At 60.9% G+C, this 115,343-nt stretch carries 96 protein-coding genes, 3 tRNA genes and 5 pseudogenes (2 of these 104 running past the window's edge); 40 read left to right on the forward strand and 64 right to left on the reverse strand.

Annotated elements, in window-relative coordinates; translation table 11 throughout:
- From MPZ60_RS19340 to MPZ60_RS19365, 6 genes are all read right to left on the reverse strand, one after another.
- Positions 1–1,017: the 5' portion of a hypothetical protein gene (locus tag MPZ60_RS19340; protein ID WP_043790696.1), read on the reverse strand. The gene continues 27 nt to the left of window position 1, outside the view; the window shows 1,017 of its 1,044 coding nt (coding positions 1–1,017); it begins with the start codon at positions 1,015–1,017; the stop codon falls past the left edge of the window.
- A gap of 113 nt (positions 1,018–1,130) precedes the next feature.
- A complete protein-coding gene (locus MPZ60_RS19345; RefSeq protein ID WP_043790695.1) occupies positions 1,131–1,898 on the reverse strand; it encodes a hypothetical protein in 768 nt (255 codons plus the stop codon).
- A gap of 452 nt (positions 1,899–2,350) precedes the next feature.
- Positions 2,351–5,653 carry a DEAD/DEAH box helicase gene (locus MPZ60_RS19350; RefSeq protein ID WP_043790693.1) on the reverse strand — a complete coding sequence of 1,101 codons (3,303 nt, stop codon included), beginning with the start codon at positions 5,651–5,653 and terminating at the stop codon, positions 2,351–2,353.
- A gap of 891 nt (positions 5,654–6,544) precedes the next feature.
- A complete protein-coding gene (locus MPZ60_RS19355) occupies positions 6,545–7,837 on the reverse strand; it encodes a hypothetical protein (protein WP_242607106.1) in 1,293 nt (430 codons plus the stop codon).
- Between the two features lie 119 nt (positions 7,838–7,956).
- Positions 7,957–8,523 (reverse strand): hypothetical protein, encoded by a 567-nt coding sequence (locus MPZ60_RS19360; protein WP_242607107.1) that lies wholly within the window; start codon positions 8,521–8,523, stop codon positions 7,957–7,959.
- Between the two features lie 56 nt (positions 8,524–8,579).
- The gene (locus tag MPZ60_RS19365) at positions 8,580–8,924 is read right to left on the reverse strand and encodes a hypothetical protein (RefSeq protein ID WP_034359678.1); all 345 of its coding nucleotides are present in this window, start codon (positions 8,922–8,924) and stop codon (positions 8,580–8,582) included.
- A gap of 522 nt (positions 8,925–9,446) precedes the next feature.
- On the opposite strand from MPZ60_RS19365, the gene MPZ60_RS19370 reads away from it, so the two are divergent.
- The 5 genes and pseudogenes from MPZ60_RS19370 to MPZ60_RS19390 form a co-directional block, all read left to right on the forward strand.
- Positions 9,447–9,986, forward strand: a complete 540-nt coding sequence (locus MPZ60_RS19370; protein ID WP_087743482.1) for a transposase — start codon at positions 9,447–9,449, stop codon at positions 9,984–9,986.
- Positions 9,983–10,315 carry an IS66 family insertion sequence element accessory protein TnpB gene (tnpB, locus tag MPZ60_RS19375; RefSeq protein WP_157667094.1) on the forward strand — a complete coding sequence of 111 codons (333 nt, stop codon included), beginning with the start codon at positions 9,983–9,985 and terminating at the stop codon, positions 10,313–10,315. Before MPZ60_RS19370 ends, tnpB begins: the two co-directional genes overlap by 4 nt.
- Before the next feature lie 65 nt (positions 10,316–10,380).
- A pseudogene (locus tag MPZ60_RS19380) lies at positions 10,381–11,067 on the forward strand (IS66 family transposase zinc-finger binding domain-containing protein); the annotation flags it as partial.
- 65 nt (positions 11,068–11,132) lie between these two features.
- Positions 11,133–12,685 (forward strand): annotated as a pseudogene (locus MPZ60_RS19385) (IS3 family transposase).
- Between the two features lie 32 nt (positions 12,686–12,717).
- Positions 12,718–13,602 (forward strand): annotated as a pseudogene (locus MPZ60_RS19390) (IS66 family transposase); the annotation flags it as partial.
- 80 nt (positions 13,603–13,682) lie between these two features.
- Here MPZ60_RS19390 and MPZ60_RS19395 read toward each other — a convergent pair.
- Genes MPZ60_RS19395 through MPZ60_RS19405 form a run of 3 tightly spaced genes read right to left on the reverse strand, consistent with a single transcriptional unit; the run spans position 13,683 to position 15,246 of the window.
- Positions 13,683–14,693 (reverse strand): reverse transcriptase family protein, encoded by a 1,011-nt coding sequence (locus MPZ60_RS19395; RefSeq protein ID WP_242882025.1) that lies wholly within the window; start codon positions 14,691–14,693, stop codon positions 13,683–13,685.
- Complete coding sequence (locus tag MPZ60_RS19400) at positions 14,662–14,964, reverse strand: helix-turn-helix domain-containing protein (protein WP_034360088.1); 303 nt, start codon at positions 14,962–14,964, stop codon at positions 14,662–14,664. The genes MPZ60_RS19395 and MPZ60_RS19400 overlap by 32 nt, the downstream gene beginning before the upstream one ends.
- A 48-nt stretch (positions 14,965–15,012) precedes the next feature.
- Entirely contained in the window at positions 15,013–15,246 is a 234-nt protein-coding gene (locus MPZ60_RS19405; protein ID WP_034360089.1) for a hypothetical protein, read from the reverse strand.
- Positions 15,247–15,801: 555 nt separating this feature from the next.
- On the opposite strand from MPZ60_RS19405, the gene istA reads away from it, so the two are divergent.
- The 3 genes from istA to MPZ60_RS19420 all read left to right on the forward strand — a co-directional run bounded on the left by istA (position 15,802) and on the right by MPZ60_RS19420 (position 20,514).
- The gene (gene istA, locus MPZ60_RS19410; RefSeq protein ID WP_034410946.1) at positions 15,802–17,328 is read left to right on the forward strand and encodes an IS21 family transposase; all 1,527 of its coding nucleotides are present in this window, start codon (positions 15,802–15,804) and stop codon (positions 17,326–17,328) included.
- Entirely contained in the window at positions 17,318–18,103 is a 786-nt protein-coding gene (istB, locus tag MPZ60_RS19415) for an IS21-like element helper ATPase IstB (RefSeq protein ID WP_034359664.1), read from the forward strand. Before istA ends, istB begins: the two co-directional genes overlap by 11 nt.
- A gap of 92 nt (positions 18,104–18,195) precedes the next feature.
- Positions 18,196–20,514 (forward strand): type I restriction endonuclease subunit R, encoded by a 2,319-nt coding sequence (locus MPZ60_RS19420; RefSeq protein WP_255777540.1) that lies wholly within the window; start codon positions 18,196–18,198, stop codon positions 20,512–20,514.
- A 124-nt stretch (positions 20,515–20,638) separates the two neighbouring features.
- Here the strand turns inward: MPZ60_RS19420 and MPZ60_RS19425 are convergent, their stop codons facing one another.
- A complete protein-coding gene (locus MPZ60_RS19425; RefSeq protein WP_007182542.1) occupies positions 20,639–20,941 on the reverse strand; it encodes a putative quinol monooxygenase in 303 nt (100 codons plus the stop codon).
- 66 nt (positions 20,942–21,007) lie between these two features.
- Between MPZ60_RS19425 and MPZ60_RS19430 the strand changes: the two genes are divergently transcribed.
- Both MPZ60_RS19430 and MPZ60_RS19435 read left to right on the forward strand, forming a co-directional pair.
- Positions 21,008–22,021 carry a GlxA family transcriptional regulator gene (locus MPZ60_RS19430; RefSeq protein ID WP_034359721.1) on the forward strand — a complete coding sequence of 338 codons (1,014 nt, stop codon included), beginning with the start codon at positions 21,008–21,010 and terminating at the stop codon, positions 22,019–22,021.
- Positions 22,022–22,231: 210 nt separating this feature from the next.
- Positions 22,232–23,296: an alkene reductase gene (locus MPZ60_RS19435; protein ID WP_034359722.1), complete on the forward strand. Its 1,065-nt coding sequence runs from the start codon at positions 22,232–22,234 to the stop codon at positions 23,294–23,296.
- A gap of 617 nt (positions 23,297–23,913) precedes the next feature.
- Here MPZ60_RS19435 and MPZ60_RS19440 read toward each other — a convergent pair.
- From MPZ60_RS19440 to MPZ60_RS19450, 3 genes and pseudogenes are all read right to left on the reverse strand, one after another.
- Positions 23,914–25,068: a S1C family serine protease gene (locus MPZ60_RS19440; RefSeq protein WP_034359724.1), complete on the reverse strand. Its 1,155-nt coding sequence runs from the start codon at positions 25,066–25,068 to the stop codon at positions 23,914–23,916.
- Positions 25,069–25,090: 22 nt separating this feature from the next.
- Positions 25,091–25,396: pseudogene (locus MPZ60_RS19445) on the reverse strand (hypothetical protein); the annotation flags it as partial.
- 34 nt (positions 25,397–25,430) lie between these two features.
- The gene (locus MPZ60_RS19450) at positions 25,431–26,198 is read right to left on the reverse strand and encodes an IclR family transcriptional regulator C-terminal domain-containing protein (RefSeq protein ID WP_034410966.1); all 768 of its coding nucleotides are present in this window, start codon (positions 26,196–26,198) and stop codon (positions 25,431–25,433) included.
- A gap of 142 nt (positions 26,199–26,340) precedes the next feature.
- Between MPZ60_RS19450 and MPZ60_RS19455 the strand changes: the two genes are divergently transcribed.
- The 5 genes from MPZ60_RS19455 to MPZ60_RS19475 are packed head-to-tail and all read left to right on the forward strand — an operon-like array spanning position 26,341 to position 30,958.
- On the forward strand, positions 26,341–27,276 hold the full coding sequence (locus tag MPZ60_RS19455) for a tripartite tricarboxylate transporter substrate binding protein (RefSeq protein ID WP_242899878.1): 936 nt from the start codon (positions 26,341–26,343) through the stop codon (positions 27,274–27,276).
- A gap of 15 nt (positions 27,277–27,291) precedes the next feature.
- The gene (locus MPZ60_RS19460) at positions 27,292–28,533 is read left to right on the forward strand and encodes an aromatic ring-hydroxylating dioxygenase subunit alpha (protein ID WP_242882024.1); all 1,242 of its coding nucleotides are present in this window, start codon (positions 27,292–27,294) and stop codon (positions 28,531–28,533) included.
- Entirely contained in the window at positions 28,530–28,994 is a 465-nt protein-coding gene (locus MPZ60_RS19465) for a nuclear transport factor 2 family protein (RefSeq protein ID WP_034402069.1), read from the forward strand. Before MPZ60_RS19460 ends, MPZ60_RS19465 begins: the two co-directional genes overlap by 4 nt.
- Positions 28,991–29,938 (forward strand): PdxA family protein, encoded by a 948-nt coding sequence (locus tag MPZ60_RS19470; RefSeq protein WP_034410981.1) that lies wholly within the window; start codon positions 28,991–28,993, stop codon positions 29,936–29,938. Before MPZ60_RS19465 ends, MPZ60_RS19470 begins: the two co-directional genes overlap by 4 nt.
- A 9-nt stretch (positions 29,939–29,947) precedes the next feature.
- Positions 29,948–30,958, forward strand: coding sequence for an FAD-binding oxidoreductase (locus MPZ60_RS19475; RefSeq protein ID WP_034410983.1), 1,011 nt, complete (start codon positions 29,948–29,950; stop codon positions 30,956–30,958).
- A gap of 598 nt (positions 30,959–31,556) precedes the next feature.
- On the opposite strand, the gene MPZ60_RS19480 is transcribed toward MPZ60_RS19475, so the two are convergent.
- From MPZ60_RS19480 to MPZ60_RS19550, 16 genes and pseudogenes are all read right to left on the reverse strand, one after another.
- Positions 31,557–32,647 (reverse strand): IS3 family transposase gene (locus MPZ60_RS19480; RefSeq protein WP_370458247.1). Its coding sequence is split into 2 segments (ribosomal slippage): positions 31,557–32,389 and positions 32,389–32,647, totalling 1,092 coding nucleotides; the frame shifts between segments, so codons are not numbered across the junction.
- A 171-nt stretch (positions 32,648–32,818) separates the two neighbouring features.
- Positions 32,819–33,235: a DUF86 domain-containing protein gene (locus MPZ60_RS19485; RefSeq protein WP_034359850.1), complete on the reverse strand. Its 417-nt coding sequence runs from the start codon at positions 33,233–33,235 to the stop codon at positions 32,819–32,821.
- The gene (locus MPZ60_RS19490) at positions 33,225–33,701 is read right to left on the reverse strand and encodes a nucleotidyltransferase domain-containing protein (protein ID WP_316249331.1); all 477 of its coding nucleotides are present in this window, start codon (positions 33,699–33,701) and stop codon (positions 33,225–33,227) included. The genes MPZ60_RS19485 and MPZ60_RS19490 overlap by 11 nt, the downstream gene beginning before the upstream one ends.
- Positions 33,685–34,965: a site-specific integrase gene (locus MPZ60_RS19495; RefSeq protein ID WP_080746212.1), complete on the reverse strand. Its 1,281-nt coding sequence runs from the start codon at positions 34,963–34,965 to the stop codon at positions 33,685–33,687. Before MPZ60_RS19495 ends, MPZ60_RS19490 begins: the two co-directional genes overlap by 17 nt.
- A 391-nt stretch (positions 34,966–35,356) precedes the next feature.
- Positions 35,357–36,877, reverse strand: coding sequence for an IS3 family transposase (locus tag MPZ60_RS19500; protein ID WP_034402022.1), 1,521 nt, complete (start codon positions 36,875–36,877; stop codon positions 35,357–35,359).
- A 75-nt stretch (positions 36,878–36,952) separates the two neighbouring features.
- A pseudogene (locus MPZ60_RS19505) lies at positions 36,953–37,534 on the reverse strand (LysR family transcriptional regulator); the annotation flags it as partial.
- 193 nt (positions 37,535–37,727) lie between these two features.
- Positions 37,728–37,973 carry a transcriptional repressor gene (locus MPZ60_RS25275; protein WP_034359593.1) on the reverse strand — a complete coding sequence of 82 codons (246 nt, stop codon included), beginning with the start codon at positions 37,971–37,973 and terminating at the stop codon, positions 37,728–37,730.
- Between the two features lie 14 nt (positions 37,974–37,987).
- A complete protein-coding gene (locus tag MPZ60_RS19510; protein ID WP_034359595.1) occupies positions 37,988–39,376 on the reverse strand; it encodes an efflux transporter outer membrane subunit in 1,389 nt (462 codons plus the stop codon).
- Positions 39,377–39,378: 2 nt separating this feature from the next.
- Positions 39,379–41,337: an ABC transporter permease gene (locus MPZ60_RS19515; RefSeq protein WP_278043726.1), complete on the reverse strand. Its 1,959-nt coding sequence runs from the start codon at positions 41,335–41,337 to the stop codon at positions 39,379–39,381.
- A gap of 5 nt (positions 41,338–41,342) precedes the next feature.
- Positions 41,343–42,521 (reverse strand): efflux RND transporter periplasmic adaptor subunit, encoded by a 1,179-nt coding sequence (locus MPZ60_RS19520; protein ID WP_034359597.1) that lies wholly within the window; start codon positions 42,519–42,521, stop codon positions 41,343–41,345.
- 109 nt (positions 42,522–42,630) lie between these two features.
- Entirely contained in the window at positions 42,631–42,972 is a 342-nt protein-coding gene (locus MPZ60_RS19525) for a DUF3325 domain-containing protein (protein WP_034359600.1), read from the reverse strand.
- On the reverse strand, positions 42,969–44,690 hold the full coding sequence (locus tag MPZ60_RS19530) for a PepSY domain-containing protein (RefSeq protein ID WP_034359602.1): 1,722 nt from the start codon (positions 44,688–44,690) through the stop codon (positions 42,969–42,971). Before MPZ60_RS19530 ends, MPZ60_RS19525 begins: the two co-directional genes overlap by 4 nt.
- Positions 44,690–44,983, reverse strand: a complete 294-nt coding sequence (locus tag MPZ60_RS19535; protein WP_034359605.1) for a hypothetical protein — start codon at positions 44,981–44,983, stop codon at positions 44,690–44,692. The genes MPZ60_RS19530 and MPZ60_RS19535 overlap by 1 nt, the downstream gene beginning before the upstream one ends.
- A 12-nt stretch (positions 44,984–44,995) precedes the next feature.
- Positions 44,996–47,182, reverse strand: a complete 2,187-nt coding sequence (locus MPZ60_RS19540) for a TonB-dependent siderophore receptor (protein WP_242607103.1) — start codon at positions 47,180–47,182, stop codon at positions 44,996–44,998.
- Between the two features lie 573 nt (positions 47,183–47,755).
- A tRNA-Gln gene (locus MPZ60_RS19545) sits at positions 47,756–47,832 on the reverse strand.
- Positions 47,833–48,469: 637 nt separating this feature from the next.
- Positions 48,470–49,846, reverse strand: a complete 1,377-nt coding sequence (locus tag MPZ60_RS19550) for an amidohydrolase (RefSeq protein WP_034359610.1) — start codon at positions 49,844–49,846, stop codon at positions 48,470–48,472.
- Positions 49,847–49,942: 96 nt separating this feature from the next.
- On the opposite strand from MPZ60_RS19550, the gene MPZ60_RS19555 reads away from it, so the two are divergent.
- Positions 49,943–50,977, forward strand: coding sequence for a GlxA family transcriptional regulator (locus tag MPZ60_RS19555; protein ID WP_034359612.1), 1,035 nt, complete (start codon positions 49,943–49,945; stop codon positions 50,975–50,977).
- A gap of 194 nt (positions 50,978–51,171) precedes the next feature.
- On the opposite strand, the gene MPZ60_RS19560 is transcribed toward MPZ60_RS19555, so the two are convergent.
- From MPZ60_RS19560 to MPZ60_RS19635, 16 genes are all read right to left on the reverse strand, one after another.
- Entirely contained in the window at positions 51,172–52,158 is a 987-nt protein-coding gene (locus MPZ60_RS19560) for a tripartite tricarboxylate transporter substrate binding protein (protein ID WP_034359614.1), read from the reverse strand.
- A 68-nt stretch (positions 52,159–52,226) separates the two neighbouring features.
- Entirely contained in the window at positions 52,227–53,156 is a 930-nt protein-coding gene (locus MPZ60_RS19565) for a glyoxylate/hydroxypyruvate reductase A (protein WP_034359616.1), read from the reverse strand.
- An 8-nt stretch (positions 53,157–53,164) separates the two neighbouring features.
- Positions 53,165–53,935 carry a class II aldolase/adducin family protein gene (locus MPZ60_RS19570; protein WP_034359617.1) on the reverse strand — a complete coding sequence of 257 codons (771 nt, stop codon included), beginning with the start codon at positions 53,933–53,935 and terminating at the stop codon, positions 53,165–53,167.
- Positions 53,936–53,977: 42 nt separating this feature from the next.
- The gene (locus MPZ60_RS19575) at positions 53,978–55,522 is read right to left on the reverse strand and encodes a class I adenylate-forming enzyme family protein (RefSeq protein WP_034359620.1); all 1,545 of its coding nucleotides are present in this window, start codon (positions 55,520–55,522) and stop codon (positions 53,978–53,980) included.
- Between the two features lie 86 nt (positions 55,523–55,608).
- Positions 55,609–56,595 (reverse strand): tripartite tricarboxylate transporter substrate binding protein, encoded by a 987-nt coding sequence (locus MPZ60_RS19580; protein ID WP_034359621.1) that lies wholly within the window; start codon positions 56,593–56,595, stop codon positions 55,609–55,611.
- Between the two features lie 127 nt (positions 56,596–56,722).
- Positions 56,723–57,667, reverse strand: coding sequence for an electron transfer flavoprotein subunit alpha/FixB family protein (locus MPZ60_RS19585; RefSeq protein WP_242882023.1), 945 nt, complete (start codon positions 57,665–57,667; stop codon positions 56,723–56,725).
- 154 nt (positions 57,668–57,821) lie between these two features.
- The gene (locus MPZ60_RS19590; RefSeq protein WP_003052181.1) at positions 57,822–58,571 is read right to left on the reverse strand and encodes an electron transfer flavoprotein subunit beta/FixA family protein; all 750 of its coding nucleotides are present in this window, start codon (positions 58,569–58,571) and stop codon (positions 57,822–57,824) included.
- 36 nt (positions 58,572–58,607) lie between these two features.
- Entirely contained in the window at positions 58,608–59,582 is a 975-nt protein-coding gene (locus MPZ60_RS19595) for a nitronate monooxygenase family protein (RefSeq protein ID WP_012839556.1), read from the reverse strand.
- 7 nt (positions 59,583–59,589) lie between these two features.
- Positions 59,590–60,603, reverse strand: coding sequence for a tripartite tricarboxylate transporter substrate binding protein (locus MPZ60_RS19600; protein ID WP_034356032.1), 1,014 nt, complete (start codon positions 60,601–60,603; stop codon positions 59,590–59,592).
- 254 nt (positions 60,604–60,857) lie between these two features.
- Positions 60,858–61,874, reverse strand: coding sequence for a tripartite tricarboxylate transporter substrate binding protein (locus tag MPZ60_RS19605; RefSeq protein ID WP_034356035.1), 1,017 nt, complete (start codon positions 61,872–61,874; stop codon positions 60,858–60,860).
- A 214-nt stretch (positions 61,875–62,088) separates the two neighbouring features.
- Positions 62,089–63,336: a CaiB/BaiF CoA-transferase family protein gene (locus MPZ60_RS19610; RefSeq protein WP_034356038.1), complete on the reverse strand. Its 1,248-nt coding sequence runs from the start codon at positions 63,334–63,336 to the stop codon at positions 62,089–62,091.
- Positions 63,337–63,376: 40 nt separating this feature from the next.
- Positions 63,377–64,168, reverse strand: coding sequence for an oxepin-CoA hydrolase, alternative type (locus MPZ60_RS19615; protein WP_034356042.1), 792 nt, complete (start codon positions 64,166–64,168; stop codon positions 63,377–63,379).
- A gap of 48 nt (positions 64,169–64,216) precedes the next feature.
- Positions 64,217–65,350, reverse strand: a complete 1,134-nt coding sequence (locus tag MPZ60_RS19620; RefSeq protein WP_034356045.1) for an acyl-CoA dehydrogenase family protein — start codon at positions 65,348–65,350, stop codon at positions 64,217–64,219.
- Between the two features lie 139 nt (positions 65,351–65,489).
- Complete coding sequence (locus MPZ60_RS19625) at positions 65,490–66,689, reverse strand: acyl-CoA dehydrogenase family protein (protein WP_034356048.1); 1,200 nt, start codon at positions 66,687–66,689, stop codon at positions 65,490–65,492.
- 158 nt (positions 66,690–66,847) lie between these two features.
- Positions 66,848–68,044 (reverse strand): acetyl-CoA C-acyltransferase, encoded by a 1,197-nt coding sequence (locus MPZ60_RS19630; protein ID WP_034356051.1) that lies wholly within the window; start codon positions 68,042–68,044, stop codon positions 66,848–66,850.
- A gap of 264 nt (positions 68,045–68,308) precedes the next feature.
- Positions 68,309–70,426 (reverse strand): 3-hydroxyacyl-CoA dehydrogenase NAD-binding domain-containing protein, encoded by a 2,118-nt coding sequence (locus MPZ60_RS19635; RefSeq protein WP_034356053.1) that lies wholly within the window; start codon positions 70,424–70,426, stop codon positions 68,309–68,311.
- A 112-nt stretch (positions 70,427–70,538) separates the two neighbouring features.
- Here MPZ60_RS19635 and MPZ60_RS19640 point away from each other — a divergent pair, with 112 nt between their 5' ends.
- A complete protein-coding gene (locus tag MPZ60_RS19640) occupies positions 70,539–71,456 on the forward strand; it encodes a LysR family transcriptional regulator (protein WP_034356056.1) in 918 nt (305 codons plus the stop codon).
- Between the two features lie 54 nt (positions 71,457–71,510).
- Here the strand turns inward: MPZ60_RS19640 and MPZ60_RS19645 are convergent, their stop codons facing one another.
- Positions 71,511–72,527 (reverse strand): AraC family transcriptional regulator, encoded by a 1,017-nt coding sequence (locus tag MPZ60_RS19645; RefSeq protein WP_034356059.1) that lies wholly within the window; start codon positions 72,525–72,527, stop codon positions 71,511–71,513.
- 349 nt (positions 72,528–72,876) lie between these two features.
- On the opposite strand from MPZ60_RS19645, the gene MPZ60_RS19650 reads away from it, so the two are divergent.
- Entirely contained in the window at positions 72,877–73,719 is an 843-nt protein-coding gene (locus MPZ60_RS19650) for a TauD/TfdA family dioxygenase (RefSeq protein WP_003062631.1), read from the forward strand.
- Positions 73,720–73,724: 5 nt separating this feature from the next.
- On the opposite strand, the gene MPZ60_RS19655 is transcribed toward MPZ60_RS19650, so the two are convergent.
- On the reverse strand, positions 73,725–73,940 hold the full coding sequence (locus MPZ60_RS19655) for a hypothetical protein (RefSeq protein ID WP_131324667.1): 216 nt from the start codon (positions 73,938–73,940) through the stop codon (positions 73,725–73,727).
- 154 nt (positions 73,941–74,094) lie between these two features.
- On the opposite strand from MPZ60_RS19655, the gene MPZ60_RS19660 reads away from it, so the two are divergent.
- The gene (locus MPZ60_RS19660) at positions 74,095–74,361 is read left to right on the forward strand and encodes a hypothetical protein (RefSeq protein ID WP_131324669.1); all 267 of its coding nucleotides are present in this window, start codon (positions 74,095–74,097) and stop codon (positions 74,359–74,361) included.
- A 103-nt stretch (positions 74,362–74,464) separates the two neighbouring features.
- Here the strand turns inward: MPZ60_RS19660 and MPZ60_RS19665 are convergent, their stop codons facing one another.
- Together MPZ60_RS19665 and MPZ60_RS19670 are read right to left on the reverse strand one after the other, a co-directional pair.
- The gene (locus tag MPZ60_RS19665) at positions 74,465–75,523 is read right to left on the reverse strand and encodes a 3-keto-5-aminohexanoate cleavage protein (RefSeq protein WP_034356064.1); all 1,059 of its coding nucleotides are present in this window, start codon (positions 75,521–75,523) and stop codon (positions 74,465–74,467) included.
- A gap of 316 nt (positions 75,524–75,839) precedes the next feature.
- Positions 75,840–76,319 (reverse strand): VOC family protein, encoded by a 480-nt coding sequence (locus tag MPZ60_RS19670; RefSeq protein WP_003062636.1) that lies wholly within the window; start codon positions 76,317–76,319, stop codon positions 75,840–75,842.
- 462 nt (positions 76,320–76,781) lie between these two features.
- On the opposite strand from MPZ60_RS19670, the gene MPZ60_RS19675 reads away from it, so the two are divergent.
- The 4 genes from MPZ60_RS19675 (at position 76,782) to MPZ60_RS19690 (ending at position 82,248) form a co-directional block, all read left to right on the forward strand.
- Entirely contained in the window at positions 76,782–77,390 is a 609-nt protein-coding gene (locus MPZ60_RS19675) for a (2Fe-2S)-binding protein (protein ID WP_012839568.1), read from the forward strand.
- A gap of 2 nt (positions 77,391–77,392) precedes the next feature.
- Complete coding sequence (locus tag MPZ60_RS19680) at positions 77,393–79,687, forward strand: xanthine dehydrogenase family protein molybdopterin-binding subunit (protein WP_034392139.1); 2,295 nt, start codon at positions 77,393–77,395, stop codon at positions 79,685–79,687.
- 23 nt (positions 79,688–79,710) lie between these two features.
- Positions 79,711–81,006, forward strand: coding sequence for a cytochrome c (locus MPZ60_RS19685; protein WP_034358114.1), 1,296 nt, complete (start codon positions 79,711–79,713; stop codon positions 81,004–81,006).
- Between the two features lie 168 nt (positions 81,007–81,174).
- Positions 81,175–82,248, forward strand: coding sequence for an XdhC family protein (locus tag MPZ60_RS19690; protein WP_034358116.1), 1,074 nt, complete (start codon positions 81,175–81,177; stop codon positions 82,246–82,248).
- Positions 82,249–82,259: 11 nt separating this feature from the next.
- Here MPZ60_RS19690 and MPZ60_RS19695 read toward each other — a convergent pair whose 3' ends face one another.
- Positions 82,260–82,988 carry an aspartate/glutamate racemase family protein gene (locus MPZ60_RS19695; protein WP_034358118.1) on the reverse strand — a complete coding sequence of 243 codons (729 nt, stop codon included), beginning with the start codon at positions 82,986–82,988 and terminating at the stop codon, positions 82,260–82,262.
- A 57-nt stretch (positions 82,989–83,045) separates the two neighbouring features.
- Here MPZ60_RS19695 and MPZ60_RS19700 point away from each other — a divergent pair, with 57 nt between their 5' ends.
- Positions 83,046–83,846 (forward strand): AraC family transcriptional regulator, encoded by an 801-nt coding sequence (locus tag MPZ60_RS19700; RefSeq protein WP_034358120.1) that lies wholly within the window; start codon positions 83,046–83,048, stop codon positions 83,844–83,846.
- 118 nt (positions 83,847–83,964) lie between these two features.
- Positions 83,965–85,002: a DNA/RNA non-specific endonuclease gene (locus MPZ60_RS19705; RefSeq protein WP_034358122.1), complete on the forward strand. Its 1,038-nt coding sequence runs from the start codon at positions 83,965–83,967 to the stop codon at positions 85,000–85,002.
- A 342-nt stretch (positions 85,003–85,344) separates the two neighbouring features.
- Here MPZ60_RS19705 and MPZ60_RS19710 read toward each other — a convergent pair whose 3' ends face one another.
- From MPZ60_RS19710 to MPZ60_RS19725, 4 genes are all read right to left on the reverse strand, one after another.
- Positions 85,345–85,701, reverse strand: a complete 357-nt coding sequence (locus tag MPZ60_RS19710) for a DsrE/DsrF/TusD sulfur relay family protein (RefSeq protein WP_034358124.1) — start codon at positions 85,699–85,701, stop codon at positions 85,345–85,347.
- Positions 85,702–85,849: 148 nt separating this feature from the next.
- Entirely contained in the window at positions 85,850–86,089 is a 240-nt protein-coding gene (gene yedF, locus MPZ60_RS19715) for a sulfurtransferase-like selenium metabolism protein YedF (RefSeq protein ID WP_034358126.1), read from the reverse strand.
- A 17-nt stretch (positions 86,090–86,106) separates the two neighbouring features.
- Positions 86,107–87,363: a selenium metabolism membrane protein YedE/FdhT gene (yedE, locus tag MPZ60_RS19720; protein WP_080746180.1), complete on the reverse strand. Its 1,257-nt coding sequence runs from the start codon at positions 87,361–87,363 to the stop codon at positions 86,107–86,109.
- Between the two features lie 189 nt (positions 87,364–87,552).
- Positions 87,553–89,763, reverse strand: a complete 2,211-nt coding sequence (locus MPZ60_RS19725) for a hypothetical protein (RefSeq protein ID WP_034358154.1) — start codon at positions 89,761–89,763, stop codon at positions 87,553–87,555.
- A gap of 267 nt (positions 89,764–90,030) precedes the next feature.
- Between MPZ60_RS19725 and MPZ60_RS19730 the strand changes: the two genes are divergently transcribed.
- From MPZ60_RS19730 to MPZ60_RS19750, 5 genes are all read left to right on the forward strand, one after another.
- Positions 90,031–90,765, forward strand: a complete 735-nt coding sequence (locus MPZ60_RS19730) for a GntR family transcriptional regulator (protein WP_242882022.1) — start codon at positions 90,031–90,033, stop codon at positions 90,763–90,765.
- On the forward strand, positions 90,762–91,583 hold the full coding sequence (locus MPZ60_RS19735; RefSeq protein WP_052057654.1) for a 3-hydroxybutyrate dehydrogenase: 822 nt from the start codon (positions 90,762–90,764) through the stop codon (positions 91,581–91,583). Before MPZ60_RS19730 ends, MPZ60_RS19735 begins: the two co-directional genes overlap by 4 nt.
- Before the next feature lie 118 nt (positions 91,584–91,701).
- A complete protein-coding gene (gene fahA, locus MPZ60_RS19740; RefSeq protein ID WP_034358129.1) occupies positions 91,702–93,015 on the forward strand; it encodes a fumarylacetoacetase in 1,314 nt (437 codons plus the stop codon).
- A gap of 98 nt (positions 93,016–93,113) precedes the next feature.
- Positions 93,114–94,379 (forward strand): SPOR domain-containing protein, encoded by a 1,266-nt coding sequence (locus tag MPZ60_RS19745; RefSeq protein ID WP_034358131.1) that lies wholly within the window; start codon positions 93,114–93,116, stop codon positions 94,377–94,379.
- A gap of 156 nt (positions 94,380–94,535) precedes the next feature.
- Positions 94,536–94,883, forward strand: a complete 348-nt coding sequence (locus MPZ60_RS19750; protein WP_242607090.1) for an I78 family peptidase inhibitor — start codon at positions 94,536–94,538, stop codon at positions 94,881–94,883.
- A gap of 15 nt (positions 94,884–94,898) precedes the next feature.
- Here the strand turns inward: MPZ60_RS19750 and hemW are convergent, their stop codons facing one another.
- The 4 genes from hemW to MPZ60_RS19770 form a co-directional block, all read right to left on the reverse strand.
- Positions 94,899–96,128 (reverse strand): radical SAM family heme chaperone HemW, encoded by a 1,230-nt coding sequence (gene hemW / locus MPZ60_RS19755; protein ID WP_012839580.1) that lies wholly within the window; start codon positions 96,126–96,128, stop codon positions 94,899–94,901.
- A 176-nt stretch (positions 96,129–96,304) separates the two neighbouring features.
- A complete protein-coding gene (locus MPZ60_RS19760; protein ID WP_034358136.1) occupies positions 96,305–96,904 on the reverse strand; it encodes a non-canonical purine NTP pyrophosphatase in 600 nt (199 codons plus the stop codon).
- A gap of 93 nt (positions 96,905–96,997) precedes the next feature.
- Positions 96,998–97,903, reverse strand: coding sequence for a PP2C family serine/threonine-protein phosphatase (locus tag MPZ60_RS19765; protein WP_012839581.1), 906 nt, complete (start codon positions 97,901–97,903; stop codon positions 96,998–97,000).
- Complete coding sequence (locus MPZ60_RS19770; protein ID WP_034358139.1) at positions 97,900–98,931, reverse strand: serine/threonine-protein kinase; 1,032 nt, start codon at positions 98,929–98,931, stop codon at positions 97,900–97,902. The genes MPZ60_RS19765 and MPZ60_RS19770 overlap by 4 nt, the downstream gene beginning before the upstream one ends.
- Positions 98,932–99,020: 89 nt before the next feature.
- Here MPZ60_RS19770 and MPZ60_RS19775 point away from each other — a divergent pair, with 89 nt between their 5' ends.
- The 5 genes from MPZ60_RS19775 (at position 99,021) to MPZ60_RS19795 (ending at position 104,642) form a co-directional block, all read left to right on the forward strand.
- Complete coding sequence (locus MPZ60_RS19775) at positions 99,021–99,914, forward strand: YicC/YloC family endoribonuclease (protein ID WP_034358141.1); 894 nt, start codon at positions 99,021–99,023, stop codon at positions 99,912–99,914.
- Between the two features lie 61 nt (positions 99,915–99,975).
- On the forward strand, positions 99,976–100,605 hold the full coding sequence (gene gmk / locus MPZ60_RS19780; protein WP_003062692.1) for a guanylate kinase: 630 nt from the start codon (positions 99,976–99,978) through the stop codon (positions 100,603–100,605).
- Positions 100,606–100,623: 18 nt separating this feature from the next.
- The gene (gene rpoZ, locus MPZ60_RS19785) at positions 100,624–100,827 is read left to right on the forward strand and encodes a DNA-directed RNA polymerase subunit omega (protein ID WP_003052081.1); all 204 of its coding nucleotides are present in this window, start codon (positions 100,624–100,626) and stop codon (positions 100,825–100,827) included.
- A 104-nt stretch (positions 100,828–100,931) separates the two neighbouring features.
- A complete protein-coding gene (locus tag MPZ60_RS19790) occupies positions 100,932–103,187 on the forward strand; it encodes a bifunctional (p)ppGpp synthetase/guanosine-3',5'-bis(diphosphate) 3'-pyrophosphohydrolase (protein ID WP_034358144.1) in 2,256 nt (751 codons plus the stop codon).
- 120 nt (positions 103,188–103,307) lie between these two features.
- Positions 103,308–104,642, forward strand: a complete 1,335-nt coding sequence (locus MPZ60_RS19795; protein ID WP_034358146.1) for a lytic murein transglycosylase — start codon at positions 103,308–103,310, stop codon at positions 104,640–104,642.
- Between the two features lie 132 nt (positions 104,643–104,774).
- Here the strand turns inward: MPZ60_RS19795 and greB are convergent, their stop codons facing one another.
- The 3 genes from greB to MPZ60_RS19810 all read right to left on the reverse strand — a co-directional run bounded on the left by greB (position 104,775) and on the right by MPZ60_RS19810 (position 105,743).
- On the reverse strand, positions 104,775–105,341 hold the full coding sequence (gene greB, locus MPZ60_RS19800) for a transcription elongation factor GreB (RefSeq protein WP_003052072.1): 567 nt from the start codon (positions 105,339–105,341) through the stop codon (positions 104,775–104,777).
- Between the two features lie 101 nt (positions 105,342–105,442).
- A tRNA-Arg gene (locus MPZ60_RS19805) sits at positions 105,443–105,519 on the reverse strand.
- 147 nt (positions 105,520–105,666) lie between these two features.
- Positions 105,667–105,743, reverse strand: a tRNA-Arg gene (locus tag MPZ60_RS19810).
- 276 nt (positions 105,744–106,019) lie between these two features.
- On the opposite strand from MPZ60_RS19810, the gene MPZ60_RS19815 reads away from it, so the two are divergent.
- Entirely contained in the window at positions 106,020–107,543 is a 1,524-nt protein-coding gene (locus MPZ60_RS19815; RefSeq protein WP_034355619.1) for a PLP-dependent aminotransferase family protein, read from the forward strand.
- A 52-nt stretch (positions 107,544–107,595) separates the two neighbouring features.
- Here MPZ60_RS19815 and MPZ60_RS19820 read toward each other — a convergent pair whose 3' ends face one another.
- The gene (locus MPZ60_RS19820; protein ID WP_034355621.1) at positions 107,596–109,032 is read right to left on the reverse strand and encodes an amino acid permease; all 1,437 of its coding nucleotides are present in this window, start codon (positions 109,030–109,032) and stop codon (positions 107,596–107,598) included.
- Positions 109,033–109,221: 189 nt separating this feature from the next.
- Positions 109,222–109,620 carry a nuclear transport factor 2 family protein gene (locus MPZ60_RS19825; RefSeq protein ID WP_012839588.1) on the reverse strand — a complete coding sequence of 133 codons (399 nt, stop codon included), beginning with the start codon at positions 109,618–109,620 and terminating at the stop codon, positions 109,222–109,224.
- Between the two features lie 754 nt (positions 109,621–110,374).
- Between MPZ60_RS19825 and MPZ60_RS19830 the strand changes: the two genes are divergently transcribed.
- From MPZ60_RS19830 to MPZ60_RS19845, 4 genes are all read left to right on the forward strand, one after another.
- Complete coding sequence (locus MPZ60_RS19830) at positions 110,375–111,796, forward strand: FAD-binding oxidoreductase (protein WP_242882021.1); 1,422 nt, start codon at positions 110,375–110,377, stop codon at positions 111,794–111,796.
- Positions 111,797–112,361: 565 nt separating this feature from the next.
- Entirely contained in the window at positions 112,362–113,369 is a 1,008-nt protein-coding gene (gene tauA / locus MPZ60_RS19835) for a taurine ABC transporter substrate-binding protein (RefSeq protein WP_003062701.1), read from the forward strand.
- A gap of 66 nt (positions 113,370–113,435) precedes the next feature.
- Complete coding sequence (locus MPZ60_RS19840) at positions 113,436–114,224, forward strand: taurine ABC transporter ATP-binding protein (protein WP_034355629.1); 789 nt, start codon at positions 113,436–113,438, stop codon at positions 114,222–114,224.
- The gene (locus tag MPZ60_RS19845) at positions 114,217–115,098 is read left to right on the forward strand and encodes an ABC transporter permease subunit (RefSeq protein WP_003062703.1); all 882 of its coding nucleotides are present in this window, start codon (positions 114,217–114,219) and stop codon (positions 115,096–115,098) included. The genes MPZ60_RS19840 and MPZ60_RS19845 overlap by 8 nt, the downstream gene beginning before the upstream one ends.
- Before the next feature lie 147 nt (positions 115,099–115,245).
- Here MPZ60_RS19845 and MPZ60_RS19850 read toward each other — a convergent pair whose 3' ends face one another.
- A protein-coding gene (locus MPZ60_RS19850) for a cobalt chelatase (RefSeq protein WP_034355631.1) crosses the window boundary here: on the reverse strand, positions 115,246–115,343 show its final stretch. Its footprint extends 1,603 nt past the window's final position; the window shows 98 of its 1,701 coding nt (coding positions 1,604–1,701); the start codon falls outside the window, past its right edge; its stop codon occupies positions 115,246–115,248.

Genomic DNA, 115,343 nt, shown 5'->3' on the forward strand with positions numbered 1-115,343 from the left:
CAATTTTTCCACGATGTCGGCGATGTGCTTCGGGTACTCGCCATTGAAGTACTCGAACATCAGCGGATTTGCAGCAAAGAAGTGCGATGACAACTCGACCCACTCCTTCGTAGTGATCGCGCCGTTCAGCTTGAAGACCTTTTTGGACATCGGCTTCACGTGCCGCGTGTCCTTGTATGTCATGTTGAAGTCGCTGTCGCGGCGCGCAAAGTACTCCGCCGAGGTCAGATATTGAATGGCGCCGTCAAAATGTCTGAACACGCCTTTTGCCAGATCGAATTCAGCATGCAGGTAGCGAGCCGGATGATGCGGGATGCCTTGGATTGAGAGCAAGACAGATTCATCCTTAAGCTCCAAAGCTTGGAAAGTCTTGATGTCACCGGATTGCGCCCATTTGATGTCGACACAGTAGGCGCTCGCAAAAAACATCTCCACGCGAACTTGGCTCAAGTCGCTCGGTGGCCTGAGTTTCATGTTTCCAAGCGCGATCGACGCAATGTCGTCATTGAACGGTGGTCCGTACCAAGTGTCGAATTCACCATACCCCATCCCATCTAGGTCAACACGCACCCTGTCTTCGTCGAGCGCCACTGACTTATCAAGACCCGGCGATTTCAAAGACCAGAAGAGGTCAATGAACCGCGGTGCCCAGTTTGCCTGCGGGTGCATCTGCCGGCGGAAGCTGGGATGCGCCATGGCGATGAAGTCCGGGCTTTCGAGACAGCCTTCGGAACGCCCTGGACGGAGAACTCCAGCGAGCTCAGTCCAGCTATAGAGCCCATCCCGTCCATTGGGTTGAACGTCCAGCAGCGAGCGCAATACCCCAGGTGCAGACGCTGTCACGCCAAGAGGCGGCGAATAGTTGAAGGCTGCGTCTGAGAGCTGAACACCGCGCGTAGCAGCATAAGCCTTAAATTCCTGGATTCGCTTCGATGCGGAATGCAGTTCCTCCTGCTCTATCTCCCGCATATGCACTTGGTGCTGGGCAAGCATCTCTTGGTAGTCGCTCTCTGCCATGCACACTCCTCAGTCTCTAGCAATTATCGCCAGGCCGAGGCCGTAGCGTTCAGTTGAACGTAAAGGCCTTCTCGCCCACGGTGATGACCGTCTTCATCCCACCGGAGATCATTTCAGCCACGAGGTTTCGGCATCCGCACCGTGGCTGGAATCAGGCAGGCGTAGACGTCGACACCGCCATAAAAACACAGTCGGTAGGCGATGAGCCCATGTTCGTCGATAGGAAATCGCTGGTAGTAAAACACCTCGGGATTGCCGCCGGTTCGAGGCATTGAATCCGCCTCATACCGGTAACGTGCCTCGATGAGCTTTTGCCACGTTTGGGTGTGCCCCGGTTCGTACTTAATGAATCCTGGAATCAGCCGCACTTCCCCTTCGAAGCGGTGGCCGAATTCATGAAAGTAGAGTCCGCGCAGCACGTGTTCGAAGCATCTGTACAGCCTCGTAAAGTCCGGCGTGCCCCAGATCACATCTATGAAAAGGTTGCCTTCGAGCACCAGTCGCTCGATGCGTTTGGGCTTAAGCACCGTGCTATTGAGCACCCTGTACGAACTGCGTCGAAGGGCCCGGTCTACCTTGCCAGTCCAGTGCCGGTAGCCGATAGAGTTGTTGCCGACGATGCCGGCCAGGTTCATCATCAGGAACTCGTCGTCGCAGGACTTGGTGGCGTTGTGGGCGGCACAGGACGGAACTGTGATCAGTTCCTTGCGCAGGTTCAGACCCCCAATGTCCTTCGATTCGGGGAACAGGCATCTGGGCGGGACATGCTCACGTGAGACCGCCAGAGCGGAACACATGTAGCAAGTTTCCTCGAGCTGCCGATCATTCGCCATGGTGGCGAAATTATCCTGCAGCGATCGCAGTGCTTCAACCCGCTCCATGGCCCCTCTTGTTAATTTCCATTTGGAGTGACATGAGTCCCCGGTAGCTTTGCCTCCCGGTTTGAATATTCGCCTTATCTCGAGAAGATGTGCTGGTCCAAGTCAGCTTTTCACTTCTGTAGCCCCTCGACCGGAAAATTCGACCGGCAGCAGCCAGCCTGGTCCTGCGACGCAGCTTCGCAGCGATTACGGTCAGCCGGTCCTTTGTCCTCAACGTTCGTTCTGCGCCATGTTGCAGACGTTCAGAACTCCGCGATATCGGTCGACTGCTTGCAGAAGGCGCGGTCGTAGCTAGACTGACCGGCACGGAAGCTGTCTTCACATCCCCGGCAATCGCGACGTGAAGTTTCTCCTTGAGGACTTCCGGGACTCTATGAAGACCATCACCGGCTATGGGTTTAAGCACCTTCTGCGCATCTGACGGGTATCGACTCGGCATGATGCCGTCGCTATCAGCTTGAAATCACTACCAGGGGATGGTTTGTGACGGTACGGAGAAAGAGGCTGGTAGCGCCAAGAATGGCAAGGTGGTCATTTTCGATGCCCGCCTTGGACAGCCCCGGTTGAACAATACCGACGCGAAAGACAACGTACTTGCGTCGCGACGCTTTTCTCAGCACAACGAGCCTGTCCAGACTTCCGCGAACAAAGCGCGTCGGGCGACCCGCGCGATGCTTGGTCTCACGCTCTGTGAGATGAGAAACCAAATTGGGGAAATTCCATGTCCACTTTGTCGATTTTTGCGCTTGGCCGCAGACTTCGTAGAGGTCTTTCACGCGGTTTCCAGGCGCAGCTCCAGAGGAATACTTGCAGTGCCATAAAGTCACAGTGATGGTCTGCTCTCCATCTTCAATAGCTACGATGTCCGCGCTTTCCCCTGCATCGTCGTCATCAATGATGAAAGCCGAAGGCCCTTGCTCCAGGTGCTCAATAAATTTTTGTTGAATCGAGCGGGGGCGCAGCGCGCCATCTTTCCAGCGGCTTTCCTGATTTTGGAGCGTGTCGGCCCACGCCAGCGGAGCGATCAGGTCTTGGTCATAAACCTCCGCTAGTTCTTCACGCGGTTTCAGCAGTATTTCGCCCGAGAGTTGCGAGCCATCCGCAAGTCGTACGAGAGGAGGGTTGGTCGTGAAGAAGTCAACCGCCAGATCAGTCTTATTGAATGCCTCGATGCTTACATCAGCTCCTTCGACCCGCGCAATCGAATAAAACAGTCCCTGAGCCTGTCCCTCAGGAATAAGCGTCATTTTGAACACGGTCTCGACTTCACTGCCAGCCCTCAGCTTGAACGCGAACTCGTTACCCGCTGGAGTCCATTCGACAATATCTAGCTGGCACTCATGAAAACTGTATCTTTTCTCCGCGTGCACGACGGTGATCTTGAAACTCGCAGACTCGAAGAGCTGGTCAGGCCAATCGATCATCATTGCGTGCTGGTCGGGGAGCAGGCCACCTTTGCGGAGCTCTGGAACCAGCGTGTGCTTGAGGAAGTCGTTGGGTTCGATGTTCGCGTTCGATAGCTTGACCCCCAGGTCTCGGCACCAATCCCTCCAACCGGCCAGAGAGTCCGTCTGAAGGGACCAGATTTTCCCCTTTCGTGAGCACCCAATGCTCACCCTCTTACCATCTTCGTAGCCAACGCCCATGACGTTCGACTTCATCTTGTCCTGCTGCAGCACGGGATCGATGGCGTCACGTACATCGAGGCCAGCAAACATTTGGTATCTGACGTTTCGGCTCAGGCCCTTTAAGCCCACACTATGCAGCGTCATTCGACGCAGATTGCCGAAAGCCCTGAACACGTCCTCATCGCGAACCGGTTGCGGATCAGTCGAAAGACTTTTCGCCAGCTTCCACGCGAAATACTTGCGAGAGCTGTTTATGAAAAGAAGTGCTTTGTCCTCGTCATAGAAGGCGATGAAGAGTTCCCAAGTATCGATGACTATGTCACGGGAGTCCGTCCAGTCAACCTTGTCTTTCTGATTGACAATGAAGACCAGCATCTTGTCTTGCGGACTGAAGATCGGCTGATGAATGACTTGGCTCGGCCGAAAAGCATTTGCATAGCCAGTGTGGTCGAAGTCCGTCACGTGAAACACTTCCGTGCTCAGCTTCGGGTTCAACGTGAGCGTAGATATCTCCAGTTCCGTCGAAACCTCCTCCAGTGGCTGAAGGTTTTCCACAAGCTCCGACAGCCTTGCCTGCGGGTCGATTGCGTCATAACTCAAGTCCGACAGCAGGTTGTTCCAATCAGCATCTTCTTGATAGAGGCTTTCAAGGGCTTCAGGTACACCGTCTTCAGCAGTATTTGCAACGAAACTTGCGTCCCCGACATTGTCGGCAGCACGAGCGAAGCGACCAATAAACTGCAGCGTGATGCCCAGGCTCTTGTGGACAGAGTGCAGCGCTGCCACTTTGAGTTGCGGCAAATCAAACCCTTCACCGAACATATCCACGCAGATCACGATCCTGTGCTTACCGCTTCGGATATTCCGAAGAACCTGTTCGCGACTTTTCGTGTGGCTGTGGACGAGTACCGGGTTTAGGTCCGGAAATTCTGCGCTGTAGATGTTGTCAAACAGGGCCTTAGCTTGATCAATCGTGTTGGCTCTCGCCAGCAGCATGTGGTCTAAACCGCTTGCCAGATCGGCCCTCAGTCTCTCTACGGCTTTCTCGGCGATCCGCAGATCGGCCACAGAGCTGTCCGGCTCAAAGACTTGAAGGAACTGGATCGGCTTGAAGAACTCGTTCTCCTGGGCAAGCTGAAGTGGATAGTTGTAGATGATCTTCCCGTTCAAAGCCTTGCCGTCTTCCCGAAATGGCGTCGCGGTGAACAACAGCATTCGAGCATGAGCGCAATAACTTGAGAACCTGTTCCAGGTCGTCGCTTGCGCATGGTGCGCCTCATCGAAGAAGACTTCGCTGAAGAGTACCGCAAACGCTTTTTGCTCATTCTCATCGCCTCGGCTGATGGATGCCATCGTGGTCACCACAATGTTGCAGCTTCGGAGTGCGTCGAACTGGGCCGCAGTGGGCTTTCCTGTCAGCACGCCCACGACCGGATTGAGCACGTTTGTGACGATGCCCAATTTCCTCAGGAGCCCGTACTCCCTGAACTTATCTGCCGTCTGCTGCCGCAGCGCGTCTGTGGGCACTATGACCAAGATCCGATCACCGCGCGATTCGACAGTGATGGCCAGCATGACCTCCGTCTTCCCCGTCCCTGTGGGCATAACAATGATGGCCGGGTCTTTGCTCAAACTCCAGTGCGCCGCTATCGCGTGGAGCGCGCCGATTTGAGGTGCGCGCAAGCCAGGCCTGGCGGCGTGTCCCTCAACTGCAACAAGCTCGGAGACGTAGTTGATCCCGCCTCGCCATGAGGCATGTGCCTCAGCCCTTAGCCGGTTGCCTTCAGTCAAGCTGTCTTCAACTTCCCGGAAGCGCGCGTTCGAGATTTCAAGTATTCCGTCTATAACCTCACCATCAGTCCCACGTAGCACCCCGGCGGGAGCCAGATCGGTGAAGTCAAATCCATTGACCATCAAATCGATGGCGTAGACAGCGCCGTTTTCAGTGGTCGCCTTCAGGCGTTTGAAATTCGGGCCTCGGGATCGATGGGCAACTACGGTGGCCGGATAAACCTCGCTCGAACGCCCGATGCATGAGGCGTCGACTACGCCGTCCCGGTTCTGGAAGGCATACCTTGTCGGTAGGCGCAGGCGCGTTGCCGCAGCGAAATCCGCTTCTGTGACCATTCCTCTGACTCCGTTCTGTTTTCACGCATCGTACTCATAGCGAGCACAACTCATCAAGTTTAGGCAAGGTCCTGCACTGCCTGCTGCTAGACGGGGTGTACCGGTGCGGCGCCGATGGCGCAGCCACCTTCATCAAGGCGACTGCGTCCACCGGCGAAAAGTTGCACGCGCTGCTGCAGACCGTCATCGCCCGGTTCATGAAGATGCTCACGAGCCGGGGCGTGCTGGTTGACGAGATAGGGCAGACCTGACTGGCCGAGCCGGATTCCGACGGCGAGTAGGACGGTTCAGCGACAAGTTTTGGGCGAAGCGGACGTTCGCCATGCGAAGCCTGTACTTCCGAGATCAGCCTCAACCTGCCGTTCACGGCCATGCAATGGACGACAGCAATCGGTCGACTAACAACGCCGCATCCGTTAACGGACTGTCCTAAACCGGACGCGCAAGGCCCAGCCCCGAAGGCCAGCTTTGCGGTGCTGCGCTCACAGATAGCAAGGCCCAATTTCGGCCAGAAGCACCATTTGCAATCGTGGCTGTGTCAGTTGCTGTTGCTCATGACCACCAGCTTGGTCAAGGCTAACTGACATTTAAGTCAACTGAGGTCTACGACACCGCTACTTTAAGGAGCTTCGTACTGGTACACTAACCGGTCCATTTGAGTGGTACACACGCAGTTTTTCAAAAATCATAAGTTATTGATTTCTAATAACTTTCACCATCTGACGCCGAATCTCACAGCCTCCGCCAAGATCCAGTGTAAGTTGTTGATTTATAACGATATTTTTAAAAATCAACATACCGTTATACGCTTGGTTATACGGAATTGTTTGCATAAAATATAAGCAACCATTCCTTAGCTACCGTGCAAGCAAAGCCCTGAGCCCCGACCGCTCAGGGCTTTTTTCTTGCCTGAAACTCGGTGAGCATGCCCTTGAGCACCAGCACATATTCCAACACCTGCAGCGCCGTGTCGATGGCCCAAGTCGTAACTTCAGCATGATCAAGGCTTGAAGGCTTCCACAGCCCATCGCACCAACAGCAACTGATTTCCCACTTGGTGGCCCTGATGCGCTCAAACACTGGTGGCTGCAGCTGCGCCGCTTTCCAGCGTTTTGCGATGTCCAGCTGCAGCTGAGCTGGTAACACTCCTTCGCCTTGCAGCAGCAAACGTAGCCCCAAACCAGGCCCCCAGCCTTCTTGTCGTAGCTGCACCATGGTCAAGTTGGGCCACGCGGGTGCCGCACCAAACGCACGGGGCAGCTGAATCGTCAGCATGGGTTGCCCCTGGCGCAGGTGCACGGCCAACGACAGCGGCAAAGGCTCTTTGACTCCCTGCACTTGCAGTTTGACCGACGTGGCGTTGGTTAGTTGCGCCAGCAGAGTGCGCTTCACGCACCGCCACCACGCCAGTCGAAGCTCGGGCACATCGCCCAATGCTTGAAACAACCGTTCATGCCACGCAATGCGCCTGGCTAAAGCCTTGGCACTCAGGTTCATGGCTTCAGCCATTTCTTGAATAGCCAGCATGATGTGACCATGCGCAGGAGCCTGCCCCAACACACGTTTGGCAAACATCAGCACCCAGGGCACATCACAGCGCCCGCTGTCCAAGTGCCAAAGCAAAGCGTGGATCGTTTCTGGTGCCTGATGCGGTGCACCGTGCACAACCGCTTGCGCATCTGCCGAATCCCGCCACTGCAACCAGTTGGCTGCATCCGTGATGCCCTGGCTTTGCAGGAATGTCACCAAGCTCCGCAGACGCTGCGCCGCCTTGAGTGCTGCTGCTTGTTGGGTGATTTCACCTTGCCACAACAAAATGGCCAATTCAGCATCTTCTTCAGGCCCGTATTGCTGCAGCAGTGCCACCAGCCGTGCCAAGCTGCCCAAACCTAGCTGGGGCACCGCACACCGTGCAAATGCCTGCCATGCAGCGGTGCGCTGGCTGATTGGCTCAATCACCTGTAAAGCTGCATCGGCCAGTTCAAGCACCATGGCCGATTGCGGCTCCATGCATGGCTTTGAAGCATGCACATAGCGCCCAGCTTCGGCACAGCCATTGAAGCAGCACGGCCACTGCCCACTGAATTCATGCGGAACAGGTGTTGAGGCATCCAGTGCAGGCAATGTCATCACCGCAGCCAACAAACGCCGGTAGCGGTACCACCTCAAGTGATAAGGGTGCATGGTCAAACTTTCAAAACAGGCACGCCGCAACGGCACCTGAGTGCAGCGTCAAAAGCCAAGCACCAGGCGCACAACGTGCACAAAGGGAAATCAGAAGAAAGAGAGCGAGAAACTGAAACTCAAGCCAGCGCAATGGCTGTGCCACGGCGGCTGCGCAAACCGACTTGCACCACCTTGTCCAAGGTGGCTTTTTCTGACCAGCGGGCGTTGGTGTTGCGCAGCTTTTTGCTGCCCCAATGCTCCAGCAAGGCATTCCAGGGAGTGAGTGGCACACCTTCCATCAAGGGGTCGAGCACCAGCAAGGAATGTGGCTTGCCATCGGCATACATCACACCCACTGCCAGCACCCAATGGCTGTAGCTGGGCGAAGTAAAACGCACCAGGCACACATGGTCAGATTCCAATGCAGCCACCGTGCGGGCCTCGACATTGCGGCGCAGTTGGCGGCACTGCAGTTGCTCAGAAAACGGCGCAAACTGTTCTCTGATGGCTGCGCTGCTACAGCCGCTAAAGTACAAAGCTTGGCCCATGGCGCTCACTTCCATCAGGCGTGCATCAAGGTCGCTTTCATACAGGGCATCGCGTGACACCTGGCCCAGCAGCATCAAAGCCATCAGCACGCAGTGGTGCCCGCAAGCCATGTCGTTTTCGCCCTGGCGCAGCAGCAGCTTGTTTTGATAGGCCATTGCACCTGAGCGGCCCACACTCAGCTGCGAATGCACCACAAAGTGCCGCCCCAGCATCAATACTCCTCGGGCAACAACAGCGTGGTGCTACTGCGGTCAGCTTCTGTGATGATCCACAGGCGTTCTGTCTTGGAAATCACATACACCGACATCAGCCTGTAGCCGTACTGCAAAGCGTCAGCATTACTTTGCCTGTCTTCGGCACAGATATCGCCCCAATCGCCGGACACATGGCGCAGCACAAACGGCAGTGCTGTCAGTTCATGGGTTTCCAGAAGCTCCAATGCCCCAGGTGTCGCTAATAACTGGCCCAAAGCAAACAAGGGCGTACCAGCAACCTTGTCATGAGCAGCAGGAGAAGAATCGTTCGGGCATGCGGCGGCCTGACCTGTATCAGTCATAGAAAACTCCAAAAGGGAAAAGTGGGAAAGAAGTGCCCTGTGCTGCCCAACACTTCCCCAAGGCTCACGACCTCAAATTGACAGGCACGGCTACGCCGCACAAGCGTTCAAAAACGCATGCGCGAGCAAACTACCCGATCAAATCAGGTGCACAAAACGGGTGGGGAAGGGAAGCTCAGGACATCGAGCGAGAGAAGCGGCCGATCAATGATCGAGCGGCCAATTGCGCTGTGCAACACAAGGCTCAGCCATTTTAAACAATGCCAATATTTGCATATCAAATATATTTGATATATTTAAATGGATATTAAAAGTTAAGTTGAACTAGTGGCAAATATGCTAAATAGCAGCTTCAGGCTGACTGCCGTCGTTCATTTCCGAAATGCCGATGACTGCTGATGCGTAGAGCAGTCATTCCTACAAGGCTAGGAAGTTGTAGATGTGTATCCGTCCGGCCACCCCATCTACCCCGAATGAGCAATTGCAAGCACCATCGTGTCCACGTAAACCATCGTGCACACCATGTCTCAAGAGATCCCCAACTCGCGCTCCCGTGTCCCCCGCACACGCCGGGTCTACAGCGCGCAATTCAAGGTTGAACTGATCGCCGCGTGCCAGCAGCCCGGCGCATCAATTGCCGCCACAGCACGTGAACATGGCATGAATGCCAATGTGCTGCATCGCTGGCTCAAGGAGCATCGTCTGGGCCTTCACCAGCCCACCTGCGATACCGCGCATGCTGTGGCGTCCGGCATCGCCCCGCACTGCGACGATGCAGCGGCTGAGCCAATGGCCAATGCACAGCCTGTTCGTGCCCCGGCGCATCTGCCTCATGCCAGCACCGTGCCCGCCTTCATCGCGATGACGCTGGGCTCGCCGGCGATGGGGCCTCAGCCAGCGGGTGCGCAAGCTGCCCCAAGTGCTGCATCGGCAACTCCCTCATCAGACATCCGCATCGAGTGCTGTCATCACGGCACCCTCGTGACGGTCAATTGGCCGGTGGCCGCTGCTGGCGAGTGTTCCCGCGCATTGCAGGGTTTGCTCCAGGTGCTGCGGCAATGATCCGTATCGACGCTGCCTGGCTTGCCACGGCCCCGCTGGACATGCGCGCCGGCACCGACACGGCGCTGGCCCGGGTGGTCAGCGTGTTCGGTGCTGCCCACCCTCATCACGCCTACCTGTTCGCCAACAGACGCGCCAACCGCATCAAGGTGCTGGTGCACGACGGCATCGGCATCTGGCTGGCCGCTCGCCGCCTGCACCAGGGGAAGTTCGTCTGGCCGGCGCCAGGCAATGAGCAGTGGCAGTTGGAGCCTGTCCAGCTTGACGCCCTGGTGCTGGGCCTGCCCTGGCAACGCATGGGAAACGCCGGCATTATCACCATGGTCTGAAGCCGGCGCGCAATCGGTGGATCTGCGCATGGCAGCGCAGGGCCTTCCTTGGCACACTGGCTGCCATGGTGGTGCAGCAACAATCCCTGAACAATCTCAGCGCAGAGCAACTGCGCGAGATGGTTGCCAGCCTCATGGGCCACGTGAGCGACAAGGACGCGCAAATCGCCCGCCACCAAACCGAACTCAAGCACAGCCAGGCGCTCAACGCCAAGCTCACCCACGAGAACGCGCTCTTGAAGCGCATGAAGTTCGCGGCCCAGTCCGAGCGCTTCAACGCCGAGCAGCGCAGCCTGCTTGAAGACGAGATCGAGGCCGACCTGGCAGCGGTCGCCGTCGAGATCGAGCAACTGCAGCCGCCTGCGCCAGCGCCCCAAGCCAAACAACAACCCAAGCGCCAGCCGCTGCCGGCCAACCTGCCGCGGCGCGAGATCCGCCACGAGCCTGAGTTGACTACCTGCGCCTGTGGTTGTGCGATGAAGCGCATCGGTGAAGACGTGGCCGAAAAGCTGGACTATGTGCCCGGCGTGTTCACGGTGGAGCGCCACATCCGTGGCAAGTGGGCCTGCGCCAAGTGCGAGACCATCACCCAGGTGCCGGTCGAGGCGCATGTGATCGACAAGGGCATCCCGACTGCGGGCCTGCTGGCCCAGGTGCTGGTGGCCAAGTACGCCGACCACCTGCCCCTGTACCGTCAGGAAGCCATCTTTGCTCGCGCAGGCTTGGGCCTGCCTCGCTCCCCCCGCTGTCAGAATAGTTGGAACCTCTACAGATGTTAGAGTTTGAATATCCAACCTGGGGCAGAGAGAAGGTTCCCATGAAGTATTCCCCCGAGCGGCGCGAAGCCATCTTGGCCAAGCTGGAAGCGCCGTATAACCGTACCGTCAATGATCTGGCTGGCGAGGAAGGTATCTCAGCTGCCACGATATACAACTGGCGAAAGCAAGCCCGTAGCACGGGCCGATTGCTTCCAAACGCCTCCCCCACCACGGAAGGCTGGACCTCGGCGCAGAAGTTCAATGCGGTACTGGAAACCGCTGCGTTGACCGAAGAAGAGCTGTCCGAGTACTGCCGTCGCCGTGGTCTATATCCTGAGCAGATTCGTCGCTGGCGCGCCAGTTGTGAACAGGCCAATGATCGGTCTGACCAAGCCGCCGCACGGCAATCAGAAGCGACCAAGGCCGAGCGCAAACGCATACGGGAGCTAGAGCGGGAGTTGCGTCGCAAGGACGCCGCCTTGGCTGAAACGGCAGCATTGCTGGCGCTGCGAAAAAAAGTCCAGGCGATCTGGGGGGACGAGGAAAAATGACCAATGCCACAGATCGCCGTCGGATTGTAGAGTTGGTCAACCAAGCCAGAGCGGCCGGTGCGCGCCTGCGTCATGCCTGTGGCGAGCTGGGAATCGGGCAGAACACCTACCGGCGTTGGTCGGCAGGTGGTGAAGACCAGCGGCCTCACGCGACACGGCCAAGGCCGGCTCATGCCCTGACGCACAAAGAACGCCAGGCGGTGCTGGATGTCTGCCACCGACCGCAGTTTGCCAGCTTGCCTCCGGCGCAGATTGTTGCGCGGCTGCTGGATGATGAGCAACGGTATCTTGCCTCGGAGTCGACCTTCTATCGCATCCTGCATGCGGCGGGAGAACAGCGCCGTCGTGGTCGCCAAGCCGCGCCCCAGCGCAAGGGCCCGCCACGGCGCCATCGTGCCGACCACGCCAACGCCGTGTGGAGCTGGGATGTGACTTATCTGCCGACCCGGGTTCGCGGCCAGTTCTTTTATCTGTACCTGATCGTCGACATCTACAGCCGCAAGATCGTGGGCCACGAAGTCTTTGAAGCCGAGAACATGGCCAACAGCGCGCAGGTCGTTCAACGAGCGGTACTGCGTGAGCAATGTGGTCACCGGCCGCTGGTCCTGCACGGCGATAACGGCTCGGCGATGAAGGGTTCGACCATCCATGCCAAGCTTGAAGAACTCGGCGTCACACCGTCGCACAGCCGTGCCCGCGTCTCGAACGATAACGCCTACTCTGAATCCTTGTTCCGTACCTGCAAATACCATCCCGCCTTCCCTGTGGCTGGCTTTGCCGACCTGACCGACGCCCGCAAGTGGGTGGGGCAATTCGTGTATTGGTACAACGAACAGCATCGCCATAGCGAGATCCGTTACGTCACGCCCGCTCAGCGCCACGCCGGCCAGGATCACGCCATTCTTGCCCGGCGCCATGCCCTTTATCAGATCGCTCGCGCTCAGCATCCTGCACGCTGGTCGGGCAATACTCGAAACTGGCAACCCGTAGGCAGCGTTTGGCTGAATCCAGAGAAGGAAACGACCGTTATCCATGTGCATAGTGAACTAGAAGCAGCATGACTCATGTTCCAACTACATTGACAGACGCCGGCTCCACCCTGGCGCAGTGGGTGGGCACCTGTGGCGTGCGACTGCAACCGCTGGTCGATGCGCTCAAGGCGGAGATACTCAGCCGCAGCGTGCTGCACGCCGACGAGACGCCGGTGCAAATGCTCAAGCCTGGCAAAGGCAGCACCCACCGGGCTTACCTGTGGGCTTACGCACCAGGCGCCTTCGAAGACATGAAGGCCGTGGTGTACGACTTCTGCGAGTCAAGAGCGGGCGAGCATGCGCGCCACTTCCTGGGCGATTGGAAGGGGGCACTGGTCTGCGACGACTTTGCTGGTTACAAAGCCACGATCGCCAACGGTGTGACCGAGGTGGGCTGCCTGGCGCACGCCCGGCGCAAATTCTTTGACTTGCATGCGGCGAACAAAAGCCAGCTTGCCGGGTTCGCGCTGGAGCAGTTCGCCAAGGTTTACGACATCGAGCGCGAGGTCAAGGAGCTGAACGCCGATCAACGCAAAGCCATTCGTCAGCAGCACACCAAGCCGATCCTGGATGCGTTACACCAGTGGATGACATTGCAGCGGCAAAAGCTGCCAGACAGCTCGGCGACTGCCAGGGCCCTGGATTACAGCCTGCGGCGCTGGACTGCACTGACGCGCTTCGTTGATGACGGGCAACTGCCCGTGGACAACAACTGGATCGAAAACCAGATCCGGCCGATTGCCATTGGACGCAACAACTGGCTGTTCGCCGGCAGCCTGCGCGCGGGCCAGCGTGCGGCGGCGGTGATGAGTCTGGTGCAGTCGGCACGCATGAACGGGCATGACCCCTATGCCTACCTACAGGACGTGCTCACCAGGCTGCCCACGCACAAGGCCAGCCGTATCGACGAGCTCTTGCCGCACCGCTGGCAGCCCACCGACATCTGATCGTCAGCCATGGTAGCCATCTGCGGTCAACATGGGTTTGCCGTGCGCTTACGTAGATGTTAAATTGGAAAGCAGTCTATCTATGAAATGGTGCTCGATTCATGCCCATCTTCGAGCTTTGCTCCAGTGACTCTGACTTCTTCAGTTGACGTAAAGGAAGCTCTAACCGCCTTAATTCGTAGACGCAGCGCATTAGCTTCAGTTTCGTGAAACCTTCCGAGCAGCCCTACGCGTTGAGAAGCCTTGTTAGCCAAAATTTTTAACTCCTCTAAAGGAATAGAGCTTTGAGAAGCCAGCTCTAGTTGCTTTACTTGCGCTCTGATATTCGAGCGCTTGGCTTTAGGAAGCGCAGGTTTCTGATTGACGATTAGCTTCGTCGCAATCATCGGCTTAGATGCTGAAAAAACATCGTGCTTCTTTCGGCTTGCTTTTAACCCATGGAAAGCAAGCATGCCGTATACCTGAGCGATTACCCAGCTCTGTGTTTCCTTGTCTAGGAGCGTTTTGGACGACATGCTCATGTCATCCACATACCTTGAGTAGGTGATTCCTCTGGCAGCCAGTTTAGCTTGGAGTAAGGGCTCTTTACGCCATAAAACAAGGTTGGCTAGGTATGAGCTGGTGATGCCTCCTTGAGGCAGAGCCCCATCTTTGGTAGTCAGTGCAGTAAGGATATCCGCCACCTCACTAGAAAAACCGAAAAGTCCCGCCCATACGTCACGCACGTAGACAGATTGAACTGATGGAAAAAATGACTTCACATCCTCACAGATCAATATCTGCTGCCCTTTGTGTAGGGCAGCATTGGTAACGTAGTCGCATCCTTTAAGGCTGCCATGTAGATATGCAGGAAAGCTAACCTTAGAAAAGATGCTCCTTTTGATCCGTTCGTGCACTCTCTTCAGGGGTTCATAGGCATCAAATGTTTGCCTAGTTGAGCCTGGCTCAGGTTTCACAGCCCTCCATAGGGTGTCTGCTTTTAAAGCTAGTTCTTTGAGACGCTTCTCATCAAGTCCCAAAGCCTTGGCTAAGGAGGCTAAGCTCCTTATCGGCTTTGCTTTATATATCGGCTTGCTCAGGGAGAGGCTCATTCAGCAGCTCCAAAGCGGTGATCGCCAGTTGGCCAGCTAACTCTCTGTTCAAATTTCCAAGCTCGCCTTCTTCAGCACCTAAGAAAAAGAGAATTTCTGCAGGCAAAGCCAAAGCTTTCGCTATTAAATTAATAGTTGATAGAGGTGGGTCTCGTCGGCCTCTTTCAAGCAATGAGAGATAGGACACAGATAGGCCAGCACGCTTCGCAAGTGCAGCTTGCGAGAGCCGACGCTTGGAGCGAGCAAGCTGTATGGCCTGTCCAATATTCATATCGATTCCAAAATACTAAGAATAGGCTTGGGGTGAGATGGATGGGCATTACAGCCACTCACGGATGTCAGTCGCAAGACTCACAAAGACCGCCAGCGTCTGTAGTACCTTCTGCATCCGCCCGAAGGAATCTGCAGCTTTTGGAGGCTCGTCACGAAGCTTTTCAAGCTCAGCAATAAGGTTCTCCAGTTCCGTCATCTCACCAATGTCGAGTTGGCTTCCGCGAGCATCGCGAGCTTTATTCAAGCCGTTGATGGTTTTTTCCAAGATTTGCTTGTCCATTGGACTCTCCTATACAAGGCAGCACAGGCCCTGCTTCCCCCGTTTCAAGGCAGCGCCGTATAGGAGCCAACTCGACACATACCAAGCCCATCACAGTTGTTATCTGCTGGAGTCTTCCCCCTCTAAAGCGCTGTGCTTCGTCAGGTTGGGCGTCCTGCTGGACACTTCAGGCTGATCGCCTTTCGGTGTCGGGTAACAAGCCACGCTTCTGTCCACGTAGCGAACTCCTTAAAGGGAGTTCCGATCACTGAGCTTTTGCCTACTTTCGGGTATTCGGATAAATACAAATCACGGAAAATGCGGCAGCACGATAGCGCGCTGCCGGTTCGTATTTTACATACTTTTTGATCTAAATATTGACTGACAGTACGCATTCCGATGAGCGGTTGCGGAACTATGCCCCTTGCTGAGTCACCGGAGGCTTCTTGCTCTCTAGTGTTCGAGGACTGTTGATTTCCACCCAGAAGTGACCCACTAGCCCCCGGTTTTTCCATCTCAATCTGACCCACGCATTAACCCTAGCCTGCTGCTTTCTTGTGCAGCAGGAGACCAGGAGTGATTGACGTGGCCACTTTGAGTGTCATCCGGCGCTGGGCTCTGCGTGAGCACCTGTCCATCCGAGAGATCGCCCGCAGAACTGGGCTTTCTCGCAATACCATCCGCAAGTATTTGCGCTCCGACGTTGTGCAACCTCAACTTGCACAGCGCACCATCGCCACCAAGCTCGACCCCTTCGCCAGCAAGCTGTCAGGCTGGCTGCGTACAGAAGTCAACCGCTCTCGCAAGCAGCGGCGCACGATCAAGCAGATGTTTCTGGACTTGCAGGCGTTGGGCTACACCGGCTCCTACAACCGAGTCGCTGCCTTTGCCAGAGTATGGAAGGCTCAGTGTCATGCGGTGGAGCAGACATCAGGGCGAGGCGTTTTTGTGCCCCTGGTCTTCGGCGCTGGAGAAGCCTTCCAGTTTGATTGGAGCGAGGATTGGGCTGTCATTGCGGGTGTACGCACCAAGCTGCAAGTGGCTCACTTCAAGCTCAGCCACAGCCGAGCCTTCTATCTGCGGGCCTATCCCCTGCAAACCCATGAGATGCTGTTCGATGCCCACAACCGTGCCTTTGCGGTGTTTGGAGGCGTCCCTAGGCGGGGGATCTACGACAACATGCGCACAGCCGTCGATCGTGTCGGCCGTGGCAAGCTCAGAGAGGTCAACGCCCGCTTCAGTGCTATGGCCAGCCATTTCCTGTTCGAGGCACAGTTTTGCAATCCGGCCTCGGGATGGGAGAAGGGACAGGTCGAGAAGAATGTTCGGGACGCTCGCCATCGTATCTGGCAATCTGTACCAGCGTTTCCGACACTCAGTGCCCTCAACGATTGGCTAGAGCAACGGTGTCAGCAGTTATGGCAAGAGATTGCGCATGGCCAATTGCCTGGCTCACTTGCTGATGTGTGGGAGCAAGAACGCTCAACCCTGATGCCCATGCCTCGGCCGTTTGACGGCTTTGTCGAGCATGCCAAACGAGTCTCTCCCACCTGCCTAGTTCACTTCGAGCGCAATCGCTACAGCGTGCCGGCCTCTTATGCCAACAGGCCCGTGAGCTTGCAGGTTTATGCCGACCGTCTGGTTGTCGTGGCCGAAGGTCAGTTCGTCTGTGAACACCCGCGCATCATTGAGCGCAATCACCAAGGTTCTGGGCGTACGGTCTATGACTGGCGCCATTACCTGGCCGTATTGCAGCGCAAGCCTGGCGCATTGCGCAACGGTGCGCCGTTTGCCGAGTTGCCAGACGCATTCAAACGACTGCAAGCTTTGCTCCTGAAGCAACCTGGCGGCGATCGCGAGATGGTGGAAGTTCTTGCCTTGGTGTTGCAGCACGATGAGCAAGCCGTCCTGGCCGCTGTCGAGTTGGCACTGGAGGATGGCGTACCTCGCAAGACCCACATCATCAATATCTTGCACCGCCTCATTGATGGAACACCGGAACCTGAGCCCATCCATTCACCCCAAGCCTTGGCCTTGATCGTTGAGCCACAAGCCAACGTCGTGCGCTATGACCAACTCCGACAGGTGCGCCATGCGTCATGACCCCGCCATTGCTGCGATCATCATCATGCTGCGCCAACTCAAGATGTTTGGCATGGCCCAGGCCGTGACAGAACTTGCAGAGCAAGGCTCACCAGCATTTGAAGCAGCACACCCCATACTGTCGCAACTGCTCAAGGCCGAGAGTGCTGAGCGAGAAGTGCGCTCCATTGCCTATCAACTCAAGGTCGCCAGGTTCCCGGTCTACAGAGATCTGGCAGGCTTTGACTTCGCACACAGTGAAGTCAATGAAGCCTTGGTACGCAGCCTTCATCGCTGTGAGTTCATCGAGAAGGCTAACAACGTGGTGCTTGTCGGTGGGCCTGGCACGGGCAAGACGCACATTGCTACAGCACTGGGTATTCAGGCCATTGAGCACCACCGTCAAAGGGTGCGCTTCTTCTCTACTGTTGAGTTGGTTAATGCGCTGGAGCAAGAGAAAGTGCAAGGCAAAGCCGGACAGCTCGCCCACAGGCTGGTGCATACGGATCTGGTGATACTCGATGAGCTGGGCTATCTGCCCTTCAGCTCATCTGGCGGTGCGCTACTGTTTCATCTACTCTCGACGCTTTACGAACGCACCAGCGTAGTAATCACCACCAACCTGAGCTTCAGCGAATGGGCCCGCGTGTTTGGTGATGCCAAGATGACCACGGCTCTGCTGGACCGCCTAACCCACCACTGCCATATTCTGGAAACAGGCAACGACAGCTACCGCTTCAAGCACAGCAGTGCAGTCCAACAACCGTCCATGAAGAAGGAGAGAAACAAAACCTGATCCACATCTTGAGCCTTGCGGCTCAAGTCAAAGGGTGGGTCAGTTTGAGATGGAAATCGCGGGTCAGTTTTGCGTGGAAATTAACATACTCGGTGTTTGACGTGAGCGATACGCTGCTGGTGATGCGCCCCTACCAGATTGCCGCGACAGAGCGCATTCTGTGGAAGATCAAGAGCAGCTACGAGGCCAAGAACTGGAGCACGGTGGAAAGTGGTGGCTTTATCTGGCACACCACGGGTTCGGGCAAGACGCTGACCAGCTTCAAGGCGGCGCGGCTGGCGACGGAGTTGGACTTCATCGACAAGGTGTTCTTTGTGGTGGACCGCAAGGATCTGGACTACCAGACCATGAAGGAGTACCAGCGGTTTTCACCGGACAGCGTCAATGGCTCGGACAGCACGGCAGGCTTGAAGCGCAACCTGGACAAGGATGACAACAAGATCATTGTCACCACTATCCAAAAGCTCAACAACCTGATGAAGGGCGAAGCCGATCTGCCCATCTACAACAAGCAGGTGGTATTTATTTTTGACGAGTGCCACCGCAGCCAGTTTGGCGAGGCGCAAAAGAACCTCAAGAAAAAGTTCAAGAAGTTTTGCCAGTTTGGCTTTACCGGCACCCCCATCTTCCCCCAGAACGCACTAGGGGCTGAAACCACAGCCAGCGTGTTTGGGCGCGAGCTGCACTCTTACGTGATCACCGATGCGATCCGTGATGAGAAGGTGCTGAAGTTCAAGGTGGACTACAACGATGTGCGCCCCAAGTTCAAGGCCATTGAGAGCGAGCAGGACGAGAAAAAGCTCAGCGCTGCGGAGAACAAGCAAGCCCTGCTGCACCCAGACCGTATCAGCGAGATTACGCAGTACATCCTGAACAACTTTCATCAAAAAACCCACCGCTTACACCCTGGTGCCAAGGGCTTTAACGCTATGTTTGCGGTCAGCAGCGTGGATGCCGCCAAGGCGTACTACGAGTGCTTCAAGGAGCAGCAAAAGGGGCGTGACAAGCCGCTCAAGGTGGCCACCATCTTCTCGTTTGCGGCCAACGAGGAGCAGGATGCGATTGGCGATATTCAGGACGAAAGCCTGGATACATCGGCCATGAATAGCAGTGCCAAGGAGTTTTTGACTGCCGCCATCAAAGACTACAACGCACTGTTTGGCACCAGCTTTAGCGTAGATGGTGAGGGCTTTCAGAACTACTACCGGGATCTGGCCAAGCAGGTCAAAGCCAAAGAGATTGATTTGCTGATTGTGGTGGGCATGTTCCTCACTGGCTTTGATGCGCCCACATTGAACACCCTGTTTGTGGACAAGAATCTGCGCTTTCACGGTTTGATGCAGGCGTACTCCCGCACCAACCGCATTTATGACGCCACCAAGACCTTTGGCAACATCGTCACCTTCCGCGACCTAGAGCAGGCCACGGTGGATGCGATTACCTTGTTTGGCGACAAGAACACCAAGAACGTGGTGCTGGAGAAGAGCTACAAGGAGTACATGGAGGGCTTTACCGATATCGCCACGGGTGCTGCAAAGCGTGGCTTTATCGAGGTGGTCAAAGAGCTGGAAGAACGCTTCCCTGACCCTGCTGCCATTGAGAAGGAATCGGACAAAAAAGCCTTCGTGAAGCTGTTTGGCGAGTATTTGCGCCTTGAGAACATCTTGCAGAACTACGACGAGTTCGCCAGCCTGAAGGCTTTGCAAGAGGTGGATCTGAACGATCCTGCAGCCGTAGAGGACTTCAAGGCCAAGCACTACCTGAGCGATGAGGATTTGCAGGCTCTACAGACCATCACCATGCCTGCTGAGCGTAAGGTGCAAGACTACCGCTCCACTTACAACGATGTGCGCGACTGGATACGTAAGGAGCGTGAAGGTGGTGGTGATGTGGCACCTTCAGCCATCGACTGGAACGATGTGGTGTTTGAGGTGGACTTGCTCAAGTCCCAAGAGATCAACCTGGACTACATTCTTGAGCTGATCTTTGAGAACAACAAGAAGCTCAAAGACAAATCCACGCTGGTGGAAGATGTCCGCCGCGTCATTCGTGCCAGCATTGGCAACCGTGCCAAGGAAGAGTTGGTGGTGGACTTTATCAACCACACCAACCTTGATGAGCTGGGTGACAAGGCCACGGTGATTGATGCCTTCTTCCAGTTTGCCCAAGCTGAACAGCAGCGTGAAGCACAGGCGTTGATCGACGAAGAAAAGCTCAATGCCGATGCGGCCAAGCGTTACATCACCAATTCCCTCAAGCGTGAGTTCGCCTCAGATAGCGGTACTGAGTTGAACTCCGTGCTGCCCAAGATGAGCCCACTGAATCCGCAGTACCTGACCAAGAAGCAGACGGTGTTTCAGAAGATCGCTGCGTTTGTGGAGAAGTTCAAGGGTGTGGGTGGGCAGGTTTGAATCTGCCCTTTTCTCGCCGGAAAATCCATAGGCTGCAAGAATGACAGCAAGGAGGTTGGGATCGCACGTAGGGCTGTGTGATCCCCATCCTACAGCGTGACCTGATTGGGTCAAGGCCGAGTTGTCATGCAGGCAGTTTGGCTGCAAGCAGTTCGACCTTCTCGATATTGGGCGGAGAACTGAGCAAGGTCGCTGCGTTGGCCATCAAGGCCGCGGCGATCTGGCCGTTCAGATGTGCCTGGCGACCTGCCTCATCGGCAAAGGCATCGAACACACCAAACGTCGAAGGGCCAAACTTCAATGCGAACCAGGCCGTGGTGCCGGACTCGGCATTGGCGAGCGGCAGTGCGCTGGCCAGGAAGTCGGCAAGCGCAGCCTCCTGGCCGGGTTTAGCTTCGAGGCGAACAAACAGAGCGAGCTTGGTCATGCTGTATTCCTTTGGGTAAATGGAAAAGTGGGTGAAGGGATCGACGAGCCTGCAGTCTAAGTCTGCATGACAGACATCTCCAGTGGCAATAATGACAACATTGATATCATTGTTGCCATGAAACTCCACATCCTTGTTTGTGATGGTGTGTTTGATCTGGGGCTTGCGGCGCTCACTGACACAGTGGGCTTAGCCAATGCGATGGCGGGCTCGCTGCCACAGGCTCCCGCGCACATAGAGCTCACGCTGGTGGGCGTGCGGCGTCGCATCCGAACTGCGCAAGGCTTGACGGTCCCCGTGGTCACTGCGCGTGGTGTGCCCGAACCAGACGTCGTGCTCGTGCCAGCGTTTGGCGACAAGATGCCTGACACGCTCTCGGCTCGACTCACACGCCCCGATGTGCCCGATGCGGTCGCGGCGCTACAGCAGTGGTCCACCGCTGGCGCGCACCTTGGTGCCGCTTGCTCCGGTAGTTTCTTGCTTGCAGAGAGTGGCCTGCTTGATGGGCATCGTGCGACGACGTCATGGTGGCTGGGGCCGATGTTTCGGCAGCGCTATCCGAACGTCACGCTGGACGAGTCACGCATGATCGTGAACTCGACACGCTTCACCACCGCGGGTGCCGCTTTGGCCCACGTCGACTTGGCCTTGCGCATCATCCGAGGGCGCAGTCCGGCGCTGGCGGCCCTGGTGGCACGCTATCTGCTGGTCGAGACACGCAGCTCGCAAGCCGAGTTCGTGATTCCCGACCACCTTGCGCATGCCGACCCGATGGTCGAGCGCTTCGAGTGCTGGGCCAGACGTCGGCTCGCGCAGGGGTTCTCGCTGACCGAGGCGGCCAGCGCCGCGGGCACAAGTGAGCGCACCTTGGCGCGGCGGCTGCAAAGCGTTTTGGGAAAGACACCACTGTCGTATTTCCAGGACCTGCGCGTGGAGCATGCCGTCCATCTCTTGCGCACCGGGAACGCCAGCGTCGATCAGGTCGCCGCACAGGTCGGGTACTCGGATGGAGTGACGCTGCGGGCCCTGTTGCGCCGCAAGCTGGGCCGGGGTGTCAGGGAGTTGCGACGCGGTGGATGACCAAAGGCGTTTGGTGCATGTACGGCTGGAGACCGCCGCGAAACTGTCGGAAGCAAAGGCTTGCCCACTTGCGTCTACTACATCGTGCGTTGGGTGCAAAAGCACCAGCCGTGCCAAAGCAGTCTTCAGTGACCTTTCAAAGGTCTGAGTATTGGGAATACTGTTAGCTTTACCACTGTTTTCTGTTCACTAATCTGGGTTTTCATTCACATGCTATTCAATCCACTTCAAGTAGGTTCTCTCACCCTGCCCAACCGCATCCTTCTGGCACCACTGACACGCGCCCGTGCCGACGCTGGCCACATGCCCAACGCGCTGATGGCCGAGTACTACAGCCAGCGTGCCACCGGCGGCCTGCTGATTTCCGAATGCACCATGGTGGCGCCCGGTACATCAGCCTTCGTCAATGAGCCTGGCATCTACAACGACGCGCAGATTGCAGCCTGGAGACAGGTGACCGACGCGGTGCACGCCAAGGGCGGACGCATCTTCATGCAGATCTGGCACGCTGGCCGCGCAGCCTACCCTGGCGCTGCCGATGGCGCCCCGATTGTCTCCAGCAGCGCCACCGCCATTGAGGGTGAGATCCACACGCCCCAAGGCAAGGTGCCGCACGCGGTGCCCCGCCCCCTGACCATCGAAGAGATTCCCGGCATCGTGGCTGCGTTTGCTCAAGGCGCACGCAACGCCATTGCCGCCGGCTTTGATGGTGTGGAAGTACACGGCGCCAACGGCTACCTGATTGACCAGTTTCTGCGCGACACGCCCAACCAGCGCACCGATGCCTACGGCGGATCGCTGGAAAACCGTGCACGTTTGCTGTTCGAGGTACTCACTGCCGTGACCCAGGCGATCGGTTCCGAACGTGTGGGTCTGCGCCTGTCGCCCCTCAACAGCTTCAACAGCATGAAAGACAGCGACCCGCTGGCCCTCATCGGCTTCCTGGCCGATAGGCTCAATGCCTTCAAGCTAGCCTACCTGCACGTGATGCGCGCCGATTTCTTCGGCGTGCAGAAGGCCGATGTCATGCCCGTAGCGCGTGAAAAGTACAAGGGTGTGTTGGTGGGCAACATGGGCTACAGCGCTGACGAAGCCGAGGCGGCCATCGCCGCAGGCAAGCTTGATGCTGTGGCCTTTGGCACCGCCTTCCTGGCTAACCCGGACCTGCCCGCACGCATCAGGGCCAAGGCACCGCTGAACGCGCCTGACTCCAACACGTTCTACGCAGGCGGCGCAAAGGGCTATACAGACTATCCGACACTGCAGGTCGCGTAAATCACCGCCCCAGAAGACCGAAGAAACGAGCCACTTTATACCCAAGGCTCTGCCGTTCGGTCTTGCGAAGCTGTGAATCTATGGCGTCTACCGAGTGTTGTGCGCCATCACGATCTTTAATTGATAAGTTGCCTCGGTTTGCTCCGCCGCCCGCCGAACTCGTACATCGTCTCCGGCTCAAGTAGTGCCGAGGCCGCGCTATCCTCCCATATCGAGTTCAGTCAGGTTCGGAAATTCCTGGTCGCAATCTAGGGCAGCAGGCCCTCGAGACACCGCTGTAATTCTGCGCACCGCCAGTGTCAGCTGCCCTTGGCTTGGTAAAACTGCGGGCAATCGGATAACGGTTATCTGTAAGACGCCCTGAGGTGACGGTTAGGCCGCGAACGGCAGCCCGCCGCTACTTACCGGCGGCTCAAGATGCAAGCGTGATCTTCTGCTGTGCGTCGAGAACTGAGCTGCTGGCTGCTGCCGATGTAAGGACTAGCGCAAGAAGAGGTCCGAGCCCAAAAGCAAAAAGCCTTGGCAACCAAAGTGTAGGGCATCAAGTTTCTGCGGCTCGAATACTTGATGCATCCATCGTTATTTTTTACCGATCCCCAGAAGTTCTCTACTTCAGATCAGGCGCCAGGTTGCAACTCCACGCGCACCTCCCTTGGCTTACCGGCCCGCTCAACTGACAAGACAACCACATCCCCCACCTTTTGGTCGTCAAGCCGTGCGAGCAGCTTGGCGACATCGTCGACGGGAGCGCCACCTATGCCTGTGATACGGTCTCCCGGCACGATGCCTTCGGGGCCAACGGTGATACCGCTCAGGCCCGCCTTTTGCGCCGCTGAGCCAGGGGCGACACGGAGCACGAACACGCCTTGGGTACTGGTCAGTGCCTGCAATCGGCGGTTGAGCTGCTCGTCTACCTCGATCCCAAGCGCCGGGCGGATGTATTTTCCTGTCTTGATGAGTTGTGGCACCACACGCATGACCGTGTCCACCGGTACGGCGAAGCCAATCCCAGCCGATGCACCGGAAGGGCTGTAGATCGCTGTGTTGATGCCAATCAGGCGGCCGGCGGAATCGAGCAACGGCCCACCCGAGTTGCCGGGGTTGATAGCGGCATCGGTTTGAATCAGGTGTTCGATGGTCACTCCGCCGGATTCTCCGGGCAGCGATCGATCTAGCGCGGACACGATGCCGTTGGTGAGTGTCCAATCCAGGCCGAAGGGGTTGCCGATGGCGAACACCTTTTGTCCCACCTTGAGGTCTGCGCTGGTGCCGACCGGAACGGCGGGCGGGCGCTGGAAGCCGACGCCGATTTTGAGCACCGCGATATCGTGGGCCGGACTCACGCCGACCAGCGCGGCCTGGTAATCACGGCCGTCGGCCAGTTTGACCGTGGCATCCGACGCCCCCTGGATCACATGAAAGTTGGTAACGACATGACCGGCGTCATCCCAGATGAAACCCGAACCCGTGCCGCGCGGCACAGAAAAGACGTTGCGCGTCCAGACATCTCGTACCAGTTGGGACGTCGTGATGTAGACCACCGATGCCCGGGATTTCTCGAACAGCTCGATGGTGGCCTGTTCGTCAGCGGCCAGATCGCCACGCGGCGTGACGGTGCGCTCAGCGGCTTGGCGCGGGCTGAACCAGGCTTCGATGGCGGGCAGGAACTGCCAGAACAGCATGAGTGCTGCAACGCACGCAGTGATGACGAGCCACCGCCGGACGAAATGATCCGGAGCTGGGCGTTGTGGGTAAGGACCGGGGGAAGACATGACGGAGGCTCCTTCGAGTGATTTAGCGCCAAAGGCCGCTCAGGCCCCGGCGTGGTGGGCACATCGGTGCGAACGACCTTGGCACGAGATAATCCGTTTGGAACAGCAGGGTCTGCGATGGCTGAGGCGCCAGCTCCATCAGGCGCGCGATACGAGCCTCTGCCGCCGTATGCGTGCGCAGCCAAGACGGCTCGGGATTTCCCCAGCCGGGCAGGCCATCCGTGAGGGCAATGGAGGCAAGGCGCCTGGAGCCGGTGGCAAAGGCATTGACATTGACGATGCCGCTGGGCACATAGTACGGAACCGGCGTGTTCGGCAACCCGAGCCTCAGCCGCTGCGCTAGGCAAAGACATGGTGGCGCATTACATCCCTTGCGGATACAACTTTTTTTCCAACTCATTGCGAGCGCGCTTCAGCGGCATCAAAAAAGTCTCCTTGAACTCACTCATGCTGAGTCTCTCTGCCCTAACAGCAATGCTCATGGCAGCAATTGTGTTGCCTTGAGGGTCGCGCACTGGCGCCGCCATGGAGCGCACACCCAGCTCCAACTCTCCATCGCTGCATGACCATCCGGATTGCCTGCAAGTTTCAAGCAGACCTAGCAGCTCCTCCAAGTCAGTCATCGTCTGAGGGGTCAGAGCCACCCGCTCGATCATCTCCAGCCTTGCACGCGCCTCATGTTGAAGCAGTCCTGACAACAGCATCCGACCAATCGCAGAACAGTACACCGGCAACCTGGATCCTATTCCTAGGCCCGTGCTCAAGCTGCGCCGTGCGGTCGAACGGCCAATGATGATGGCATCGTCTTCCAACAAAGTACCAAGCGAAGCGGACTCTCTGGTCCGCTCCGACAGTGCATCCAGTAGCGGCTGGGCCAACGCAGGCATGGGGCGCGATGACAGAAATGAATAGGCGATCAGCAGTGACTTAGGCTGCATCCAAAACAGCTTTCCGTCACTCTCTAAATAGCCGAGCTGTACTAGTGTGCTGAGCGAACGTCTGGCTGATGCTGGCGTGGACTGCGTGAGCCTGGCCACTTCCGACAGCGTGAGCCGGGTATGCCGACGGTCAAAGCAAGTCAGTACGCCCAATCCCTTGCGCAGCGATTCCACAAAGTTCTTGTCCTGCATAGCGATCAAATCAAGGTGTTTTCAACATTTTTGCGCATAGCGCAAAAACAGGTTTAACACAAAGTACGACATCCCCATACTGCAGTTCCCCACACAAGAAGGAGACAAGATGCGCAACGAATCCATTCGCAGACGCGAAGCATTGATCGGCATTGCCACCGCGGTTGCTTCAACAGGTAGCCTGGCTCAGTCAAATCAACCTCTCAAGATCGTCGTGCCCTTCTCGGCCGGTGGTACCGCCGATGTACTGCCGCGCCTAGTAGTCGAAAAAATCCGCGCGGACTACGCAGGTGGCGTGATCATTGAAAACAAGCCCGGGGCTGGTGGAAACATCGGTGCCGATCTAGTGTTCCGGGCACCGCCAGACGGAATGACTGTGCTGGCCTCCCCTCCGGGGCCCATCGCCATCAACCACAACCTCTATCAAAAGCTCAGCTTTGACCCGACTCGCTGGGTACCGGTGACGATTTTGGCCACAGTGCCCAACGTCCTGGTCATCAACCCGAAGCTGCCTGTTAAGTCACTTGGCGAGTTCATTGCATACGCCAAAGCCAATCCCAAAAAAGTGACTGTGGCGACGCAAGGCGACGGCTCGACATCCCACTTGACTGCGGCCATGTTTATGCAGCTAACGGGTGCTGAGCTAACCGTCGTTCCCTACAAGGGAACGGCCCCGGCTCTGATTGACCTGATCGGTGGCAATGTGGATGTGTTTTTCGACAACATCAGCTCATCGGCAACCTATCACCATGCCGGCAAGGTGCGCATTCTGGCCGTTGCCGACGAGCAGCGTTCCCAAATATTGCCCCAGGTCCCCACATTCGCCGAGCAGCAATGGCCAGCCATGCAGGCCGTGACTTTCTTTTCTGTCGTCGCCCCCCCAGGCACGAGTGCAGAAATCGCACAGAAGCTTCAGAGGCAGATGGCCCAGGCTCTGTCATCAAACGACATCCGCAAGCACTTTCAGGAACAGGGCGCCGTGCCCTGCGGCTGGGATCCCACCAAGACTGCTCAGTTCATCCGTCAGGAAACCGAGAAGTGGAAGAAGGTGCTGAAGGCCGCCAACGTCAAGCTCTAACCCTTAGGAACCAACATGCAAGAATCCATCATCCAGTGGCGTGGGGCCACTAATACGCGCGTGCCCTTCGGTATCTATACCGACACAGCCAATGCTGATCATGAACAGCAGCGCATCTATCGCGGCGAGGTCTGGAACTACCTGTGCCTGGAATCTGAAATCCCCGAGGCGGGTGATTTCCGCACCACCTTTGTCGGTGAAACACCAATAGTTGTCGTGCGGGATGCCGACCAGGAAATCTACGCCTTCGAGAACCGCTGCGCGCATCGCGGCGCTCTCATCGCTCTGGAGAAATCGGGCCGTACGGATAGTTTCCAGTGCGTCTATCACGCCTGGAGCTACAACCGACAGGGAGATCTGACCGGCGTTGCCTTCGAGAAAGGTGTCAAGGGCCAGGGTGGCATGCCGGCCTCATTCTGCAAAGAAGAGCATGGCCCGCGCAAGCTCCGCGTGGCTGTCTTTTGCGGTTTGGTCTTTGGCAGTTTTTCCGAGGACGTGCCCAGCATTGAGGATTACCTTGGCCCTGAGATTTGCGAGCGCATAGAGCGCGTGCTGCACAAGCCCGTAGAAGTCATCGGTCGCTTCACGCAAAAGCTGCCTAACAACTGGAAGCTCTACTTCGAGAACGTGAAGGACAGCTATCACGCCAGCCTCCTGCATATGTTCTTCACCACCTTCGAGCTGAATCGCCTCTCACAAAAAGGCGGCGTCATCGTCGACGAGTCGGGTGGCCACCATGTGAGCTATTCCATGATCGATCGTAGCGCCAAAGACGACTCGTACAAGGACCAGGCCATCCGCTCCGACAACGAGCGTTACCGGCTCAAAGATCCCAGCCTTCTAGAGGGCTTCGAGGAGTTCGAGGACGGCGTGACCCTGCAGATCCTTTCTGTGTTCCCTGGCTTTGTGCTGCAGCAGATTCAGAACAGCATCGCCGTGCGTCAGTTGTTGCCCAAGAGCATCTCCAGCTCGGAACTCAACTGGACCTATCTTGGCTATGCAGATGACAGTACAGAGCAGCGCAAGGTCAGACTCAAACAGGCCAACCTCATCGGCCCTGCAGGATTTATTTCCATGGAAGACGGAGCTGTCGGTGGATTCGTGCAGCGTGGCATCGCAGGCGCTGCCGACCTTGACGCGGTCATCGAGATGGGCGGAGACCACGAAGGCTCTAGCGAGGGCCGCGCCACAGAAACCTCGGTACGCGGCTTTTGGAAGGCCTACCGCAAGCATATGGGACAGGAGATGCAAGCATGATCAATGAAATTCAAATCGCGGCCTTCAATGCCGCTTACGCGAAGACCGTAGACAGTGACGCCATGGAGCAATGGCCAACCTTCTTCACGAAGGATTGCCACTATCGCGTCACCAATGTCGACAATCATGCTGAAGGGCTTGCTGCCGGCATTGTCTGGGCGGATTCACAGGACATGCTCACCGACCGAATTTCTGCGCTGCGCGAAGCCAATATCTACGAGCGCCATCGCTATCGCCATATCCTGGGTCTGCCTTCGATCCAGTCAACCGATGCAACACAGGCCAGTGCTTCCACGCCGTTCATGGTGCTGCGCATCATGCATACAGGGGAAACAGAGGTCTTTGCCAGCGGTGAGTACCTCGACAAATTCACCACGATCGACGGCAAGTTACGTCTGCAAGAGCGCGTCGCGGTTTGCGACAGCACGGTGACGGACACGCTGATGGCATTGCCGCTATGACAATAGTGCACCGTAGATTGGCCTTGGCCATCGGCGATCCCCACGGTATTGGCCCTGAAATCGCACTGAAAGCTCTTCGGCAGTTGTCTGCCAACGAAAGATCCCTGATCAAGGTCTATGGACCGTGGAGCGCTCTTGAACAAGCAGCGCAGATCTGCCAAATGGAGTCCCTTCTTCAAGACCTCATTCATGAGGAAGCCGGCTCGCTTGCACAACCAGCGCAATGGGGAGAGATCACCCCGCAGGCAGGCCTATCTACGGTGCAATCTGCAACAGCAGCCATCCGGGCGTGCGAAAACGGCGAGGTCGATGCCGTCATTGCCTGTCCCCACCATGAAACGGCCATTCACCGCGCAGGCATAGCGTTCAGCGGCTACCCATCTTTGCTCGCCAATGTTCTTGGCATGAACGAAGACCAGGTATTCCTGATGCTGGTGGGTGCTGGCTTGCGCATAGTGCATGTCACTTTGCATGAAAGCGTGCGCAGCGCCTTGGAGCGGCTCTCTCCTCAGTTGGTGGTCAACGCGGTGCAGGCTGCCGTGCAGACATGCACCTTACTCGGAGTGCCTAAACCACAAGTCGCTGTATTCGGGATCAACCCTCATGCATCTGAAGGACAGTTGTTCGGCCTGGAGGACTCCCAGATCACCGCTCCTGCCGTCGAGACACTGCGCAAGTGCGGCCTGGCGGTAGATGGTCCCATGGGAGCCGACATGGTTCTGGCACAGCGCAAGCACGACCTGTATGTGGCCATGCTGCATGACCAAGGGCACATCCCCATCAAGCTGCTGGCTCCTAACGGAGCCAGCGCCCTCTCCATCGGCGGCAGGGTGGTGCTTTCCAGCGTGGGCCATGGCAGCGCCATGGACATTGCCGGCCGTGGCGTGGCCGACTCCACGGCCCTCCTGCGCACGATCGCCCTGCTCGGCGCCCAACCGGGCTGAGGACCCTCCATGAACCACCAGATCCATATCCACGACTCTGATATCGCGTTCCCCTGCGCGCCCGGGCAATCCGTGCTGGATGCCGCCCTGCAGGCCGGCATCGAACTACCTTATTCCTGCCGCAAAGGTAGCTGTGGCAATTGTGCGAGCGTCCTGCTCAAAGGAAATATTACTTCCTTCAATGGCATGGCCGTGCGCAGCGAACTCTGCACCTCGGAGCAGGTACTGCTGTGCGGCTGCACCGCCGCCAGCGATATACGAATCCAGCCGAGCTCCTTTCGCCGCCTTGACCCGGAAGCCCGAAAACGTTTTACGGCCAAGGTGTACAGCAATACACTGGCGGCACCCGATGTCTCGCTGCTGCGCCTGCGCCTGCCTGTGGGCAAGCGCGCCAAATTTGAAGCCGGCCAATACCTGCTGATTCACCTCGACGACGGGGAAAGCCGCAGCTACTCTATGGCCAATCCACCCCATGAGAGCGATGGCATCACATTGCATGTCAGGCATGTACCGGGAGGTCGCTTCAGCACTATCGTCCAGCAGTTGAAGTCTGGTGACACATTGGAGATCGAACTGCCATTCGGCAGCATCGCACTGAAGCCTGACGACACCAGGCCCCTGATTTGCGTTGCAGGTGGCACGGGATTTGCGCCCATTAAATCCGTTCTTGATGACTTAGCCAAACGCAAGGTTCAGCGCGACATCACGCTGATATGGGGGGCTCGCAACCCCTCTGGCCTGTATCTCCCTAGTGCCATCGACAAGTGGCGCAAAACTTGGCCGCAGTTTCGCTACATTGCAGCCATCACCGACCTAGGCAATGTGCCTGCGGATGCTCACGCCGGTCGGGTAGATGACGCACTACGCACACACTTTGGCAACCTGCACGATCATGTGGTGCACTGCTGTGGCTCACCCTCCCTGGTTCAATCAGTGCGCACAGCAGCTTCCGATATGGGCCTGTTAGCACAGGACTTCCACGCGGATGTTTTTGCGACGAGCCCGACTGGTAGCCACTAGAAGTAGCTATCCATGCGATATCAACACGGCGGGCTTGAGGCGGATATATGTTGATTTCCACCCAGAAGTGATCCACTAGCCCCCACCAACGATCCAACTAGCCAAGCATGCTGTGATATGCGCAGTGTTGCTCAACGTTTGCGGAGCAGCGAACGCACATCACCATTTATGTGAGATGGACGCCTAGACTCCGGCGTCGACTCACCCCACTCGGGCGGCTCCAGCATCAGTCGCGTGTATTCGGGCGGCAGCGCTGGTAGTAACCTAGGTTACCGAGGTGTAGAGAGAACCTGGGAGGAGGGCTCTCCGCCGTTTTTCTCCTAGAGTGTTGATTTCCTCCCAGAAGTGACCCACTGGAGGTGCGGATAAAAACTTGGACTGGTTTTATGCTGCTAGGCCAAGCTTGTGCCGGTAGCCACGGCCGGGGTTGAGGGTCACTCGCCTCGAACTGGATTTATGTAACAACGCCGAGCGCGAGGACATCTCCCCCACCCATTGCATAGCGTGCATGCAGAAACTGCTGTGTATCCTTGCTTGAGGAGTACAGATCTTTCGACGTCCCCCCGTTTTCAGTAGCACAAGGCTTTGGAGTCCGAGGTTAATTTAACTGCTTTTGCATCAGCCTCTGGGCATAGGCTGTGGGCGTGAGTCCACCAAGCGATCTCTTGGGCCGCTCTTCGTTGTATTCCCGGCGCCAAGCTTCAACGATTACCCGGGCATGTGCCAGACTGGTGAACCAATGTTCGTTCAAGCATTCATCCCTAAAGCGCCCGTTGAATGATTCGATGTGGGCGTTCTGGTTGGGCTTGCCCAGTTCGATCAGAAACAGCTGAACGCCCCTGGCGTGGGCCCAGTTCAGCATGGCTCGACCGCAGAACTCCTTGCCGTTGTCAGTTCGGATCGCCTTGGGTAGCCCCCTTGTCCTGGCGAGTTGCTCCAGGATGCGCACCAGTTGGTTGCCACCCAGGGCCCGCTCCGGCACGATGGCCACAGCCTCATGGGTTGCGTCATCCACTACCGTGAGGTTTTTGATGCTGCGTCCTTCCGCTGTGCGGTCAAAGACAAAGTCCATGGACCACACCTGGTTGGCAACTGTCGGGCGTACCAAAGGGTGGCGCTCCGATATCGGGATCTTCTTGCGCCTGCGCTTTTTGATCTGAAGACCGGCTTGGGCATACAGACGATCCACCCGCTTGTGATTCACGATCTCTCCGGCTTGGCGCAGCTTCAGATAGATCATGCCGGCCCCGTAGCGACGATGACGCTGTGCCAGAGCGATGATCTTCTCCTTCAAGGCACAGTTGTGGTCGCAGGCTGGTTTGTAGCGCAGGGCACTGGCGCTCATGCCGATGACACGCAGCGAACGACGCTCGCTCAGTCCACGGCTGACCATGTGACGCACCAACTCGCGCCGTGCGGGTGCGCTCACCACTTTTTTCTCAAGGCTTCTTTCGTCACCTCGTTCTCAAGCAGGGCTTCGGCCAGCAGCCGTTTGAGCCGTCCGTTTTCGGCTTCCAGCTCCTTCAGACGTTTGGCATCGGACACGCTCATACCGCCAAACTTGCTGCGCCAGAGGTAATAGCTGGCCTCGGAGAAGCCGTGCCGCCGGCACAGCTCGGCCACCGGTAAGCCCGATTCGGCTTCCCGCAGGAAGCCAATGATCTGTTCTTCCGTAAATCTCTTCTTCACGTCCAATCTCCTGTTGCATGGGATTGGACTCCAAGCTCACCTGCTACTCAATTCCGGGGAGACGTCGCTTTGATCAACTGCAGTAGCTCAGTTTTTTCTATGCCAACGAGCTGAGCCTTTAGGTCACTCCAGCTCGTTTTTTTCTTTGTCGTCATTTCTTTTTGAAGAAGGTTACTTAGAGTTCTTCAACAAGATCGCTTTGCTGTAAGCCGTAAAGTCGCCTAAATGCTTGGTGATCACGGCCTCCACAATCGGTAGCTGCAGCGCTTGGTAGTCATGCACAGCGATATTGCGAAAGCCCACCATTTTTTGCATGCGTGTGGCTAAGTCGCTCTCAATCCAACCCGCTTGAGCCAGCAAGGTGAATACGTCACGCGAGCTCTGTGGGATGCCAAGCCTTTCGCGGCGAATCAAGTGCTGCCCCATGTCCAGCGCGGCTTCACACGCCCGCTGCACGTTCAAGATGGCGGCATCCTGGCGTGTGTGGTCCGACGCAAACGTGGTTGGTGATTTCTCGTACTCTTCTTTGGCACGTATCACGCAGCGCTCAATGGTCGCAGCCTTGTTAATCAGTACGTCATCGACCATAGACTGTTCCTGTTGTTTGAATGTCTTTCAACAAATCTGCGCGCGCCTCATCCAACGCAGTTTTTTGACTAAGGATGAAGCTTTCATAGAGTGCTGCTTGGCTGTCTTTTGACCATAAACGCGTACCGGTGGTGATGATGCGGTATTGCATGACCGTGGATGCTGCTCTTAGGTCTAACAAGTCAACATCACACTTCACCAAGTTAGCCAAAGTGCTAGATAACTCCCACAGTGCCTCTGCCGGTAGACCCTCATCCATCAAGAGCGCAATATCTAAATCACTATCTGCCGTTGCATGACCTGTGACCTGACTGCCAAAAACATACACAGCAGACAAGCTAGAAATTGCTTCTTGAAGATGATCGACGATGCCTTGATAGTTCATGAGGGATTTTGATTTATACGCATTGGTCTTGATTTTTTCACCGAATACACCGTACTTGCTCGCGTTAACCCCTTGAGGCATCAGCTCTTGGCCGCAAGAAGCTTGAGAGCGTACGTTGAGGGACCTTCTTGAGATCGTCTTCCGTTGAAGCCACGCCCACTACAAATGTTGCCCAAGCATTCATCAACTCACGGCGCTGCTCCAACAAGTCAGTACGGTGGTAAGCCGCTTCAACCTTGTCTTTGATCGTGTGCGCTAACGAACGCTCAGCCAGATCTCTAGAGTAACCGTGCTCACTGCACCAGTCACGGAAGCTCGAACGAAAGCCATGGGCAGTTGCCACGCGCCCAGGCACATCGCTTTCAACATTCAACCTGCGCAACAGCGAGGTGATAGCCATATCTGAAAGCTCTCCCCGCACTCTTACCGAAGGGAAAACCAAGCTTTCATGTTGACCCCGTTGCTGCTGAAGAATTTCCATAGTTCTTGGAGACAGCGGCACACGATGGGTCAGCTTGGCCTTCATACGCTCAGCTGGCACGGTCCAAACTGCATTTTTCCAGTCTACCTCGGACCACGTCATGCCCCGTGCTTCTCCTGAACGGCAGGCCGTCAAAATTACAAACTCAAGCAACTGCCGGGTTACATCGACACGCCCTTTTGTACGTAAGTTCTTCTGTACGAAAGCAGGGATCAGCCCCCAAGGCATTGCTGGGTGATGCTGCGTACGTACAGCTTTTCCTGGCTGCTGTGGCAGAAGATGGGTAACTACGTCCACAGGGTTCGATTGACAGTGCCCATGCGCCCACCCCCAAGCCATCACCGTATGGATTCTTTGCTTGACGCGACTCGCCGTCTCCGCCTTTTCAAGCCAAATGGGCTTGAGCGCATCCGCCACATCTGCAGGCTGAATCTCAGCCAGTAGCTTTGCACCCAACTTGGGAAAAACGTATTCAGTCAGGGTATTGATCCATTGCTGCCCATGCTTTGGATTTTTCCAGCCTGGTAGCAAGTCTTTGTGCAAGATCTCGGCGGCTTCTTGAAATGTTGGAGCCTTTACAGCTTCTTCTTCCAACGCTTTCTCAGCTAGAGGATCTTTCCCCTCTGCCAGCGTCACCCTCATGGCAGTAGCGCGCTTCGCGACCTCTGCGATACCAATTTCTGGATACGAGCCCAAGCCTGCATTTCTACGCTTGCCGTTCACCGGGCTAACGTAGCGCAGCACCCATTTACCCCTGCCTTTGGTTTTAGTTGGATGCAGTGCCAATCCCGTCACTCCGCCGTGTGGAATTGCTGCACTATCAGGTTTGATGTTTCGAGCTTTTGCCTCTGTGATGACAGCCATTTGAGACCTCTATCGGTATGCCATTCAGTATGCCATCGGTATGCCATCTGGTATGCCATTTCGCATTAGATAGAGTTGGACAACTTAAGTCAAAACAAAACAAATATCTTTTACTATCAATGACTTAGAAATGAAAAATAAGAAGAAAAAAGATCTAGTTGGACGGATATTTGGCGGACACAGCCTCCGCCAGGACATCGACGCACACAGCGTCAAATCGCTTCAAAACCCGCTTCTCTCATAGGGAAGCGGGTTTTTCTTTGTCGCATGTAGTCGCACTCCGCTCCAAGACAACCCAGCTTTTTGTTGGTATTTTTGTTGGTACCTCAACCAGGGTGTTGATTTCCACGCAGAACTGACCCGCAGGGGATGCGGCATAAATCTTGGACGGTTATGCAGCAATCCCGAGGGCCCTGCGGTACTCAACAGGGCTCCGTGCCCCTAACGAGATCTTGATCCGTTGCTCGTTGTACCAACGGATGTACGCGTCCAGAGCTTGCGTGAACTGCTCAATGCTCGTGGTTTGCCAGTCGCGGGCATAAAACAATTCGTTTTTGAGCCGCCCGAAGAAGCCTTCACAGGCCGCATTGTCCGGTGAGTACCCCTTACGTGACATCGAGCGCACTAACTTGGCATCAGCGATTCGTGACAACCATCCTGGCCAGCGATAGTGGGCACCACGGTCTGAGTGAACCACAGGTTGCACTTCGCTGTCATTGAGCTTGGCGATCGCGGCATCCAGCATCGTGTTGACCAGTTCAGCGTCGGGGCGTGTTCCGATAGACCAGCTCACCACCATTCCATCGAAGCAATCGATCATGGGCGACAGGTAGACTTTGCCGGCGGGTAGTTGGAACTCCGAGATGTCGGTCAGCCACTTCTGGTTAGGCGCAGTGGCATTGAAGTCGCGATTCAGCAAGTTCTCAGGTGCAGGGCTAATCTCTCCCAAGTAGGAGCCGTAGCGGCGTCGTTTGGGCGCAGCGGCCACCAGCCCTTCCTGCTTCATCAGGCGCCGGACCACCTTCTCCGAGATCCACACGCATTGCCTGACCAGTGAGGCCTGGATGCGACGGTAGCCATAGCAGCCATGGTTGCGCTCGAAGATGTCCGTGATCGTTCGGCGCACCGCGACATACTTTTCGTCAGCGTTGAGCCGAGCTCGATGGTAGAAGTACGAGCTGCGAGCCAGAACTAGCGAGGCGAGCAACTCGGCAAGTGAGTATTCATGGCGCAGGGCATCAACCAGAAGTGTCTTCTCACGATTGCTCAGGAGATGAAGGTCGATGCCTTGGTCCTTTTTTAGGAGCTCGTTCGCCTTCTTCAATAACTCCTGTTCCAACTGCAACCGCCTCACTTGACGACGTAGCGTCTGGAGTTGCTGCTCCAACTGGGACAGCTCCGAACCCGTTGAAGAATCATTGAAGCGCTTCATCGATGCGAGAGCCTCTGGCCCCAATAGTTGATTGCGCCAGTTGTACAGCGTCTCTCGACACACGCCAACGTCGTCAGCAATGGCTTGGACGCGTCCTTGACGTGTGCACAGTGCAAGCACCGCAGCGTGCTTCTGCTCGTTCGACGATGCTCCAAGCAGGCGTGGCCGAGCCCGGGGATTGAGCTCTTGAACCCAAGCGTGAAGTGAGGCCCTCCCGGGATAGCCAAGAGCCTTGATTGTGAAAGCCACGCAGCGCCCGTGCGTCAGATAGTGTTCGACGGCCCGAGCCTTTTGCTCAGCGGTGAACTTCGGTGGGCGAACAACCGCTGTCTTCAAGGCTCGACCCTGCTCGTACTCGCGGTGCCAGCTCTTGAGCGAATTCTTGGTGGGATAGCCCAACTGCTGAATGGTTGCCGCGACTCGTTTGCCTAGCTGGATGTAGAGCGTCACCGCGCGGATTCGATCTTCGTATGAATACATGAACTACCTCTCAGTAGTCCAAGATTTCATCCGCATCCCCACCGGGGGCTAGTGGGTCACTTCTGGGTGGAAATCAACACCCAGGCTTGGCCACTGCGAAAGATCCGCCAGTTGAGGCATCCCGCCCATTGCGCTCACAAGCTTGGGGCTAGCCACCAAAAATTGCGTGCTCTCACCTAAAGTCTTCATTACCAACTCGCTGTCTTCGAGCGGCGGAAAACGTACACGCAGAGCCAGGTCCAGTCCCTCACGGATCACATCTACCCGGCGGTTTGTGCTGTCCACCTGAAGTTGAACACGTGGATGCTGCACCATGAAGCGCGCCAACATGTCACCGACTTGGTAGTCCAGCAGCGCCAGCGGGCAACTTAGACGCACGATGCCTTGAGGATCCTCATGGGTACGATCAATGACTTCCTGCGCAAACTCCGCCTCCACCAGCATTGCCTGACAGCGCTGGTAATACTCTTGGCCAATATCCGTCACAGCAAAGCGCCGACTTGAACGCTGCAGCAGTCGCACGCCCAGGGACTCCTCAAGCAGAGCAATACGGCGGCTGAGTTTGGACTTGGGCATACCAAGAGCTCGGCCTGCCGGAGCAAAACCACCATAGTCCACTACCTGGACGAAGTAGTACAAATCATTGAGGTCGCGCATGGGTGGTGACAAAGCAGAGAACCACGGCAAATCTGCCGCACATGATGATTCCGCATTGTGGCGCATCATCAAATCCAGCAGACAACATGAACTTACCTAGCAGTTCTGTGAAACGGTCTGCAGTCGCACACAAGTGCGTGGACATCGCTCCAGGCCTGGGCATGGGCGGTGGGTATGTGCTGCGGCTGCTGAATTAGGTTGCGCAGAGCAGATAGCCGGACTCGCGCCCCTGTCTGCCGTTGTGATGCACGACACCCAGCCTGCTCAACTGGGCCACCACCTGCATGACGGTTCCCACACTGACAGGAGTCCCCCGAAGGTATAGCTGGCGATATATCTCATCTCTGCTGAGAGCGTGGGGAGCAGAACTCAGCAGGACTTGAAGCACGCCAATTCTGGCGACGGTTGGACGCAGACCTGCTGCCCTCAACCGTTGCATTACGCTTACGCTCTTCAACTCTCGGGCCCTTCCGGCAATCGTCTCCAACCTCCTCCCAAGGCTCTGTAAAGCGCGATGCTCGCCTGAAGGCGCTCCTGTCGTATTTGAACTGCCAGGTCTCGGCTCTGATAGGCCACACGCTGCACATCCAGCAAGGTCTGCAGGTTGTCCGCCCCGGCTTTGTAGCGGCTTTCCGCCAGCGAAAGAGCCCTCTGGGCCTGAGCCACTTCCTCCGCCTGAACCAGCGCCTGTCTTTCTGCGCCGTCAACTGCATTCAATGCAGTTTGAACATCATTGAAGGCTTGCAGAATGGCTTTGCGGTAGCCGATCACAAGCTCCTGCTTTTGCGCTGCAGCCAGCTCCCGGTTCGAAGCAAGTCGCCCTGCATCAAAGATCGGAGCCAGAATTCCCGCTGCCAGAGAAGACAGGGGATTCTCCAGCAGCCTGCTGAGCTTTTCACTCTCGGAGCTCAGGCCCGCGGTCAGCGTCACGCGGGGCAGCATGGCTGCTCTGGCAGCGGCAAGATTCGCATCCGCCGCAAGCAATTGAGCCTCCGCTTTCGCCACATCCGGCCTGCGTGTTATCAGATCCGCGGGCGTACCCTGGCGAACGCCTGGAATCGCCAGATTCGAAAGACTGGTCTCGCTCACAAGATCCATAGTCCATTGCCCTGACAGCAGTGCCAGCACCGCGTGCGCATCTGCAATCTGTTTTCGGAGCAAAGCCACAACACGCTGCTGTGCAGCAACCTGGCCACGCTGCTGAGCCAGTTCCACGGAGGTCGCTGCACCATAACGGGCTCTGGACTCGACCAGCTTCAAGAGCCGCTCGGAAATCTCCAGATTGAGCTGGGCAATCGCGGCGCGCTCGCGCAAGCCCACACACTGGAGCCAGGCCTGGGCGACTGAGGCAGTGACCGTCAACCTCACGGTCTCACGGTCAAACACGCTGGCCTGCCTGTTGGACTCTGCGGCGTCTCTCAAAGCACGCTGGCGCCCCCAGAAGTCCAGCTCGTAGCTACTCGACAGACCCACTCGCCAAGTGCTGGCGTCTCTTTCCATATGACTGTTCATCGCTGCAGATCTTGTGGCCCCGAAATCTGCATTCAAATCAGGCACCAGGGCCGCACGTGCATAAGCTGCCCGGGCATCCGCCTGCTGCACTCTCGCGACGGCAGCCGCCACATCCAGACTTTGATTCCTGGCTTGCTCAACCAGCGCGCTGAGCTCCGGGTTGCCAAAACTGTGCCACCAACTGGCGCTGACTTGTTCGTTTTCTGCTCCCTGCTCCTGCGCCCAGGCATGAGGAATATCGAGAGACATTCCCCGGGTCTCGTCACTGGATTGCGTTGTCGCGCATCCAGCCAGAGCAAGAGCCGCCAGCACTGCGTTCCATTTGTACATGCCTACTCTCCCGCCAATGCTCGCACGGGCTCCAGACGCGCCGCCGTCCTGGCAGGCATGAAGCCAAACACCAGACCGGTGAGCACCGCACAGGCAAATGCCCCCAGCATGGCTTTCATCGAAAAAATCACAGGCACGCCCGAGACAAGAAGTGTCATTCCGATGCCCAGCCCTGCAAGCAGACCGACACCCCCACCCACAATGGTCACCATGCTGGCTTCCGTAAGGAACTGGCGCAGGATGTCACGCTGGCGAGCCCCAACCGCCATGCGAATGCCGATCTCCCTGGTGCGCTCGCGTACCGTCATCAGCATCACGTTCATGACTCCGATGCCTCCGACCACCAGTGAAACTGCCGCAATCAGCCCCAGCATCACGGCCATGCTCTGGCGTGTTGCTGCTTCGGCCTGAATGCGGGCTGCTGCATTGCCGATTCCGAAGTCTTCCCGCCCCCCGTGGCGCGCCAGCAAAAGACCGCGGATGGACTGCTCGGCCTCGTGAACCTGCTCCGAGGAGCTGGCCTCCACGACCACGTAATCGGGCTGTGTCTGCGCCTGATAGACCCTGGCGCGCCCCGACTGATAGGGAATGAAGACCATGTCGTCATAGTCCTGAGCGCCAGAGTCAGCCCCACGCTCGCTCATGACACCGATGACTTCGAACGCCGAGTTCCCGATGATCAGCTGCAGCCCCAGGGGATTGGCCACCTCCGGGAAAAAATGCTGGTGCGCCTTGTGGCCTATCACCACCAGCGGAGCCAGATCGCGGTCTTCCACATCGGTGAAGTAGCGGCCCTGGGCAACGCGCCAATGGTGAACCAGCGGCATCTCCTCGCTGGCCGCAAACACATAGACCTGCTTGTCGGCCTTGCCATAGCGCACCGTGACAGGGTCCCCAATGACGGGCATTACTCTGCGTATCGCCGGCAACTCCCGCATGGCGGCCAGATCGTCTTCGGTGATCTGGCCCGCAGGTCCGCCGCTGGCCGGCGGCTTGCTGCCCATATAGAGAATGGCTGTTCCCATGGTGCCCATCTGCTCGACCACTTTGCGCCGTGCGCCCTCGCCTATGGCCAGCATGACGATCACCGAGGCCACGCCGATCACGATGCCCAGCAAGGTCAGGCTGGTGCGCACCCGGTTCATGCGCATGCCGCGCCAGGCACTGCGTGCAGCTTCGGAAATCTCAGCCACCCAGGATATTGCCGACGTTGCGGTGTTGCGCTGCGGGGTCAATGGAGGAACCTCTGCGCGGCTCTGAATGCCATCGGGAGCACTGTCATTGACGACACGTCCATCGCTGATTTCGATGACACGCCTTGCCTGAGCCGCAACTTCGCGGTCATGCGTGATCACGATGATGGTGTGTCCCGCATCGGCCAGCTCGCGCAGCAAAGCCATCACCTCGGCGCCGCTATGCGAGTCAAGCGCCCCGGTGGGCTCGTCGGCCAAAATGATGTGGCCGCCATTCATCAACGCCCGCGCAATGGACACACGCTGCTGCTGACCGCCCGATAGCTGATTGGGACGATTTCCCAGACGCGACCCCAGCCCCAGGCGCTCGAGCAGGAGCTGGGCTCTTTGCTCCCGCTGCTCCTTGGCCAGGCCTGCATAAATCGCAGGCATCTGCACATTCTCCGAGGCACTTTCACTGGGAATCAGGTGATAGCCCTGAAACACGAAGCCGAAGGCTTCACGACGCAACCAGGCCAGGGCGTCCGAGTCCAGCAAGGACACGTCCTTCCCTTGAAACCGATAGCAACCTTCGCTTGGTTTATCAAGGCAGCCCAGGATATTCATCAAGGTTGACTTGCCCGAACCGGAGCTGCCGACGACGGCCACATACTCACCCGCGCGAATATCCAGATCAATGCCGTGCAACACGGTCACCGAGGGCTGATCGCCCACTCCGCCATAGTGCTTGCGAATGCCGCGCAGCGAAATCAGCGGAACCTGCTCCATCGCACTCACCATTGCAGCCACCGCAGGCCGCCGGGAATCAGGGTTTCGCCGACGATGACCCGCTCGCCTTCGGCCACACCATCGAGCACCTGCACCTGATGGCGACTTCGTACTCCGAGCTTCACGTTTCGCTGCTCGGGCTTCCGCTTGGCTGTCAGTACCCGAACGCTCTGTGATTGCTGATCTTTCCCAGACTGAAGAGCTGTCAATGGAACCGTCAAGGCCTGCTCGGCGCTACCGGTCACAAAGACCACCTGGGCCGTCATCTGCGGCAGCAGTTCCGCATCCTTGTTATTCACGTCGAACAATGCCGTATAGGTCACGGCCTTGGTGGCCGCAGGTGTCGCCGCATTGCCCGCGGCGGGGGCAACGCTGGCCGGCGGCGCAGGCAGCACCTGCCGCACTCGGCTGTTCCAGCGCCGCGCCTGTTCCTGACCTGCACTGCCCAGAGTCGTGAAATAAACGGGCATGTCCGCTCTCACACGCCGCACGTCGGCTTCCGACACATCGGTCCAGACCGTCATGGCCGTGAGATCGGCAATGCGCAAAATATTCGGCGTCTGATAGGTGGCATTCAGAGTCTGGCCTTCACGCGCATCGACGGATACCACCGTGCCGGACATCGGCGCATAGATGCGGGTATATCCCAGACGTGCTTCGTCAGCCTTGAGGCTGGCCTGTGTTTGCTGCATCTGAGCCTTGAGATGGTCGATGCGCGCCGCAGCCCCGGCAACCTGGGCCTCGGCAATCTGCACATCCTCCTGCCTTGTGGCCTCTTCGGCGGCCAGTTGCTGCTGTCGTTTCAGTTGCTGGCCAGCCAGTTTCAGCTGTGCCTGCTGCTCCGCGATCTGGGCCCGCAAGCTCGCCAGCGATGCTCTTCCTGCATCCACTGTGGCGCGCTGCACGCTGGGATCGATCTCCACCAGCAATGCACCTTTCTCGACCCTGGCCCCAGGACTGACCAGCAAACGGGTGATCTGCCCTGAAACCTGAGCCCCCACATCCACATAGGTTCTGGGCTGCAAAGTACCGATGGCAGTGACGGTGGACTCCACATCGCCGCGCTGCACCGCAACACTTTGGTACTCGACCCTGGGTCGACTCCCCCACCACAAGGCAATACCTCCGGCACAGACCAGCAGCAGCCCGAGGCTGCCCCAGCGTTTGATTTGTCCCACCGTCATGAACGTTGCACTTTCCAGAAAACAATTCGCAGTCGCTGCTGAAACCCATGGCCACGGCATGAATTGGAGCGATTGAAGATCAGAAGCCTTGCGCGCTTCAAGGGTTCCGTCACCAAAGGCAGCTGACGCCCCCCAGCAGCGCCGTCACGGCGGCTGCCATAGCCAAGTGTCGAGCCGACCAGGAAAGCCCCGCGACCGTCGCGAGAGCCCCCAGACCCCAGAAGCCCAGCACGAGCACGCTGCCAACCGATGTACTCCACCCACGCATGGCAGGCAGGCAGACGGCCAGCAAAAGCAATGCTCCCAGCACACGCAGCGCCATACGATGCGCGGTCGGCACCTCGTCCAGAGATGTCAATTGCGCGTAATGGCGGTCCATGGCAAAAGCGAGAGCCGTCATGCCCCCCATCGAAAGAGCAAAGGCCTGCAAGGATGACTGCCACAAGGTCATGACAGGCTCCCTTGCTTCGCTGCACTTGCGTCCGCAGCCACAGGCAGGCCTTTCGACAATTCACGAGCCATTTGCTTTCGCGCAGGCTTCAAGCCCGATGTCTTGCGCATCCAGGCCCAGGCACCAGCCGCCGCCACTCCGACAGCAACGGCAAAAAGTTCTACCCCCGCGCCCTCCCAGTCACCATCGAGAAGGTATGCAGCAAGTTGATCTCCAGTCGTCACGAGATTCAGCAAAGGCAACAGGAGACAAAGCACAGCCAGTGCTGCCATCTGATCACGCCATGCCAGTGGAGGCGACCTCAGCAGCGCATGTATGAGAGCCAGAATCCACAGCGCAAAAAACACCACCAACTCCCATCTGGAGCGTTGCGAAATCTCGACAGGCAGCAAACGATTGGCCCACAAAAATCCCACACAGGCGATGCCCAGTCCCACGATGGCCGCCACATTCGCGGCTTCAATCATTCGGTAGACCGTGGATGTGCTGGAGCCAAACTCCCCCTGATGCTTGCCCCGCCGTTTGACCATGAAGAGAATCGCTCCAGTGGCCATCATGGCGCTTCCGGCCAGCCCGCAAATGAAGTACATCCACTTCAGCGGCAGCCCGCCATAAGTCGCCATATGCAGCCCGCCGATCACCGATTGCGTGAGTGATGCCGCACCGCCATCCACACCTCCAGGCAAGCGCAACTGCTGCAACTCTCCAGTGGCGGCCGAGAACATGGCCATGCCGCTGCTGGGGCTGAGACGCTTGCTCAGATCGTCGGCGTCATTCCATCCATAGATGCCGATGCGTGCAGCCGCATCGCCCGGGTAATCAATCACCACCGCGCGCACCGGTTGCCCGATCAAGGCCTGCCCGCGCAGCACGAAGGACTCCAGATCCGGTACGGACATGGCCTGGCCCGAACGCTGCGGCTTGCCCGGTTCATTCAGCGCCACCTGGAAAGACTTGACGGCTTCGGCACCGGTACCAAAGTAGGCTGCAATACCGGCAGGCATGAAGGTCGAGCAAGATATGGCGATGCCTGTATAGGCGATCATGAACTGGAAAGGCAAAGTCAGCACCGCCACGGCGTTGTGCATGTCCAGCCAGCTTCTCTGCCCTTTGCGGGCACGGAAGGTGAAGAAGTCCTTGAAGATTCGTCTATGGGTAATCACTCCGCTGACCAGCGCCACCAGCATGGCAAGCGCAGCGATGCCCACGATCCAGAGACCGAGCTGACCCGCGTGCAGCTGATAGTGGAAATCCACAAAATGATGACCGCCCAATGTCTGGCGCACCCTGGGAACTTCGGAAGCATCCACGGCATTTCCGGACGCAGGATCCAGTTGGGCCGCCGCATACTGGCCGTCGCCATCGAACCAGTAGACGCGCAAGTCCCCGCCTCCTTTGGCGTCCGCAGGCCACAGCTCCCACATGTCCGCCCCAGGGTGCTGCCTCTGCATATATGCTATGCCCCACTGCAGACGCTGGCTCATAGAAGACGCCGTCTCCCGCTCAGAGCCTGCCTGCTGGGCCTCGGCCTGCTCATGCGCATGATGCTCCGGGGTCATCCAGTGGGTGATTGGCTCCTCGAAGACGGCCAGGGTACCCGTCAGAAAAACGGCATACAGCAGCCAGGAGAACCACAGGCCGCACCAGGTATGCAGCCATGCCTGAGCCTGACGGAAGCTGCCTTTGCCCGCGCCCGATTCCTTCTTTGCCGGCTGCATCAGCGTCCTTTCAGCAAGATCAAGGCCGCAGTGGCTGCAAGCATGGCGAGAATCAGAATGAGCAGCACGCCCCAGATCCGACGCGGCGATGCCGGGCTGAAGGCACCGATCACCACAGCCACGTACCACAGCCAACTGGACTGCATGCCACCCACCATGGTCTCGAGTCGGGCTTGACTCATCGCACCACATAAAACCACCCAGGCACTGGAGACGGCATAGCCTCCCAGCACTGCAGCAGCCAGACGCGATCCCAGTCCCCAGTCAGAGCGCAGCCCATCAGATTGCGACATTTCTACACCCCGTCAGAAACGGCCCTTGAGAGACACGGTAACGGTACGCTTTTCGCCGTAGAAGTTGCCGTAGCCCGCATAACCAACCGTGCTGTAGTAGGTCTTGTCGAACAGGTTGCCGACATTCACGGCTACGCTCCAGTCCTTGTTGAACGCATAGGCAGCACGTGCCGACCAGACCGCATAGCCCGGGGAAGTGAAGTTGTAAGGTGTCCAGGCTCCGTCATAACGGCCCGTTGCCGGGTTGTAAGCGCTGATGCCCGAAGCCCGGTAGTTCGAGCTCTGAGCCACCACACCGCCGCCCACGCTCCAGCCGCGCAAGTCGCCGCTCAAGCGATAGTCCGCCCAGGCCTTGAACAGATGGCGCGGCGTGACCGTGCTGAACTGCGCGCTGTCCTTGCGTCTGTCTTCGTTGCTGTTGTAGGTATAGCCCACCGCCAGTTGGAGATTGGGGGTGATTCGTCCCGTCATCTCCAGATCGATGCCCTGGCTCAGCTTGAAGCCGTCGCGGAAATAGCAGCAACCGCCGCGCCAATCGGTCTGGGGGTAAGCGGGGTCGTAAACGGCTTCGCCTTTTTTATCGGTACGAAACAATGCCGCACTGGCGATCAGATGGGGAGTCAGCTCGCTTTTGACGCCCAGCTCGTAGGTACGGCCACGCACAGGATCCAGAGGCGTCCCTGGCAGCGGTGCAGAGAATTTTCCGGCCTGAGACTGATAGATCTCGGCGGTGCTGAAATACAGATTGGTGGACTTGGTCAGCTCATGCATCAGCCCCATATAGGGTACAAAGACATTCGACTCCCGGCTGCTGGCTGTGAGAGCTCCGTTCATGTCGTGCTGGGTATTGCGATCCTGCAACACATAGCGTCCGCCAAGCACCACTGACCAACGCTCCACGGGACGCAAGCGCAGCGAGCCATAGATGCCGCTTTTTTGCGTCTTGCCCTGCGAGCCGCTGGTCCAGTCACCCAGCGGATAGCCCGGATCCTGCGGTGGAATCCGGTTGAAGACGTCGGCCGGCCCCACTCTGGGCCACAGGCTTCGGTTGGTATTGCTGTTGCGGTGCTGATCCAGACCCAGGATCACATCATGGCGCTGACCCAAGGCATCAAAGCTGCCCTGCAAATTGATGTCGAAGCTGGTCTCACGCTCGCGTGACTTGGCTTGATGAATCCACCAGTCTGCCCCCTGCAACGTGATGGGATCCGGCGAACTTTCGATCTCCGCGCCATTCACGCCCTCATTGAAGCGGGTGTGTCTGAGCTGGGTCTTGAGCAGCCAGTCGTTGCCCAGCTGCTGCTCGAGCTTGGCAAAGACCGTGGTGTTTTCGCGATTGATCCAGTTCCAGGGGGCGCCAAAGTTGGTATTGCGCGCAAAGCCGATATCGCTGCCGTCCGCATAGCGCGGCAGGCTGGCATTGAAGCCTGTATTTCTATCTTTCTGATAGCTGGCACCCAATGTGGCAACTGTGCTGGACGTCAGGTCCATCTCCAGCGCCCCATACAGCATCTGCCGCTTGAGCTTGGATGGGGCTGCCATTTCCTTGCGGTCATGGTTCACGGCCACGAAACGGCCACGCAGGGTTCCGCTTTCGTTCAGCGCCCCCGTGGTGTCGAGCTCAGCGCGATAGTTGCTCATGGTTCCGCCCGAAAGCAGAACCTGCGTCTGACGCTTGGCCTGGGGCCGCTTGTAGGTGAAGTTCAGAACTCCGCCCGCCTCGCCCGCGCCGAACAGGCCGTCGGCCCCGCGCAGAACGCTGACGCTGTCGAACTGCGCCATGTCCAGACTGCGGCTGCCTGAACGAGAGGAGCTGGCAGCACCGCCATCGAACCGGAAGTTGGTGATGTTCATGCCGCGGGACAGATAGGTGGTGTCCAGCCAGGTCTCTTCGCGCGTGATCCCGGTGGTGTACTTCATCACATCATCGAGCGTGCGCATGGCCTGATCGTCCATGCGCTGGCGCGTCACCACCGTCACCGACTGCGGAACCTCGCGCAAAGACTGCGCCGCCTTGCCGACCTCCACTCCAGCGGCCACATAGGAGTCGCTTGACTCCCCATATACATTGGGAATGGCCTTTTCCTGCACCGTCACTTCCGCAAGTGTCGAGGCTGCGTCCTCTTGTGCATGGCTGACACCAGGCAGCAGGCAGAGCACACTGACGGCTACAGCCGTGGTGTGAAGACGAAATGGCAAAGCCCCGGCTACGGGGCAAAACGAGTGTTCCAGCATGAGCGTACAAAAACAAACCTGAGGGTTCTCTTCAGGCAGGGGAATGCCGAAGTACCAATGACGCTGTGGCTGGAACGGAAAGACCGTATACGGGCTGGCAGCAAGGAAACAGAACGAGAATCAATCTCAATTTCATTTCCGCGCGAATTGTAAAGCCCAGGTAAAAAAATTGCCACTGTTTTGTAAATAGATAGCGCAGCACTTGGCACTGCGCCGTGCCAAGTGCTGCTGATCGCTGCTCATCGCCTGGGTTGACACCATTCACACAAAGGCATCGGGCCCACTCCAGCAAAGCCGCGGGCGGTTTGGCGGTACATCTGCGCTCCCGCCGGGTCAGAGTGAAAGCGTCCCTGGGAAACCTGGAATTTCCATGCCGGACCTTGAGCCACTTCGGGCTTTATGGCGCACTCATTGCATAGACATCGGTCAATGGCCGCAGAAAATCCTGTGTGCAGGTTTTCTCCTGGGACCCAGGCGCAGCCTTGAAGACAAAGAAAAAGCCCCGGCTGCATAAACAGACGGGGCTTCTATATATCTTGGCAGGGGAAGAAGGATTCGAACCTTCGCATGCTGGAATCAAAATCCAGTGCCTTAACCAGCTTGGCGACTCCCCTAAAGAGATAGCGATTATAGCCCGGTTTTCCCCGGGTTTCAAAGAACACCCATTGCCAAACAAAATCACGGTCAGCGAATCAATGCTTTGATCGGAAGCATTCAACACTTGCCAATGCCTTTCGCCGCACCGAATTGACTTGTTTCTGGCCACCCACGTTTTCTGAGTCATGTGCCTGAGGCCCGAGCTTGCGGGCCATGCGGCGGAGCAGCTCGCCCCTCTTTGCCGTATCTTCCTGCAGACCTCCATGCACTCTTGAATCGGGCTCGATGCACGATGCTCTTCCAATGAACTAGGCTACCGAAGTGGCTTTGTTCCCTCCTCAGCACATTGGCAATGGCTCGCCCATGCAGAGCCCTTGCCGTAGCAAGTGCATCGATCAATCAAGCATGACCTTGGCCTCAAGAATGATCGCCCCACAGGGCAGTTTCAGCGGCGACGGTGGCACTGGTGCAGCCCATCAGGTCGGGGATGCCTTGCTCGGCAAACATTGATACATCGGACACAACCACAAAGGCCCCAGGTCGGCCGTGCAGTAGCAAAGGTGCAGCCCCCGCCCCTCACAGCGAGAGAGGGGGCGCCGAACAAAGGCAAGCGACCTAAGGGAAGCGAGCTCGGCCGCTCATGGTGAACAACGACTATGGGTTGCGCTGCAGATAGTCCACGGCCAGCGCGGCCAGCGAACGTGCACCGGTGGGCAGTTGCTTCTCGTCGATGTCGAACAGCGGCGAGTGGTTGGGCGCTGCCTTGGTGAAGTCCTGTCCTGCCGGCGGCGCACCCAGGAAGTAGAAGAATCCCGGCACCACTTTCTGGAACTCCGAGAAGTCCTCGGAACCGCTGACCTTGGGAATCACCATGGCCTTGCCGCCCAGGGCCAGCTTGAGCGCGGGCAGCGAAGCCTCGGTCAGTGCAGCCGGATTGGTGGTGACCGGATAGGCCACGGGGCCGAAGCGCACCTTGGCCTTGGCGCCGCTGGAGGCCGCGATCTGCTCGGCCGTGGCCGTGATTCGCTTGTGCGCTTCCTGACGCATGTCTTCGTCAAAGGTGCGCAGCGTGCCCTGCATCTCGACATTGTCGGGAATGATGTTGTAGCGCGTGCCGCCCTGGATGGAACCAATGGTCAGCACGGCCGGCTCCAGGCTGATGTTGAGCTGGCGGCTGACCACTGTCTGCAGGCCCAGCACCACCTGGCTGGCCGCGACGATGGGATCGACCGCACTCCACGGCGACGAGCCATGGCCGCCCCGGCCCTCAACCTGAATGTTCAGGTTGTCCGAGCCCGCCATCAGCGGCCCGCTGCGGTAGCCCACCATGCCCGAGGGAAGATTGGCCGTGATGTGCAGGCCGTAGATGGCCTGCACATCCTTGAGCACGCCGGCCTCCACCATGGCCTTGGCACCGAAACTGGGTACATGGCCATGGGCATCGGCCTCCACCGGAGCGCCTTCCTCGGCCGGCTGGAAGATGAACTTCACCGTGCCCGGCAGCCTGGTGCGCATGCCTGCCAGCGCCTCGGCTGCGCCCATGAGCATGGCCACGTGGGCATCGTGCCCGCAGGCATGCATGACCGAGACCTGCTTGCCCATGTACTGTGACTTGGCCTTGGAGGCAAAGGGCAGGCCCGTCTTCTCGGCCACGGGCAGTGCATCCATATCGGCGCGCAGGGCCACTGTCTTGCCCGGCCGGCCGCCGCGCAGCACCCCCACCACGCCCGTGCCGCCCACGCCGGTCTGCACCTCCATGCCCAGGCGGCGCAGGTGATCGGCCACCAGTTTCGCCGTGCGTTCCTCCTGGCCCGACAGTTCGGGATGCTGGTGAATGTCGCGACGCCACTCCACCATCTTGGGCGCCAGCGGCTCAATGGCGGCATCCAGCGCCGCCAGAGCCTGGGCATCCAGCCCCTGCGCGCTGGCTGCCAGCGGCAGGCCGCAGGCCAGCAAGCCGGCCAGCGCAATGCGGCGCAGGCCTGTGCGGAGTGGTGTGGAAAGCTTTGTCTCGGACTGTTTGTGAAGCATCTTCGTGACCCTGAAAAATGGCACAAGCAGTCATGCTAAAAGTGAAGCGCCTGTGACAGACACGGCAAAATCGCCATTCGAGGAGTCAGAAACGCCATGCCCCGGACCTTCGTCATCGAGCTGCCCTGCCTGGAGCACAGCGCCACAGGCCACGCCGCGCATCTCGTGGAGATGCTGCGCAGCGCCAACCTCGTTGCCGGCCTGCGCCTGGGCCGGCGCGCACCGCGCTTTGGCTGGCGCTGGGTCGATGGCCGAGGCCAGCCCCTGCCGGCCATGCCGCACACGGCCGAAGGCGCACTGGCCGAAGGTCCGGTACATGCCGTCTTCGCAAGCGCGCTGCACTGCCCGGACATTCCATCCATCCGCGACATCGTCGCCGCGCATCCGGACTTCACGCAGCGCATCGCCACAGCCTTCGACCAGGGCCTGACCGTGTGTACGCTGGGCAGCGGCGCCTGGTTCGCGGCCGCCAGCGGGCGCTGCGAGGGCCGCCGTGTGGCCCTTCCCTGGTATTTCATGGGCGGATTCGGACTGGACTTTGCCGGCATAGAACTTGCGGAGGGCCAACCCTTTGTGGACGACAGGCCCTGGCTCAGCGCCTCCCACGCCGAAGCCCTGGTACCCCTGGCTCTGGCGCTCACGCGCCATGCCTTCGGCGACGACCTGGCCGAGGCGCTGGCCGCCGTTGTGCAGCCCGACCCCCAGCGCGAACGCGCCACGCGCGCCGCCATGCAGGATCGCCGCATTCCCGCCACGCGGACCAGCGTGCTAACCCATGCCATAGCCTGGCTGGAGACGCGCGTGGAGCAGCCCTATGACCTGCGGTCGCTGGCGGACGCGGTATCGGCCAGCCCGCGCACCCTGCTGCGCCACTTCCAGCAGGAGTTGGGGCACAGCCCGCTCGATCACCTGCACCGCCTGCGCTGCGCACGGGCTCGGGTGCTGCTGGAGATCACGCTGGAGAGCGTGCCCTCCGTGGCGCTGGCCTGCGGATATGAGGATGCCTCGGCGTTCCGGCGGGTGTTCGCCCGGTATGTGGGAATGACGCCCGCGGCCTATCGAAAAAGGCATGCATTGAGAGCTCCGAGGAGGCGGTGGCGCGTCGCCGCCAGCGAGATTGTGCGGCCTTGACGGCACCGCAAGCTGGCGTAGATCTCATCTGACTGTCGCGGGCTTGTTCGGCAGGGGTTGCCACGATGCAGCCATCTCTACTTCGCACCGTAGGCCAATGAGGAGATCCCCCTGCATTCACCTCACCCGCAAGCCGCGCCATTTCTCTTGAGGCCTGTGTCGCTCCCTGCCGGGGACAAACCAGGCCAGCAAGCCTAGTCCAGCGTCACCTTGGCCTCACGGATCACTTTCCCCCATTTGGCAGTTTCAGCGGCAATGAAGCGATCGCACTCCTCCGGTGTCGAACCTTCTGCAAACGTACCCATGGTCTGCTGCATGCGCTGCGAAATCTCAGGACTGCGAATGATGCGAGCGACTTCGGCGGACATGCGCTGCACGATCTCCTTGGGCACTCCTGCCGGTGCAATCATTGCTGCCCAGGTGCTGCCCATCAGGTCGGGGATGCCTTGCTCGGCAAATGTCGGTACATCGGGCAAAACCGCCAGTCGCTTTTCGCTGGCCACGCCAATCAGACGAATGCGACCGGCCTTGGCAGGCTGGATCAGATTGGGCGGAGGATCGAGGAACAGCGGGATCTGACCACCCATGAGGTCGGTCAGTGCCGGTGCGGCCCCCTTGTAGGGCACATGGGTCATATCCGTCTTGGTCAGCAGCTTCATCAACTCGGTTGTCAGATGCGCGCTGGAGCCGCTTCCCGAGGAGCCAAAGCTGACCTTGCCAGGATGTGCCTTGGCATAGGCAATCAGCTCCCGCGTGGTCTTGAACGGAGCATTGTTGGATACTGCTGCAACCAGAGGCGAGATCCCCATCAGAGACACGCCGACCAGATCCTTGCCGGGGTTGTAGGGCAGCTTGGGATACAGCGTGGTGTTGGCCGCATAAGCGGCAATCACCACGCCGAACGTGTAGCCATCAGGTGCAGACTTTGCCACCTGATCCACACCGATGAGACTGTTCGCACCAGGCTTGTTTTCGATGACGATGGGCTGGCCCAGCGCTTTCTGCAAACCCACTTGCAGCAGACGTGCCATCTGATCGGTGAAGCCGCCCGCCGTGTAGGGGACGACGATGCGTATGGGCTTGGAGGGCCAGGGGCTCTGGGCCCAGACCGAGGGAGCCAGCATGGCGGCGCCGGCTGCGGCGCTCGATTGAAGAAAGCTGCGGCGAGATGTCGAAGGCATGAATGTCTCTTGGTTCTTGCAAGGATAAAGCGCCGCGCGGCAGCGCGACAGGGAAAGGGAAATACGTCTCAGTATCCGCGGGCCACGTCCACCAGGTTGAGCAAGGGCTCGCCCGCACGCAGGCGGCGCAGATTCTCCAGGCACTGGCGGGCCACGGTGTCGGCTGAAGCCTGAGCCGCGATATGCGGAGTGACAAAGGCCTTGGGGTGCCTCCACACCTTGTTGCCGGGCTGGGGGGGCTCCTCGCGCAGCACGTCCAGCGCGGCGCCGGCCAGATGGCCTTCGTCGAGCAGAGCCAGCAGCTCATCCTCGACCACTTGCTCGCCGCGCCCCACATTGATGAAATAGGCTCCGCGCGGCAGCAGGGAGAGCGTGCGGCGGTTCAGCAGATCGCGCGTCTCGTGCGTAAGCGGCAAGGCGCAGACCAGAATGTCGCTGCCCGACAGCAGTTGCTGCAGACCCTCGGCACCGCTGTGGGTGGTCAGGCCGGCAATGTTCTTGGCGCTGCGGCTCCAGCCCGCGACAGGATAGCCCACGGCCTGCATGGCAGCAGCCACGAAGCGACCGACCTCGCCCAGACCCAGAATGCCCACGCGGCAGTCGGCGCTGGCGCGCACGGGGCGGCGCAGCCAGTCACCGGCCTGCTGCTGGCGCGCGAACAGATCCAGCTCGCGCGTATGGCGCAGCGCGGTGCCGACCACATACTGGGCGATCTCCACATGCTGCTGCGGATCGACGGTGCGCGCCACGGGCAGGCCAGCCGGCAGATCGGGCACGGCCAGCAGCTTGTCCACACCGGCACTGGGTGCGCACAGCAGCTTGAGTTGCGGATAGGCCGGCAGCACGCCGGGCTTGAGGCTCCAGGCGAGCATGGCTTCGACTTCGGTGGCAGGCGCCTCGTCGCGGTGGGCCCAGACGTGCAGACCGGGAGCCAGCGCACGCAGCGCATCGACGATGGGCGCTCCCATGCTGGGGTGGATGTTGACTAGAATTCCCATGGTTTCCTTCAGTCCTTGTAAGACGGATCGATGCGATCCAGACGGCGCAGCAGGCCCGGCCAGGCCAGGCCCGCGCCCTTGCCCTTGGTGACCTGGCGCGACTGGTTGACCGCGTCGGCAATGATGGTCTGCGGGATGCGCGTCAGCTCGCTGCCGCCCGACTGCGCGAGGATCTGGATGCGGCAGGCCGACTCCAGCGTGTACATGGCCAGCACGGCCTCGGCCACGCTGCGGCCGCAGGTGAGCAGCCCGTGGTTTCGCAGGATGAGGAAGTTGCTCGCACCCAGATCGTCCACCAGACGCGGCTTCTCGTCATCGCGCAGAGCCACGCCCTCGTAGTCGTGATAGGCCAGACGCACCAGCGGGAAGATGGACTGCTGCGAGATGGGCAGCAGTCCATCCTTTTGCGCCGACACGGCCACGCCGTAGCGAGTGTGCGTGTGCAGCACACACTGCACCTCGGGCCGGCCGTCGTGGATGGCGCTGTGGATGACAAAACCGGCGGGGTTGACGTCGTACTCGGTTTCCATCAACGGCTGGCCCTCGTGATCGACCTTGACCAGGCTGGACGCGGTGATCTCGTCGAACAGCATGCCGTACGGATTGATCAGGAACTGGCCGGGCTGTCCCGGCACGCGTGCCGAGATGTGGGTGAAGATCAGGTCGTCCCAGCCGAAGTGGGCGACCAGCCGGTAGGCGGCAGCCAGTTCGACGCGAGTCTGCCATTCCTCGGGCGTCACCTGGCGGCGGACTTCGGACATCGTGGTGTCATGGCTCATGGGATATGTCTCGTGATGGGCATCGTGAAATGGAAGACAGGCTCAGCGCTCCGCAGCGTACTGGTCGCGCAGCTCGCGCTTGAGAACCTTGCCGATGGCACTGCGCGGCAGCTCGGCGATGAAGCGCAGGTCGGCCAGACGCTGGGTCTTGCCGGCTTGCTGGTTGTACCAGCCCATGATCTCCTCGGGCCGGGCCGGCTGGCCCGTGCGCGACACCACATAAGCCACGGGCGTCTCTCCCCATTGCTCGGAGGGCACGCCGACCACGGCCACGTCGTCCACGGCCGGATGCGCGCGCAACTGGGCCTCCAGGTCACTGGGATAGATGTTGAAGCCGCCGCTGATGATCATGTCCTTGCGGCGGTCGAACAGGGTCAGAAAGCCGTCGGCATCAAAGCGGCCCACATCGCCCGTACGGATGAAGCGCTTGCCCGTGGCATCGAACCATTCGGCCTCGCGCGTCTTGGCGGGCTGGCCGTGGTAGCCGCTCATCATGCTGGCCGAATGGCCCACGACCTCGCCGTCCGCGCCGGGAGCGACCTCGCAGCCCTCCTCGTCGATGAGGCGGATGTCATGGCCTTCGGCGGGCTTGCCCACGGTATGCAGCTTGTCCGGGTACAGATGGGCTTCGAGGATGCAGGTGCCCCCGCCTTCGGTCATGCCATAGAACTCGGTCAGGCTGCCGGGCCAGCGCGCCACCACATCGGCCTTGAGCTCGGCGCGAAACGGTGCGCTGGTGCAGAACTTGGCCTGAAAGCTCGACAGGTCATGCTCGCCGAACTGCGGCAGCGCCATGATGCGCTGGTACTGCACGGGCACCAGCATGGTGTGGGTGACGAGGTGCTGCTGGGCCAGTTGCAAATAGCGCCCCGCGTCGAACTTGGGCATGAGCACCACGCAGCCACCGCTGCCCAGCGTGGGGAAGAACACCACCAGCGTGGTGTTGGAGTACAGCGGCGTGGCCACCAGCGTCGTGCCCTCGGGGCCGTAGCCGTAGACGCCGCCCCGGTTGATATGGGTCCAGCGCATGCCGTGCGACTGCACGATGCCCTTGGGTGTCCCCGTGGTGCCCGAGGAATAGATGATGTTGAACGGTGCCTCGGGCGCAAGGCTCACGGCAGCGGGCTGCGCGCCTTCGGGCGCCAGCCAGTCCTCGAAGGCACGGCCCGGCGCCACGCCGTCAAGCGAAATGCATTGCAGTCCGGTGTCTGCGGGCACCAGGCTCCCAACCGCCTGGTCCAGGAACAGGTGGCGCGCCTGGGCATCGCGCAACATGGAAGCCAGGCTCTCGGCCGTGGAGGATGGCGCCAGCGGCGCGACCACCACGCCCGCGCGCAGGGCTCCAAGGAATAGCGCGGCATAGCGCACGGAATTCAGCGCGCAGATGGCGATGGCCTGGCCGGGCTGCACACCTTCGCGCTGCAAGGCTGCGGCCACGCGGTCCATGAGGGCGTCGAGCTGGGCGTAGCTCAGCGTCTGCTGGTCGTCGCGCAGCGCGGCATGGCCGGGCTGCTGGCGCGCATGGCTGCGGATCAGCGCAGCCAGCGTGGTGAAGGGTGCATCGGGCGAAGGCAAGGAAACAGTCATGAGGGACTCCGTTTCAGGAATTCACGAATCTCAAGCGGACTGCACCTGCGGGCCCCACGGCCCTGCGGGCGCATTGGAGGACAGGCCTATTTGGCAGCCAGGCCCAGGCGGTCGATCAGGACCTTGTCCTTGGCGTAGGCCTCGCGCACCCATTGCGCGTAGTCGACACCCGAGCGGTACCAGGCGTCCTGGTTGAGCTGCCTGAGCACCTCGACATGGCGCGGATCGTCCATGGCCTTCTTGAAGACGTCGTGCAGCTTGCGCACCACGGCCGGGTCCATGCCCTTGGGCCCCGCCAAGCCGTAGGGCGAGGTGGAGACCACGCCATAGCCCAGCTCCTTGGCCGTGGGCACGTCGGGCCAGCGCTGGGTGCGCTTTTCACCGAAGGTCATGAGCAGACGCATCTGGCCGCCATTCACATAGGTGTCCCAGCCCGAGGCATCGCTTTGCGCGGCCACATGACCGCCCAGCAGGGCCTGCTGCAGGTCGGCATTGCCCTTGAAAGGCACATGATTGAGAGTGACCTTGGCGTTCTCGGCCAGCTCCTCCATCAGCAGATGCGGCGAGGAACCTATGCCCGTGGAACCGTATTCGATCTTGCCGGGAGTCTTGCGCGCGGCGGCGATGTACTCGTTGAAGCTTTTGTAGGGTGAATCCGAGCGCACCGTGAAACCGAAGGTATAGCCCGAGACGCCGATGATGTAGCTGAAGTCCGTGACCGGGTTCCAGGCGGTCTTTTGCATATGCGCCATGCGCAGCATGGACATGGGGAACTGGGTGATGGTGTAGCCATCTGGCTTGGCGGTGCGCGCCATGGTGCCGGGGCCCAGCGTGCCGCCCGCGCCAGGCTTGTTCTCGACGATGATGGGCTGGCCCAGGTGCTTGCCTGCGATGTCGGCCAGCGTACGCATATGGCGGTCTGTGGGGCCGCCGGCCGGGAACGGCACGATCAGCGTGACCGGTCGCGCGGGATAGTCGCCGGACTGTGCCCAGGCTGATGCGCCGATGCCTGCGGCAGTCACAAAAGCGGCTGTGGCGAGCACCAGGCTGCGTCGGTCAAGGGAAATCTGCATGTCTTGTCTCCTGAATCTCTGAACCAGGTGGGGCCGGGGCACATCCTTGTGTGCCGCTCTGACCATGGCCCGGACAACGTTGTCCGGGCCGTTGGCACCGCCTTGTTGCGCGGTGCCATGGCAAGGCTTAGATCGCCTTCACCAGCTCCGGCACTGCCTGGAACAGATCGGCTTCCAGCCCGTAATCGGCCACCGAGAAGATCGGTGCTTCGGGGTCCTTGTTGATCGCCACGATCACCTTGGAGTCCTTCATGCCCGCCAGATGCTGGATCGCGCCCGAGATGCCACAGGCGATGTACAGCTGGGGCGCCACGATCTTGCCCGTCTGGCCCACTTGCAGGTCGTTGGGCGCGTAGCCCGCATCAACGGCCGCGCGGCTGGCACCGATGGCCGCACCCAGCTTGTCGGCCAGGGGGGTGATCACTTCGGTAAACTTCTCGGCCGAGCCCAGAGCACGGCCACCGGAGACGATGATCTTGGCTGCCGTCAGTTCGGGACGGTCGCTCTTGGTCACTTCGCGGCCCACAAAGGCGCTCTTGCCGCTGTCAGCCACGGCAGCCGCCGTTTCCACGGCCGCCGAGCCGCCAGTGGCAGCGGCTGCGTCAAAGCCGGTGGTACGCACGGTGATGACCTTGACGGCATCGGCGGACTGCACGGTGGCAATGGCGTTGCCCGCATAGATGGGGCGCTCGAAGGTGTCGGCGGAGTCGACCTTGGTGATGTCGCTGATCTGGGCCACGTCCAGCTTGGCGGCCACGCGGGGCGCCACGTTCTTGCCCGAGGCGGTCGAGGGGAACAGGATGTGGCTGTAGTTGCCGGCACCACTGCCCACAATCGCCAGCACCTGGGCGGCGACGTTCTCGGCCAGGCTGTCCTTGAGGCTGGCGCCGTCGGCATGGATGACCTTGGAGACACCGGCGATCTGGGCGGCAGCGGCTGCTGCAGCGGCTGCACCTTCGCCAACCACCAGCACATGCACATCACCGCCGCAGGCCTTGGCAGCCGTCACGGTGTTCAGGGTCGCAGTCTTGATCGAAGCGTTGTCGTGTTCTGCAATAACGAGAGAGGTCATTTCAGTCGTCTTTCTCTAGAATTTTTCATGGTGCCTGCATTACCCGCAGCCGGCCAATCTGGCGCGGCTCAAGCGCGGGACACCGAGGAAGGGCCGCCCCGCACCGAGGGTGTCGTCCCCCTGCGGGGGATGACGCGAAGCGGCTCAGGGGGCCTTAGATGACCTTTGCTTCGTTTTTCAGCTTGTCGACCAGGGCGGCCACATCGGCCACCTTGACGCCAGCGCCGCGCTTGGCAGGCTCGGAGACCTTCACGGTCTTGAGGCGGGGCGTCACGTCCACGCCCAGGTCTTCGGGCTTGAAGGTGTCCAGCTGCTTTTTCTTGGCCTTCATGATGTTGGGCAAGGTGACGTAGCGGGGCTCGTTCAGGCGCAGGTCGGTGGTGATGACGGCGGGCGTGGACAGGGCCACGGTTTCCAGGCCACCGTCCACTTCGCGAGTGACGTTGACCTTGTCGCCGGCGACTTCGACCTTGGAGGCGAAGGTGGCCTGGGGCAGATCGGCCAGGGCCGCCAGCATCTGGCCGGTCTGGTTGGCGTCGTCGTCGATGGCTTGCTTGCCGCAGATGACCAGACCGGGTTGCTCCTTGTCCACCAGGGCCTTGAGCAGCTTGGCCACGGCCAGGGGCTGCAGCTCGACATCGGTCTCGACCAGGATGCCGCGATCGGCACCGATGGCCATGGCCGTGCGCAGGGTTTCCTGGCACTGGGCCACGCCGCAGGAGACGGCGATGACTTCGGTCACCACGCCTTTTTCCTTCAGGCGCACGGCTTCTTCGACGGCGATTTCGTCAAAGGGGTTCATGCTCATCTTGACGTTGGCGATGTCCACACCCGTGCCGTCCGACTTCACGCGGACCTTGACGTTGTAGTCCACGACACGTTTGACGGGTACAAGGATTTTCATGAGAAAGCTCTTTCCTGGTTTTGAAGAGTGAAAGGCTTAGCGGGCCAGGCCCGCGAGCCGCTCGTTGATCAGTGCATGGGCCTGGTCCATGATGCCGGTGATCAGTTGCGCAACCGTCGGCACATCGTGGATCAGGCCGGCCACCATGCCGCAGGACCAGACGCCCGCGTCCATGTCGCCGTCGTGCATGATGCGCGGATAGACGCCAGCCACCTCGGGCGCAATGTCGGCAAAGGTAATGGCCGCGCCCAGTTCGCGCTCTTTTTGCAGCAGGCGCTCGGTGGCGGAGTTGGTCAGCACGCGCTCGGTGTTGCGCAGCGGGCGCATGACCAGGCGGGTATCCAGCTCGCTGGCCGCGACGATGGCCTGCTTGACCTTGTCGTGTACGGGTGCCTCTTTCGTGGCGATGAAGCGCGTGCCCATGTTGATGCCTTCGGCGCCCAGCGCCAGCGCGGCCACCAGGGAGCGGCCGTCGGCCATGCCGCCCGAGGCGACAAAGGGAATCTTCAGTTCTTCGGCAGCGCGCGGCAGCAGGATGAAGTTGGGGATGTCGTCCTCGCCCGGATGGCCGCCGCATTCGAAGCCGTCCACGCTGATGGCATCGCAGCCGATGGCCTCGGCCTTGAGCGCATGGCGCACCGAGGTGCACTTGTGGATCACCTTGATGCCAGCTTCCTTGAGCGCGGGCAGCCATTTCTGCGGGTTGTTGCCGGCCGTCTCGACCACCTTGACGCCGCCTTCGATGATGGCCTTGACATAGCCCGGATAGTCAGGCGGGTTGACCGAAGGCAGAAAGGTCAGGTTGACGCCAAAGGGCTTATCCGTCATCTCGCGGCAGCGCGCGATCTCGCGCGCCAACAACTCGGGCGTGCGCTGTGTCAGGCCCGTGATGATGCCCAGTCCTCCGGCATTGGAGACGGCAGCGGCCAGCTCGGCCAGGCCCACATGGTGCATGCCACCCTGGATGATGGGGTGCTCTATGCCAAAGAGTTCGGTGATGCGTGTCTTCATGTAGTTGTCACTCCACTGCAATGCCCTTGTCGCGGATCAGCTGGCCCCAGCGCGTGTAGTCCTGCTGGATGCGCTGGCCCAGCTGGGCGGGATTCTGGAAGGTGGCGATGGCGCCCGCGTGGAGCAGCTTGCTCTGGATGTCCTTGTCGGCCAGTATCTGCTGGACTTCGGAGGCGATGCGGTCAACCACGGCCTTGGGCGTGTCCTTCGGCGCGAGCAGACCACCCCAGGAAACGGCGTCATAGCCCTTGATGCCCTGCTCGGCAATGGTCCTGGTGTCGGGCAGCATGCTCACGCGCTGGGGCGAGCCCACGGCGATGGCTCGCAGCTTGCCGGCCTGAATATGAGGCAGCGCAGCCACGAGGTCTGCATACATGATGGGCACCTGGCCGCCGATGGTGTCGGTGATGGCGGGCACGCCGCCCTTGTAGGGCACATGCTGCATGTCGAAGCCGGCCATCTGCTTGAGCAGTTCCATGCTCAGGTGGCCGAAGCTGCCGGCGCCCGAGCTGGTGTAGTTGAGCGCTGATTTCCGGGCCTTGGCGTGGGCGATCAGGCTCTTGAGATCGGTGACATCGGGCAAAAGCGTGGGATTGACCACGATGACGATGGGCAGGTCATAGACCGTGGCCACGGGCGCGAAATCCTTGACGGTGTCGTAGCCGGCCTTCTTGTACAGATGGGGGGCCAGCAGCGTGGGCGTGGCCAGCATCATCAGCGTGTAGCCGTCGGCCGGACTCTTGGCGACCTGCACGGCCGCGATGGAGCCCGAGGCGCCGGGGCGGTTTTCCACCACCACGGTCTGCTTGAGGCGCTCGCCCAGCTTCTGGCCCACGATGCGCGATGCCGTATCAGTAGGGCCACCGGCCGGGAAAGGCACGACCAGGCGCAGCATCTTGGCTGGCCAGTCGGCCTCGGCCAGGGCGCCGCCGGCCATGCCAGCCAGCAGCGGCGCGACAGCCAGGGCCAGAACGCTGCGCCGGCTGGTGCAGGCCTTAAGTGCGGGATTGCGCTTGTGCATGAAGTCTCCTGTCAAAGCTGTCTCAGCAGTCGTCGGTAGTGGCCCACTGCCGCAGGCCGTAAAAATCAGTCACTCAGTGATCCATGGCGCTGCGCGCCACCCGCAACCTATGAAACTGTCGCGGCGCAAGCGCGGGACACCGAGCAAGAGCCTACGCCGGCCGCGCCGCCCCGCAGCGAGGGTGTCGCCGGCCGCCCGTATGCCCCCTTCAAGGGGAAGGCGCGAGGCCGCCCAGGCGAAGCGACTCAGGGGGTTCAATCAAGCTTGGCGCCAGCCTGCTCGACCAGTGCTTTCCAGACCGGCATATCGCGCTGGTAGTTGTCGCGGAAAGCCTGGGGACTGTTCATCATGGGTATGAAGCCGGCGCCCGTGATGCGCTCCAGCACCTTGGGGTCCTTGATGATCTCGCGCAGGTGGCCATAGAGCTGGTCCACGACTTCCTTGGACGTGCCGGCAGGCGCGCCCATGGCCACCCAGCCGTAGATCGAATAGGCGTCGTCGGTCACGCCCTGCTCGAAGATGGTCGGCAGCTTGGGCAGGATTTCCATGCGTTCCTTGCCGGTCACGCCGATGGCCTTGAGGCGGCCAGAATCGATGAAAGGCTTGGTGTTGAGGGCGCTGGAAAAGCATAGCTGCAGCTGGCCGCCGATCAGCTCCTGGATCATGGGTGCCTCGCCCTTGTAGGCCGCATGGTTCATGTCGGCATCCATGGTCTTGCTCATATAGGCACCGGCCAGATGGGCGTACGAACCCACGCCCCAGGACCCGTACGAGAGCTTGCCCTTGTGTGCTTTCACATAGGCCAGCAGCTCCTTCATATTGTTGGCCGGCACCGAAGGATGGACGACCAGCGTTACGGGCGCTGCGGCGATCTGGCTGATCAGCGCGATGTCTTTTTGCGGGTTGTAGGGCAGCTTGGTGTAGAGGAACTGGTTGATCAGCATGGAGGTGCTGAGCGAGACCATCAGCGTGTGGCCGTCGGGCGCGGCCTTGGCCACGGCCTCGGTGCCGAGGATGCCGGCCGCGCCGCCGCGGTTGTCGATGACCACGGGCTGGCCCAGGCGCTTGGCCAGGACCTCGCCGATGGTGCGCGCGATGATGTCGGTGGCGCCGCCCGCGTTGAAGGGCACGACCACGCGAATTGGCTTTGCGGGCCAGGCCGGCTTGCCTGCCTGCGCAAGGGCGCTGCCGGCGCCCGTGGCCAGCAGGCTGCCGCCGCCGATGGCGGCCAGCCCTTGCAGAAGATCGCGGCGTGTGACTTGGATGCTCATGGTTTGTCTCCTATGAAGTCGCTGTCTTTATCTGCCGTCTTGCGCGGCCTTTAATCTTGCTTTTGAGTTATTTATGGCTCTAGAAGATGTCCGCGGCCTGTGAGCCTGACACGGCCCAACAGGGACACCGAGCAAGGGCCGCCCCCGCAGCGAGGGTGTCGTCCCCTCCCGCGAAGCGAGAGAGGGGAAGCCGCACAGCGGCTCAGGGGGTGCTTCATGAAGGCTCCTGGGGCAGCGTGAGAACGCCCTTGGCTTGCAGGTCCTGCAGTTGCGCATCATCGAGCGTCAGCAGGCGCTGCAGCACTTCTCGCGTGCCCTCACCCAGCGTGGGCGGTGCATGGCGGATGGGCAGACGCTGTCCGTCCAGGCGGTAGGGCGGCGCGAACACGGGCGTGGTGCCGACCACGGGATGGGGCATGTCGCGCAGCAGGCCGCTGCGGCGCGTGCGCTCGCTGGTCAGGGCCTCGTGCAGGCCGGCCACACGGCCGCAGGGAATGCCTGCAGCCGTCAGGCGCTCCAGCAACTGGTCGCGCGGGAAGCTGCCAATCAGCGTCTTGAGCATGGGCAGCAGCTCCAGCCGGTTCCTGGCCCGGTTGACGTTGGTGGAGAAGCGCTGGTCCTCGACGATGTCAGGGCGCATGATGACTTGACGGCAGAACTTGTCGAACTGACTGTTGTTGCCCACGGCAATGATCAGCGGACCGTCGGCGGCCTCGTACATGCCGTAAGGCACGATGGAGGGGTGGGCATTGCCGTAGCGCTCGGGATCGCGCCCCAGTTGCAGTGCATCCAGGCCGTAGTAGCCTGTGACCGTGATGCCGCTGTCGTACAGCGCCATCTCTATGAGCCGGCCCTTGCCCGTGCGCTCGCGGCGGAACAAGGCGGCCAGCACGGCCTGGGCTGCATACATGCCGGTTACCAGATCCACCACGGCCACGCCGAATTTGAGCGGCGGCATGCCTGCCTCGCCGTTGAGCGCCATCAGGCCCGCCTCGCCCTGAATCACCAGATCGTAACCGGGGCGCTTGGCCTCGGGGCCGCTGCTGTCGTAGCCAGCCACGGCGCAGTAGATCAGGTCCGGCTTGATGGCCTTGAGCTGCTCGTAGCCCAGGCCCAGCTTCTCGGCGCCGCCGGTCTTGAAGTTGTGGATGAGCACGTCGAACTGAGGCAGCAGTTCATGGAGGATCTTCACGCCCTCGGGCGTTTGCAGATCCAGCGTGATGGACCGCTTGTTGCGGTTCATGCTGTTGTAGTAAGTGGTCTCGGTCTTGCCGATGCGAATGCCCCAGTCACGCGTATCGTCGCCGCGGCCCGGGTGCTCGACCTTGACCACCTCGGCGCCGAAGTCGGCCAGAACCATGCCGCACAGCGGCCCGGCGAAGACGCGGGACAGATCGAGTACTCGCACCCCCTCCAGCGGGAAGTCGATGTCCTGGTTCTGTTCGGTATTGCTGTCGGCCATCTGCCTTTTCTCCTTGGAAAATCTTGGTTTCGTCGAGCGCTCAAGCACGCAGTTTGGTGAAATCGGCGCTGCGCTTTTCGAGAAAGGCTGCAATGCCTTCACGGGACTCCTCGCTCCCCTGCGAGCGCACCATGTGCTGCGCTTCCAGCTCCAGCTGCTGCTCCAGCGTATTGCGCGGCGCCTGCCGGCACAGGTCCTTGATCAAGGCCGTGGCCTGGTCCGGGCCGGTAGCGATCTGGGCGGCCAGCGCGACGGCATCGACCAGAGCCTGGCCGGGCTCGGCCAGGCGGTTGACGGGGCCCAGAGCGTACATGCGTTCGCCGCTGATGCGCTCGCCGGTCAGGCACAGCTCGGTCAAGACCTGCCGCGAGACGAACTCGGCCAGAAAGGCCGTGGCGCCACCGTCGGGCGTCAGACCCACTTTCACATAGGCCACGGAGAACAGGCTGTCGCGGGCGGCCACCAGCATATCGCAGGCCAGGGCCAGCGACAGGCCCGCGCCCGCTGCCGCGCCTTCGACGGCGGCGATGACGGGTTTGGGGCAGTCGCGCACGGCACGAATCAGATCGTGCAGGCCTTCGAGCTTTTCTCGGCGCTGCTCCACGGGCAGTTCGCGGCGCCTGGCCAGTTGGCGCAGATCGCCACCCGCGCAGAAATGGCCGCCCTCGCCCGTGAGCACGACCGCGCCCACACTGGCGTCAGCCGCAGCATCCGCCAGCGCGGTCGTGACGGCCACGTAGAACGCGGGCGACAACGCATTGCGCGCAGCGGGGTTGTTGTTGCTCAGCACCAGTACGGCACCTTCGCGGCGGGTCAGCAAAGCGTCACTCATTGATGTTCTCCATGTCTAGTGAAACCGCAGCGCCTCAGGCGCTGGAGTTCATGCCTGCGTCAAGGCCATGAAACGCGCCAGGTGATGGTCCTCGTCACCAAACTGGTGGTCGATCATGACCAGTCGCTTGGCGTAATGCGACAGCGGCAGCTCCCAGGTCATGCCGATGCCGCCATGCATCTGTATGCTTTCCTCGGCCACCAGGGTCCCCACGGAGCCCACGGTGTACTTGGCGGCTGACAGCATCTTCTCGCGCTCCGTGCCCTGGGCGTTGTCGATGGCATCGGCCGCATTGATGACGGTGGAGCGCACCTGCTCCACCTCCAGCAACAGATCGGCCATGCGGTGCTGCAGCGCCTGGAAGCTGCCGATGACCACGCCGAACTGCTTGCGCGTCTGCAGATACTCCAGCGTGTTCTGCTTGGCCACATCCATGGCGCCCAGGGCCTCGGCAGCCAGCGCCAGCAAGGCAAAGCCCTGCACATGCTCTAGCACGGCATGGCCCCGGCCCTCGGCACCCAGCAGCGCATCCTCTGCCAGCTGCACGTTTTCGAAAGTCAGCTCGGCGGCGCGGCCGCCTTCCATACGGCTGTAGCCACGCTTGACGATGCCGGCGGCGTTGCCGTCGACCAGGAACAGGCTGATGCCGGCAGTATCGAACATGCCGCCTGCAGTGCGCGCCGACACCAGCAGCAGACCGGCCTTTTCGCCAAAGGCCACCACGCTCTTGGCGCCGTTGAGCACCCAGCCCGTGGCGGTCCTGGCCGCCGTGGCCGTGACCTTGTTGAGCTCGTAGTGACTGCCCGGTTCGTCGTGCGCCAGGGCAGCGATCACGCCGCCGGCGATGATGTCCTCCAGTTGACGCTTCTGCGCATCGCTGCCGGCCGCAATCAGGGCCTGGCCCACGACCAGCGCCCCCAGCAAGGGCTCGGCCACCAGGCCGCGGCCCAGCGACTCGAACACCACGCTGATGTCAAAGCCCGATCCGCCAAAGCCGCCCTCCTCTTCGGGGAACAGCGCGCCGATCGCGCCCAGTTCGGCAAATTGCGCATACAGCGCCGGGCTGTGACCTTCTGCACCATAGGCCAAATGGTTGCGCTGTTCGATACCGTACTGCTCGGCCACAAAGCGGTTCAGGCTGTCCGCCAGCATGCGGCGGTCTTCGGTGTGTGTGAAGTTCATGACAAATTCTTTCTACCCAATCGAACGAATCGGTGTCGCATGCCACCGCCCGGTTCGCCAGGGACGCCCAGCAAGGGCCGCCCCGCAGCAAGGGCGTCGTCCCCCCGGGGGGAAGGCGCGCAGCGACTCAGGGGGGATTTCACAAGCCCAGAATCATCTTGGAGATGATGTTCTTCTGGATTTCGTTGGAGCCACCGAAGATCGACAGCTTGCGGTAGTTGAAGTAGTTGGCCGAGGCCGTGGCGGCTTCGTCGATGCCGCCTACGGGCGCCTGGTCATGGCCTTCGTACTGGGCCTCGTCGATATAGGGCACGGCATACACGCCCATGGCTCGGCGGATCAGCGACAGGATCTCCTGGCGGATCTCGGTGCCGCGAATCTTCAGCATGGAGCTTTCGGCACCGGGCACGCCGCCACCGGCCACGGCGGCAATCACGCGCAGATTGGTGGTCTTCATGTTCTCCAGGTCGATCTCGACGCGCGCCATGCGGGCCGCGAACAGCGGGTCCTGGCTCAGCGGCTGACCGTTCTTGTGCACCTTGGCGGCGATGACCTTGAGCTTGGCCAGAGCCGAGATGCAAAAGCCCACGCCAGCAATGCCGGTGCGCTCGTAGGTCAGCAGATACTTGGCATAGGTCCAGCCCCGGTTTTCCTCGCCCACCAGATTCTCGACAGGCACCTTCACATCGGTGAAGAAGACTTCGTTGACTTCCTTGTCGCCGTCCAGCGTGCGGATGGGGCGCAGCTCCACGCCGGGGCTGTTCATGTCCACCAGCAAAAAGCTGATGCCGGCCTGGGCCTTGGCCTCGCGGTTGGTGCGCACCAGGCAGAAGATCATATTGGCGTGCTGGCCCTGGGTGGTCCAGGTCTTCTGGCCGTTGACGATGTAGAAGTCCCCATCGCGCACGGCCGTGGTCTTCACCGAGGCCAGATCGGAGCCCGCGCCGGGCTCGGAATAGCCCTGACACCACCAGTCCTGCCCGCTCAGAATGCGCGGCAGCCAGTACTTCTTTTGCTGCTCGTTGCCGTACTTGATCAGCACCGGCCCCAGCATGTTCACGCCGAAGGGCACGATGCGCGGGCCACCGGCCAGGGCGCATTCGGTGTCGAAGATGAACTTCTCGACCGCCCCCCAGCCCGGGCCGCCGTGCTCCTGGGGCCAGTGATTCGCATACCAGCCGCGCTCGTTGAGAATGGCATGCCATTCATCCTGATCAGCCTTGCTCAGGCGCTGGCCGGCCTTGACCTTGGCAGAAATATGCTTGGGCAGCTTTTCCTTGAGAAAACTCTGCACCTCGGCGCGAAACGCCTCTTCCTGGGGGGTGAATTGCAAATCCATTGCTATTTCCTGGTAATCCATGGCGCAGCGCGCCTTTGCAGCCTCTGACACCGGCACGCTCTGAACCAGAGGCGCCGAGCAAGAGCCGTCTCGCAGCAAAGGCGTCGTCCCCCTCCCGAAGAGAGAGGGGGAAGCGGCGCCAGCCGCTCAGGGGGTGTTTAGAAAATCTCGAACAGGCCAGCAGCACCCATGCCGCCGGCGATGCACATGGTCACCACGCCGTACTTGACCTTGGGATTGCGGGCCTTGCGGCGCTGACCTTCGAGCAGGATGTGGCCGGTCAGGCGTGCACCCGTCATGCCGAAGGGGTGGCCGATGGCAATCGCGCCGCCGTTGACATTGAGGCGCTCGTTGGGAATGCCCAGCTGACGCTGGCAATACAGGGCCTGCGAGGCAAAGGCTTCGTTCAGCTCCCACAGGTCGATGTCATCCACCGTGAGGCCGTGGCGCTTGAGCAGCTTGGGCACGGCAAACACGGGGCCTATGCCCATCTCGTCAGGCTCGCAGCCGGCCACGGCAAAGCCGCGGAAAGCGCCCAGGGGCTTGAGACCCAGACGCTCTGCCAGCCTGGCTTCCATCACCACGCAGGCGCTGGAGCCGTCGGACAGCTGCGAGGCATTGCCGGCCGTGATGAAGTTGCCCGGGCCCTTCACAGGCTCCAGCTTGGCCAGCCCCTCCAGCGTGGTGCTGGCGCGGTTGCAGTTGTCCTGCGTGGCCACCACTTCGCGGTAGGTGACTTCGCCGGTTTCCTTGTTCTTCTCCATCATGCGTGTGGAGCAGGCAATAATCTCGTCCTTGAACAGATCGGCGGCCTGGGCCGCAGCCGTGCGCTGCTGGCTTTGCAGCGAGAACGCATCCTGGTCTTCCCGCGTGATGCCGTAGCGCTTGGCCACCACGTCGGCGGTGTCGATCATGGCCATGTAGAGCTCGGGCTTGTGCTCCACGAGCCAGGGGTCCATGTCGGTGGGCAGATTGTTGCCGGCTCGGATGCCGGAGATGGTTTCGATACCGCCGGCCAGCATCACGTCCACGCCTTCGGCCACGACGCGCCCCGCCGCGATGGCGATGGATTGCAGACCCGAGGCGCAAAAACGCGTGATGGTGGTGCCGGCGATCGACAGCGGCAGCCCGGCGCGCAACACGGTCTGGCGACCCAGATTGCGCCCCTGGAAACCGTCGGGGTTGCCGCAGCCCAGAATCAGGTCCTCGATCATTTCGGGATCGACACCCGAGCGCTCCACCGCCGCCTTGACGGAGAAAGCAGCCAGCTGGGCGGCAGGAGTGATGTTGAACTCGCCACGATGCGACTTGGTCAGCGGTGTGCGGGCGGTGGAAACGATAACGGCTTCACGCATGGTGCTTGTCTCTGTGAATGTTGAAAACTATTTCTGATAGCTGTCTGCGCTTGTCATTCATTGTCTTCAGATGCTTTTCATACTGAAACCAATGCAAATCATGCGCTAGCAGCTACTTTTTTTGATTAATCGCTCAAAAACTGACACGCCCCATAGCCGGACTGCCGAGCAAGGGCCTAGGCGACCCCGCCGTCCCGCAGCGAGGGCAGTGTCCCCCTCCCGCGAAGCGAGAGAGGGGGAAGGCGCGGAGCGCCTCAGGGGGTGTTACTGATTCAAACTGTCGAAGTTGCGCCCCTCGGCCACCAGCTTCTGCAGCAGCGGCGCAGGCTTCCAGAACAGCGCGTCTTCCTTGGCAAAGGCTTCGATATCGGCCAGCACCTTGGGAAGGCCCTGCATATCGGCCCACTTCATGGGGCCGCCGCGGTGGCGCGGAAAGCCGTAGCCGGAGATAAAGGTCACGTCCACATCCAGCGGACGCAGCGCAATGCCCTCTCCCACCACCTTGGCGCCTTCGTTGACCATGGCGGCCATGTAGCGGCGCATGATTTCCTCGGCCGTGAACGGGCGCGGTGTCACGCCCTTCTTGGCGCGCTCGGCATCCACAATCGCCAGCACTTCGGGGTCGGGCTGACCGATGCGCGCACCTTGCGGATAGAGGTAGAAGCCGCGTCCCGTCTTCTGGCCGAACCAGCCATTTTCACAGATGCGGTCGGCAATCTCCACATAACGGGCCTTGGGGTCGCGCGTGGCAGCACGGCGCTTGCGCGTGGCCCAGCCGATATCGCCACCGGCCAGGTCGGTGACCTGGAAGGGCCCCATGGCAAAGCCAAAGCCGCGCACGGCTTCGTCGATCTCGTAGGGACTGGCACCGTCTTCCATCAGGTAGTCGGCGGCCTGCTTGTAAGTGGCCAGAATGCGGTTGCCGATAAAGCCGTCGCAGACGCCGGCGCGCACCGGCACCTTCTTCATCTTCTTGGCCAGCTCGAAGGCCGTGGTCACCACATCGGGCGCCACCTTGGCGGGCACGACGATCTCCAGCAGCTTCATGATGTTGGCCGGGCTGAAGAAGTGCAGACCGATCACATCCTGCGGGCGGCTGGTGACGGCGGCAATCGCATCGATGTCCAGATACGAAGTGTTGGTGGCCAGCACGGCGCCGCTCTTGCAGACACGGTCCAGCTCCTTGAACACCGCCTTCTTGACCTCCAGGTCTTCGAAGACCGCCTCGATCACCAGGTCCACATCGGCAATGTCGTCATAGCGAGTCGAGGGCGTATAGCGCGCCATGATGGCGGCCTTGGCCTCCTCGCTCATGCGGCCCTTGGCGATCAGGCCGTTGTAGACCTTCTCCACATTGGCCTGGCCGCGTGCGATGGATTCGGCATCGCGCTCGATCATGGTCACGACGAGGCCGGCATCCAGCGCCGAGACGGTGATGCCCGCGCCCATGGTGCCGCCGCCAATGATGGCGATCTTGCTGAAGGCGCGCGGCTGGGCGGCACGGGCTTCGGGAATCTTGGCTGTCTCGCGCTCGGCAAAGAAGGCGTGGATCAGGCCGGCGCGCTGCGGGCTGTCGATGCAGGCCAGAAACTGGGCACGCTCGAACTTCAGGCCTTCGGCAAAAGGCAGATCCAGCGCGGCCTGCACGCAATCGATGATCTTCAGCGGCGAGAACAGGCCGCGCGACTTCTTGGCCGTGTCCGCACGCAGCGCATCGAGTTCCGCCTGGGCGGCAGCCTTGTCGGCCAGGCGTCCTGGCGTGGCGCTGACGGGACGCAGCGGCGCGCCCTGCGCCAGCAGTTCACGCGCATAGGCCAGGCCCGCGGCCACGGGGTCCGTGCCATCGTCCAGCTTGTCCACCAGACCGGCGGCTAGTCCGGCTTTGGCGCCGATCTGCTGGCCGCTGAGCATCAGCTCGGTCGCGGCCTTGACGCCCATCAGGCGCGGCGCACGCTGCGTGCCGCCGGCGCCGGGCACCAGGCCCAGGGAGACTTCGGGCAGACCCAGCTTTGCGCCAGGTAGCGCCAGGCGGTAATGCGCCGACATGGCGATCTCCAGACCGCCACCCAGTGCCGCGCCATGAATCACGGCAACCACGGGCTTGCTGCAGGCCTCGATACGGTTGCAGACATCGGGCAGGAAAGGCTGGACCGGAGGCTTGCCGAATTCGCGAATATCGGCACCGGCGATGAAAGCCTTGCCCTGACCCACGATGACCACGGCCTTGACCGCGGCGCTGGCATCGGCCTGTTCCATGGCCGCCATCAGACCCTGGCGCACGGCAGCGCCCAGCGCATTGACGGGCGGATTGTTGACGCTGACGAGCAGGACGTCACCGTCTTGCCTGAGTTCGACGACAGAGGTGCTGGCTTGGGCGGTCATGCGAGTCTCCTGAATCTCTTTATGGAATGGGCTTTATTTTTACGACGACAATGTTTTCTAACAATCCCATGAATCATTGACAGACTGTCAAAGGAAATTGGACAAACACGCCATGGACTCGCAATCGCTGACCCTGCTGGTCGAAATCATTGATAGCGGCAACCTCAGCCAGGCTGCGCGCAAGCTCAAGATGACGCGCGCCAATGTGAGCTATCACCTGACCCAGCTGGAAAAGGCAGCGGGCGTGCAACTGGTCAAGCGCACCACGCGCCGCGTGGAGCCCACGGAGATCGGCATGCGCCTGTACGAGCACGGGCGCAACATCCACAACGAAATGCTGGCCGCACGCGAGGCCATCACGGCGCTGGGCCAGAGCCTGCAGGGCCGCGTGGGCATCAGCGTGCCCAGCGGCTACGGCCAGATCGTGATGAGCGAATGGCTGATCGAGTTCAAGCGCCTGTACCCGGGCATCGTGCTCGACGTGCTGTTCGAAAACCGGGCCGACAATCTGCGCGACGATGTGGACATCATCGTGCGCGTGATCCAGGAGCCGCCCCTGTCCCTGGTGGCGCGCAGCCTGGGCACGGTGCGCTACCTGGCCTGCGCCTCACGCGAATATGCGCAGACCCACGGCCTGCCCAAAACCCTGCATGCCCTGCGCGCCAGCCCGCTGATCACCGCCGGAGTCACGGGGCGGCAATTGCGCCTGGCCGCCTATCTGGGCACCGAGCGCCACGAAGTGATGCTGGAGCCCACCATGATCTCCGAGCATTTCCCTTTTCTGCGCGACGGCATCCTGGCCGGCCTGGGGGTGGGCCTGGTGCCCGACTATGTGGTGCAGGACAAGCTGGCCACGGGCGAGGTGCTGAGTACGCTGGACGAGTACCGGCTCAGCATTTTCGGCACCCATATGTATCTGCTCTACCTGCCCAACCGGCATCAGACCAAGGCCGTGCGCACCTGCATCGATTTTCTGCTGGCCAAGGCCCAGCCCGAGGCAACCCGGCTGGCCGCGATGCCCCAGCCCTGAGCCGCAACGCAAAACGCCAGCGAGCAGGCTGGCGTTTTCATTCGGACAGAGGCCTCAGGACAGGCTGCGGCTCAGATTCTGCTGTCGCCAGCTGCTGGGGCTTTGCTGAAAATGCTTGCTGAACCAGCGCGTGAACGAGCTGTTCTCGGCAAAGCCTGCCTGAGCGGCCGCTTCACTCACCGACAGCTGCGGATTCTGCAGCGCACGCAGCGCGGCCTGGCTGCGCACGGCGTCCAGCGTTTCCTGAAAGCTGGTGTTCTGGGTTTCGAGGTGCCGCTGCAGCGAACGGGCCGTATAGCCAAGCGCGCCGGCCACATGGGCAATGCTGTGGCGCCCATGTGGCAGCAGCGACTGCAAGGTGCTGCGCACCTGCTGCTCCAGCGATCTGGTCGTGGGCCGCGGCGCATGGCTCTCCATCAGGCTGCGGGCGTGGCTCTCCATGAGGCTGTCGTGATCGGCATCGATGGCCTCCAGATCCTCGTTGCTCACCACGATGCCATCGAAGTCAGAGCCGAACACGATCTCGCTGCCCAGCACACGGCGATGGCTCATGGTGCTGCCTGGCGAGCTGTGCGAGAAGTGGATGCTGGCCGGGCTCCAGCCCCTGCCCAGCTGATATCGGCACAGACTCATCAGCGCCGTGATGCCCAGCTCGACCGGGTGGCGCCCCGGGTTCTCGCGCTCGGTATCCAGGTTCAGCTGGATGATGGAATAGCGCCCCTGGGTCACCACCTCCGTGCCCACGGTGGTGCTGATCATGTGGTCATAGTCCTTGAAGGTCTTGAGCATGCTGGAGAGACTGGCCTGGTGCTGCAGCAGCAGGCTGATCGGCCCGAAGTCGGACAGACGCCAATGCGAGCCCATGAGCAGGCCCAGCGAGGCATGCCCTGCCTGGGCGGACGAAACCTCAAGCAACTGCGCAAACGCAGCTTCGGGAACCATGAGATCGGGAGAATTCAGGCAGCTGTGGTCCAGCCCCACCTGGCGGAACATGCGCAGCGGATCGATGCCGAGCTCATTCGCCACCTTGGCGTATTTGCACAGGCTCACACTTCGGATACGGGGCTTCATCGTGACCAGGAAAACGGTTGACCCGGGTACTGCGCAACAGGCCCGGATTTCATGGATGGAAGCAGGCTTTAAGGTCAACCTGCATTTCGGGTATTGATGTTTATCAATATCACAACAAGCAGTCAATCAATGGATACCAGTAGATCACGACAGATATGACGGTTCGGCGCGCAGATGCGTCCACTTCAAGACACCCCAGGCCCGGCCCTAGGGTTTTCCTTGCACCCACCCAAGAGGGCAACAAGCTGACGCGATCGGTCAAGCCCCGCGGCCGTTGCTGCGCCGAGAATTTTTCCATCAGACGGCGGCGTCCTGCATCAAGGCCTTGCCGGGTACTTAGGAGAAGACCATGAAAGTCGAACAACTGACCTGCAGCATCGGCGCTGAGGTTTCCGACATCCACCTCGGCGATGCGTCCCGCGACAAGGGCCTGGCCGAGGAAATTCGCGCCCTGCTGCTGCAGCACAAAGTGCTGTTCTTCCGCGACCAGGACATCACGCGTGCCGAGCACGTGGGCTTTGCCCGCCACTTCGGCGATCTGGAGGATCACCCCGTGGCCGGCAGCGACCCCGACCACCCCGGTCTGGTGCAGATCTACCGCAGCGAAAAGCGCGAAAACTACGAGAACACCTATCACACCGACGGTCAGTGGCGCGAGAACCCGACCATGGGCTGCGTGCTGCGCTGCATCGAAGGCCCTGCCGTCGGTGGCGACACCATCTGGGTCAATATGGCCGAGGCCTACCGCAATCTGCCCGAGGACATCAAGAAAAAGATTGACGGCCTCAAGGCCAAGTCCAGCATCGAGCACGGCTTCGGCGCCGTCATGCCCGAAGAAAAGCGTCTGGAGCTGGGTCGCCAGCATCCTCCGGTCGAACATCCCGTGGTGCGCACCCACCCCGAAACCGGCGAGAAAATTCTCTACGTCTGCAGCTTCACCACCCACTTTGCCAACTACCACACGCCCGAGAACGTGCGCTATGGCCAGGACAAGACGCCCGGTGCCAGCATGCTGCTGAACTATCTGATCAGTCAGGCGGCCATCCCCGAGTACCAGGTGCGCTTTCGCTGGAAGCCCGGCAGCGTCGCCATGTGGGACAACCGCTGCACCCAGCATTACGCCGTGCAGGATTACTGGCCCGCCGCGCGCAAGATGGAGCGCGCTGCCATCATCGGCGACAAGCCTTTTTGAGCGAGCTATCCGAGCCGCTTTTCTGCCCCTTTTTCTGACCAGCTATTGCCAGCCACCTGCGCCGCATGCCGGCCGCCGGAACACGATGCATCGCACCAGCACTGCGCAAAAACAATAGCTGGCATCGCTTTACTGTCATCGAAGATAAATTCATAGCTGCCTGAAACGCTTTCAAATAAAGCGCAGGCAGCTATTATTTTTTCTATCATCACCTCCTGCATGAATGTGCGCCTGACCAGGCCCCGCCTTGCGCCAATCGCGCCCTGAGGCCGATGACAGAGCGCAGGCCCGGGAGGGCGACAGCACTGCAAGATACAGAGATACAGCCTGCCATTGCTGTGAGCCATGGCACGCGCGAGCCTGACGAGCCTGAATATGACAATGGTGATCCTCGTCAACCGCGCCTGCAGCATCTCTGCTCGGCGAGCCGGTGGCGAGCACTGCAGCGTGCGGTGTGGGGCGCGCGGCGTGCGCATCACGGACCTCCCGCGCCTTGACAGCTGCGAGCTGGCCAGAGGCCTGCTCAAGACCATCCATCCGCAGCCCCCCCGGCCCAGACGCCTTCACCAGGCCTGTCTCAGGCCCGGCACCAGCCTTTCCAGAGCCATTTTTCCGGGCCTGCCCGAAATCATCCGGGCATGAAAAAGGCCTCCATCGCGGAGGCCGTTTTTGCGCATGTCGGTTCAGCAGAGACCGCTTGCAGGCGAAGCCGTGATCGGCCTGCCTGCAAGCCTGTCCCGGAAGATCAGGAGGTCTTCCTGAGGAAACCCTGGTTGGCGCCGGGCCGGTTGGGCGCAAAGCCGTTGGCGGCCAGACTCTCCTCCACGCTGTCGTAGAACACGCCGATCTTGCTGATCTCGCGCGCCTCCTTGGCGGTGGCGACAGGACGACCGAATTCGCGCGAGATGCGCACCAGCTGCTCGATTTGCGAGACAGTGCTGGCCTTCTCGGTACGCGTCTGGTTCCACAGGCAGTCTTCGGTGCCGCAGCGCACATGCAGACCGGCGGCAATGCCCCACATGTTCACGGGCAGCACGTTGCGCACATTGCTTTCCACGGTCAGCACGGCGCCATCGGGCACGGCGCGCACAAAGTTGGCCAGGCTGTACAGGCTGGGCGTGTCCATGCCGCCAGCGATCGCCACCCAGTTCATGACCAGCGGGCCCATGTAGAAGCCGCGGCGCATCAGGCGCTCCACCGACTCGAAGCTGTTCAGGTTGTAGCACTGGAAAGCGCTCTGGATGCCGGCCTTGGTCAGGCGGCGCACATGCTCCTCCACCCAGCCCGGCTGGGCGGGCACGGTCATTTCCTTGTAGGCATTGAACAGCGTGGGATTGGCGCGCGAGGTACCGGCAAAGTCCGCGTCTTCGGCCTGATCGGTCACGTTCATCTGCGAGGTGTTCACCGTCACGGTCACCTGATCGGGCACCGGGTCCAGATCGGCCAGCATGTGGCGGGTGTCGTCGGAGAGCCATTTGGCCGCCTGGCCTTCGTCTTCGGGAGCAAAGCTGATGGAGCCGCCGACCTGGATGATCATCTCGGGAACGGCCTTGCGCACGCCGGAGATCAGCTCGTTGAACTTGGACAGGCGCTTGCTGCCCTTGCCGTCAAGCTCGCGCACATGCAGGTGCAGCACCGTGGCGCCCGCGTTGTAGCAGTCCACGGCTTTCTGGATCTGCGCCTCCATGGTGACGGGAATGTCTTCGGGGAAGTCCGAAGGCAGCCAGCCCGGAGCATAGGGCGCCGCCGTGATGATCAGAGGTTGCTGGTTTTCGGGGAACAGGTGGCCGTCGAGAAAGTTCATGACATGTCTCCAAGTGAATGCGGGCTTCGACGGACAGCCATGGCCGCGGCTTGCCCGCCCTGTGCAATGCCGCCAGGCATTCAAAAGGCATGGGCAACACCGGCCAGCAGGCACCGAATCGTCGAAATTGAAAGCAATTTCACTGTAGGAGAGCTGTCTGCAAAGCGTTTGCCCTAGGACGCTCAAAGCTTGGCAAAGTGCGCCAGAGCACGCGGGCGCTCCGATGCACCCTTGCGCCGAACCGGACCGTCGCAGCTGTGCCGCGACGATGAATGCAGCCTGCCGGCCTGTCGCTGCTCCTATCGCAGCCGGCTGCCTAACCGCGCCAGGCGGCCTCGATGGCGGCGATATCGATCTTCCTCATCTCCATCATGGCTTCAAAAGCCCGCCTGGCCGCCGCACGATCCGGGTCGGCAATGGCCGTGGTCAGCACACGCGGCGTGATCTGCCATGACAGCCCCCAGCGGTCCTTGCACCAGCCGCACTGGCTTTCCTGGCCGCCGTTGCCGACGATGGCGTTCCACAGGCGATCCGTTTCCTCCTGATCGTCCGTCGCGACCTGAAACGAAAACGCCTCGTTGTGTTTGAAGACAGGGCCGCCGTTCAGGCCCAGGCAGGGAATGCCCATGACCGTGAATTCGACCGTCAGAACATCGCCTTGCTTGCCGGAGGGGTAGTCGCCCGGTGCGTGGTGGACCGCTCCCACGGCGCTGTCGGGAAAGGTCTGGGCGTAGAACCTGGCGGCTTCCAGGGCCTCGCCTTCGTACCAGAGACAAATCGTGTTTTTGCTGACCATCTTGGCTCTCCTGAACAGGGACTGATGAATGTCTGCAAACCCGCAGACCGCAAAACCCTCTCGTCGATGCGCCGGTGCGCCGGTGCGTCGATGCGCCAGTGCGTCGATGCGCCGATGCATTGGAGGCTTTCGGCGTCTGTGCATTGAAGCCGCATTTCTCCCGCGCTTCAATCCCCATATCAGGAGCGCAGGGTCATCCCCTGCCAAACAGCCTGGCTGTCCGGCTCTCGCCACGGCTGCGGCCCGGACGGTTTCCGGTGCGCTCGGGGCCGCATGCGGAACCACGGCCCTGGGGCCGCACAACGGAACTCTGAAACCGCCGCTCGGCACCGGTCGGCTTACCCCATCGCTGGCGCACACCAGAGCAATCGAATCTGCTTTAGATCAAGCCAATGCACTTTATTTTTGTCTAGTCATATAATTGACTACACATATATAAGACTGACACTTGAAACCTACGTCATGAAATTCACTCTGAACGGCCAGGAAGTGGACGCGCAAAGCGCCGCTGCCGACACACCTCTTTTGTATGTGCTGCGCAATGATATGCAGCTCAACGGCCCCAAGTTCGGCTGCGGCCTGGGCGAATGCGGTGCCTGCGCCGTGCTGATCGACGGCAAGGTGGCTCGCTCCTGCTCCGTCCCCCTGAAGGCCGTCGACGGCAAGAAAGTCACCACGCTGGAAGGCCTGTCGCCCGACGCCAGCAAGGCCGCCAGCGCGCAGGCCCTGCAGGACCGAGCCGTGCTGGATGTCAGCGCCGCCGAGACAAAGGCGCCAGCCACCGCACGCACCTACACCCTGCATGTGGTGCAGCAAGCCTTTGTCGATGCACAGGCTGCGCAGTGCGGCTATTGCACCAACGGAATGATCATGGCGCTGGTCGCCCTGTTCAACCAGCAGCCCAAGGCCAGCGACGAAGAAATCAGGCATGCCCTGTCCGGCCATCTGTGCCGCTGCGGCACCCATGTGGAAATCATGCAGGCCGCCGCGCGCGCCCGTGAGCTGATTGCCAAGGGCCACAGCCCGGCCCTCCCCGCCGCCGGCGCATCCACAACCGCAAAGGCTGCCTGATCATGAAATTCTTCACCAAAGACAATCACGCTCAACTGACCCGTCGCCAGCTACTCAAGGCCGGCGGCATGCTGATGGTCGGCTCCGTGGCAGGCGGCCATATGCTGATGGCCCAGACCGCCCCCGAAGCGGCTGCCAAGGGCGCTTTCCCCATTCCCTCGGCCAAGCTGGTGGACAGCTTCATCGCGATTGGCGCCGACGGCTCCGTCACGGCCTACAACGGCCACGTGGACCTGGGCACGGGCGTGCGCACGGCTCTGGGCCAGTTGGTGGCCGACGAGCTGTATGTGGACTTTGCCGCCGTGACCATGGTGCTGGGCCATACCGCCCGCACCCCGGACTTAGGCCCCACCATTGCCAGCAACACCATCCAGGTATCGTCCTTGCCCATGCGCCATGCCGCAGCGCAGGTGCGCCAGCTGCTGATCAAGCTGGCCAGCGAAAAATCCGGTGTTCCCGCCGAGCGCATCACCACCCAGAAAGGCTTTGTCATCGCCGGCGGCAAGCGCTACGGCTATGGCGAGCTGGTCCAGGGCCAGGATCTGCAGATCGAGGTCGACGACAAGATCGAGCTGCGCAAGTCCGGCTTCGAGTACATCGGCAAATCGGTGCAGCGCGTGGACATCCCCAACAAGGTGCTGGGCGCGCTGACCTATATCCACGACCTGCGCGTGCCCGGCATGCTGCACGGCCGCGTGATCCGTCCTCCCTACACCGGCGCCGATGCCACGGCGCCGCTGGGCTCCAGCCTGGTGTCGGTGGACGAGAAATCCATCGCCCATCTGCCCGGCATCGTCAAGGTCGTGGTCAAGGGCGACTTCGTGGGCGTGGTGGCCGAGCGTGAAGAGCAGGCCATCGCTGCCATGCGCCAGCTCAAGGTCACCTGGAAGGAATGGAGCGGCCTGCCCGATATGTCGCTGAGCGGCCTGCATCAGACCCTGGTGGACCACGCCAAGACCGACCGCGTGCTGCAGGAAGACGAAGGCGCGCTGCAGGCCATCGAGCAGGTCAAGACTGCGCTGACCCGCGACTATGTCTGGCCCTATCACGCTCATGGCTCCATCGGCCCGTCCTGCGCGATTGCCGAAGTGGGTAACGGCCAGATCCAGGTCTGGACCGGCTCGCAAAACCCTCACGACGTGTGCAAGGACATTGCCAAGCTCATGGACGTGAATGCCGACAACATCAACGTCACCCGCCTCGAAGCCTCTGGCTGCTACGGCCGCAACTGCGCCGACGACGTCTGCTCGGATGCGGTGCTGATGTCTGCCGCCGTGGGCAAGCCCGTGCGCGTGCAGCTGATGCGTGAGCAGGAAGCCGGCTGGGAACCCAAGGGCACGGGCCAGCTGATTCGCGTGCGCGGCGGCCTGGATGAGCAAAACAATGTGGCCGCCTACGAGCTGCGCACCTGCTACCCCTCGAACAACGCCTCGGCGCTGGCATTGATTCTGACGGGCAAGGTGTCCGCCAAGATCGAGGCTCAGCAAATGGGCGACCGCACTGCCATTCCGCAGTACGAATACCCCAAGATGCGCGTGATCTCCCAGGACGCCGTGCCCATCGTGCGCGCCTCGTGGATGCGCGGCGTCTCGGCCCTGCCCAATGTGTTCGCCCATGAGTCCTGGATCGACGAATGCGCCTACCTGGCCAAGGCCGACCCTATCGAGTACCGCCTGCGCTATCTCAAGGACCCGCGTGCCGTGGCGCTGATTGCCGAAGCCAAGAAGCAGTGCAACTGGCAGGAAGGCCCGGCGCGCCGCAATGCGGCTGCTGAAGATCAGCGCCTGGTCAAGGGTCGCGGCTTTGCCTATGCCCGCTACTTCCACAGCAAGTTCCCCGGCTATGGTGCGGCCTGGGCGACCTGGGTGGTCGACGTGACCGTGGACCGCGAAACCGGCGAAGTCAAGGTCGACAAGGTCTTTGTCGCCCAGGACACCGGCGCCATGGTCAACCCCGCAGGCGTGCGCCATCAGGTGCACGGCAACGTGGTGCAGTCCACCAGCCGCGTGCTTAAGGAATTCGTCACCTTCGACAAGAGCGGCGTCACCTCCGTGGAATGGGGCGGCTACCCCATCCTGCGCTTTGACGAGCTGCCCGAGATCGACTCGCTGCTGGTCGAGCGCCCCAACGAGGCGCCCATGGGCGCCGGCGAATCGGCTTCCGTGCCCAGCGCCGCCGCCGTGGCCAACGCCATCTTCGACGCCACCGGCGTGCGCCTGCTGGAAGTGCCGTTCACGCCCAGCCGCGTGCTGGCCGCGCTCAAGGCAGCCAAGAGCGGCGCCGTCTCGTCCAAGTGACTCCACCGATAAAGAACATAGATATGCGAACGTTCCAAAAGATTCTGGCGGGCGGTGCGGCCGTAGTGGTCGTGCTGGCTGCCGCCGGCCTGGCGCTCACCCACCAAGGCGAGATTGCGCCCCAGTCAGCCATTCCCGCTGCCGACTTCACGCCTCAGCAGATTGCCAAGGGCAAGCTGCTGGCCGCCATGGGCGACTGCGCCGTCTGCCACACTGCTCCCAACGGCAAGACCAACGCGGGCGGTCTGGCCATGCCCAGCCCCTTCGGCACCATCTACACCAGCAACATCACGCCCGATCTGCAGACCGGCATCGGCCGCTGGAGCTATGAAGCCTTCGAGCGTGCCATGCGCCACGGCGTGGACCGCGAAGGCCAGTACCTCTACCCTGCCTTCCCCTACACGGCCTTCAGCCGCGTGACGGATGAGGACATGAAGGCCTTGTACGCCTTTCTGATGAGCGAGCCTGCCGTGGAGAACGAGGCGCCCAAGACCGCGCTGAACTTCCCCTACAACGTGCGCCGCGGCATTGCGGCCTGGAACTGGCTCTACCTCAAGCCCGGCGTCGTCAAGGACGATGAAAAGCAGGCTCCCGAGTGGAATCGCGGTGCCTACCTGGTCGAAGGCCTGGGTCACTGCAGCGCCTGCCACACACCGCGCAACGGCCTGGCCGCCGAGAAAACGGGTGAGTTCCACCTGAGCGGCGGCAGCGCCGAAGGCTGGGATGCCCCCGCTCTGACGGACAAGACTGCCTCGCCCCTGCCCTGGACCAAGCAGGATCTGGTCGACTATATGAAGACCGGCTTCTCGGCCCGTCACAGCGTGGCAGCAGGCCCCATGGCTCCCGTGGCCCACGGCCTGTCGCAGCAAAGCGATGTCGACCTCGACGCCATTGCCACCTATCTGATGAGCTACCGCAAGGCCGACGCCGCCCCCGGCGATGCCAAGGCACTCATCGAAGAGAAGACCGCCAAGCCCAAACTGGCACTCGATGCCGAAGGCTATCGCCTGTACCAGGGCGCCTGCATGGCCTGCCACAAGGCAGACCCTTCTGGCAGCAGCTTCGGCGTGCGTCCCCAGCTGGCCCTGAGCACCAGCCTGCACTCCGCATCGCCCGACAACGCCATCATGGCCGTGCTCGAAGGCGTGCAACATCCGGCCCATGCCGACCTCGGCACCATGCCGGCCTTCCGCCATGCGCTCAGCGATGCACAGATCGCCACCCTGCTCAACACCATGCGTGCCCAGTACGGCGTGGACGAGTGGAAGGACCTGCCTGCCAAGGTAGGCCAGCTGCGCAAGCAGACCCAGGCGCATTGACAGCAGGCGCTGCCAAAGCGCTGCACAGCTCTGCACAAGCCGGCCTTCCCTGTCCTTCAGGCCTCGGAAGGCCTTTTTGCGCGTGATCATTTACGGGTAGCGCCGCTACCCGGTGCCCGCCTGATGCTTCAAAATTGCAGCGAGCGAGAGAAACAGAGAAAGCAAGCAATGGACAATATCGACGTCTTGGTACTCAAGGCACTGCGTGACTGGCGCTCGGCCGGCCAGCATGCCTTGCTGGCCACCGTGGTGCGCACCTGGGGCTCGTCCCCACGCCCCGTGGGCTCCATGATGGCCTTGCGCGAGGACGGACGTGCCATTGGCTCGGTATCCGGCGGCTGCATCGAAGACGACTTGATCGCCCGCCACACCAAGGCCCTGAACCAGAACCTGGGCATTCCGGACGGCCCGCCGCAGCTGGTGCGTTACGGCGTGAGTGCCGACGAGGCCCACCGCTTCGGTCTGCCCTGCGGCGGCACGCTGGAGTTGCTGCTGGAATTCAACCCCGATGCGGCCAGCCTGCAGCAACTGGTGGCCGAGCTGGAAGCCGGCTCACTGGTGAAACGCAGTGTCGACTGCAGCAGCGGCGAAGTCAGCCTGCAGACGGCCGAGCACCCCGACGCGCTGGAGTTTGACGGCCAGCAACTCGTCAACCACCTGGGCCCCGGCTACCGCATGCTGCTGATCGGTGCGGGGGCCCTGGCCGAATACCTGGCCACCATGGCCTTGTTCAACGGCTTCACGGTCACGGTCTGCGACCCGCGCGAGGAATACATGGGCAGTTGGTCGGTGGCCCAGGTCAACACCGTCACCGACATGCCGGACGATGCCGTCACAGCCTTCAAGCCCGATGCGCGCAGCTGCATCGTCGCCCTCACCCACGACCCCAAGCTCGACGATCTGGCCCTGCTCGAAGCCCTGCACAGCCCGGCCTTCTATGTGGGCGCCATCGGCTCGCGCCGCAACAACCACTCCAGGCGCGAGCGCATGATGGAACACTTTGGCGAGACCGAAGCCTCGCTGGCCAGGCTGCGCGGCCCCATCGGTCTCTATATCGGCAGCAAGACTCCGGCAGAGATCGCGGTGAGCGTGATGGCCGAGATTCTGGCCGTGAAAAACGCCGTGCCGCTGCCGCAGGCCATGTCGGTGGAAGTAGCCAAGCACGAGCATGACATCGCCATGAACGAGGCCAGCACGCATTGCGCCATTCCGGAAATCCTCCAGCCGGGCTCGGCGCGCTGATATCCGGCGGTTCAAGCCTGTAGCGCAAAATCCACGGCCGCTGCGGCGTGCAAGGCCGTGGTGTCCATCACCGGCAGTACGCTGTCTGCGGGCTTGATGAGCAAGCCGATTTCCGTGCATCCCAGCACCACGGCCTGCGCCCCGCGGGCCGCCAATGACTCGATGGCACGCTGATAGAGCTTGCGCGACACATCGCTGATCTGCCCCGCGCAAAGCTCCTCATAGATGATGCGATGCACCTGCGTGCGCTCGACCTCGTCGGGCACCAGCACCTTCAGGCCGAACTGCTGCTCCAGCCTCTCGCGCATGAACGGCTGCTCCATGGTGAAGCGCGTACCCAGCAGCCCCAGTACCTGCACACCGGCTGCGCGCGCAGCCGCACCGACCGGGTCAGCTATGTGCAAAAACGGGATCGACACGGCTGCCGCCACCTGATCCGCCACCTTGTGCATGGTGTTGGTGCAAAGCAGCACACAGTCGGCGCCGCCGGCTTGCAGACGCCGGGCGGCATCGGCCAGCAGCGCTGCCGCATCATGCCAGCGGCCTTCATGCTGGGCCTGCTCGACAGGGCCGAAGTCCACGCTGTACATCAGCAGCCTGGCCGAGCGCAACGCGCCCAGACGCTCCCGGACACCCTGGTTGATCAGGCGGTAGTACTCGGCGCTGGACTCCCAGCTCATGCCGCCGATCAGGCCTATGACGCCATGCAGTTCGGCGCTTGCTTGCAGGTTTTGATTCATGAGCGGCAGTGTGATGCCGGCCGGCCGCCATCGTCTATCATGAAATTTCAGCAAGCCATGAAGACCCACCTGATTCAGCCTTCGGCAACCGATACGCCAGCGGTACAGATCCATTTGCTCGGCCGCGCGCCCTACAGCAGCCGCGACCCGGTGCGCATGCATGCACTGGGCATTGCGCTGCAAAGACAGCAAGGCGTTCACGCCATTGCCTCCGACAGACGCGTGGACTTCGACACCTGGCCCGGCACCCTGAGCTATACGCCGCCGGGCGTCGAGGTATTTTCCGAGTCGGCCACCGGCGGCGAATACCTGGTGCTGCGCCATGGCGTCCATGAGACTGACGCTCCCTGGCCATCGCAGCGCGTCACACGACACGGTCAGCGCGCAGCCTTGCAGATAGCGCAGCATCTGCGCCTGCTGCTGCTCAGCCCCTGTCCGGACGCTCTGGCCATCGAGCAGGCTGCGCTGCGCTTCATGGCCTGCCAGGAGGGCAGCGCCTGCGGGGCCGACGCTCGCCCCAGCGCCGGCTATGCGCGCGTGCTGGACCGCATTGCCGCCGAGTTCGAGCGGCCGCTGAGCATTGCCGATCTGTCCGCCATGGTGGGCATCAGCCCCTTGCGCTTTCTGCGTGAGTTCACATGGCTCACGGGCATGACGCCGCATGCCTGGATCATGGAGACCCGGCTGCAGGCGGCCCGCGCCATGATGCAGGACGCCGAACTACCCCTCCCGCAAATCGCGCTGGAATGCGGCTTCAACCACCAGTCGCATATGGGCCATGTGTTTCGCAAACACCTGGGCCTGACGCCAGGCCAGTACCGGCAACATCACGGTCTGAAGCACGCAGGCTGCCCCTGAATCGCCGGCCTCTGGGCCTATGGTTCACATACGGTTTCATTGCCGGACACACAAAGTGCGGCCTGCGGCCCGCACCACGCTTCAAGCAGCATTCAAGCGGCGTACCATTGCCGCCTGAATGACGACCGCCAAGAAAAAGAAAACGCCTGCGCGCAAGCGCGGCAAAGCTTCCAGGACTGCTGGCAACAGCCTCTCCCGCATCAGGCGCTTTGCCCTGTCTGCGGGCGCTGCGGCACTGGCCAGCTTCCAGATTGCCAGCTGCAGCTTCAATCCCAGCGTCTCCGCCGAGAAACTGCTGGGCCAGGCGCTGGCAGCCCTGCATATTCCCGCACTCGATGCGCTCAGCCAGACCCTGCAGGCCTTTCGCAAGAACGGCTGGCCGGATCTGGATGATCTGCGTTCCGGTTCCGGTTCCGGCTCCGGCGCCCACACGCCCAGCGTGGGCGGCAAGGTGGACAAGGCCGATGTCACGGCCACAGCCCTGCCCACGCACTTTGCCCGCTGCCCCCAGTTCTTTCCCGGCGGCAAGGCCCCGGCCCTGCAGCTTCAACCCCGTGAGCGCGAGCTGTGCTTTTCGGGTTTTGCCGTGCTGCACAACGGCAGCACCAAGACCCCGGTGTTTGTGGCCGAGCGCCTGAATCGCCAGATGCTGCAGCAAGCCCAGGGCTTGCAGCGCAGCGACAAGTTCTATGCCGACGCCCGCCTGCCGCGCGCCGAGCGCTCCGAGCTTGACGACTACAAACGCTCCGGGTTCTCACGCGGCCATATGGCCCCTGCTGCCGACATGAGCACGCCCGAGGCCATGGCCCAGAGCTTCAGCCTCGCGAACATGGTGCCGCAGAACCAGGTGCATAACGCGGGTGCCTGGAGCCAGGTGGAACAGGCCACGCGCAAATATGCGCTGCGCGCCCGGGGCGATGTCTTTGTCTTCACCGGCCCTGTCTTCAACAAAAACGCCTCCACCATCGGTGAGAGCAAGGTGGCAGTGCCTGACTACCTCTTCAAGCTTGTTTATGACGCCAGCACCGGCAAGAGCTGGGTGTACTGGCAGGCCAATAGTGCCGATACCCGCATGGGCCCGCCCATCAGCTACGAGGAATTCACGCGCCGCACCGGCATGCCGCTGCTGTCGGCCGTGAGTCTGCCTCATGCATAAAAATGAGCTGACTGCGCAAGCCATTCAATGATTTCAATGGCATTTGATATTGAAATCCATGAATGACGAGCGTAACAAGCTCACTTTTCAATAGCAACAAAGCTCCACAAAGATTGCAGGGAGCTCAGGCCGGCTCGCCCACCAGTCGGCGCACCACCTCGGACAGCACCTGGGCCTTCTGGCGGGTGCGCTCATTGGCCATGCCGGTGAAACCACACTTTGAATGCATGGACATCCAAGATGCTTCGGTGAGTGCAGAGCCGCACCCCAGGACAGCTGCTGCCCCAGCCTTCAATACCGCAACCATGCGGGCGATATTGAACGTTGGTGCGAGCTTCTTTCTTAGAAGGTGATGACCTTGTCGGCCGCCAGCGTCCAGTCGGCCAGTTCAGGCAGAGTACCGATTTCCACGCCGGCAATCAGTGTCAGCTCGGCCAGGCCTCGCGCCAGCGCGCAGGTGCGACACAACCTGACGCTCACGCCCTCGGCAACCAGATGCTCGACCATGGCCTGCAGACCGCTGCCCGCGCCATCGTGCTGATTGGGCAGGCCGACCACGGTGGCGTCGGACATCAAAAAGACTTTCACCTCAGGCCTGGAATCATGGCCGCGCAAGGCCGTCGCCACGCGCAGCGCCGACAGGCAGCGCTCGCTGCCATAGGGCGCGGCGTGAACGATGATGATAATTTTTTGTGTCATGGCGAAATCTCAAACAATGATGCAAGGCACAGCGCCTAAAACTGGCACAACTCAACAAGGGGACAGCAAGCCAGCGCCGCCGCGCAGCGAGGCTGTCGTCCCCTCCGCGAAGCAGAGAGGGGGAAGGCGCGCAGCGCCTCAGGGGGAGTTACTTCCTGATCAGGTATCGAATCGTCGGCCCGTCCTGCTGAATCTCCAGCACCTCATAGCCGTGATTCCTGGCATCCAGCGGAATATTGTTGATGGACTGTGGGCAGTCCGAGACCACTTCCAGAATCTGGCCCGGCTGCAGGCTGGGCATGGCTTCCAGCGTGGCAACGGCGGGGTATGGGCAAGGCTCGCCCAGCATGTCGAGGCGGAAATCGGGAACGTATTTGGAGTCACTCATGATGGATTCCTTGAGATTCAGGCAATGCGCGAGGCAGCGGCGGTTGTTGTGGCAGCGGCCAGACGGGATTTTTTGGCAAAGAAATGCTTTTCCCACCACAGCACCAGAGCCAGTGAGATACCCAGCATCACATAGGTCAGCAACAGGCCGCCCTGCGGGCCCAGCGCCTTGAGCAGATTGACCTTGTCGTAACTGGTTGCCAGCACGGGCGAGATGTCGTCCCAGACCAGCGCCAGCAAGGTCGAGCCGATCACATTGCCCAGACCCACCCACCAGTAATGCACCTGGCCTTCTACGGCGCGGTACATCCAGCCGGTTTCACAACCGCCCGCCAGCACAATGCCGAAGCCGAACAGCAGGCCTCCGATGACGGCATTGGGGCCGGCCCAGAAGATCTTGGGGTCCATGCCCAGTTGCACATAGCTGTAGATGCCGATGGTGCCCACGGCCATGCCCGCGATGATGGCCTTGGCCATCTGCGTGCGGCCCGTGATCCACAGATCGCGAAAGGCCGAGGTGAAGCAGACCTGGGCGCGCTCGATGATCAGGCCGAAGGCCAGACCGAACAGAATCGCCATGCCCAGCCTGGGCGCTTCGGCAGCCTTGCAGATGCCCCAGACCACACAGGCCAGGAACAGCGCCACGCCGATGCGAAAGCGCCGCCTGGCCTGGGCCTCGCTTTGCTCCAGGGGCTTGGGTGCCGTCACTTTCTGCAGTTTGACGGGAATCCGGAACATTGGCAGCAGGCTGACCTTGGCACCGGCCAGCGAGCCGATGGCCGTGGCAATGGCGAAGAACCAGGCATGCAGCGAAAACTGCGGAATGCCGGTAAAGAACGCCGCCAGATTGCAGCCCATGGCCAGACGCGCGCCAAAGCCCGCGATGATTCCGCCCACAATGGCCTGAAACACGCGAATGCGGTGATTGGGCAGGCGCAGCTTGATGTTGTTGGCCCAGAGCGCAGCCGAGAAGCAGCCGACAAACATGCCGATGATCATCAGCCCGTCCACGCGTGTGAGCGGCGTGCCTTGCAGCCCGATGACCTTGAAATAGCCCCAATTGGAGAGATCGACACCGAGGAACTGCAGGATATGCCCGCCCCAGCGGGTGAATTCACCGGTCACAGCCCAGAAGGTGCCGGTAATGCCGAAGTAATACGCAGAAAGGACGCCGGCCGCAATCACTGCGGGCACGGGCGACCAGAAACGCACCAGATATTGGTGCTTGAAATCTTGCCAGCTCATTGCCTTGCTTTCTGCCACGCGAAACCGCATGGACGTTTTTCCAGTCGCACCAGCAAAAAAGACGCAAAAACCCTTGGCTTTTGCGTCTTCAACAAGCTGATGGATGGCTACAAAAGTGGCCCGCTCAGGGGCTAGAAATCAGGGTTAACCCTAAATTCAAACATGGCTGGCGATTATCCATCTGCACTCTTGCACATGCACAAGGCAGCTGTACTTACCTTACCTTGCTGCTGCGCCACCTGCAGGTGCAGCTGGCTCCATGGCCGTGGCTGCGCTAGCGACTGCAGAGCCGTGCTGCCAGCCGGCAGGCAGCACGGCGTCCAGCCAGTGCATGCGCCAGGCCAGCAGCGCAGCGGCTGCCATCAGTGCCAGCACACACAGGCTGTTGCGCAGGCCGTGGCTGTCCGCGTAAGGGTCGGCAATGTTGCGTTTGGCGTTGACAGGTACCTTGGCCGTCTGCGACAGGCTGCGGCCCAGGCCCAGATTGATGTTCATGCGGCCATTGATGGCCCAGCCGCTGGCATCCAGAATCGGTCCCAGGCTGCGCTGACGCAGCTTGAGCCAGGCAATCAGCATGCTGGGACCGGAAATGGCCAGGATAAGGCCCAGTATGGCCACCGGAATCCACGGCCCCAGTTCGATGAACTTGCCGAAGATGCCAACGATCACGGCGCTCAGCGAGCCCAGCGCCACGCCGATGGCGGCCACCGTCCCCACATCGGTCTTGCGCGCTGGAGCAGGTGCCTGGGCCAGGTCCTTGGGCGCCGTCACCAGCTTGGTCGCGTTGTCGCTGAGGCTGGTGTTGACCACATCGTTCTTGGCTGCGGCATGCTTGGCGACCTGCTCCTCGATCATGCGCAGGAACTTCTTGTAGGGCGAAAAAAAGGCCTGACCTATGCTGGTCGGGTTATCGATGAGCTTGACGATGGTGGCATCCCAGTCATTGCCCGCACGGTCGTAGAACACGCCGTTGCGTCCCACGAACAGAAAGTCCACATCGCCTGCAGTGAAGGCCGCGACGATCGTCTTTTTCTGCCCCTCGCGCTTGCATTCGCAGTAGGCCAGATAGGTTTTGGCCATGGCGGCCAACGTGGAGTGGGCCGCCGCATCGGCAACCTCCACGGTCAGATCGCAGCTGCGGCCGTCCAGGAACAAGGTACCGGCCTGGAAGGCCGCACCTTCGCGGCGATAGAAGCGGGAGAAGGAGACAAAGTTGTTGAGCAGCTCCAGCAGATCGCGCTGCAGACGGATCAGCTTTTCCAGAGCCATGGCCTGGACGGCATGCTCTTTTTCGGCATCGTCATGATCCAGCAACTGCATCACTGCGTCTTTCAACCCGCTGGACAGCAGTTGCTGAATTTCGGCCTCGCTCACTGCGCCCAGCGGCGTGGCCGGGCACTCTGACAACCATTGCTGGCAATGGGCCAGCATGGTCTTGAGCTGATCCCACTGCACCTCGGTCAGCGCCGTCAACGCTTCGCCGAACACGGGTTGCACGGCCTGCTCGCGCAAGGTCTGCAAGGCAGCAGCCCAGGCGGGATTGACGCCATTCACCAGCGGCAGGCTGCGCTCGCCGGTCACTGCGGCCAGCGGCAGCGCGGCCAGAGACTCCGATGCATTGCTGAGCACCTGCGCGCCCAAAGCGGCATAGCCTTCTTCCGTTGGGTTGAGCGGTGCACGTGCATTGGCATCGAACTCCACCAGTCGCGTGCGGGCAAAAAAGTCATCGACTTTGGCCTGCACCGCGTTTACGGCCTCCGCTGCCGCCAGCGCCAGTGCACGCGGCTGCAGATTGCAACCCAGCTCTGCCGCCTGGGCAAACCAGGTCTGCAGGGCTTGCACGTCTTCCCAGAAGGCCTCGGCCTTGCTGCGATCGATGCCTGCAACGCCATCGCTGCCGTCCACCGCGCCGTAAAGCTCCTGAATGCGCGCAATCAGACCGGCCAGGGCCTCGTCGCCTTCGGCCGTGGCTGCACTGACGACGCCGTCGCCATTGAAACGCAGGGCCTGCAGCGAAGCCATGCGCTCCTGCACCTGGGCCAGCGTGATGGACTGGGCATCGGGCAGGCCCGCGAGCTCCAGCACGCGTCTGGCCTCTGCCAGCAACAGCGCGCCCTCCTCCGTCGCATCGTTGATGCTGTTCAGTTGCAGCACATCGCCGCCATCGGCCAGAACCTGCGGATCACGCACTCTTGCCACGGCCCATTCACAGGCGGCCACCAGCTCTGGGGGGCGAATACGCCCGTCCTTGCTCTCGTCAATCAAATCCAGCGTTGCGCTGTCGAACTCGATACCTCGCGTGGGACAGGCCAGAGCCACCCACAGCTTCTGATCCAGCTCACCAATATGGGCAATGTCCTGGCCCGTGCGAATCACCACCTGATCCACCTCGCCGGCGCGGAAAAACTGCCACTCGTACTGCTTCTGCATGAAACCACCAACTCCCAGGCAAGGATTGCCCTTGTCAAAGCACATTGCAACCAATGGCTGCCTGCACTATCTGCTATCAAAAGCGAGGAGTTTAAAAGTCATTTGCACTGTCTGAATGGTGACATTTGTGAACTCTTGCGCTTCTTTGGGCTGGCTTGCACTCCCGTCCGCTGCCTTATTGCGCCATCTTGAGTGTCTGCTGGTCTTTTTCAATAAAGTACTTTTTTAGATACTTTATTTGCTACACTGCCCCGCAAAACCGTGCTTATGACTGCTGCGTCCACCGCCTCCCAATCCCGCGACAAGCTGCACCTGCAGCTGGCCCGACTGTTTCGCAACAAGATAGCGACGGGCGAGTGGACGGTCGGACAAAGCATCCCCACCGTCGAGGAGCTCGAGGCCCTGCACAGCGTCTCGCGCACCACGGTGCGCATGGCCGTGCATGCGCTGGTCGATGAAGGCCTGCTGCAGACCCGCAAGCGCGGCGGCACCAAGGTCGTTGGCCAGCCCTACAAGCCCCCATCCTTTTTGCTGCCAACGACCTGGCAGGAACTGGTGGCCTTTGGCGAGCAGATTCAGCAGACCACGCTGCAGCAAGCGAATGACTGCGTGCCGCCTATTCCGGCCGGCTTCCCTTCCCCTGGCGAACTGGCCGCTGCCTATACCTATTTTTTGCGCGTACACAAGCACGGCGATGCACGCTTTTGCCTGTCCGAGCTGTACCTGGAACAAAATCTCTACCCCAGGCTGCAGGAACAGCTGGAGCGCACCACGCTGGCTCAGGCGCTGGGAAATGATCCAGCACAGATCGCCACGGCCCGCCAGTACCTGAGCGTAGCCCCGGCCGACGAGCTGATTGCCGAGCATCTGGGCGTGCCGCTGGGCACGCCGTTGATGCAGGCGCTGCGCTGGGCCTGCAATCCACAGGGCTTGATCGTCTACTGGGCCAAGGTACGCTTCATCAGCGAATACGTGCATATCGAAATGGACCTGCTCAAATGACCACCGTCCTGCCCCAAGTCCAGCAGCTCTCCAGGCCCCATAGCGGCCGTGTGGCCTGGATCACCGGCTCCACCAGCGGCATCGGCTGGGCCATTGCCAGGCAACTGGCCGGCGAAGGCGCCGCCATTGCCCTGCATGGCAGCGCCCAGGCGTCTGCCAGCACCGATGAACAGCTGGCCGAGCTGCACGCACTGGGTGTCGCCGCCCGCTATTACTCACTGGATCTGAGCGATGGCCTGGCCATTGCCCCGCTGGCCCGGCGCATCGCCGCCGAGCTGGGCGCTGTGGACATTCTGGTCAACAACGCGGGCATGCAGCATGTGGAATCCGTGCTCAGCTTTCCGCCAGACCGATGGAACACCATGCTGGCCGTCAACCTGAGCGCACCGTTTCACACCATACAGGCCTGCACGCCGGCCATGCTGGAGCGCGGCTGGGGACGCATCATCAATATGGCATCCGTCAGCGGCCTAGTCGGCGTGGCCCACAAGCCCGCCTATGTGGCCAGCAAGCACGGCCTGCTGGGCCTGACCAAATCCGTGGCACTGGAGCTGGCCACCACGCCCGTGACTTGCAACGCCATCTGCCCCGGCTGGGTACTCACGCCGCTGGTGCAGGCCCAGATCGAAGCCCTGGCGCAGCGCGAGCAGCTGGACGAGGCGACAGCCCGCGCCAGGCTGCTGGGCGCCAAGCAGCCCTCGCAGGCTTTTGTGACTGTGGAACAGGTCGCGGCACTGGTCGGCTTTCTGGCCAGCGACAACGCCGCCCAGGTGCGTGGCGCACAGTGGAACATGGATGGGGGCTTTACCGCTGCATGAAGGATCCACAAGCCAGCACAAGCCAGATCCCATAGATCAGTCATAGATCGATGGCTGACAGCGCACAGCAGATCAGCGCTGCAGCCTGTTTTTATTCAAATCGTTTAAGGAGACGAACATGGCATTGAACGAAACCCACGACGCCGGCCTGCAAAGCTGGGTCGCCAGCGCCAACACGGGCAGCAGCGACTTCCCCATCCAGAACCTGCCGTTTGCAGTCTTTCGTCGCAAGAGCAGCAGCGAGGCTTTTCGCGGCGGCGTGGCGATTGGCGACCAGGTGCTGGACATGGCGGCTGTTCGCGATGCCAAGGCACTGGGCGGCGATGTGCAGGCCCAGGTCGACGCAGCGGCGCAAGCTCAGCTCAACAGCTTGATGGCCATGGGCCCGGCGTCTTGGTCGGCCCTGCGTCTGGCCCTGTCGCGCGCCCTGCGTGCCGGCGCTGCCCAGGAAGCCGCCCTCAAGGCCTGCCTCGTGCCCCAGGCCGATGTGGAATACAGCGTACCCGCACAGGTGGGCGACTACACGGACTTCTACACCTCCGTGCACCACGCCACCAATGTGGGCAAGCTGTTCCGCCCCACCAACCCGCTGATGGAAAACTACAAGTGGGTGCCCATCGGCTACCACGGTCGTGCCTCCAGCATCCGCATCTCTGGCGTGGACTTCAAGCGCCCCAACGGCCAGCTCAAGGTTCCCGATGCCGACCCCGTGCTCAAGCCCTGCAACCGCCTCGACTATGAGCTGGAGATGGGCATCTATGCCGGCTCGGCCAATGCCTGGGGCGAGGCCATCGGCATCGAGGACGCCGAAAACCATATCTTCGGTCTGTGCCTTCTCAACGACTGGTCGGCACGCGACGTTCAGGCCTGGGAATACCAGCCACTGGGCCCTTTCCTGTCCAAGAACTTCGCCACCAGCATCTCGCCCTGGATTGTGACGCTGGAAGCACTGGAGCCCTATCGGACGGCCTTTGTCCGCCCGTCCGAGGACCCACAGCCCCTGCCCTACCTCAGCTCCGAAGCCAACTCGCAGCGCGGTGCGCTCGACGTTCAGCTCACGGTTGCCATCCAGACCGAGAAGATGCGCGCCGAAGGCAAGGCCGCCGAGCAGATCACCCGGACCAGCTACCGCCACGCCTACTGGACCATGGCCCAGCTGATTGCCCACCACACCGTCAACGGCTGCGATCTGCAACCCGGCGACCTGCTGGGCACAGGCACGCTGTCCGGCCCCACCATGGCCGAAGCCGGCGCCCTGCTGGAAATCACCGAAGGCGGCAAAAAGCCCCTGAGCCTGAGCAACGGCGAAACCCGCACCTTCCTGCTCGACGGAGACGCCGTGGTCTTTGCCGGCTGGTGCGAAAGGCCCGGTGCCGCGCGCATCGGCTTCGGCGAATGCCGTGCCACCGTTCTGCCCGCGCACCAGGCCTGAGTCTGCCTCGGCCATCCCGCAAAAAACCGGCCTGGCGCCGGTTTTTTGTTGGGAATCTGCCTTCGGCCTGCTCGTAACGCCATGACACAATTGCAGCCATGCCTTCCGCTTCGGACACCCCCACCCCTGCGCTCGCCCCTGCTGGCCGAAACCAGCGCCAGGAGCCCGTGCTGAACCAGCCTGCGCGCTCGGATGCCAGCCCCCTGCCTGCCTCCATTGCAGGAGCCTTTGCAGCCGCGGCCTATTCCATGCAGCACAGTCTGCAACACGAGGCCGGGCAGACCGCTGCACCCGAAGAGGAGGACAGCGGCCTGCTGCCCCAGCTCTATGCCAGCCGCCTGAGCCCACGTTCACGCGACTTTTACCTGGCCCAGTTCAAGCGCTTCGATGCCCTGGACCGCAGCCTGCCCAGCTGGAATATGGCGGCAGCCTTCCTGACCCTGGCCTGGTGCAGCCTGCACGGTCTATGGCGCGAGGCTGGCAAATACCTCGCAGCCGTCACGGCAACCGCGCTGATCTGGTGGTTTGGCCTGCGCCCGGCTCTGCCCGAGGCCATGGCTCTGGGCCTGGGCATTGCACTTTGGCTGGTGGCTGTGGCCGTTCCCGGCCTGCTGGGCAATGGCTGGTACTGGCGCAAGATCAGGGCCCAGACGCTGCAGGCGATTACGGACGCGCCCAATATGGCCGTCGCCCATGCCGCCTTGCAGGCGCAGGTCGGCTCTCCCCGCAACAGAACCGCAGCCATGCTGGTGCTGGCCCTGCCTGTGGCAGCGGCCGCAGGCGCGGGCCTGGCCTTGCTGCCCGCCGATGGCCCGGCACCGACCAAGAGCGCAGCGCCTGCAGCCACCGCCGTGGCCAATCGTCCAGCTGCCAGCCCGGACCTGGCAAAGCCCGCCCCCGAGGAGCCAGACAACCGCCCGGCAGAGCCAGCGCCTACGACCGCCACCGAGACAGACACACGCGCAGAGCAAGCTGCGCCTGACGCAGCTGCCTCAGTGCCAAGCAAAGCGGCGGTCAAGGCCGAGCTGAGCGAAAAGCCGACAGCCAGGCCGGCGACAGATACAAAGGAACAAGCTGCCCCCTCGACACCCCATGCCGGCTCGGACCTGGTTCCTGGCAAGTTCTATCTGAATCTGGGCGTCTATTCCGAGGCCGGCAATGCCGACAAGGTGCTGGCGCAGCTGCAAAAGTCCAGACTGCCCGCGCTGACGCAGAAGATGGCCAGCAACAAGGGGGAAGTCACCCGAGTACGCAGCGGCCCCTTCGAGAGCCGAAAGCGCGCTGAAAAGGCTGCACGCAAGCTGCAGGCCGCGAATATCGATGCCGGCATCTTTCAAAGTGCAGAAGGAGCCCACAAGCCATAGACTCCGGCGCTGAAGATTCACAGTCAAAATGCCACCATTCCCTTGATGGAATTGCGCATGAAGCTATCAAATTTTCGCATTGCTTTGTTGCACCCGCTTGCACATCAAGGCTTGGTCTGGCATGCGCGAGCACCTGGGGGCGCTATGGTGTGGGGCATGAAGCATCGAACACCCACTCTGCATATTTCCACCCGCACTTTGCTCGGCATGGCTGCTGCCAGCATGGCTTTGCTGATGGCAGGCTGCGCCAGCAACGGCATGGTCGCAGGCGGCAAGACCGCCCCGCCTGCGCGTCAGCTGCAGGTATGCCACGCGGAGCCGGTACAGATCTATATCGGCCACAACACCGTGGCATCGACGCTGGAAACCATCCGCCAGAAATCCGGCTCGTACTTGCTGCGCGTGCTGCGCGAAGGTCAGCCCGCCACCATGGATTACAACCAGGAGCGCCTGAACGTCATCACCAATGACGCGGGCAAGATCACGGCGCTGCGCTGCGGCTGAATTTCCTTGCCGGACCTACAGGAACATTTCCTGCAGGTCGCTGAGGAAGTCAAAGCCGCGTTCGGTGGGCACCACGCGGCCCAGATCGCGGCTGATCAGGCCCTTGGCCTGGGCCTGATCGAGCCCCTTGGCAATGGCCGACATGGGCAGGCCCGTGCGCTCCATGAACTCCTGCAAGGCAAAGCCGCCACGCAGGCGCAGCGCGTTGAGCATGTATTCGAACGGCAGATCGGCGCGCTTGACCTCGTTGTCCTGTGCCAGCGGCGTGCCGGCCAGTGCCATGTCCATATAGCGGGCCGGATCGCGGAAACGCACCTGACGCACGATGCGGTGGGCAAAGCTCAGCTTGCTGTGCGCACCGGCGCCAATGCCCAGATAGTCGCCGAACTGCCAGTAGTTGCTGTTGTGAAAGCACTGATGGCCGTCCTTGGCATAGGCCGAGACCTCATAGCGCTGCATGCCCGCGGCCCTGGTGCTGGCCGTGATCAGGTCCAGCATCTCATAGGCCGTATCGTCCTCCGGCACCACGGGCGGATATTTGGCGAAATAAGTGTTGGGCTCGATGGTCAGGTGATAAATCGACAGATGTGGCGGTGCAAACGACAGTGCCGTGTCCACATCGCGCTGCAGATCGACCATGCTCTGGCCGGGCAACGCATACATCAGGTCGATATTGAAGGTCTCGAAATTGTCCGCCGCCTCGCGCACCGCAGCCTGGGCCTGCGCCGCATCATGCACACGGCCGACAGCCTGCAGATAGCGGTCGTCAAAGCTCTGCACCCCGATTGACAGGCGGTTCACGCCAGCCGCACGGAAGGCCTTGAAACGGTCCTTCTCGAAGGTGCCGGGGTTGGCTTCCATGGTGATTTCGCAATCGGGCTCCATGCGCAGACGCGCGCGCAGACCGGCAATCAGCTTGTCCATGGATTCGGGAGAAAACAGGCTGGGCGTTCCGCCGCCCATGAAGACGCTGTGCACCGTGCGCCCCCAGATCAGCGGCAGCGCAGACTCCAGATCAGCCATCAAAGCATCGATGTAGCGATCCTCGGGCAGCGCATCTCCCTTGGCCCAGGCATGGGAGTTGAAGTCGCAATACGGGCATTTCTTGAGACACCAGGGCAGGTGCACATACAGCGACAGCGGCGGCAGGCTGCCCAGCTGCAGCGTACCGGGCCGCATGTAGTGCTGAATATCGCGCTGCACCGCCGCTTCGGCGGTCTCTGTTTGATGCTGAATGGGAATCATGGGAAATATGCTTTTCTAGCGCAAACAAAACCGACGCCGCTAAAACTAGCACACCCCAACCATGGGACAGCAAGCAAGGGCCTAGGCGGCCCCGCCGCCCCGCAGCGAGGCCGTCGTCCCCATCCCGCGAAGCGAGAGAGGGGGAAGGCGCAAAGCGCCTCAGGGGGAACCGCTGGTTATAACCAGCGCTCTTTCACCAACTCGATCATGGTGCGCGAAGAACGACCGCGATGGCTGTGCGCATGCTTGAGCTCGGGCTCCATCTCGGCAAAGGTCAGGCCCAGCTCGGGAATAAGCAGTACCGGGTCAAAGCCGAAGCCATTGCTGCCACGGCGCTCGGTCGTGAGCAGAGCCTGCACGCGTCCTACGGCAATCAGCGGCTCGGGGTCCTTGGGCGAGCGCACGCCCACCAGGGTGCTGACCATGGCGGCACGGCGGTTGGTCACACCCTGCATCTGCTCGAGCAGCGCGCGCACATTGTTGTCGTCGCTTTTCTCGTAGCCGAACTGGGTGCAATAGTAGGCCGTGTCCACACCGGGCAGACCGCCAAAATGATCCACACACATGCCGGCATCATCGGCAATGGCGGGCAAGCCGGTCTTCTCGGCCGCAAAGCGCGCCTTGGACAGCGCATTCTCTACAAAGGTGCCATAGGGCTCGGGAGCCTCTCCCTCGAACAGATCGCCCTGACGAATCAGCTCCACGCCCAGCGGGGCAAACATGGCTTGCAACTCGGCGAGCTTTCCGCGGTTGTTGGATGCCAGCACAATTTTCATAATAAAAATCCATGGAAGCGCTTATGACGCTTACGCAATCAGCTATTGATTCAGTAGTTTCAAGCCAGCGCCTATTGCAGCGTGCAACCGTGTTCAGGTCTTGGCTTTCTGGCGCTGTGCCGAACGGCGTATGGCCTCGTTGATTTCGGCAATCGATCGCTCGATGGCCTCGTCGTCGAGCTCATCCTCGCAGTCTTCGATCGGCCCCACCTGTATCGTGGACTCGAAGCCCTGATCCTCGATCTCCTGTGTGGAGATGGAAGACGGCTCGAAATTATTCGGTGTTTCCCATACCAGTGCCAGCACGGTGACATTGTCACTGCCGTCCCCGGCTCGCTTGAGCGCCGTATCGACCAGCATGGGCACAAAGTGGGCCACGGCCTTGCCGTTCATGATCTGGAGAATTTCCGGCGTCGGCACCGCCCCCCAGAGGCCATCGGAGCACAGCATCAGCTGATCGCCCTCCTCAAGCCGCCTTGTCTCGCTCACATCGAAGATGGGCTTGGAAGGCGAGCCCAGGCAGGTGAACAGCACATTGCGGTTGGCAGGCGCCAGCGCACCGGAGACCTTGCGCATCTCGCTGTACGAATGATCACGTGTTCGCTCCACGAGCTGCCCGTCGCGCACCCAGTACAGACGCGAGTCGCCGCAGTGTATCCAGGTCACCTTGCCGTCCTGCAGCACGGCCGCCACCAGCGTGGTGCGCGGCGTGTCCATCATGCCCTTGGTGCTGGCATAACGCAGGATCTGGCGATGGGCCTGCAGCAGCGCCTCTTCCAGAAACAGGGCAGGCTCTTCCAGCATGGGCTTGGCCTTTTGCTGAAAAAGCGTGGAAACCACCTGCAATGCTATCTGTGCGGCCACTTCGCCGTCCGGATGCCCGCCCATGCCGTCCGCCAGCACGAACAACGCCGCCTCTCGCGTGTAGCAGTAGCCCATGCGGTCTTCGTTGAGGGCACGGCCTCCGCGGCGGCTGAGCTGGAAGACGGAAAATTTCATGGTTTGCGATTGCTGTCGGTCACCGCTCCACGTTCGGAGCCGCCGAGTTTCTGAAGATTCTTCCTGGCGTCATGCACCATGTTGTCAAACTGCATGCGCATGCGTTCCTGCATGCTGAGCTTGGTATAGCGACGCTCGCCTTCGCGGCTCAGCTCCTTTTGCAGGGCAAACACCGACTGCGGGCGCGAGAGCGGATCCATGGCCATGCACCACTCCACCACCTCGATCAGATTGTCCGAATACACGCCGCGCAGCTTGTTCAAGGCAAGGGCCAGCCGGTCCTTGTCCTGACGCTGCGGAGCTTCATTGGGCGGTATGCCCTGCATGCAGGCATAGATGCAGGCGCCAATGGCGTAAATATCGGTCCAGGGACCCAGCTGGGAATCGCGCCGGTACATCTCAGGGGCAGCAAAGCCCGGCGTGTACATGGGACGAATGAAGTTGCCCTCCTTGGACAGCACTTCACGCGCCGCGCCGAAATCGATCAGCACGGCCTTGTCGTCATTGGTGATGAAGATATTGGCGGGCTTGATGTCCAGATGCAGCATCTTGTGCTGATGCACGATGCGCAGGCCGCGCAGCACCTCGTCAAACAGAGAGCGGATGGTCGACTCCCTGAACACCTTGTCGGCCTTGAGCTCGCGCGCCGTGACGATGAACTCCTGCAGGGTCGCCCCTTCCAGGTAGTTCATCACCATGTAGACGGTTTCGTTTTCGCGAAAGAAATTCAGCACGCTCACCACGGAGGCGTGGGAAATCTGCGCCAGCGAGCGCCCTTCCTCGAAAAAGCTCTTGAGCCCGAGGCGATAGAGGGACAACTTTTCTGGCGCCACCATGGGCTGCAGTTCGGCAGGCGCCCGAGTGGCAAGCGAAGCCGGCAGGTACTCCTTGATCGCTACTTGCTGGCCATCGGCGTCCAGAGCCAGGTAGACAATCCCGAACCCCCCCGAGGAAATCCTGCGCACCACCCGGTATCCACCTATTGTGCTGCCCGACGGTAGGGGCGCTGGCTTGGTTTTTGTAGACATTTTTTACCGGTAAACCTCAAGGATGATACGAAACCCGGATAATCGGGAAATTGCAAGCATCCATCAAAAGTCCAATGCCAGTTTACAGCATGACCGGATACGCCAGTGCCCAGCACAGCGCATCCGTTGAGGGTGGTCAAGAGTCCCAGTCCAACAGCCGTCTGGGCCTTGAGATCCGCGCGGTCAATAGCCGCTTTCTGGATTTGTCCTTCCGCCTTCCCGACGAACTGCGCGCCCTTGAACCGGCCCTGCGCACCTTGCTCACCGCGCGCCTCAAGCGCGGCAAGGTGGAAGTACGAGCCGCCATCGACGTCTCCAGCAACCAATCCCTGCCCATTCCCTCAGCCACCCAGCTGCAACGCCTGGTGACCCTGCAGGACTCGGTTCAGGCCTGGCTGCCCAAGGCACGCGACCTGTCCGTGGCCGATGTGCTGCGCCTGTGCAGCGGCACCGCCACCGCCACCACGGACTGGAGCGAGATCGCTCCGGCCCTGGCCGAACAGGCCATCACCGAGCTGCTCGCGGCTCGCGCCCGCGAGGGCGAGCGCCTGGCCGACATGCTGCTCGACCGCATCAAGCAACTGCGCGAGCTGGCCAAGACGGCCGCGCCGCTGGTGCCGCAGTTGGTGGAGCAGCAGCGCCAGAAATTCCTGGAGCGCTGGAAGGAGGCCATGGCCCTGGGCGAAGGCTCGGTTGCCCCCGAGGCCGCCCAGGACCGCGCCCTGGCCGAAGCCACGGCCTTTGCCATCCGCATCGACGTGGCTGAAGAAGTCACGCGCCTGGGCTCTCACCTCGACGAAATCGAGCGCCTGCTCAAAAAGGGTGGCGACATCGGCAAGCGTCTGGACTTCCTGATCCAGGAGTTGCACCGTGAAGCCAACACCCTCGGCTCCAAATCAGCCACGCTGGAGCTGACCCGCATCAGCGTCGACATGAAGGTGCTGATCGAGCAAATGCGCGAACAAGTGCAGAACATCGAGTAAGCAAGCCCTGGGCGTACCTACCCCGTACGCTCGATTCATGCCCAAAGTCATGCCCAAAGTCATGGACCATCCCGGAAATCTATTTGTCGTGTCGGCACCCAGCGGTGCCGGCAAATCCTCTCTGGTACGCGCCCTGCGTGAATTCGACGCACGCGTCTACCCCTCCGTCTCTCACACCACGCGCGCGCCGCGCGGCCAGGAAAAGCATGGCCGTGAGTATTACTTCGTCTCGGACGCCGAATTCGACGCAATGGTCGCCAACAACGGCTTTGTGGAATGGGCCAATGTGCACAGCCGCCGCTACGGCACGGCCAAGAGGTCTCTGGAAGAGCGCATCCAAAGCGGCACCGACGTGCTCCTCGAAATCGACTACCAGGGCGCATTGCAGGTCAAACGGGCATTTCCCAATGCCGTGCTGATCTTCATCCTGCCGCCCAGCTGGGACGAGTTGCGGGCCCGCCTGGAAAACCGTGGCGAGGACGCTCCCGAAGTCATCGAGCTGCGCCTGAAGAACGCCGAAGAGGAAATGGCGCAGGTCGCAAAATTTGACTTCGTTATAATCAACGAACTGTTTGAGAGTGCGCTCTTTGATCTCAAGGCGATCATTCACGCGCAACGCCTCAAATATGCGGCCCAGCGGCGCCTTCGCGCCGACACCTTCGAGTCGCTCAATATCCCTGAATCCAACTGACCGTTCCCGGAGTTCCTGATGGCACGCATTACTGTTGAAGATAGCCTGGAGCAGATCCCCAACCGCTTCCAGCTCGTTTTGGCCGCGACTTATCGCGCCCGCATGCTCAATCAAGGCCATACCCCCAAGATTGAAACCAAGAACAAGGCCAGCGTCACTGCCCTGCGTGAGATCGCAGACGGCAAGGTAGGCCTGGAAATGCTGAAGAAGGTGCCGGGTTGAGCTGTTGCATCGCAGCACCAAAATAGACAATTAAGCACCGCTCGTCGGTGCTTTTTTGTGCCTATCAGCTTGCACTCCATACTTGCAGGCTACATTTAAGGAATATGACAGCGGCCCAGAACTCGACGATTGCTCCTTCCTCTACGGCACCGGCCAAGCCTCAGCGCATGCCCGCTGAACAGGCTGCACGTGTGTCGGCTGCTGCTTTTGAGGGCTTGATGGAGCATCTGGGCTATCTGGATGCCGACAGCGCCGAGCGCGTGCGCCAGGCGTATATCTACGCAGATCAAGCACATACCGATCAGTGGCGCAGCAGTGGAGACCCCTATATCACCCACCCCATCGCGGTCACGGGAATCTGCGCCAACTGGAAGCTCGATGCCCCTGCCTTGATGGCGGCCCTGCTGCATGACTCCATGGAGGATTGCGGCATCACCAAGCTGGACCTGAAGGAACGCTTTGGCGAGGATGTGGCCGAACTGGTGGACGGGCTGACCAAACTGGACAAGCTGCAGTTCAACACTCGCGAGGAAAACCAGGCCGAGTCCTTTCGCAAGATGCTGCTGGCCATGGCGCGCGATGTGCGCGTCATCCTGATCAAGCTGGCCGACCGCACCCACAATATGCGCACCATGAGCGACATGCCGCGCAGCAAGTGGGGCCGTATCTCGTCCGAAACGCTGGAGATCTACGCACCCATCGCTCACCGCCTGGGTCTGAACCAGACCTATCGCGAACTGCAGGACCTGTCGTTCAAGCATCTGCACCCCTGGCGCTATGCCACACTGGAAAAAGCCATCGGTCGCTCGCGTACACGCCGCCGGGACCTGGTCCATCGTGTGCAGGATGAAGTCAGCACCGCTTTTGCCACGCACAGCCTGTCGGTACGCCTGCTGGGCCGCGAGAGCACGCTGTATTCGCTGTACCAGCGCATGCAGAAGAACCAGCTGAGCTTTGCCAAGGTCACCGACATCTACGGCTTTCGCATCATCGTCCCCAAGACGCTGGACTGCTACACCGCCCTGGGCGTGCTGCACCAGAAATACAAGCCCATGCCGGGCCGCTTCAAGGACTACATCGCGATTGCCAAGAGCAATGGCTACCAGTCGCTGCACACCACGCTGGTCGGTCCCTCCAGCGTCAGCATCGAATTCCAGATTCGCACGGAAGAGATGAACATCGTGGCCGAGGCCGGCGTCGCGGCCCACTGGCTGTACAAGGCGCAGCAAGGTCATGACTCCGAGCATCTGTCCACCCAGTGGCTGCAGTCCCTGCTCGACATCCAGAACGAGACCCGCGACGCGGCGGAGTTCTGGGATCACGTCAAGGTCGATCTCTTCCCCGATGCCGTGTACGTGTTCACGCCCAAGAGCGAGATCATGGCCATGCCGCGCGGTGCCACGGTGGTGGACTTTGCCTACGCCATCCACAGCAAGATCGGGCATCGCACCACGGCAGCCAAGATCAATGACGAGGAAGTGCCGCTGCGCACCGAACTCAAGAGCGGCGATGTGGTGCAGATCATCACCTCCGAAACCTCCACGCCCAACCCGGCCTGGCTGAGTTTTGTGAAAACCGGACGCGCACGCTCCAAGATCCGCTCCTACCTCAAGAATGCGGCCCAGACCGAAGCAGGTCAGCTCGGAGAAACGCTGCTGGCCCAGGCTCTGCGTGCCGAAGGCATTGACAGCGTACCGTCTCAGGACGATGCCAACAAGAACGTCTGGGACGAGATTTTGCGTATCACGGGCAACCGCACGCCCGCAGACCTCATGGTCGATATCGGCATGGGCCGCCGCATTGCCTCGCTGGTGGCGGCGCGCATGACCGCCTTCATGACCAAGCAGGGGGTGCGCCCGGATGCCCTGCTCATCACGCAGGAGCGCTTCAATACGCACAACCGCCCCTTCCAGGGTGCGGTCACGCTCAACGGCGACGAGAGCAGTTCGGTCTATTACTCGCACTGCTGCCGCCCCGTGCCTGGCGACCCGATTCTGGGCTACCTGGGCGGTCAGGGCCTGGTCGTGCACCACGCCCATTGCAACAATGCCATCAAGCTGCGTGAAAAGGATGCCGACCGTTTCATCACCGTGGACTGGTCCGACGACATCACGCGCCTGTTCGAGGCGGGAATCGTGGTTACGGTGCAAAACAACAAGGGCGTGCTGGCCCGTGTGGCGGCAGAGCTATCGAACGCCGAAGCCGATATCGTGCGCGTCGAGATGACCGACGAAGCGGCGATCGGCACCACGGATCTGCGCTTCGTCATCTCCGTGCAGAACAGCGTGCAGCTGGAGAATGCGCTGCGCAATCTGCGCCGCCTGCACTCGGTCATTCGCGCCAGCCGCGTCATGGCCTGACCTCTTCCTTCCTGCACAAGGCCGCCTCGGGCGGCCTTTTTCATGGGCGAAAGATTTTGTTGCATTCTGCGGGCGCTATCCCGCCATGCAACAGCCCCCAGGCCACGGCAGCAAGCGACAATGGCATTCATGCTCCAAACCGCACCTTCGCTTCTGAATGTCCGTCAGCCGTTGCTGATCACCGCCATCGCAGCAGCCCTGCTCGCAGGCTGCGCCACCCGGTCCGAGCCTCCTGCAGCGGCGGTGTCCGAACCGGCACAGCCTGCCAAAACAGAGCAAGGCACTGACGAAGCAGCGATGGAAAGTCCCATACAGGCCAGCAACTTCGCACACTGGAAGCAGGAATTCGCCCCACGCGCACGCGCGGCAGGCATTTCGGAGCGCACACTGCGCAGCGCATTGGCCGGTGCCAGACTCCAGCCCAGCATCGTCAGGCTCGACCGCTCCCAGCCCGAGTTCACGCGCACACCCTGGCAATACCTGGATAGCGCGGTCTCCGCACAGCGCATCAGGACCGGCAAGCTCAAGATGCAGGAACACGGCGCCAGCCTGCAGGCGGCCAGCCAGCGCTATGGCGTGCCGGCGCCGGTGATTGCCGCCATCTGGGGCATGGAAAGCAATTACGGCAGCAACTTCGGCAGCTTCTCGGCCGTGGATGCGCTGGCCACTCTCGCCTTCGACGGCCGCCGTGCCGAATGGGCGCAGAAGGAGCTCATTGCCGCGCTGCGCATCATCGACAACGGCGACATCGACGCCGCCCATATGATCAGCTCGTGGGCCGGCGCCATGGGCAACACCCAGTTTCTGCCCTCGGTCTTCCTGCAATATGCAGTCGATGCCGATGGAGACGGCCGCCGCGACATCTGGGGCTCCATGGCCGATGTGGCTGCCTCCACGGCCAACTATCTTGCAAGCTCGGGCTGGAACCCCGGCGAGCCCTGGGGCGTTGAAGTGCGCCTGCCAGCCAATTTCGATTACGCGCGCACCGAGCTTTCCACACGCCAGAACAGCAATGCCTGGGCTGCAGAAGGCGTGCAAAGCATGAACGCTCAGGCCTTGCCTGCGATAGCCGGAGCCAGCATCATTGCACCGGCCGGTGCCCGTGGTCCGGCCTTCATGGTGGGCAGCAACTTCCGCGCCATCCTGCGCTACAACAACTCCACCAACTATGCACTGGCCGTGAGCCTGCTCGCATCGCAGCTGGCAGGCAATGGCGGTGTCAGCGCCGAATGGCCGCGCGATCTCAGCGCACTCACGCGTGAGCAGACACGGGCGCTGCAGACCGCACTCAGCCAGCGCGGCTTTGCCACCGGAGCGGCCGACGGCGTGATGGGTCCGGCCACCCGGGCCGGGCTGCGCCAATACCAGCAAAGCGAGGGCCTGGTGGCAGACGGCTACCCCACGCTGGAGCTGCTGCAACGCCTGCAGGCTGGCAACCCATCTCAAAAACAATAGCTTTTAGCGCTTGACGATCAATGAATTCAATACCAAAACTATCTGAAATCATTGAACATCAAGCGAGTGAAGCTCACAAAATAAAAGCGCGGCTTCCGATGTGGAAGCCGCGCTTTTTTGCAGCTCGTGCACTCAGGAACGTGCTGCAGGCTGCGGATAGCTGACGTCCAGAATCTCCAGCATGCGCACACCGGCCGGCGTGGGCAAGGCCACCTCGTCGCCCACGCGCGCCTTGAGCAGTGCACGCGAAACCGGGGCAATCCAGCTGACCTGGTTCTGCGCGCTGTCCGCCTCGTCAATGCCCATGATGGTGATGGTGCGCTCCACGCCCTCGTCATCGACATAGCTGACCGTGGCGCCAAAGAAGACCTGGTCGCTGCCCGCATGCACGGCAGGGTCGACCACCTCAGCAATCTCCAGTCTCTTGGTGAGAAAGCGGATGCGGCGGTCGATCTCGCGCAGACGCTTTTTGCCGTAGAGATAGTCGCCGTTCTCGGAACGGTCGCCGTTGCTGGCCGCCCAGTGCACGATCTCCACGATCTTGGGGCGCTCGTTGTCGATCAGATCCAGCAGCTCGTCCTTGATGCGCTGGTAGCCCTGGGGCGTGATGTAGTTCTTGCCGCCGGCGGGCAATGGCGGCAGAGCGCCGACGTCATCATCGTCGTCGCCGTCCGATTCTTTGGTGAAAGCCTTGCTCATGAGGCCGATCTTCACACAGATCCGTGCTTGCCTTGACCAGCCTCTGTCAAAGCCCGGAAACGAAAAAGCCTCAGAACCTTGCAGTTCTGAGGCTTGTCGTTTGGTGCGGCTGGCAGGAATCGAACCCACGACCCCTTGGTTCGTAGCCAAGTACTCTATCCAGCTGAGCTACAGCCGCTAAGCCTCGAATTATATACAGATTCTGGAGCCGCTCGGTGAAAACCCGGATTTTTCTTCAAAGACATCCAGCACCGGCAATCCTGCCGCAACAGCCAAGGCAGAAACGAAAAAGCCTCAGAACTTTTCAGTTCTGAGGCTTGTCGTTTGGTGCGGCTGGCAGGAATCGAACCCACGACCCCTTGGTTCGTAGCCAAGTACTCTATCCAGCTGAGCTACAGCCGCTAAGCCTCAAATTATATACAGATTTTGGAGCCTGCAGAAAAGGTCTCCAGGAATTTCAGATCCCGCGCGCTGCTTCAGGCTTGCGACCACATGAAAAGCCTGATTCCAAGCACATGCATATGCGCTAATCTTGAGCGTTGAAACCGGTCCGCCAGCAAGCTGCTGGCGGCCTCTGCGATGCCGCGTTCATGGACCCCAAAGAGCCAGGCCCCGCGCGTCAGGGCAGCCGGTCGCTCCAGGCCGCCGCACGCTGCGGCAGTGCATTCAGAACCATCAATGACGACAGACAGACAACAGGCCTCGCCTTCGATTCCTCCATCCGTGGCCATGTGGGAGCAGCTGTTTCGCCGCAGCGCCAGGCCCTCTCTGAGCCTGCAGGGTCAGATTCGCGAAATGCTGGTCGATGCCATCCTGACCGGCATTCTCGCGCCCGGCGACGCTATCCCCTCAAGCCGGGAACTGGCCAAGCTGCTGGGCGTGGGCCGCATCACCGTGGTCATGGCCTACCAGCAACTGACCGAAGAGGCCTTCTTGCTGAGCCGCGAGAGAAAAGGCCATTTCATACACCCCGATGTGCTGCAGGGCCGCACGGCCGAGCGCACGCCGGGCAGCGGCAGGAGCACGGACGCCGAGGCGCACACGGACTGGTCGCGCCGCCTGTGGCTGCGCCCCAGCCTACAGCGCAGCATCGTGAAGGAAGACGACTGGCAGCGGTTCCCCTATCCGTTTCTCTACGGCCAGTTCGACAAGGAGCTGTTTCCCACGGCCGCCTGGCGCGAATGCTGCCTCAAGTCCCTGGGCGTGGTGGACATCCGCATGTGGGCGCCCGATCACATCACCCGCGACGACGACAGCCTCATCCAGCAGGTGCAGACCAAGATCCTGCCGCGCCGCGGCGTCTGGGCGTCACCCGACGAAATCATCATCACGGTCGGCGCCCAGCATGCGCTGTACATGGTGGCCGATTTGCTGATGCGCGAGGGCACCTCCATCGGCATCGAGAACCCCTGCTACCCCGATGCGCGCAATATCTTCAGCAGCCGCACCTCGCAGGTCATCCCCATTGGCGTGGATGGCGACGGACTGCCTATCGTCAATGCCATGCGCAAGCTCGAGTACCTCTACGTCACGCCCAGCCATCAGTGCCCCACGGGTGTCACCATGCCGCTGGAGCGGCGCGAAGCCTTGCTCGAGGCCGCACAGAAGCACGACCTCATCATCATCGAGGACGACTACGAAAGCGAAAGCAGCTTCGACGAACAACCCATCCCGGCACTCAAAAGCCTGGACCGCAACAACCGCGTGATCTATATCGGCAGCCTCTCCAAGAGCCTGGCACCCGGCCTTCGCGTGGGCTATATCGTGGCTCCGCCCGAGCTGATCAAGGAGCTGCGCGCCCTGCGCCGCCTGATGATCCGCCATCCTTCCACCTTCATCCAGCGCACATTGGCCATGTTCATCTCGCTGGGCCACTACGAGGCCCAGCTGCGCCGCCTCGGCCAGGCCCAGAAAGAGCGTCATGCCGAGCTGACGGCAGCCATGGCTCGCTACCTGCCCCAATGCCGCATCACGCCGGTACGCGGCGGCGGCTCATGCTGGGTGCAACTGCCCGACCATGTGCCCGCGCAGGCACTGGCACGCCAGGCCGCCGAGCATGGAGTGCTGATCGAGCCCGGCGATGTGTTCTTCACCTCCCCTCGCAGCACGGGCAACTTCATACGCCTGGGCTATCAGTCCATTCCCGCAGGACAAATCGCCCACGGCATCAAGGCCCTGGCAGAAGCCATGCACTGCATGTAGAGGTGCAAAACAAAAGCCCCGGACTCAGGGTCCGGGGCTTTTGTGGGTCTCATCAATTCTTGCGCAGCTTGGGCGGAGCCAGCTCGTCGAGCAGCCCCTCGTGACTGATTCCGCGCCGCAACGCCTGGCGCACGCGATAGGCAATCAGCAAGATGCACAGACTGGCCACACCCAGGGCCAGCGGCGTGCGCTGTTCGGGAATGAAGCCCATGGCCACCACGATGGACAGCATGCCCGCAATCGCCAGCCAGGTCAGATAAGGAAAGCACCACATGCGCACCTTGAGCAGATGCGGAGCCTCGTTCTCCAATCGATAGCGCAGGCGCAGCTGGGAAATCGCAATCAGGATGTATACGAAGATGGCCACGGTGCCATAGGAGTTCACGAGAAAGGCGAACACCTTGTCGGGAGACAGATAGGACATGACGATGGCACCGTAGCCGAACAAGGTGGCCACCAGAATCGCGTACACGGGCACGCCGTTGCGGCTGACCTGAGCCAGCACCTTGGGCGCATCGCCGCGTCGCGTCAGCGCAAACAGCATGCGCGAAGAGGCATAAAGCCCGGAGTTGAGCGCCGACAACACGGCGGTCAGCACCACGGCATTCATGATCTGGGCAGCGGCCGGCACGCCCATGGCATCGAGAGCGCTGACATAGGGCGTGGACATGCCGATGGAGTTCCATGGCACCAGGCAGGCCACCAGCAGCACCGATCCCACATAGAACACCAGCACGCGCAGGATGACCGAATTCGTGGCCTTGGCCACGGCCTTCTGGGGCTCGGCGGTTTCGGCGGCCGCAATCGTCACGATCTCCGCGCCGAAATAGAAGCCGGTCGCGGCCACGGCGCCCGTGAGCACCGGAACAATGCCGTTGGGCATGAAGCCGCCGTTCTGGCTCAGGTTGGCGACATGCATTCCGCTGCCTCCCGGTGTCAGGCCCAGCACATAGACACCGGCAATGAACAGAAACACCACGATGGCGGCCACCTTCACGGATGCCAGCCAGAACTCGCACTCGCCAAAGGATTTGACCGAGACCAGATTGGTCAGCGTCATCATGATCAGCAGGACCAGGCTGATGCTCCAGGCCGGCACGTCGGGCAGCCAGTAACGCACCAGCTCCGCCCCCGCCACCGCTTCGATCGCCACGACGATGACCCAGAAATACCAGTACATCCAGCCCGTGAGAAATCCCGCCAGCTGGCCCACGGCGGGCCGGTCGCGCCATGCTTCCCGGGCGTACTCGTAAAACGAGCCTCCCGTCATGGAGCAGGCCATCTCGCCCAGCATGCGCATGACCAGCACCACCAGCAGGCCGGTGATTAGAAAAGAGATGACGGCCGCCGGCCCGGCCGACTTGATGACCACGCCACTGCCGACGAAGAGCCCGGCACCGATGACACCGCCCAGGGCAATCATGGTCATGTGCCGCTGCTTGAGACTGTGCGACAGCCCGTCCGGCGACGAATGCGGATTTCCAATCATTTTTGTCTCCTGTCTTGCCGGCCTGGAAATGCCGGTCGCCACGGCTTTATGTATCTGGCTGTGCCTTGCTGCTCATGCAGGCCGTTGCCGTGGTCGTTCAGTTATCTGCTTGAAAATTGTTGCGCGAAGCCATGCGTGCAGCGCCCCCTGCCGCGAGACAAGAATGCGCGTACGCAAACCAGGCTCGTGTCAGGAAATCGCCACAGGCGGGCGATCCTTGCGGTAGGCGTTCTTGACGGCGATCTTGCCGTCACGGAAGGTGAACACATCGACCATGCGTGCCTCTACACGCAGGCCATCGGCCTTGGTGCCCTTGAAGGTGCTCTCCGAAACACCGCGCGTGCCTTGCACAAAATGCTCTCCATCCACCCAGGCCGCATCGGGGAATGCCTGCCAGGCCAGCTGAAAGCCTTCACGCACTGCTTCACGACCCACGAAGCTGCGTCCCATCAGATCAGGGCCGGCAACGGCATGAAACTCGCACTCGTCGGCCATGAAGTCCATCAATGCGTCAATGTCATGGCGATTCCACGCGTCGGAGAAACGCGCCAGAAACTGGACATCGGGTTGGGATTCTTGCTTGCTCATATGCTCTCCAGATTGCTGTCATGTCATGGGGGTCGACCATTGCAAAAGCGCCCCCTTTCTATCGAAAAATGCCTGAAATTCCGATGGCTCATGGTAGGTAGCACTGGCTCCATTTCGTAGGGCCAGTTGCCGGCTATCGTTAAGTCCAAGGCCTTGCCGCGCAGGGCAGTGATCCCTCGCGAGATGACGGCGGCGCGCACCGAAAAATGCCTTGAGAAAGTCCGCTTCTCCTCTGAGCGCGACGCTCTGCCCCAGCTCTTGCGGATGCAGACCGAAGCCCGCCGGCAAATGCCTCTTGCGCCGCTTCATTTAGGTGAAAACGATAGGAGAACATCAACACGCTCAATGCGGTCATCGCTGCCACAGGCGCAGGGGAAGCTCACGGCCACGCCCGCTGTCTGCACAGGTGGCGGTGGACTCCAGTGCATACCCCTGAGGTGACGGCTGACACAGCCTGTGTCATGCCGATCTGAAGCAGGCCAGCGCGCAGCCCCGCCCGGCGAGCGCGACTCGGTGGGTCGCCCGGTTTGCAGGAGACTCGCTGCCGCCCGTCTGCGGCAATCCCGAGATTCGGATGGTCAGGCTTGCACGCTGGCTCCATCAAAACCTGTGCCGTGGCCCTAACCAGCTGCACAAGGGGCTGGCTATGCTGCTCTGGACATCGCAAGCAGTGCATCTGCATTGACTTTGCGTCCATCAATTCCATAGCAATAGAGCGCCGCTTCAAACGCAGCCACACCAGGAGACGACCGCCATGAAAGCCGAGGACATCCGCCCCAGCCATCTGAATCCATACGACCCGCAGTACGACCCCCTGGTGGCAAGAAACCCCGGACATGGTGCCGGCTACGCTCCGACCTACTGGGTAGGGACGGCAGGCCGGCCACCCGAGGACGATGGTCCGGTCTGCGGCGACATGGAAGCCGACGTGGTCATCGTGGGCTCGGGCTTCACGGGCCTGTCCACTGCGCTGTTTCTGGCCCGCGAACACGACATTCGCGCCGTGGTTCTCGAGGCCAACCAGAGCGCCTGGGGCTGCACCAGCCGCAACGGCGGTCAGGGCCAGAATGCCAGCGGCCGCCTCTATCGCTCGCAGTGGATAGAGCGCTGGGGCAAGGACACAGCCCTCAAGCTGGATGCGGAGATCCGCGAAGGATTCGACACGTTCAAGAAACTGGTTGCGGAGTTTCCAGAATGCGAGCCGCAACCGGGAGGGCATTTGTATATTGCCCACCGCGACAGAAAAATGGATTTTCTGCGCAACGAGACCCGCGTCATGCGCGAAGTCTTCGGCTACGACGCCCGCATACTCAGCGTCGATGCTGTGCGCCGCGACTATGTCGATGACGCCGACTGCCGTGGCGCGATGCATGAGCCCGACGGCATTGGCGTGCATCCGCTCAAGCTGGCATTCGGCTATCTGCGCAAGGCCCGCGAGCTGGGAGTGAAGGTGCATCCCGCCAGCCCCGTGCTGGGCATGGAGACACGCAACGGCGTGCATTACCTCCAGACACCGGGCGGCACGGTCAAGGCACGCGCCGTCGGCTTTGCCACCGGTGGCTATACCAGCAACGGCCTTCACCGCAGTCTGCGCTCCAAGATCATGCCGATTCTCTCGAACTCGCTGGTCACCAGACCCTTGACGGAAGAAGAGCTGGCAGCCACCAATTTCAAGACCACGCAAGTCATCACCGACACGCGCACGCTGCGCTTTTACTACCGCAAGCTACCCGACAACCGCGTGCAGATCGGCAGCCGCAGCGCCGTCACCGGCGCCGATGCGCCCAATCCGGTCCATATGGCCAAGCTGGTCGAGGGCCTGCACCACAAGTTCCCGGCCCTCAAGGGAATCCAGGTGGACTACTCCTGGTGGGGATGGGTCGATGTAAGCCACGACATGATGCCGCGTATCACCCAGCCCGATCCAAGGGAAAGCGTCTTCTATGCGCTCGGCTATGGCGGCAACGGCGTGTCGTTCTCTGCGCATGCAGGCCGTCGCATGGCCCAGCGCATCGCAGGCCAGAACATCAAGGCCTTCGAGTTGCCAATCTACAACTCATCGCTCGAATATCCGAATGTGTTCAATATGGTGCGCTCGGAGGCATTTGCACCATTTCGCCGCATGGGCCAGCGCTTTCTCTACCACTGGTATCACATGAACGACGAGAAGAACTGACCCTGCCAGCCGCCGTTCGGGCTTCGCGCAACGAAGAGCACCTTCCGCCAGGAAGGTGCTTTTTTTCATGCTATCTACGGATGCGGTGCGGCGCACACCCCGGAGCCCCGGCCACAGGAAAAACCGCCTCTCTGGCACGCATATTGCGCAAGCATTCATGCCTCTCGGACAGCCCAATCCTCCCTCATCTGTCTGCGATCAGTGAATACACCTAAGCCCATGCAGACGCCGCAAAAATGCCCTTCACCAGGACCGAGATATCCCGCACAAGCCGCGCCATGCAAGGCTTTGCAATGCACGGTCGCGGTGCACGCCAACCCATGCTGCGCGCCCCATCCGGGGCCGTGCGCGCCTGGACCTAACGATTCACATCAACTGGCCCTACTGGCTGCGCAAGGTTGCTCACTACGATCCGCTGAGAAAGCTCTTTGAGCCTCGCGATGCGGCTTTCAACCGGTTCAGCCAGAAGCGGAAATGGGAAAGCAAGTCAGCAAGAGTGAGCACAGCAAGGGTTCTCTGGTCTAAGTCTTCAACCGATATCGCTCTAACCATGGAGAAATTGGCAATGAAAATGCAAAAACGATGGATGCTGAAAGCGGGTGCCGCAACAGCAGCACTGGCCATGACCGGCTTCGCGCTGGCGCAGCAGAAAACCGTGACCTTCGCCAACCAGGACATGCTGGTGCCTCTGCGCCTGGTCATGGAGTCGGGCGAGGTGGAAAAGGAGACAGGCTACAAGATCAACTGGCGCATGTTCTCGGGCGGCGGCGACGTGATACGGGCGATGGCCTCGGGCGACGTGCAGATGGGAGAGGTGGGATCCAGCCCGCTGACTGCTGCGGCCAGCCAGGGGCAGGACATCAAGCTGCTCTGGATCTCCGCGGATATCGCTGGTGCCGAAGCCCTGGTGGCTCGCGATGGCGGCGGCATCAGCAATTTCAAGAGCATGGAAGGCAAGCGCATTGGCGTGCCATTCGTCTCCACCGCGCACTACCAGCTGGTCGCTGCCCTGGGCAAGGAAGGCGTCGACGCGCGCAAGGTCAACATCATGAACATGCGCCCGCCAGAGATTGCCGCGGCCTGGGAACGCGGCGATATCGATGCCACCTTTGTCTGGGATCCGGTACTGGCCAAGGTCAAGCAAAAGGGCAAGGTGATTGCCACCTCCGGCTCCATTGCGCAGATGGGCTATCCCACCTTCGAGGGCATTGCCGTGAGCAGCAAGTTCGCCCAGGAAAATCCCCAGTTCATGGTGGCGTTCATCAAGGCCCTGAATCGGGCCAGCGCCCAGGTGCGCGACAACCTGGCCAGGTGGACTCCCGATTCGCCCGAGATCAAGGCGATTGCCAAATGGAGCAAGGCCGACCCCAAAGACGTGCCCGCAGCCATGGCGCTTTACCGCTTCCCCAGTGCTGAAGAGCAGCTTGGCGTGCAGTGGCTGGAAGGCGGTGCGGCCAAGGCAATGACCAATACCGCAACGTTTCTGAAGTCGCAGGGACGAATCCAGGAGGTCAGGCCCGACTACGCCGCGTACGTGACCAGCAGCTATGTCAAGCAGGCTCTCGGCCGCTGACTGCCCGCCCACGACGGCCAACCCCGTCGTGGCTCCCAGCTTTGTTTCACATAGGAGGGCAATGTCATGCCGACTCTGGATATACGTGACCTGACCGTCAATTACGAGGTCAAGGGCGGACACTTGCAAGCCCTGGCCCCCGTCAACCTGACCATGAACGAAGGCGACTTCGTGGTCGCTCTGGGTGCATCGGGCTGCGGCAAGACAACACTGCTCAACTGCATGGCAGGCTTTCTGGCCCCTTCCAGCGGCCAGATCCTGCTGGACGGCAAGCCCATTCAGGGCCCCGGAGCCAATCAAGGGGTGGTGTTTCAGAAGCATGCGCTGATGCCTTGGCTCAATGTGATCGACAACGTCGCGCTGGGACTGCGCATGCGCGGCATGGATCTGAAGCAGCGCACACAGATCGCGGAAGAAAAACTGGGCCTCGTGGGCTTGCAGAACTACGCCAGGCGTGCCGTCTATGAACTCTCGGGTGGCATGCAGCAGCGTGTCGGCATTGCCCGTGCACTGGCCAACGATCCTGCACTGCTGCTGATGGATGAACCCATGGGTGCGCTGGACGCCTTCACGCGCGAGCAGGTTCAGGAAATCCTGCTGCGCGTATGGCATGCCACCCACAAGATGGTGTTCTTCATCACCCATTCGGTGGAGGAGGCGCTGTTTCTCGCCAGCCGGCTGATCGTCATGAGCCCCAGCCCGGGCCGCATCTCCCATGTCTACGACGACATGCCGTTCTGCCATGAGTTTCTGCGCACCGGCGATGCGCGTGCCGTCAAGTCGCGCCCCGACTTCATCAGGATGCGCGAAGAAGTTCTGAGTCTGATTCACCACCGGGAGCCTGCCAATGTCTGAAGCAGTCCAAATCAACCATCTGCCCGCCACGACAGCGCGCGTGCAGCCCAAGACCACTGCCCCGCAGGCGTCGGGACCAGTGAAGACCAGTCGCTTCAAGACCCCCGGCGAAGGCTCCAGCCTCGGCATCAGCATCGTCACCGTGGCCTTGCTGCTGGCACTGTGGTTCGCCGCCACCAATCTCGGCTGGATCAAGCCCTTGTTCCTGCCCAGCCCGCAAGCGGTGTTCCAGCAGTTCTATGAATACCTGACCGGGCAGGCCAACGACAAACCGCTGTGGCAGCATTTCTCTGCAAGTCTGCTGCGCGTGACCGTGGCGTTCTGGCTGGCCTTCATGATTGCCGTTCCGCTGGGCATCGCGATGGGAATGTCACGCTTTGCACGCGGCATCTTCGACCCCCCCATCGAGTTCTACCGTCCCCTGCCGCCGCTGGCCTACCTGCCGCTGATCATCATCTGGTTCGGCATCGATGAAACGCCGAAGATCCTACTGATCTTCCTGAGCTGTTTTGCCCCCCTGGCTCTGGCGGCCCGCTCGGGCATGCGCAGCGCTGCACAGGAGCAGATCAATGCCGCCTATTCGATGGGAGCGAGCTACTTCCAGGTGATCCGTCATGTGATCTTGCCGGCGGCCCTTCCCGACATTCTGGTGGGCATGCGCATTGCCATCGGCTTCGGCTGGACGACTCTGGTCGCCGCCGAAATGGTGGCGGCGAACGTGGGTCTGGGTCAGATGGTGCTCAACGCCTCGAACTTCCTGCGCACGGACATCGTGATCATGGGCATCATCGTCATCGGTGTGATCGCCTATGTGTTCGACCTGTTCATGCGCTGGGTCGAAAAGCGCCTGGTTCCCTGGAAGGGACGCATGTAAGTGCTGCCGATTCCCCGGCGGGGATGGCTCCGGCAAGCAGACAGCGGGCAGGCATTGCGCCTTCCCGCTTTTCTGTTTTCCGTTGTTTCGGCTGGTCGCCTGAGCTTGCCCGGCCTTGTGCGATACCTGTCGCACGCGCCATTCCCGTCATCGTTTGCACAGCATCTCGGCCACCGAAAACAGCAAGGCCTCGTCGAGATCTTGCTGCAGATCGACGGCAAGCCTTTGACGGTAGAAGACCCCCA

It is taken from the genome of Comamonas sp. 7D-2, from assembly GCF_022749555.1.
Lineage (GTDB): Bacteria > Pseudomonadota > Gammaproteobacteria > Burkholderiales > Burkholderiaceae_C > Comamonas > Comamonas thiooxydans.

Excerpts from the sequence above, each read along its gene's own strand:
- MPZ60_RS19345 (WP_043790695.1), bottom strand. The coding sequence starts at position 1,898 with ATGGAGCGGGTTGAAGCACTGCGATCGCTGCAGGATAATTTCGCCACC.
- MPZ60_RS19350 (WP_043790693.1), bottom strand. The coding sequence starts at position 5,653 with ATGGTCACAGAAGCGGATTTCGCTGCGGCAACGCGCCTGCGCCTACCG.
- MPZ60_RS19355 (WP_242607106.1), bottom strand. The coding sequence starts at position 7,837 with ATGCACCCTTATCACTTGAGGTGGTACCGCTACCGGCGTTTGTTGGCT.
- MPZ60_RS19360 (WP_242607107.1), bottom strand. The coding sequence starts at position 8,523 with ATGGCCTATCAAAACAAGCTGCTGCTGCGCCAGGGCGAAAACGACATG.
- MPZ60_RS19365 (WP_034359678.1), bottom strand. The coding sequence starts at position 8,924 with ATGACTGATACAGGTCAGGCCGCCGCATGCCCGAACGATTCTTCTCCT.
- MPZ60_RS19370 (WP_087743482.1), top strand. The coding sequence starts at position 9,447 with ATGTCTCAAGAGATCCCCAACTCGCGCTCCCGTGTCCCCCGCACACGC.
- tnpB (WP_157667094.1), top strand. The coding sequence starts at position 9,983 with ATGATCCGTATCGACGCTGCCTGGCTTGCCACGGCCCCGCTGGACATG.
- MPZ60_RS19395 (WP_242882025.1), bottom strand. The coding sequence starts at position 14,693 with ATGAGCCTCTCCCTGAGCAAGCCGATATATAAAGCAAAGCCGATAAGG.
- MPZ60_RS19400 (WP_034360088.1), bottom strand. The coding sequence starts at position 14,964 with ATGAATATTGGACAGGCCATACAGCTTGCTCGCTCCAAGCGTCGGCTC.
- MPZ60_RS19405 (WP_034360089.1), bottom strand. The coding sequence starts at position 15,246 with ATGGACAAGCAAATCTTGGAAAAAACCATCAACGGCTTGAATAAAGCT.
- istB (WP_034359664.1), top strand. The coding sequence starts at position 17,318 with ATGCGTCATGACCCCGCCATTGCTGCGATCATCATCATGCTGCGCCAA.
- MPZ60_RS19425 (WP_007182542.1), bottom strand. The coding sequence starts at position 20,941 with ATGACCAAGCTCGCTCTGTTTGTTCGCCTCGAAGCTAAACCCGGCCAG.
- MPZ60_RS19430 (WP_034359721.1), top strand. The coding sequence starts at position 21,008 with ATGACAGACATCTCCAGTGGCAATAATGACAACATTGATATCATTGTT.
- MPZ60_RS19435 (WP_034359722.1), top strand. The coding sequence starts at position 22,232 with ATGCTATTCAATCCACTTCAAGTAGGTTCTCTCACCCTGCCCAACCGC.
- MPZ60_RS19440 (WP_034359724.1), bottom strand. The coding sequence starts at position 25,068 with ATGTCTTCCCCCGGTCCTTACCCACAACGCCCAGCTCCGGATCATTTC.
- MPZ60_RS19450 (WP_034410966.1), bottom strand. The coding sequence starts at position 26,198 with ATGCAGGACAAGAACTTTGTGGAATCGCTGCGCAAGGGATTGGGCGTA.
- MPZ60_RS19460 (WP_242882024.1), top strand. The coding sequence starts at position 27,292 with ATGCAAGAATCCATCATCCAGTGGCGTGGGGCCACTAATACGCGCGTG.
- MPZ60_RS19465 (WP_034402069.1), top strand. The coding sequence starts at position 28,530 with ATGATCAATGAAATTCAAATCGCGGCCTTCAATGCCGCTTACGCGAAG.
- MPZ60_RS19470 (WP_034410981.1), top strand. The coding sequence starts at position 28,991 with ATGACAATAGTGCACCGTAGATTGGCCTTGGCCATCGGCGATCCCCAC.
- MPZ60_RS19475 (WP_034410983.1), top strand. The coding sequence starts at position 29,948 with ATGAACCACCAGATCCATATCCACGACTCTGATATCGCGTTCCCCTGC.
- MPZ60_RS19485 (WP_034359850.1), bottom strand. The coding sequence starts at position 33,235 with ATGGTCGATGACGTACTGATTAACAAGGCTGCGACCATTGAGCGCTGC.
- MPZ60_RS19490 (WP_316249331.1), bottom strand. The coding sequence starts at position 33,701 with ATGCCTCAAGGGGTTAACGCGAGCAAGTACGGTGTATTCGGTGAAAAA.
- MPZ60_RS19495 (WP_080746212.1), bottom strand. The coding sequence starts at position 34,965 with ATGGCTGTCATCACAGAGGCAAAAGCTCGAAACATCAAACCTGATAGT.
- MPZ60_RS19500 (WP_034402022.1), bottom strand. The coding sequence starts at position 36,877 with ATGTATTCATACGAAGATCGAATCCGCGCGGTGACGCTCTACATCCAG.
- MPZ60_RS25275 (WP_034359593.1), bottom strand. The coding sequence starts at position 37,973 with ATGCAACGGTTGAGGGCAGCAGGTCTGCGTCCAACCGTCGCCAGAATT.
- MPZ60_RS19510 (WP_034359595.1), bottom strand. The coding sequence starts at position 39,376 with ATGTACAAATGGAACGCAGTGCTGGCGGCTCTTGCTCTGGCTGGATGC.
- MPZ60_RS19515 (WP_278043726.1), bottom strand. The coding sequence starts at position 41,337 with ATGGAGCAGGTTCCGCTGATTTCGCTGCGCGGCATTCGCAAGCACTAT.
- MPZ60_RS19520 (WP_034359597.1), bottom strand. The coding sequence starts at position 42,521 with ATGACGGTGGGACAAATCAAACGCTGGGGCAGCCTCGGGCTGCTGCTG.
- MPZ60_RS19525 (WP_034359600.1), bottom strand. The coding sequence starts at position 42,972 with ATGACCTTGTGGCAGTCATCCTTGCAGGCCTTTGCTCTTTCGATGGGG.
- MPZ60_RS19530 (WP_034359602.1), bottom strand. The coding sequence starts at position 44,690 with ATGCAGCCGGCAAAGAAGGAATCGGGCGCGGGCAAAGGCAGCTTCCGT.
- MPZ60_RS19535 (WP_034359605.1), bottom strand. The coding sequence starts at position 44,983 with ATGTCGCAATCTGATGGGCTGCGCTCTGACTGGGGACTGGGATCGCGT.
- MPZ60_RS19550 (WP_034359610.1), bottom strand. The coding sequence starts at position 49,846 with ATGCTTCACAAACAGTCCGAGACAAAGCTTTCCACACCACTCCGCACA.
- MPZ60_RS19555 (WP_034359612.1), top strand. The coding sequence starts at position 49,943 with ATGCCCCGGACCTTCGTCATCGAGCTGCCCTGCCTGGAGCACAGCGCC.
- MPZ60_RS19560 (WP_034359614.1), bottom strand. The coding sequence starts at position 52,158 with ATGCCTTCGACATCTCGCCGCAGCTTTCTTCAATCGAGCGCCGCAGCC.
- MPZ60_RS19565 (WP_034359616.1), bottom strand. The coding sequence starts at position 53,156 with ATGGGAATTCTAGTCAACATCCACCCCAGCATGGGAGCGCCCATCGTC.
- MPZ60_RS19570 (WP_034359617.1), bottom strand. The coding sequence starts at position 53,935 with ATGAGCCATGACACCACGATGTCCGAAGTCCGCCGCCAGGTGACGCCC.
- MPZ60_RS19575 (WP_034359620.1), bottom strand. The coding sequence starts at position 55,522 with ATGACTGTTTCCTTGCCTTCGCCCGATGCACCCTTCACCACGCTGGCT.
- MPZ60_RS19580 (WP_034359621.1), bottom strand. The coding sequence starts at position 56,595 with ATGCAGATTTCCCTTGACCGACGCAGCCTGGTGCTCGCCACAGCCGCT.
- MPZ60_RS19585 (WP_242882023.1), bottom strand. The coding sequence starts at position 57,667 with ATGACCTCTCTCGTTATTGCAGAACACGACAACGCTTCGATCAAGACT.
- MPZ60_RS19590 (WP_003052181.1), bottom strand. The coding sequence starts at position 58,571 with ATGAAAATCCTTGTACCCGTCAAACGTGTCGTGGACTACAACGTCAAG.
- MPZ60_RS19595 (WP_012839556.1), bottom strand. The coding sequence starts at position 59,582 with ATGAAGACACGCATCACCGAACTCTTTGGCATAGAGCACCCCATCATC.
- MPZ60_RS19600 (WP_034356032.1), bottom strand. The coding sequence starts at position 60,603 with ATGCACAAGCGCAATCCCGCACTTAAGGCCTGCACCAGCCGGCGCAGC.
- MPZ60_RS19605 (WP_034356035.1), bottom strand. The coding sequence starts at position 61,874 with ATGAGCATCCAAGTCACACGCCGCGATCTTCTGCAAGGGCTGGCCGCC.
- MPZ60_RS19610 (WP_034356038.1), bottom strand. The coding sequence starts at position 63,336 with ATGGCCGACAGCAATACCGAACAGAACCAGGACATCGACTTCCCGCTG.
- MPZ60_RS19615 (WP_034356042.1), bottom strand. The coding sequence starts at position 64,168 with ATGAGTGACGCTTTGCTGACCCGCCGCGAAGGTGCCGTACTGGTGCTG.
- MPZ60_RS19620 (WP_034356045.1), bottom strand. The coding sequence starts at position 65,350 with ATGAACTTCACACACACCGAAGACCGCCGCATGCTGGCGGACAGCCTG.
- MPZ60_RS19625 (WP_034356048.1), bottom strand. The coding sequence starts at position 66,689 with ATGGATTTGCAATTCACCCCCCAGGAAGAGGCGTTTCGCGCCGAGGTG.
- MPZ60_RS19630 (WP_034356051.1), bottom strand. The coding sequence starts at position 68,044 with ATGCGTGAAGCCGTTATCGTTTCCACCGCCCGCACACCGCTGACCAAG.
- MPZ60_RS19635 (WP_034356053.1), bottom strand. The coding sequence starts at position 70,426 with ATGACCGCCCAAGCCAGCACCTCTGTCGTCGAACTCAGGCAAGACGGT.
- MPZ60_RS19640 (WP_034356056.1), top strand. The coding sequence starts at position 70,539 with ATGGACTCGCAATCGCTGACCCTGCTGGTCGAAATCATTGATAGCGGC.
- MPZ60_RS19645 (WP_034356059.1), bottom strand. The coding sequence starts at position 72,527 with ATGAAGCCCCGTATCCGAAGTGTGAGCCTGTGCAAATACGCCAAGGTG.
- MPZ60_RS19650 (WP_003062631.1), top strand. The coding sequence starts at position 72,877 with ATGAAAGTCGAACAACTGACCTGCAGCATCGGCGCTGAGGTTTCCGAC.
- MPZ60_RS19655 (WP_131324667.1), bottom strand. The coding sequence starts at position 73,940 with ATGCAGGAGGTGATGATAGAAAAAATAATAGCTGCCTGCGCTTTATTT.
- MPZ60_RS19660 (WP_131324669.1), top strand. The coding sequence starts at position 74,095 with ATGACAATGGTGATCCTCGTCAACCGCGCCTGCAGCATCTCTGCTCGG.
- MPZ60_RS19665 (WP_034356064.1), bottom strand. The coding sequence starts at position 75,523 with ATGAACTTTCTCGACGGCCACCTGTTCCCCGAAAACCAGCAACCTCTG.
- MPZ60_RS19670 (WP_003062636.1), bottom strand. The coding sequence starts at position 76,319 with ATGGTCAGCAAAAACACGATTTGTCTCTGGTACGAAGGCGAGGCCCTG.
- MPZ60_RS19675 (WP_012839568.1), top strand. The coding sequence starts at position 76,782 with ATGAAATTCACTCTGAACGGCCAGGAAGTGGACGCGCAAAGCGCCGCT.
- MPZ60_RS19680 (WP_034392139.1), top strand. The coding sequence starts at position 77,393 with ATGAAATTCTTCACCAAAGACAATCACGCTCAACTGACCCGTCGCCAG.
- MPZ60_RS19685 (WP_034358114.1), top strand. The coding sequence starts at position 79,711 with ATGCGAACGTTCCAAAAGATTCTGGCGGGCGGTGCGGCCGTAGTGGTC.
- MPZ60_RS19690 (WP_034358116.1), top strand. The coding sequence starts at position 81,175 with ATGGACAATATCGACGTCTTGGTACTCAAGGCACTGCGTGACTGGCGC.
- MPZ60_RS19695 (WP_034358118.1), bottom strand. The coding sequence starts at position 82,988 with ATGAATCAAAACCTGCAAGCAAGCGCCGAACTGCATGGCGTCATAGGC.
- MPZ60_RS19700 (WP_034358120.1), top strand. The coding sequence starts at position 83,046 with ATGAAGACCCACCTGATTCAGCCTTCGGCAACCGATACGCCAGCGGTA.
- MPZ60_RS19705 (WP_034358122.1), top strand. The coding sequence starts at position 83,965 with ATGACGACCGCCAAGAAAAAGAAAACGCCTGCGCGCAAGCGCGGCAAA.
- MPZ60_RS19710 (WP_034358124.1), bottom strand. The coding sequence starts at position 85,701 with ATGACACAAAAAATTATCATCATCGTTCACGCCGCGCCCTATGGCAGC.
- yedF (WP_034358126.1), bottom strand. The coding sequence starts at position 86,089 with ATGAGTGACTCCAAATACGTTCCCGATTTCCGCCTCGACATGCTGGGC.
- yedE (WP_080746180.1), bottom strand. The coding sequence starts at position 87,363 with ATGCGGTTTCGCGTGGCAGAAAGCAAGGCAATGAGCTGGCAAGATTTC.
- MPZ60_RS19725 (WP_034358154.1), bottom strand. The coding sequence starts at position 89,763 with ATGCAGAAGCAGTACGAGTGGCAGTTTTTCCGCGCCGGCGAGGTGGAT.
- MPZ60_RS19730 (WP_242882022.1), top strand. The coding sequence starts at position 90,031 with ATGACTGCTGCGTCCACCGCCTCCCAATCCCGCGACAAGCTGCACCTG.
- MPZ60_RS19735 (WP_052057654.1), top strand. The coding sequence starts at position 90,762 with ATGACCACCGTCCTGCCCCAAGTCCAGCAGCTCTCCAGGCCCCATAGC.
- fahA (WP_034358129.1), top strand. The coding sequence starts at position 91,702 with ATGGCATTGAACGAAACCCACGACGCCGGCCTGCAAAGCTGGGTCGCC.
- MPZ60_RS19745 (WP_034358131.1), top strand. The coding sequence starts at position 93,114 with ATGCCTTCCGCTTCGGACACCCCCACCCCTGCGCTCGCCCCTGCTGGC.
- MPZ60_RS19750 (WP_242607090.1), top strand. The coding sequence starts at position 94,536 with ATGAAGCATCGAACACCCACTCTGCATATTTCCACCCGCACTTTGCTC.
- hemW (WP_012839580.1), bottom strand. The coding sequence starts at position 96,128 with ATGATTCCCATTCAGCATCAAACAGAGACCGCCGAAGCGGCGGTGCAG.
- MPZ60_RS19760 (WP_034358136.1), bottom strand. The coding sequence starts at position 96,904 with ATGAAAATTGTGCTGGCATCCAACAACCGCGGAAAGCTCGCCGAGTTG.
- MPZ60_RS19765 (WP_012839581.1), bottom strand. The coding sequence starts at position 97,903 with ATGAAATTTTCCGTCTTCCAGCTCAGCCGCCGCGGAGGCCGTGCCCTC.
- MPZ60_RS19770 (WP_034358139.1), bottom strand. The coding sequence starts at position 98,931 with ATGTCTACAAAAACCAAGCCAGCGCCCCTACCGTCGGGCAGCACAATA.
- MPZ60_RS19775 (WP_034358141.1), top strand. The coding sequence starts at position 99,021 with ATGACCGGATACGCCAGTGCCCAGCACAGCGCATCCGTTGAGGGTGGT.
- gmk (WP_003062692.1), top strand. The coding sequence starts at position 99,976 with ATGGACCATCCCGGAAATCTATTTGTCGTGTCGGCACCCAGCGGTGCC.
- rpoZ (WP_003052081.1), top strand. The coding sequence starts at position 100,624 with ATGGCACGCATTACTGTTGAAGATAGCCTGGAGCAGATCCCCAACCGC.
- MPZ60_RS19790 (WP_034358144.1), top strand. The coding sequence starts at position 100,932 with ATGACAGCGGCCCAGAACTCGACGATTGCTCCTTCCTCTACGGCACCG.
- MPZ60_RS19795 (WP_034358146.1), top strand. The coding sequence starts at position 103,308 with ATGGCATTCATGCTCCAAACCGCACCTTCGCTTCTGAATGTCCGTCAG.
- greB (WP_003052072.1), bottom strand. The coding sequence starts at position 105,341 with ATGAGCAAGGCTTTCACCAAAGAATCGGACGGCGACGACGATGATGAC.
- MPZ60_RS19815 (WP_034355619.1), top strand. The coding sequence starts at position 106,020 with ATGACGACAGACAGACAACAGGCCTCGCCTTCGATTCCTCCATCCGTG.
- MPZ60_RS19820 (WP_034355621.1), bottom strand. The coding sequence starts at position 109,032 with ATGATTGGAAATCCGCATTCGTCGCCGGACGGGCTGTCGCACAGTCTC.
- MPZ60_RS19825 (WP_012839588.1), bottom strand. The coding sequence starts at position 109,620 with ATGAGCAAGCAAGAATCCCAACCCGATGTCCAGTTTCTGGCGCGTTTC.
- MPZ60_RS19830 (WP_242882021.1), top strand. The coding sequence starts at position 110,375 with ATGAAAGCCGAGGACATCCGCCCCAGCCATCTGAATCCATACGACCCG.
- tauA (WP_003062701.1), top strand. The coding sequence starts at position 112,362 with ATGAAAATGCAAAAACGATGGATGCTGAAAGCGGGTGCCGCAACAGCA.
- MPZ60_RS19840 (WP_034355629.1), top strand. The coding sequence starts at position 113,436 with ATGCCGACTCTGGATATACGTGACCTGACCGTCAATTACGAGGTCAAG.
- MPZ60_RS19845 (WP_003062703.1), top strand. The coding sequence starts at position 114,217 with ATGTCTGAAGCAGTCCAAATCAACCATCTGCCCGCCACGACAGCGCGC.